86 protein-coding genes and 1 tRNA gene (2 of these 87 only partly in view) are annotated in these 115343 nt (G+C 53.6%); 75 read left to right on the plus strand and 12 right to left on the minus strand.

What is annotated here, in order from left to right; all coding sequences use genetic code 11:
- From NYE26_RS09090 to NYE26_RS09145, 12 genes are all read left to right on the plus strand, one after another.
- Positions 1 to 1079 carry the 3' portion of a hypothetical protein gene (locus NYE26_RS09090; protein ID WP_339255213.1) on the plus strand. The gene continues 4531 nt to the left of window position 1, outside the view, so only the last 1079 of its 5610 coding nucleotides appear in the window; the start codon falls outside the window, past its left edge; it ends in the stop codon at positions 1077 to 1079.
- A 27-nt stretch (positions 1080 to 1106) separates the two neighbouring features.
- Positions 1107 to 8879, plus strand: a complete 7773-nt coding sequence (locus tag NYE26_RS09095; protein WP_339255215.1) for an S-layer homology domain-containing protein — start codon at positions 1107 to 1109, stop codon at positions 8877 to 8879.
- 87 nt (positions 8880 to 8966) lie between these two features.
- Positions 8967 to 17693: a chitobiase/beta-hexosaminidase C-terminal domain-containing protein gene (locus tag NYE26_RS09100; protein ID WP_339255217.1), complete on the plus strand. Its 8727-nt coding sequence runs from the start codon at positions 8967 to 8969 to the stop codon at positions 17691 to 17693.
- A 30-nt stretch (positions 17694 to 17723) separates the two neighbouring features.
- On the plus strand, positions 17724 to 18413 hold the full coding sequence (locus NYE26_RS09105) for a serine protease (protein WP_339255219.1): 690 nt from the start codon (positions 17724 to 17726) through the stop codon (positions 18411 to 18413).
- Positions 18414 to 18579: 166 nt separating this feature from the next.
- A complete protein-coding gene (locus NYE26_RS09110) occupies positions 18580 to 18942 on the plus strand; it encodes a response regulator (protein WP_339255221.1) in 363 nt (120 codons plus the stop codon).
- Between the two features lie 88 nt (positions 18943 to 19030).
- On the plus strand, positions 19031 to 20209 hold the full coding sequence (locus tag NYE26_RS09115; RefSeq protein ID WP_339255223.1) for a MalY/PatB family protein: 1179 nt from the start codon (positions 19031 to 19033) through the stop codon (positions 20207 to 20209).
- Between the two features lie 308 nt (positions 20210 to 20517).
- On the plus strand, positions 20518 to 21648 hold the full coding sequence (locus NYE26_RS09120) for an IS4 family transposase (RefSeq protein ID WP_339250465.1): 1131 nt from the start codon (positions 20518 to 20520) through the stop codon (positions 21646 to 21648).
- Between the two features lie 464 nt (positions 21649 to 22112).
- Positions 22113 to 23072 (plus strand): nucleoside hydrolase, encoded by a 960-nt coding sequence (locus NYE26_RS09125; RefSeq protein WP_339255225.1) that lies wholly within the window; start codon positions 22113 to 22115, stop codon positions 23070 to 23072.
- 141 nt (positions 23073 to 23213) lie between these two features.
- Positions 23214 to 24464 (plus strand): stalk domain-containing protein, encoded by a 1251-nt coding sequence (locus NYE26_RS09130; protein WP_339255227.1) that lies wholly within the window; start codon positions 23214 to 23216, stop codon positions 24462 to 24464.
- Positions 24465 to 24635: 171 nt separating this feature from the next.
- Positions 24636 to 25589 carry a radical SAM protein gene (locus NYE26_RS09135; protein WP_036725362.1) on the plus strand — a complete coding sequence of 318 codons (954 nt, stop codon included), beginning with the start codon at positions 24636 to 24638 and terminating at the stop codon, positions 25587 to 25589.
- Positions 25590 to 25668: 79 nt separating this feature from the next.
- The gene (locus NYE26_RS09140) at positions 25669 to 26700 is read left to right on the plus strand and encodes a bile acid:sodium symporter family protein (protein WP_339255229.1); all 1032 of its coding nucleotides are present in this window, start codon (positions 25669 to 25671) and stop codon (positions 26698 to 26700) included.
- Positions 26701 to 27289: 589 nt separating this feature from the next.
- Positions 27290 to 29320 carry a methyl-accepting chemotaxis protein gene (locus tag NYE26_RS09145; RefSeq protein ID WP_339255231.1) on the plus strand — a complete coding sequence of 677 codons (2031 nt, stop codon included), beginning with the start codon at positions 27290 to 27292 and terminating at the stop codon, positions 29318 to 29320.
- 134 nt (positions 29321 to 29454) lie between these two features.
- On the opposite strand, the gene NYE26_RS09150 is transcribed toward NYE26_RS09145, so the two are convergent.
- A complete protein-coding gene (locus tag NYE26_RS09150) occupies positions 29455 to 30177 on the minus strand; it encodes an ankyrin repeat domain-containing protein (RefSeq protein ID WP_339255233.1) in 723 nt (240 codons plus the stop codon).
- 325 nt (positions 30178 to 30502) lie between these two features.
- Here NYE26_RS09150 and NYE26_RS09155 point away from each other — a divergent pair, with 325 nt between their 5' ends.
- The 9 genes from NYE26_RS09155 to NYE26_RS09195 all read left to right on the plus strand — a co-directional run bounded on the left by NYE26_RS09155 (position 30503) and on the right by NYE26_RS09195 (position 42333).
- Positions 30503 to 30778: a CD3324 family protein gene (locus tag NYE26_RS09155; protein ID WP_339255235.1), complete on the plus strand. Its 276-nt coding sequence runs from the start codon at positions 30503 to 30505 to the stop codon at positions 30776 to 30778.
- A gap of 687 nt (positions 30779 to 31465) precedes the next feature.
- Positions 31466 to 32455, plus strand: a complete 990-nt coding sequence (locus NYE26_RS09160; protein WP_339255237.1) for a phosphotransferase — start codon at positions 31466 to 31468, stop codon at positions 32453 to 32455.
- A 129-nt stretch (positions 32456 to 32584) separates the two neighbouring features.
- Positions 32585 to 33886 (plus strand): ABC transporter substrate-binding protein, encoded by a 1302-nt coding sequence (locus tag NYE26_RS09165; protein WP_339255239.1) that lies wholly within the window; start codon positions 32585 to 32587, stop codon positions 33884 to 33886.
- A gap of 88 nt (positions 33887 to 33974) precedes the next feature.
- Positions 33975 to 34868 (plus strand): sugar ABC transporter permease, encoded by an 894-nt coding sequence (locus NYE26_RS09170; protein WP_339255241.1) that lies wholly within the window; start codon positions 33975 to 33977, stop codon positions 34866 to 34868.
- The gene (locus NYE26_RS09175; RefSeq protein ID WP_036725349.1) at positions 34869 to 35702 is read left to right on the plus strand and encodes a carbohydrate ABC transporter permease; all 834 of its coding nucleotides are present in this window, start codon (positions 34869 to 34871) and stop codon (positions 35700 to 35702) included. It abuts the gene before it with no gap.
- 22 nt (positions 35703 to 35724) lie between these two features.
- Positions 35725 to 37503 carry a family 43 glycosylhydrolase gene (locus NYE26_RS09180; protein ID WP_339255243.1) on the plus strand — a complete coding sequence of 593 codons (1779 nt, stop codon included), beginning with the start codon at positions 35725 to 35727 and terminating at the stop codon, positions 37501 to 37503.
- Positions 37504 to 37547: 44 nt separating this feature from the next.
- Positions 37548 to 38861, plus strand: coding sequence for an ABC transporter substrate-binding protein (locus NYE26_RS09185; protein WP_339255245.1), 1314 nt, complete (start codon positions 37548 to 37550; stop codon positions 38859 to 38861).
- Between the two features lie 27 nt (positions 38862 to 38888).
- The gene (locus NYE26_RS09190; RefSeq protein ID WP_339255247.1) at positions 38889 to 40700 is read left to right on the plus strand and encodes a sensor histidine kinase; all 1812 of its coding nucleotides are present in this window, start codon (positions 38889 to 38891) and stop codon (positions 40698 to 40700) included.
- Positions 40693 to 42333, plus strand: a complete 1641-nt coding sequence (locus tag NYE26_RS09195; RefSeq protein WP_339255249.1) for a response regulator — start codon at positions 40693 to 40695, stop codon at positions 42331 to 42333. The genes NYE26_RS09190 and NYE26_RS09195 overlap by 8 nt, the downstream gene beginning before the upstream one ends.
- A gap of 337 nt (positions 42334 to 42670) precedes the next feature.
- Here the strand turns inward: NYE26_RS09195 and NYE26_RS09200 are convergent, their stop codons facing one another.
- Positions 42671 to 43951 (minus strand): histidine--tRNA ligase, encoded by a 1281-nt coding sequence (locus NYE26_RS09200; RefSeq protein ID WP_339255250.1) that lies wholly within the window; start codon positions 43949 to 43951, stop codon positions 42671 to 42673.
- Positions 43952 to 44071: 120 nt separating this feature from the next.
- On the opposite strand from NYE26_RS09200, the gene NYE26_RS09205 reads away from it, so the two are divergent.
- From NYE26_RS09205 to NYE26_RS09215, 3 genes are all read left to right on the plus strand, one after another.
- Positions 44072 to 44224, plus strand: a complete 153-nt coding sequence (locus tag NYE26_RS09205) for a hypothetical protein (RefSeq protein ID WP_209874456.1) — start codon at positions 44072 to 44074, stop codon at positions 44222 to 44224.
- Positions 44225 to 44237: 13 nt separating this feature from the next.
- A complete protein-coding gene (locus NYE26_RS09210) occupies positions 44238 to 44891 on the plus strand; it encodes an HD domain-containing protein (protein WP_339255253.1) in 654 nt (217 codons plus the stop codon).
- Between the two features lie 91 nt (positions 44892 to 44982).
- On the plus strand, positions 44983 to 46434 hold the full coding sequence (locus NYE26_RS09215) for a DEAD/DEAH box helicase (RefSeq protein WP_339255255.1): 1452 nt from the start codon (positions 44983 to 44985) through the stop codon (positions 46432 to 46434).
- A gap of 66 nt (positions 46435 to 46500) precedes the next feature.
- Here the strand turns inward: NYE26_RS09215 and NYE26_RS09220 are convergent, their stop codons facing one another.
- Positions 46501 to 47205, minus strand: a complete 705-nt coding sequence (locus tag NYE26_RS09220; protein ID WP_339255257.1) for a hypothetical protein — start codon at positions 47203 to 47205, stop codon at positions 46501 to 46503.
- A gap of 205 nt (positions 47206 to 47410) precedes the next feature.
- Positions 47411 to 49126, minus strand: a complete 1716-nt coding sequence (locus tag NYE26_RS09225) for an ABC transporter ATP-binding protein (protein ID WP_036725333.1) — start codon at positions 49124 to 49126, stop codon at positions 47411 to 47413.
- Positions 49127 to 49345: 219 nt separating this feature from the next.
- On the opposite strand from NYE26_RS09225, the gene NYE26_RS09230 reads away from it, so the two are divergent.
- The 19 genes from NYE26_RS09230 to NYE26_RS09320 all read left to right on the plus strand — a co-directional run bounded on the left by NYE26_RS09230 (position 49346) and on the right by NYE26_RS09320 (position 69963).
- A complete protein-coding gene (locus tag NYE26_RS09230) occupies positions 49346 to 49450 on the plus strand; it encodes a YjcZ family sporulation protein (protein WP_209874443.1) in 105 nt (34 codons plus the stop codon).
- A 192-nt stretch (positions 49451 to 49642) separates the two neighbouring features.
- Positions 49643 to 50875 carry an MFS transporter gene (locus NYE26_RS09235; RefSeq protein WP_339255260.1) on the plus strand — a complete coding sequence of 411 codons (1233 nt, stop codon included), beginning with the start codon at positions 49643 to 49645 and terminating at the stop codon, positions 50873 to 50875.
- A gap of 157 nt (positions 50876 to 51032) precedes the next feature.
- Positions 51033 to 52043 carry an ABC transporter substrate-binding protein gene (locus NYE26_RS09240; protein ID WP_339255262.1) on the plus strand — a complete coding sequence of 337 codons (1011 nt, stop codon included), beginning with the start codon at positions 51033 to 51035 and terminating at the stop codon, positions 52041 to 52043.
- A 124-nt stretch (positions 52044 to 52167) separates the two neighbouring features.
- On the plus strand, positions 52168 to 53778 hold the full coding sequence (locus NYE26_RS09245) for a helix-turn-helix domain-containing protein (protein WP_339255264.1): 1611 nt from the start codon (positions 52168 to 52170) through the stop codon (positions 53776 to 53778).
- A gap of 103 nt (positions 53779 to 53881) precedes the next feature.
- Positions 53882 to 53965, plus strand: a tRNA-Leu gene (locus tag NYE26_RS09250).
- Positions 53966 to 54403: 438 nt separating this feature from the next.
- Positions 54404 to 54649, plus strand: a complete 246-nt coding sequence (locus NYE26_RS09255; RefSeq protein WP_042238312.1) for a phosphopantetheine-binding protein — start codon at positions 54404 to 54406, stop codon at positions 54647 to 54649.
- A gap of 13 nt (positions 54650 to 54662) precedes the next feature.
- Positions 54663 to 55991 (plus strand): hypothetical protein, encoded by a 1329-nt coding sequence (locus NYE26_RS09260; RefSeq protein WP_339255267.1) that lies wholly within the window; start codon positions 54663 to 54665, stop codon positions 55989 to 55991.
- Positions 55992 to 56024: 33 nt separating this feature from the next.
- On the plus strand, positions 56025 to 57134 hold the full coding sequence (locus tag NYE26_RS09265) for a hypothetical protein (protein WP_339255269.1): 1110 nt from the start codon (positions 56025 to 56027) through the stop codon (positions 57132 to 57134).
- The gene (locus NYE26_RS09270; RefSeq protein ID WP_339255271.1) at positions 57088 to 58266 is read left to right on the plus strand and encodes a radical SAM protein; all 1179 of its coding nucleotides are present in this window, start codon (positions 57088 to 57090) and stop codon (positions 58264 to 58266) included. The genes NYE26_RS09265 and NYE26_RS09270 overlap by 47 nt, the downstream gene beginning before the upstream one ends.
- A gap of 29 nt (positions 58267 to 58295) precedes the next feature.
- A complete protein-coding gene (locus tag NYE26_RS09275) occupies positions 58296 to 59156 on the plus strand; it encodes a hypothetical protein (protein WP_339255273.1) in 861 nt (286 codons plus the stop codon).
- On the plus strand, positions 59153 to 60067 hold the full coding sequence (locus NYE26_RS09280; RefSeq protein ID WP_339255275.1) for an FkbM family methyltransferase: 915 nt from the start codon (positions 59153 to 59155) through the stop codon (positions 60065 to 60067). Before NYE26_RS09275 ends, NYE26_RS09280 begins: the two co-directional genes overlap by 4 nt.
- A gap of 10 nt (positions 60068 to 60077) precedes the next feature.
- A complete protein-coding gene (locus NYE26_RS09285) occupies positions 60078 to 61061 on the plus strand; it encodes an ATP-binding cassette domain-containing protein (protein WP_339257414.1) in 984 nt (327 codons plus the stop codon).
- Positions 61058 to 61861 carry an ABC-2 family transporter protein gene (locus NYE26_RS09290; RefSeq protein ID WP_339255277.1) on the plus strand — a complete coding sequence of 268 codons (804 nt, stop codon included), beginning with the start codon at positions 61058 to 61060 and terminating at the stop codon, positions 61859 to 61861. The genes NYE26_RS09285 and NYE26_RS09290 overlap by 4 nt, the downstream gene beginning before the upstream one ends.
- Before the next feature lie 78 nt (positions 61862 to 61939).
- A complete protein-coding gene (locus tag NYE26_RS09295) occupies positions 61940 to 62674 on the plus strand; it encodes an ABC-2 family transporter protein (RefSeq protein ID WP_339255278.1) in 735 nt (244 codons plus the stop codon).
- A gap of 27 nt (positions 62675 to 62701) precedes the next feature.
- Positions 62702 to 63760: a Gfo/Idh/MocA family oxidoreductase gene (locus NYE26_RS09300; protein WP_339255280.1), complete on the plus strand. Its 1059-nt coding sequence runs from the start codon at positions 62702 to 62704 to the stop codon at positions 63758 to 63760.
- Positions 63753 to 64004 (plus strand): acyl carrier protein, encoded by a 252-nt coding sequence (locus NYE26_RS09305; RefSeq protein ID WP_036725312.1) that lies wholly within the window; start codon positions 63753 to 63755, stop codon positions 64002 to 64004. The genes NYE26_RS09300 and NYE26_RS09305 overlap by 8 nt, the downstream gene beginning before the upstream one ends.
- Positions 63998 to 65509 (plus strand): discoidin domain-containing protein, encoded by a 1512-nt coding sequence (locus tag NYE26_RS09310; protein WP_339255283.1) that lies wholly within the window; start codon positions 63998 to 64000, stop codon positions 65507 to 65509. The genes NYE26_RS09305 and NYE26_RS09310 overlap by 7 nt, the downstream gene beginning before the upstream one ends.
- A 96-nt stretch (positions 65510 to 65605) precedes the next feature.
- Positions 65606 to 68050 (plus strand): glycoside hydrolase, encoded by a 2445-nt coding sequence (locus tag NYE26_RS09315; RefSeq protein ID WP_339255285.1) that lies wholly within the window; start codon positions 65606 to 65608, stop codon positions 68048 to 68050.
- 359 nt (positions 68051 to 68409) lie between these two features.
- Positions 68410 to 69963: a response regulator gene (locus tag NYE26_RS09320; protein WP_339255287.1), complete on the plus strand. Its 1554-nt coding sequence runs from the start codon at positions 68410 to 68412 to the stop codon at positions 69961 to 69963.
- 373 nt (positions 69964 to 70336) lie between these two features.
- On the opposite strand, the gene NYE26_RS09325 is transcribed toward NYE26_RS09320, so the two are convergent.
- The 3 genes from NYE26_RS09325 to NYE26_RS09335 all read right to left on the minus strand — a co-directional run bounded on the left by NYE26_RS09325 (position 70337) and on the right by NYE26_RS09335 (position 74114).
- Complete coding sequence (locus NYE26_RS09325; protein ID WP_339255288.1) at positions 70337 to 71290, minus strand: ROK family protein; 954 nt, start codon at positions 71288 to 71290, stop codon at positions 70337 to 70339.
- A complete protein-coding gene (locus NYE26_RS09330) occupies positions 71280 to 73106 on the minus strand; it encodes a class I mannose-6-phosphate isomerase (RefSeq protein WP_339255290.1) in 1827 nt (608 codons plus the stop codon). The genes NYE26_RS09325 and NYE26_RS09330 overlap by 11 nt, the downstream gene beginning before the upstream one ends.
- A gap of 108 nt (positions 73107 to 73214) precedes the next feature.
- Positions 73215 to 74114 (minus strand): AraC family transcriptional regulator, encoded by a 900-nt coding sequence (locus NYE26_RS09335; protein WP_339255291.1) that lies wholly within the window; start codon positions 74112 to 74114, stop codon positions 73215 to 73217.
- 81 nt (positions 74115 to 74195) lie between these two features.
- Here NYE26_RS09335 and NYE26_RS09340 point away from each other — a divergent pair, with 81 nt between their 5' ends.
- The 7 genes from NYE26_RS09340 (at position 74196) to NYE26_RS09370 (ending at position 85056) form a co-directional block, all read left to right on the plus strand.
- Positions 74196 to 75728, plus strand: coding sequence for a response regulator (locus tag NYE26_RS09340; RefSeq protein WP_339255293.1), 1533 nt, complete (start codon positions 74196 to 74198; stop codon positions 75726 to 75728).
- Between the two features lie 156 nt (positions 75729 to 75884).
- Positions 75885 to 77582, plus strand: a complete 1698-nt coding sequence (locus NYE26_RS09345) for an extracellular solute-binding protein (RefSeq protein WP_339255295.1) — start codon at positions 75885 to 75887, stop codon at positions 77580 to 77582.
- Complete coding sequence (locus NYE26_RS09350; protein WP_036725300.1) at positions 77579 to 78469, plus strand: ABC transporter permease subunit; 891 nt, start codon at positions 77579 to 77581, stop codon at positions 78467 to 78469. Before NYE26_RS09345 ends, NYE26_RS09350 begins: the two co-directional genes overlap by 4 nt.
- A gap of 15 nt (positions 78470 to 78484) precedes the next feature.
- Positions 78485 to 79366 (plus strand): carbohydrate ABC transporter permease, encoded by an 882-nt coding sequence (locus tag NYE26_RS09355; protein WP_339255298.1) that lies wholly within the window; start codon positions 78485 to 78487, stop codon positions 79364 to 79366.
- A 124-nt stretch (positions 79367 to 79490) separates the two neighbouring features.
- Positions 79491 to 81215, plus strand: a complete 1725-nt coding sequence (locus NYE26_RS09360) for a sensor histidine kinase (protein WP_339255300.1) — start codon at positions 79491 to 79493, stop codon at positions 81213 to 81215.
- A gap of 215 nt (positions 81216 to 81430) precedes the next feature.
- Positions 81431 to 84514, plus strand: coding sequence for a PAS domain S-box protein (locus NYE26_RS09365; protein WP_339255302.1), 3084 nt, complete (start codon positions 81431 to 81433; stop codon positions 84512 to 84514).
- Between the two features lie 146 nt (positions 84515 to 84660).
- Positions 84661 to 85056, plus strand: a complete 396-nt coding sequence (locus NYE26_RS09370) for a NusG domain II-containing protein (RefSeq protein ID WP_036725293.1) — start codon at positions 84661 to 84663, stop codon at positions 85054 to 85056.
- Here NYE26_RS09370 and NYE26_RS09375 read toward each other — a convergent pair whose 3' ends face one another.
- Genes NYE26_RS09375 through NYE26_RS09385 form a run of 3 tightly spaced genes read right to left on the minus strand, consistent with a single transcriptional unit; the run spans position 85057 to position 88010 of the window.
- On the minus strand, positions 85057 to 85914 hold the full coding sequence (locus tag NYE26_RS09375) for a TIGR03943 family protein (RefSeq protein ID WP_339255303.1): 858 nt from the start codon (positions 85912 to 85914) through the stop codon (positions 85057 to 85059).
- Between the two features lie 37 nt (positions 85915 to 85951).
- Positions 85952 to 86941: a permease gene (locus NYE26_RS09380; RefSeq protein ID WP_339255305.1), complete on the minus strand. Its 990-nt coding sequence runs from the start codon at positions 86939 to 86941 to the stop codon at positions 85952 to 85954.
- A gap of 31 nt (positions 86942 to 86972) precedes the next feature.
- Entirely contained in the window at positions 86973 to 88010 is a 1038-nt protein-coding gene (locus NYE26_RS09385; protein WP_339255307.1) for a GTP-binding protein, read from the minus strand.
- A 215-nt stretch (positions 88011 to 88225) separates the two neighbouring features.
- Here NYE26_RS09385 and rpmG point away from each other — a divergent pair, with 215 nt between their 5' ends.
- The 7 genes from rpmG (at position 88226) to NYE26_RS09420 (ending at position 94494) form a co-directional block, all read left to right on the plus strand.
- Complete coding sequence (gene rpmG, locus NYE26_RS09390) at positions 88226 to 88375, plus strand: 50S ribosomal protein L33 (protein ID WP_036725285.1); 150 nt, start codon at positions 88226 to 88228, stop codon at positions 88373 to 88375.
- A 320-nt stretch (positions 88376 to 88695) separates the two neighbouring features.
- Positions 88696 to 89904 carry a GTP-binding protein gene (locus NYE26_RS09395; protein WP_339255310.1) on the plus strand — a complete coding sequence of 403 codons (1209 nt, stop codon included), beginning with the start codon at positions 88696 to 88698 and terminating at the stop codon, positions 89902 to 89904.
- Between the two features lie 806 nt (positions 89905 to 90710).
- The gene (locus tag NYE26_RS09400) at positions 90711 to 91418 is read left to right on the plus strand and encodes a metal ABC transporter ATP-binding protein (protein ID WP_339255312.1); all 708 of its coding nucleotides are present in this window, start codon (positions 90711 to 90713) and stop codon (positions 91416 to 91418) included.
- Positions 91364 to 92227 (plus strand): metal ABC transporter permease, encoded by an 864-nt coding sequence (locus tag NYE26_RS09405; RefSeq protein WP_339257416.1) that lies wholly within the window; start codon positions 91364 to 91366, stop codon positions 92225 to 92227. The genes NYE26_RS09400 and NYE26_RS09405 overlap by 55 nt, the downstream gene beginning before the upstream one ends.
- On the plus strand, positions 92221 to 93408 hold the full coding sequence (locus tag NYE26_RS09410; RefSeq protein WP_339255314.1) for a metal ABC transporter substrate-binding protein: 1188 nt from the start codon (positions 92221 to 92223) through the stop codon (positions 93406 to 93408). The genes NYE26_RS09405 and NYE26_RS09410 overlap by 7 nt, the downstream gene beginning before the upstream one ends.
- A gap of 21 nt (positions 93409 to 93429) precedes the next feature.
- Complete coding sequence (gene rpsN, locus NYE26_RS09415) at positions 93430 to 93699, plus strand: 30S ribosomal protein S14 (protein ID WP_076078385.1); 270 nt, start codon at positions 93430 to 93432, stop codon at positions 93697 to 93699.
- Positions 93700 to 93870: 171 nt separating this feature from the next.
- Complete coding sequence (locus tag NYE26_RS09420; RefSeq protein ID WP_339255316.1) at positions 93871 to 94494, plus strand: class I SAM-dependent methyltransferase; 624 nt, start codon at positions 93871 to 93873, stop codon at positions 94492 to 94494.
- 116 nt (positions 94495 to 94610) lie between these two features.
- Here the strand turns inward: NYE26_RS09420 and NYE26_RS09425 are convergent, their stop codons facing one another.
- The gene (locus NYE26_RS09425) at positions 94611 to 95195 is read right to left on the minus strand and encodes a helix-turn-helix transcriptional regulator (RefSeq protein WP_036702276.1); all 585 of its coding nucleotides are present in this window, start codon (positions 95193 to 95195) and stop codon (positions 94611 to 94613) included.
- A gap of 199 nt (positions 95196 to 95394) precedes the next feature.
- On the opposite strand from NYE26_RS09425, the gene NYE26_RS09430 reads away from it, so the two are divergent.
- From NYE26_RS09430 to NYE26_RS09515, 18 genes are all read left to right on the plus strand, one after another.
- Complete coding sequence (locus NYE26_RS09430; RefSeq protein ID WP_036702274.1) at positions 95395 to 95682, plus strand: Dabb family protein; 288 nt, start codon at positions 95395 to 95397, stop codon at positions 95680 to 95682.
- 218 nt (positions 95683 to 95900) lie between these two features.
- A complete protein-coding gene (locus NYE26_RS09435; protein ID WP_036725274.1) occupies positions 95901 to 96341 on the plus strand; it encodes a HepT-like ribonuclease domain-containing protein in 441 nt (146 codons plus the stop codon).
- 43 nt (positions 96342 to 96384) lie between these two features.
- Positions 96385 to 97050 (plus strand): metalloregulator ArsR/SmtB family transcription factor, encoded by a 666-nt coding sequence (locus tag NYE26_RS09440; protein ID WP_339255319.1) that lies wholly within the window; start codon positions 96385 to 96387, stop codon positions 97048 to 97050.
- 98 nt (positions 97051 to 97148) lie between these two features.
- On the plus strand, positions 97149 to 97628 hold the full coding sequence (locus tag NYE26_RS09445) for a YtxH domain-containing protein (protein WP_081751142.1): 480 nt from the start codon (positions 97149 to 97151) through the stop codon (positions 97626 to 97628).
- A gap of 225 nt (positions 97629 to 97853) precedes the next feature.
- Positions 97854 to 98660 (plus strand): glutamate racemase, encoded by an 807-nt coding sequence (gene racE / locus NYE26_RS09450; RefSeq protein ID WP_036725271.1) that lies wholly within the window; start codon positions 97854 to 97856, stop codon positions 98658 to 98660.
- Positions 98661 to 98828: 168 nt separating this feature from the next.
- Positions 98829 to 100037: a M14 family metallopeptidase gene (locus NYE26_RS09455; RefSeq protein ID WP_339255321.1), complete on the plus strand. Its 1209-nt coding sequence runs from the start codon at positions 98829 to 98831 to the stop codon at positions 100035 to 100037.
- A gap of 474 nt (positions 100038 to 100511) precedes the next feature.
- Entirely contained in the window at positions 100512 to 101888 is a 1377-nt protein-coding gene (locus tag NYE26_RS09460; protein WP_209874345.1) for an FAD-dependent oxidoreductase, read from the plus strand.
- A complete protein-coding gene (locus NYE26_RS09465; RefSeq protein ID WP_339255324.1) occupies positions 101885 to 102823 on the plus strand; it encodes a sugar ABC transporter permease in 939 nt (312 codons plus the stop codon). Before NYE26_RS09460 ends, NYE26_RS09465 begins: the two co-directional genes overlap by 4 nt.
- Positions 102824 to 102848: 25 nt before the next feature.
- Complete coding sequence (locus tag NYE26_RS09470; protein WP_036702263.1) at positions 102849 to 103685, plus strand: carbohydrate ABC transporter permease; 837 nt, start codon at positions 102849 to 102851, stop codon at positions 103683 to 103685.
- Between the two features lie 102 nt (positions 103686 to 103787).
- The gene (locus tag NYE26_RS09475) at positions 103788 to 105152 is read left to right on the plus strand and encodes an extracellular solute-binding protein (protein ID WP_339255327.1); all 1365 of its coding nucleotides are present in this window, start codon (positions 103788 to 103790) and stop codon (positions 105150 to 105152) included.
- Between the two features lie 82 nt (positions 105153 to 105234).
- Positions 105235 to 106983 (plus strand): histidine kinase, encoded by a 1749-nt coding sequence (locus NYE26_RS09480; RefSeq protein WP_076078398.1) that lies wholly within the window; start codon positions 105235 to 105237, stop codon positions 106981 to 106983.
- A complete protein-coding gene (locus NYE26_RS09485) occupies positions 106964 to 108586 on the plus strand; it encodes a response regulator (RefSeq protein ID WP_339257418.1) in 1623 nt (540 codons plus the stop codon). The genes NYE26_RS09480 and NYE26_RS09485 overlap by 20 nt, the downstream gene beginning before the upstream one ends.
- Positions 108587 to 108692: 106 nt before the next feature.
- On the plus strand, positions 108693 to 110045 hold the full coding sequence (locus tag NYE26_RS09490) for an FAD-dependent oxidoreductase (RefSeq protein WP_339255330.1): 1353 nt from the start codon (positions 108693 to 108695) through the stop codon (positions 110043 to 110045).
- 232 nt (positions 110046 to 110277) lie between these two features.
- Positions 110278 to 112398, plus strand: a complete 2121-nt coding sequence (locus NYE26_RS09495; RefSeq protein ID WP_339255332.1) for a family 16 glycoside hydrolase — start codon at positions 110278 to 110280, stop codon at positions 112396 to 112398.
- A gap of 166 nt (positions 112399 to 112564) precedes the next feature.
- Positions 112565 to 112816 (plus strand): hypothetical protein, encoded by a 252-nt coding sequence (locus NYE26_RS09500; RefSeq protein ID WP_036725259.1) that lies wholly within the window; start codon positions 112565 to 112567, stop codon positions 112814 to 112816.
- A gap of 125 nt (positions 112817 to 112941) precedes the next feature.
- The gene (locus NYE26_RS09505; protein ID WP_036702251.1) at positions 112942 to 113244 is read left to right on the plus strand and encodes a heme biosynthesis protein HemY; all 303 of its coding nucleotides are present in this window, start codon (positions 112942 to 112944) and stop codon (positions 113242 to 113244) included.
- Positions 113245 to 113286: 42 nt separating this feature from the next.
- Entirely contained in the window at positions 113287 to 113526 is a 240-nt protein-coding gene (locus tag NYE26_RS09510) for a DUF1450 domain-containing protein (protein ID WP_036725257.1), read from the plus strand.
- 652 nt (positions 113527 to 114178) lie between these two features.
- The gene (locus NYE26_RS09515; RefSeq protein ID WP_339255335.1) at positions 114179 to 114859 is read left to right on the plus strand and encodes a hypothetical protein; all 681 of its coding nucleotides are present in this window, start codon (positions 114179 to 114181) and stop codon (positions 114857 to 114859) included.
- A gap of 462 nt (positions 114860 to 115321) precedes the next feature.
- On the opposite strand, the gene NYE26_RS09520 is transcribed toward NYE26_RS09515, so the two are convergent.
- Positions 115322 to 115343, minus strand: partial view of a class I SAM-dependent RNA methyltransferase gene (locus NYE26_RS09520; RefSeq protein WP_339255337.1) — the final stretch only. It continues 1112 nt past the right edge of the window; the window shows 22 of its 1134 coding nt (coding positions 1113–1134); its start codon lies off the right edge, out of view; its stop codon occupies positions 115322 to 115324.

The raw sequence follows: 115343 nt of genomic DNA on the forward strand, positions 1-115343 counted from the left end.
CGGTAGAGAAGGCGGATGCTTCGGCTAAAGCGTTCAACATTATCAGTGCCGATAAGAGCATTACACTCATGGAGAATGGAACGGCTTCATTCACTGTGGTGGATGTGTACGGCAATACAACAGTTATCAAAGAAAAGGTAACAAATGTTCTCTCTGCGCCGCCAGTACCGGACAAAGTGGCCTATACCTTTGTAGATGCCGAAGGCAAAGCGGTTCCGGCCGATCAGATTGTTACCATCGGCGGACAGAAATATGCCAAAGGCAAAGTGAAGGTTACGCTTAGCGGCACAGTAGCTGCCCCTAACCACATGTTCTCGGGCGTAAGACCTATTTCAGACGGAGCCGCGTATACGAACCAGATCAGTAAAGCGGATGGAACGTACAGCTACTCGCGTGCTTTTGAGAGCAGCGGTTCAGCGGTGATGGCCATCTCGGATCTGCTGGGCAATGTGAACAAGGTTCCGGTGACCATTGCAGGACTTGATAACACAGCACCTGAGCTGACACTGAACAAGGAAACCGTAGGGATTGTTCAGAACAAGAAAGACTTTAACTTCCGTACGGATCTCGGCGGGTTCACCGTATCTGATAATGTATCGGCTGAGACTAACGTGAAAGTATCGGTCAGCGGGCTGGATCTGAGCAAGCTTGGACGCCAGCGCGTAGCTTACACAGCAGTTGATCAGGTAGGCAATAAGACGGTGGTCTATCAGGATGTGGTGGTCGTGAAGGACGGCGGATTGCTGGTCTTCGGTAACGATACCTTAATCTCGGCTTCCTCCGGCGAATCTGCGTTGTTCAATACCAACACCATTACCTTCAAGGTATCCGGCTTCAACCTGATGAAGGTAGGCGGAGTAGACAAGGTCAACCAGGCAGGAACATTCGATATTCTGTATTACCCTGGTCTGTACCGCGAAGGACAGCTGAAGCTGGTGAAGCAGAAGCTGACCTATGCTGAACTGGTGAGCAGTAATTTCAAGGTCACCTTCCCGAAAACAGGCTGGTACACCATTGTGGTGAGAACCCAGGAACGTGACCGTGAATTTGCTACCTTCTTTGTCGGCAATCTGAAATAGTTGAAACAAGAACAGGGGGAATACTTGGTGAAGTTGTTGAAACGCACAGTAGCGGTAATGCTCACCTTAATCATGGTATTTCTGTCCACCTCCGAGAGCTTCCATGCTCTCGTCGAGGCGGCCAGCAGTACCAAGACAACCATGATCCAGAATGACTTTATTAAGGTCACCGTGGATAACGAAACGGGCCGCTATGGCATTCGCACTGTAGAGGGTCAACCGATCCGCAAGAACGACAATAATGTAAACCTGCTGTTCCAGGGAGATGACCCGGAGACGTCGTTCACGACGTTCCGGATCGATGGAACGGATTATATCTACGGTAATAAATACAAGTTCGACGCCAGCCACTATTCAGAGACTAGTGCACCTAAAGTGGTGGAGAATTCAAATGGCACCAAGCAGCTGGAGATGATCTGGAAGATTAAAGGCGTAGAGATCAAGCAGATTCTAATGCTCTACACCGACAGCAAGGATGCTGTGAATTCCGGGAATGTCAACATCCGTTATGAAGTGAACAACAAGAGCGGGGCGCAGGTGCAGATCGGCAGCCGGATTCTGCTGGATACGATGGTCGGCGGCAACGACGGGCCGCAGTTCCAGATTGGCACAGCCTACAAGTCACCGCTGCAGGTGGAGCGGAAGCTGGTCCACAATCCGGAGGACGATAAGGGGATTCCCTTTGAAGATAGAGCTTACTTCAAGATTCCTGCTTATTGGGTGATGCGCGACAAGCTGGATCTGACGAATCCTCAGGCAACCAATGTGGTGGCCTACGGCTTCAATAACTTTGCCGAACAGAATATTAATATTGTGGATGAAATGATCGTCGGGCACTGGAACGGCCTGGCGAATACGAAATGGGATTATAAAATTAATCCGAATCTAGACTTCACCAGAGATACCAATGATTTCGGCACAGCGGATTCTGCGGTTGCCTTCTATTGGAACCCGGAGAAGCTGGCGCCGGGAGGCTTCCAGAGCTTCGAGACTGTATACGGTCTCGGTGAGCTGACAGCCCCTGATAAAGTGTTCTCGATCCGTTATGTAGATCAGGTACAGCAACTGGCTACCGAGCCGGTTGAAGGCGGAGGCGTACCGACGAAATATGAGAAAAATGGTGTCTTCGACGTTATAGCAGAAGTAGAGAACCTTCAGGCTTTCAATATGGAGCACTCCAAAATTGAAGTCGAGATGACCTTGGAGAGCGGCCTCAGCTTCGTCAGGCAGAATGAAAAGGGAGAAACTGTCCTGGATGCAAACGGGAATCCGGTCCTGGAGAATGCCCGCAGCAAAATGCTGGAGTTCAAAAAGTCAGCCACACCTGATGAAGCAGCTATGGGCATTGAGCCGAAGTACAAGCCGGGTGACGCGATTACCGCAACCTTCCGCGTTCAGGCTAAAGGCAGACCTTGGCCGGTTACCCGGGAGTATATGATTTCCGCGAGAAGCCCGGAAACGCAAGGCAAAATCGAAGGCGTGAAGGATGAGGGCATTAAAGCCCAGTATGAATCGACCCGCACTAATTTCATTCTTTTGCCGCCGGTGGGAGAAGCAACAGCTACGTATTCCTACGCACTAGCACCGGCAGAGCTGTATAGCACAGACGTGAAATATTTGACCGTGAATTTGTCGAATATTGAAGCTTACAATACAGGTAATGCAACGACCGCGCCCAACTTTGACCTGTACCTCAAGAATAAGGCAGACGGTAACAGGTACAAAGTCAATGTTCAGGATGCAGTGGTGATGCAGCCGACAGACGATGGATTCTCCGGCGCTATGCGGATTACGTACCGCGGCGGTGACCAGGTGGATTCAGGCGGCAATGTGCTGGAAGCCGGGCTTGGACCTGAATTGCCGCTCGGTGAATATCAGGTGGAGATTGATTACAAAGGCGATGCCGGCGGAGATGAGGAAGTAGCGGCTCTCTATGATATGACAACTCCGCAATCGTTCCTGGTCACTGATAATAATGACACGCGTATCCGTGAAGCCGGAGTAATGGCGGTCTACAAGGAAGCTGTAGATATCAGCGGCCTTGCGAACGGTGCTTCTGTAAAGGATGAGCTGCTGGATCAGCTGAACTCTCTGTTCCCGGGCAAGCCTTTCAAGGACGGTTCGTTCCTGTACAAGGCTGTTACCGAATATAAGAAAACCAAGGCATTGTTCGGCGCAGCGAGCAAAGCGGTTGATCCGAAGTTCGATATCAGCGAATTCATGGATGAGGAAGCGCTGAAAGAGACTCCAATGTATGCTTACAAGCTGTTTGCAACAGAAGAGGACTTTGAGGAATTCAAGGAAGAAGTGGAAGCCAAGGACCCGGAATTCGACCGTGAGATTCTGGTTACCGTCCGCGGCATGATCAAGCAGGTTGGCACAGGAGACGAAGAGCAGGTCATCGTGGATACCAAGACAGAACCGGCAATTATTAATGATGCTGTAGCTTATAAAGGTAAGGACCTGTCTTTTGTACGCGGTAAGCTGGATATCTTCGGAAACACCCTTCCCGGCGATCTGCCCTTCCTGGATACCCTGTTCGTCAAGGGTGAAGGAACGCTGAGTGTAGCGAGCAGCGGGTTCGTCTTCCATAAGGGTGAATGGACGCTCGACTTCTTCAACGGCTTCAACAAGTCGCTTGGAGAAGAGGACTTCGATCCGACGAAGGAAAAAGAAGAAGATAAAGACGATGATGACGATAAGAAGGACGAAAAAGGTAATGATGGCAACCCGGAAGATGATACACAGAACGGCAGTCTGAAATGGGCTGTCGGCGGCGTGGGCGACAGATTGAATCCGCTGCGCCAGATTATGATTGAGGATGTGTACTTCAACAAGCAGTCTCTGTTCGGGGCACCAAGCTTCTCCATTGACGGCTTTGGCTTCTCCTTCAATGACTTCATTCTTAGAGAGAATGGGATTTCCTTCGGCGGCTCATTGTCCCTGAAGATCATTAACTCCGAGATCAAGAATGTCATCTTCAACAGTGCCGGCTTCTATGGCGTCGATGCCTCCCTGGGCTTCGATCTCAATCAGGAGATGGGCTTGTTCGGACCGGATAAGAAGAAGGATGCGGATAAGAAAAAAGGTCCGGATGCTCCAAGCGGCAAAGTTACAATCAAGCACGCTGTGCAAGGCGGGGGCGTAGGCAATGAATACGGCCTGGAGTTCGCAGCACAGCTGAAGAATATGATGGGCGTGGAGATTGAATTCTCGCTCAAAAAAGTAAAAGACGGCCGGATTCTTCCGGATGTGATTGCCTTCGGGGCAGAGCTTCCGCAGCCGGGTATCCTGGTGACGGGTGCAACGTACCTGACAGCCATCCGGGGAGCAGTACGTGAACTGGCGGACACTATTGCCGGCGGCACGGCAGAGGACCCGTTCCCGTTAACCATTCAAGCAGGCGTAGGCATGCGGTTCGGGATTGCTCCGGCGTATTTCTTCGGCGATGTGGACCTGACAGTGAAGCGTACCGGCCTTAAGGTGGAAGGCAGGCTGGATTTCGCTGCCAAAGCCGATGCGGAGAAAGATGACCGGCTTCCGATGCTGACTAAAGCGCTGCTCGAGGCGCAGTGGGTAACCCCATGGTTCGTGCGCGTGGAAGCAGAGATGGATATCGGCGGATGGGATATCATCATCGGGAAGGCGGGTATCTTCGTCGGACAGAATCTGGAGAAGAACCGCACTGATTTTGAAGGCTATATCAGCTCCAAAGTGCAGATTCCGAACGATGTACCGGTTGTCGGCGGCATGCCGCTGTCCAGTATGTTCCTTGGCGTCAACAATGATAAGGTCTGGGGCAGCATCGGTATTCTGCTGATCTCCTTAGGTATTACTTACTACTGGAGTGGCGGCATTGAATTCGGTACTTCGACCGATCAGCTGCCGGAAGGAATGATCCATCTGGTGGTGGATGATCCAGAGCTTGGACCTCGTCTCATGGTGATTGGTGCGGGCGTGCAGACGCTGGCCACCTCCAAGGTAGCTTCCGAGGAAGAGAATCAGGAAATTATCTACCGTGAGGTAGAAGAAGGCGTCAAATATGTCGAGAACGGATCAATCAATGTCGGTGTAGGCGGCATTACGGTCAAGAACGGTGGCAGAATCCATGAGATTCCAATGGACGGCGTAGCCGGTAATGCCATTATTGAAATGGAGTACAGCAGCAAAGAAATGCCGGAATTCAAGCTGCAGGATGCCTCAGGCAAAAATTATCCGGTGAAATTCGACAACACGAACACTGATCCTACGGCAAATGCTTTTACACAATATATTCCTGCAAGCTATAAAACGGAGAATGGGCCTAAGCTCAGCAGTGAAGTGGATATTCGCAGAGCGTATATCATTATTCCGGAGAATGAAGCCACAAAGGGCGGTACCTGGAAGCTGACAGCCGTCTCGGCGGTTGACACCAAGCTGCTCAACGTTCCTACGCTGCCTACGCTGAATGAAGTCAACCTGGCGAATGACAGCGCGAATGCGAATAAGTTCACAGCCTCCTGGAAAGTTGCCAATGCAGCCGAAGGCGATACTGTGAACCTGTATCTGGCTGAGGATGCGGTGACGAACCGCAAGGAAATGCTGAATGGTCAAGAAATTCTGCAGACGGGTGATCCAGGTATGCTGATCGCCAAGGATGTGCCGGTCGGAGCCGGCGGCTCGGTTAGCGGCGGAATTACGAGCGGCAGCAAAGTGATCGATGTCACCAATGTAACATTGATGGGCAATCCCGAGGATATCCGCGGGCTGCTCAGACAAGGCAATTACTACCTGCGGGCCGAGCTGAAATCCAGCTCGAACTTCGGGACGAAGACTTCGCCGCAACGCTTTGAAATCATCGATCCGCTGGCACCACAGAGTGTGAGTGAGGTCAAGGTTGAGCCTGCCGGCAACGGATTGTTCTCACTCTCCTTCAAGCCGGGAGCGAAGAAATCGGGACACAGCGGCTTCGAGCACAGCTACGTGGTCGATGCGAAGCTGGATGCTGAAGGCAAACTGAGTGAATATGCTCCGTTTGGAGAGCTTTTGTATACCGAACAGGAGCTTAAGCCTTACTGGAATGCATCCACAGGCACATACGAAGGTCTGTTGATTGGCGGCTGGAAGGCTGTATCTACAACAGATGAAGTCTATAAGGGCAGCCTTGAAGGCTCAGTGATTGATCTGAGCAAGGTGAAATATGTCGGCCTGGAAGTGAAGAAGAATTACGTCATCGGCGTCAGTGCCGCAACGGTTCCAACCGAGGATGCCGACAAGCATCAGAACTATCATTATGCCGAGCGGCGTGAGAGCAGCAGCACCTTGCTGCCAACTCCGAATCTGCCGGATCTGACGGTATTGAGTTCATCGGGGACGGTAGATGCCTCCTCCGGGAACTACGTGAACCTGTTAACGAATGAAACGAAGCAGAAGCTGACGCTCTCTTCCAAACAGTCCAATGTGACGGTGGAAGCATTCTATGCTGACAAATCCATTGGGACTGTAGCCCTGACGAACAAGGCCGGCGGTGGAAGTGAAGGTATACTGAATCTCGACCAGTTCCAGACGGACGGTCCGTATGCGATTGAACTGAGAGCCAGAAATACGGTGACCAAGGATATCTCAGTGACCATGCTCTATCTGACGGTAGACACGATCGCACCGGTCCTGTATCTGACGGAGCCGGTAACGGGCGAACGTACCGCACAGGGTGCCATTCGTGTAGCCGGAACGACAACTACAGGCACTACACTGGCAGCAGAGTATACGGTGAGTCAGTTACAGCCTGACGGCAAATACAAAGACAAGGTTATCTCCAAGACGCTTACGGTAGATCCGAAGACGGGAGATTTCAATGGAATGGTGGAAGTGAATTCGGAGGAGCCTTCAGTGGCGCTAAGCATTGTCGCAACTGACGGTGCCACCAATCAGAACACAGCCATTGTGGATATTACGAATGCCGGCTTCAAAGTACCGGTTGCCCTCGTTCTGAAGGGAGCGGAGACGCTGACGCCGGGTGCGGCAGGCCAAATTCAGGCCTATCTCAAGGTGTCGGATGGCAAGGACGGGAACGGCAAGCCGAAATTCAAGGAAGAGCCGATTACCGGCAAGGATCTGGCCAATCTGACTTATGAAGTTGCCGTAGGTGATGCAGTATCCCTGTCGGCACAAGGCAATGTTACTGCACTGGCTACAGGCTCCAGTCTGATTGAAGCCGAGTACAAGGTGTCTGAGGGTGTTACGCTCAAAGGCATGGCTGTGACGACTGTAGCTGTACCTGAATCGAATGATTTGGGTACTGTGCAAGCCGTATCCTCTCCGATTAACGGAGACAGCAACCATACGAAGATTACGGTGACTTCCGCCGGAGATATGACCGGACAGCAGATCGCTTACAAGGTCTTCTCGTCGAGTCCGGCAGAACTGAAAAGGGATGACAATGTAAGCTCATGGAGTCTGCTTCCACTCGATGGTATCGTGTCCGCTCATCCGGGCGCTACTGTTGTGCTGGCCAAGCGTACCTCCTTGGACAAGCTGGTTAGGGCTTCCGGTAGTGTAGCTGCATCGGTCTGGACCAGCAGCGGTTCAGGCGGTGGCGGCGGAGCTGGCGGTGGTGGCGGAGGCGGCGGTGCCGTGCCGGGAATTGTTGAAGAACAAGCTCCGGAGCAGGCAGCCGAGGTTACCGTCAACGGCCAAGCCGTGAAGACAGAGTGGAATGGACTTACAGCGATCGTACACATTACGGATAAAGAAGCTGCGGCTGGCAGTGACCTCACGGTAAGCTCCACCGATAAGAATGCCAAAGCATTCAGTATCCGTGTAGACCAGAGTGTGGTCCAGCAGCAGCTGACCGCGAAGAAGAAGATTGTGATTGAAGTTCCAATGGGACAACTGGTCATTGCTCCTGAGAATCTTGCAGGTGTAACTGCCGGACTTACCATCGGTATTGGTGCCAATAGTGATGCCGATCAGCAGGGCATGAAGGCTATCGCCGATCAGCAAGGCTTCACCCTGATGGGGGCAGGTCAAGGTGCCGCAGTCACTGTGAACCTGCCGCAGGCCAGCTGGACTCCGGCGCTTGCCGCCAAGATCGCGATTCCTGCGCCGCTTGCGGCCAAGGAGATTACGGCCATGGTGCTTAAGGACAAAGACGGCAACTGGACAACCGTACCCTGGAAGCTGGACAGCAGCGGTACGGCAGTGAATGTACAACTGACCGGTGAAGGCAGCCTCTTCTTCATCCGCAACCAGAAGACCTTCAAGGATATGCCTTCAGGCTGGGGCAAGGAAGGCATTGCGGCTGCATCCGCCAAGCTGTTCGTGCTAGGGAAATCTGCGGAACTGTTCGATCCGGCAGGCAAAGTAACCCGGGCAGAATATCCAACCATTCTGCTGCGCGTTGCAGGTCTCATGAACAAGCAGGCAGCTTCGGCAGGCTTCAGTGATGTCAGCGGCAGCAGCTGGTATAACCGCAGTGTCTCCATTGCCGCTGAAATGGGTATTGTTACCGGACTCGAAGGCGGAAAGTATGCGCCTAAGGATACGCTGACAAGAGTTGAAGCGATGACGATGCTCGGAAGATTGCTGAATCAGGTTAATCCGGGCAGTGAACTTAGCGAGGCTGAAGTCACTTCGATCCTCAGCGGTTTCACTGACAAGGGTAAGGTTCCGGCATGGGCAAGACAAGCAGTGGCAATGAGCATCAAGAACGGCATTATTCTCGGGGAAGGCAACAAGGTGAACCCGTCCACTCCGCTTACGCGTGAGCAGGCGGCAGCCATTGCCATCCGTCTGGATCAATTCATTACAGCTAAGCAATAACTTGGGATGTGCCCGTTCGCTCGTAAGCGGGCGGGCACACTCTGCTGGGAAATCCTTAAGTCACAATACTATTCAGGTGGTGTCAACATGGCTTTGAAGCGAAGATCATGGATAGGTTATCTTATAGCACTGGCGGTAATTGTCGTTGCCGCAGTTGCCGGAGGCATCATGGCCAAGGCTGATCCGCAGACCTGGGACAGCACGGCCGATACCAGTTGGTACGTGCCGACGAATGATACTTTCAAAATTAACAATGCTAGAGAGCTTGCTGGTGTAGCCAAACTCGTGAATGAAGGCACTGTAAATGGACTCAGCGGTAAAATTATGGAGATTACGGACGACCTGGACCTCTCTGCTTACCAGTGGGTGCCCATCGGTACGGCCGAGAATCCCTTCCGGGGAACTTTAATCACGGAAGGCGGATTAATCAAGAAGATTTACGGTTTGAATGTAGTGGAGAACCGTTCTTACCAAGGCTTGGTAGGGAATATGCAAGGCGGTACAGTAGGCGGCCTGAGTTTTGAATCAGGCACCATCTCTGTGACCGGAGTAACCTATGATGTCTATGCCGGCTCAGCGGTAGGTAAAATGAGCGGCAGCAGCATTGTGTTTGACATTACCAACAAGATCAATATCACTTCGGACGCTTCCCCGTATCACTCCTACACGGGCGGTATTATCGGGATGGGCGAAGGGATGATCTCGAACTCAATCAATAACGGAACCGTTACAGCGTTTGGTTCAGCCGATGTGGGCGGAATTATGGGCTATGGCGACTCCAGAGGCATCATCATCAAAAAAATAGTCAATAATGGAGCGGTTCTTGCCCAGGGGACGGACAGCTCCGTGCTTACTGCAGGCGGGATTGCAGGTCATACCACAGGACCGCTCAGTCTAAATGATGAAGACACTCCTATCATCAATACGGCGGCGGTTACCATCGCTGGCGGGAATCAGGTTGCGGCAGGCGGGATTGTCGGTAAAGTAGACAATACCATCGTGTTCTCCAACATGACTACCAATAATGGTGCAATTACCGTTAATGCAGCAGCGGCAGTGAGCTCGGCAGCCGGGGCGCTGGTAGGTGCGACAGGAACAGTAGCCAGCCGTGAGGTTTCCATTACATTTGTGAATACGGCGCCGGTTACCAATAACGGTGGCAAAAACGTATATACTGGCGGCATTGCCGGATATACGGGCAGCAAATTCACCTGGACGCATCCTTATGTGAATACACAAAAGATTACAGCATCAGGGTCAGAGAATGTAGCTACCGGCGGATTCGTCGGATACGCCGCAGGCGGTCTGGTCACCAGCAACGCTACAGCGGGAGTATTCGAGAATAAAGAGCTGATCTCGGTTAACGGCGGCACAGGCGTCTACACCGGCGGGATTGCCGGTTATGATGCAGGCGGGAACATCACCCAGACCTCTTCAACAGGCGAGCTGAAGGTTAAAGGGACTGCGGATGTATATACCGGCGGTACCGTGGGTTACGAAATCGGCGGAACCATTGCATCATCAGTGACCGGCAAGACGGAAGGGCAACATCTGGCAATCACTTCCGATGGTACAATCGGCGGAATCGTTGGCTATCTGGAAGGAACCTTGAATAATTCTTCTATTAAATATGCTACACTGCAGGTTACTTCGGCAGGCGGTGTTATCGGCGGGATTGCCGGTAACGCACAGGGTACAGTAAGCGGAGTTACGGCCGGAGATGCTGAATCGGCAGGCTACAGCACTTTGGTGCTTCAGGCTGCAGTAGCGGATGCGGCAGACGGGCAGGACAATATCACGTTCGGCGGACTCGTGGGTGTGAACACCAAGCCGCTGACGCTGACCGGCGGTAAGGCCTCACGGATCAGCTTCCTGAATGAAGCCGGAAGAAGCGGGTACACCATCGGCGGCACCGCAGGCAAGCTGACGGCGGATGCGGTCATCGGATCTGCAGCCGTGCCTGTGCAAGTGCAGGATATCCGCACAGAGCTGAAGGCTGATAAGGTAAGCTTCGGCGGCGGTGCAGGGCATAACTCGGCTGCCCAGTTCAACGGGCACACGAATCGTATCGAGATTAAGGCTACAGGAACTATGGTAAAAGCTGGCGGCATGTTCGGTGAGAACCATTCGGCCGCAGCCGCTCCGTTCAATCATGCGGAGAATGTAGCCATCACCGCGAGCGGTGCAGATAACCAGCTTGGCGGGAATACTGGCTTCAATGCCGGACAACTGGTGAATGCTACCGTAACTCAGCTGTCTATTGAAGCCAGCGGTGTGCGTGCTGAAGCCGGAGGGATTGCCGGACATTCGGAAGGAACAGAGGCTTCTGCCACACGAGCAGGAATTACTTCAGCTGTACTGAATGTTCCCGGAGCTGACCCGATGATTACGCTGACTGCGGCGGATGCCAAAGCGGGAGCGATCGTTGGAGCAGCGGCAACGACAGATATTACAACGCCGGAAGTGAACGCGCAAGACGGTGCGCTGATGCTCATTCAGGCGCAAGCGGCGAAGCCGTCTGTCGGCGGCTTGGCAGGTACCCTTACGAACAGCAGCATCAGCAGTGACAGCAAAGTGGTCAATGTGGAGAATATGCTGATTCTGGCAGGACCAGCGGCTACAGATGCCTATGTTGGCGGGATTGTAGGCTACAATGAGTCCTCCAGGCTGGAACGTCTGGTAGGTTCAGCGGTGAGTCTGACCCTTAATGCACCGCGCGCTACTGCAGGCGGGATGGCCGGATATAACCACGGCAGTGCTACAGGTATTATTGTGGACACTTATATCAGCGGTCTGAATCTGAAGGCTAACAACGGGGCAGTGTCCTCGTATGCCGGGGGGATTGTCGGCCTCAATGCGGCTCAGAGTATTGATCCGGTACTGAATCCTGTGACCTCGGTCAGCACGATTCAGAATACCCGGACACTGGGTACGGTCTCCGCTACATCCGCCAATGCCATTGTGGGCGGTATGGTTGGTGAGAACCGCACGCTGATTGCCAACAACAGCATTACCGATAAGATCTCGGTGATCGCAAGAGGCAATTCCTCCATCATCGGCGGTCTGGCCGGTGTGAATACAGCATCGGGAACACTCTACTACACGTATTCCAATGCGAACCTGACCATTGAAGGAACAGGTACACATGCCGGGGGATTAGCTGGCAGCAATGCCGGTGCTGTCATTGGCTCTTATGTAGATATTGATGTGACAGGAGATGCTCAAGGAACCTCGGGCGGTTCCGTTTACCTGGGCGGACTCATCGGCAGAAATACAGCCGGTACGGTGGAGCAATCGTATTCTGTTTCCAAGGTTACCGCGAAGAACGTCTACACCATTGTCGGCGGTCTGATCGGAGAGCTGTCCGGCGGAACGGTCAAGAATTCCTATGTAGCGAAAAGTGTTAACGCTGCGAATGACAATTCTTATGCGGGCGGCTTCGTTGGCCGAATTACAAACGGTAAAATAAGCAACGTCTACTCAGCAGCAGAGGTTAATGTAGACGAGAAAAAGACTGCTTATGCCGGCGGCTTCGCCGGACGTTACGATAATGCAAGTAAAGAACTGCTCTATAAATCCTACTATATTAAAGATGAAGGACTGAATATCAACCGCGATCTGCCTGATTTCGCAGAGGGCAATCACCGCTGGCTGAATGTGCATGTCCGGCTGACCACCATTCTGTCAGAGACACTGAAAGACAGAACGGTTTTCCCGGGCTTGTCGGGCTGGGATTTCGAGGGAGCCTGGAAATACGGCTCGCTCAGTGCGGCCTACCGTTATCCTGAAGTCAACCGCACTGCCAATACCGGCGGCGGAGACAACGGCAATAACGTGAATGCCAATATCAACTGGTACACGAAGGATAAGGATGCAATCGGCTTCGAGATCACCTCGGAGGCTGAGCTGGCCGGTCTGGCGGGAATTGTCAACGGCACCATTGCCGGTGTAGAGCAATTCAGCTTTAAGGACAGAACCGTGACTGTGATGAATCCGGTCCATATCCAATCCAAGCAATGGGTACCTATCGGTGATAAGGAAGTCAATCCTTTTGAAGGAACATTCGACGGGAAAAGCCAGCTGATCGATGGTCTGACCCTGCAGCCGGTCTATACACATTCCGGGTTGTTCGGGATCATAGGAGCGAATGCTACAGTGCAGAACATGAATCTGGAGCCGCTCACGGTTGCCGGCAACGGCTACACCGGCGTTCTGGCCGGAACGAACCTGGGTACAGTCAAGAATGTGGACCTTAAGCTGCTGGACGGCGTGAAGGTCAGCGGCGGGATTGTCGGCGGCATCATCGGCCAGAACTCAGGCACGGTTGCCGGACTGCAGCTTACGCTGGACGGCGGAAGCCGGATTGAGACAGTTGCTGAAGGCGGGATTGCCGGCGGTCTGATCGGCGACAACACAGCGGATATTACAGCTGACACTTATGTCATCCACGATAAGGATGGCAGCATCGGCAGCGCGGCTGACCATGCCGTTATCGGCGGAATTATCGGGGTGCAGAATGGTAATGTGACGGACCTGGCCCTTGAAGTGAACTCAAGATACCGGATCTCTTCAACAGGAATGGAAGCCACTGTTGGCGGACTGGTTGGACATTACCAGACGGGTCAAGCTGAAGGGCTGACCGTAAGCATTGCAGACGGAACTCTGGAAGCGCGGGGGCTTGGCTCCATCCTGGGCGGAATGATCGGTCAATCTGATCAAGGGAATAGCATCCGCAATGTTACAGTTACCGGTCCAGGAAGCGGTGTGCAGCTGACAGCTAATGGTACGGCTGGCGGTGTTGTGGGCGCGAAGGAAGGCAGACTCGGCGGAATGTTGACCCGTTCTGTGGATAACGGCAGCAGCTTCGATATTGAACATGCAGCAGTATCAGGCGTGAAGCTGGCTACAACAGACGACAGCTTGAAGGCTGTGCTCGGCGGGATTGCCGGATCGGCTTCCCGGACGGCGATCAATGACGCCAAGTTCAAGGCTTCCCTACAGGCTGCGGGTGAAGTGATCACTGCCGGAGGTATTGTGGGAGAGAGTGATAACTCCATCATCTACAATGTGGATTCATCACCTGAGCTTCAAGCGGCAGCGAAGAGCGGTGAGGTTGCCGTCGGCGGGATCGCCGGAACGATCTCAGCCCAGGATATTAATCAGGGCTTTGACTTTGGCAAGGCATATCCGCTGTATAAGGGAATTTACATTGCCAAGGTTCATGATGGACAGATCACAGTCACCGGAACAGACCATCGTGCTGACCTCTATGCGGGCGGTCTGACAGGCAAGAATACGGATGCCTCCATCTATAGCTCCGAGGTTGCCTCCGGTCTGAAGGTAACCGGCGGCAATACCGTGAGTGCAGGCGGAGTAGCCGGATACAGTAACGGTATCATCGTGGATACCATTGTCAGAAGCGGTGTGAACTCAGATAACAGCAGAGTAATCAATGCCGGCGGGCTTGTCGGCTGGGGAGACGGCGGCGAGATTCATTACAGTAAGGTGATCTCCGGCTCCGGCCAGTCCATCAACGTCGGATCAGCAGTTACTCTGGGTGAATCAGTACCGAATACACGCGTTGGCGGAGTGATCGGTATGGCCGATCATGTCCTGATTACGAATACCCATACGGATATTCCGGTAGTGGTCACAGATACCAATCAGGATAACACGATGTATGCAGGCGGCTTTGCCGGACTCCTGGGTGAGAACGGTACACTTGCCGGACAGATTCAGAAGTCTTATGCCACAGGCAAGCTGAATGTCAGCGGCAGATTAGGCTCCTATGTTGGCGGCTTCGCCGGGTCTGTAGATCATTACTCGATCACAGATTCCTATGCCTCCGGTGACATCAGCAATACCGGCTTCGACACACGCAGCGGCGGTTTCGCAGCATCCGTGGAGCGAAGCGGCAGCATCAGCAAGTCTTACGCATTGCAGAATAAGCTGTCTACTGTCGGAGTGAAGTCATCAACCCGTTCCTATAACGGCGGCTTCGCCGGTTATAATGACGGAACGTTAACCAGTGTCTATGCCAATGTACCGCAGATTACCGTGGCGGTTGCGGGGGACAATGTCTCCAAAGGCGCACTGGTCGGCTATAACTTCCGGGACGGCAAAATCATTAGCTCCTCCTACACAGGCACATTGGCTGCTGTAGGGCGTAACACAGGCGCGGCTGCAGCAGCCGTAAGTACAGCAGCAGTTGATCCGCTGACTTCAGGACTCTGGAGTATCGACTATGATACTACCTTCCTGAACGACCTGACGGATGGGGCCATTACAGTGCAGACTCCGCTGCAGCTTGCAGGGGCAGTCATGTTCTATAACGAGACAGGGTTGAATTATTACAAGCTGTTCAACAGAACAGCTGAGAACAAGCCGGAGCTGGCAACAATCCTGCTTGGGGCGGATATTGATCTTGCCGGCCGCTTCTGGACCGCGTTCGACAGCTTTACAGGTGTGTTCGACGGCCAAGGCCATACGATAAACGGATTGTCTCTGAAAGCCTCCGGCCAGCAGAACGCCGGATTCATCAAGGATAACCGTGGCCAGCTCCTGAATGTGAACTTTACCGGAGCGGAACTCTCCAGCGCAGTGAATTTAGGTGTCGCTGCCGGGATCAACCACACTGGTGCAGTGATCCGGAATGTGAAGGTCAGCGGCTCCGTGGCGGGAAGTGCTGCCGCAGGCGGGGCAGTTGGTGTGAATCAGGGCACTCTGGAGAAGGTCACGAATGAAGGAGTGAAGCTTGCCGGAGCAGGCCGGATTGGCGGAATTGCCGGAAGCAACGCTGGTGTGATTCACCAGGCTGTATCGAAGGGCAACATTGATGTATCATCTGCACTGGCCGCAGGCGGAATTGCCGGTGAGAACAGTGCAGAAGGCTCCATCAATGAATCGCTTGTCTATGGCGATATCCGTGTAGCTTCAGCCCAGGCGATCGCTGGCGGGATCAGCGGACTGAATGCTGGAGAGATCAAGAACAGCTACTCTGCCGCCACGGTCCTCGCCGAAGGCATGTCTACTGCATGGGCTGGCGGTATTGCCGGTCTGGCAGAGAGCGGGTCGATTATTACTTCCCTGAACACCGGAGAAGTGAAGGCTGGAGTGAAGGGCAAGATTCAACCGCTGCAAGCCTTCTTCGGCGGGATTGCCGGACAGAAATCGGACAATGCCACGATCAGCGGCTCCTTGTTCAACAGACAAATGCTGAAGAATAATATTGCGTACTACAATCTGAATGGCCAGGCAGTGTCCGGCAATAACAGCAGTGCCATGGGGCTGCCGGGTGCAGAGCTTACTGGCGCGAATCTGCCGGCAGGCCTGGATGCCGGAATCTGGACAGCCCAGAACACATTCTATCCGCTGCCTCAGTCCTTTAACGGAACAAATGAAGGGACTCTGGCTTCAGCCGCTGTTATCCTGAACTCGCAGGATCTGATTAACCGCGTGGGTTCGGCATTCCACATGAGCAGCGGCGGAGCACTCTCCTGGAGCGCTGATCCGTCCAAGGCTGTAGTGAACGGTACAACCGGCAGCCTGATATCAGGCGGCAGTGCAGTGCTGAAGGCAACCGCTGGAGGACAGAGCAGAAGTATTGCTATTAATACAGCTGCATTCCAGTACCCGAGCGCAGCAGTTGCACCAACTGCAACTCCTGCAGATAAGAATTTCACTACTGAAGTGAAGGTGGAGCTGGCAACAGGCGAGCAGGGAGGAAGCATCTACTATACACTGGACGGTACAACACCTACAGAGACCTCCCAGGTGTACAGCGGACCTATCGATCTTAAGAGCACAACAACGGTTAGAGCCATTACGATTGTACCCGGCAAAGAGTACAGCCCGGTTGCAGCCTGGACCTGGACGCTTGTAGTCCCTAATCCGAGCCCTAATCCAAACCCTGGTACCGGCAATGGCGGCGATGGCGGTGGCGGTCCAATTGCTCCGCTTCCAAGCCCGACACCTGCACCGGCAGCTCCGTCGATCACAGCGGTCGCTGGAACATCGACAGTAACTGGTGACAGTGAAGCTCCGGTCAAGATCGCTAAGAACAGCAAGCTGGAGCTGACAGCTCCAGAAGGGCAGACGATCTATTACACAACGGACGGCAGCATTCCGACTACCAAGAGCACGAAATACACCGGCGGGCTGCTGATTACCAAGAGCATGACGATCAAAGCGATCACGGACAAAGACGATAAAGTCATTACCATCGAGTATGCGGTGGAGAATGCGAAGTACAGCCTGAAGAATAACAGCGGCGAGATCAAGTATATGGCAGCCTATCCGAACGGTCTGTTCATGCCGAACGCAGCCATCACCCGGTATGAGCTGATCCAGTCGCTTGCACCGCTGCTTGACATGGAAGAAGTGAATGTAGGCAATCTGTTCAATGATGTCAATGCCGAGAATGAAGGACTGACCGGATTCTTCGCATCGGCCGGCATTATTGAGGGCTTCCCGGATGGCGGATTCGGCGGAACGAAGGGCTTAACCAGAGCCGAGTTCTCCAAAATCATGACAACTGTGCTGAAGCTTGATGTAACTGAGACAGGCGTAACGAAGCAGAAGGATCTGAAGGGACACTGGGCAGAGAAATATGTCAATGCCCTGTCACAGGCAGGTTATGTACAAGGCTTCCCTGACGGAACCTTCAAGCCGGGAACACCGATTACCCGTGCGCAGGCCGTAGTGTTGATTAACCGGATTGCCGGCACGAAGAAGCTGACTGTAACGGCTGTACAATTCAAGGATCTTCCGGCTACCCACTGGGCTTATAAAGACATCATGTCGGTTGTGAAATAACAGAAATTCATAAGTGAAGGAGATCGGCGGATGAAAACAAAGCTGCTTGCCGTAAGCCTGGTCCTCTCATTGATCTCGGCGATACTCTTCTATTCGGGCCCCACCAGTGCGGATACACCTGAGGCGTACAACGCTGAACAAAGCTATGGAATAGCGAGTAAGGCGATCTTTTATCTGCGTGTGCTGAAAAGCGACGGTACTGCAAGCTCCACCGGAACAGGAGTGATCCTGTCTCCGGCCGGTACTGCAGCAACGGCGTATCATGTGGTCAAAAACGCACAGCGCATCGAAGGAGTCATGGCGGATGGAACGGTGATCAGTCCGATTAAAGTCACGAAGTCCGACGAGCTGAAGGATGTGGCCATTCTTGAACTGCCAACTCCTGCTGCGATGAAGCAAAAGGATAATGCCTATGCTTTTCTGCCGCTGCGGGGGGACAAGCTGAGACATGGTGAAGCAGTGTATGCTCTGGGCTATCCGCTCAAGAATACAGCGATCATCACGGAGGGGATTGTGAACACTCCGGCAGCCGACATTAACGGCAGAAGCCGGATTCTGACCTCGGCCCAGGTGGCAAGCGGAATGTCCGGTGGTCCTCTGCTGGATACGCATGGCGAGCTGGCGGGTATTATCTCCGGTTCCCTGCGGACGATGACTAACATTCACTTGGTTGTGAATACGGAGGATCTGCGCAGCCTGCTGCCAGCTTCCTTCAACTAAAAGCACTACCAGAAGCAGCTTACACTTGAGGCTGCAATATAATACCGACTATGGCTGTCCTCAGGCGTTTCGTAGAAAACGCGGGGACAGCACTTTTTTTACAAATAAGAATGTATAAGCTGCGCGATGATCATAATTTATCCCTATGGAAGGAGGAGGAACCCGGGTGATTAAGGCCTATTTGCTGGATGTGAATCAGAAGGATCTCTATAAGCTGTCATCGATGCTTCAGCATACAGGCAAGGTGAATGTGATCGGCATGTCTGCTTATCCCGAGAATGTTGTGGACCAGATTGTTCTGCTGCAGCCCGATGTGCTGTTTCTGGATCTTCAGCTGCCTGGCCACCAAGGAGTCGTTGTAGCTGAGCTGGTGAAGAAAAAGCTGCCGGATATTCAGATTGTAGTGGTCACCGAGACGAAGCAGCATGCCCTGTGGGCCTTCGACCAGGACATTGTGGATTATGTGTTGAAGCCGCTGGAGGAGGTCCGGCTGGGTCAGTCTCTGGAGCGGCTGCGCAAGGGGAGTTGAAGCAGGCTGGCGGACGGAATCAAGGATGCCGGATGTTGTCTGCCCATGGTACAATGTACGGACAAGCAGAAAGGATGGGTGATTTTAGTTGAAGTATGATTTTAACCGTATCATTGACCGCCGCAATACCCGTTCCTACAAATGGGACCAGTCCGAGAAGCTGTTCGGAGACAAGGAGATTCTTCCGCTGTGGGTAGCAGATATGGACTTTGCAAGCCCTCCTGCGGTACAGGAAGCGATTCTGCGCCGCGTACAGTCAGGAATATACGGCTATAGCGTGACGGGCGACTCTTACAAAAAGGCGATTGCCGGCTGGTACCGCAGACGCCATGACTGGGAGATTCAGGAGGAGTGGATCTCGGATTCTCCGGGGATTGTAACCTCACTCAGCCTGTCGGTGGAGCTGTTCAGCTCGCCGGGAGATCAGGTGATTCTGCAGTCGCCGGTCTACTATCCTTTCTATGATGTGATCCGGATGAATGACCGCAAGGTGGCGGTGAATCCGCTGAAGCTGGAAGCAGGCCGTTATGTCATGGATTACGTTCAGCTGGAAGAGCTGATGGCCGGGGGCGCGAAGCTGCTGCTGCTGTGTAATCCGCATAATCCGGGCGGCAGAGTGTGGGAACGGGAGGAATTGCTGCTTCTGGGCGAGCTATGCCTGCGGTACGGGGTAACCGTGATCTCGGATGAGATTCATTGCGATATGATCATGCCCGGACACAAGCATATTCCGTTCGCTTCCCTGTCACCAGAATTGTCAGACATTACGCTGACTACACTGGCGGCTACCAAAACCTTCAATCTGCCGGGGCTGCAGACCTCGTATATCGTCACCTCCAGCCCGGAGCTGAAACGGAAGTTCGACTATAAGATTAAGACGCTCAGCCTGCATATGTCGGCGTTCTTCTCGCCGGAGGCTGTGGAAGCGGCGTATAACGAAGGCGGAGAATGGCTGGATGAGCTGATCCTGCATATTAACGGCAATGCTGACTACGCCATCTCCTACCTGGCCGAGCATCTTCCGCAGGTGAAGCCGATGCAGCTGGAAGCCACCTACCTGCTGTGGATCGACTGCCGGGCGCTCGGACTCGAGGCGGACGGGCTCAAGCAGCTAATGTACCGTGAGGCTAAGGTAGCCTTTAATGAAGGGTCTGTGTTCGGTGCGGAAGGCCAGGGTCATCTGCGGATCAATCTCGCCTGCCCGCGCTCCCTGCTGGCTGAAGCGCTGGAGCGGTTCGTCAAGGCTGCGGCTGCTTATGTGAAATAGATATTGCCTTACATGTAATAGTGAACGCCGTTTCCTCTTGAACATCATGTTCGGAGGGAGCGGCTTTTTTTGTTTTTTGCAGGGGAACCTCCGCAGTAGCAATGCAGCTTCCCGTTCCTTACTGGTCAAATATACGGAAGTCTGGAAATCCTGCACAAACTGCAACTCTCAGCACTTCTAAGTCGCTCAGCATGCCGTAATCCTGCCCGAAATGTAAGCGTGTTGATTTCCCAAAAAAAGGGACAAGAAAGGCCGCCATTTCGGGTAATGGTAAGTACGACCAAACCAAACCGAAATGAGGCGACCTCATGAATAATAATACCCCATTCCTGGCCGTGTTCAAACAAGTATTAACTCCGGAAGAAGTCGAAATGGTGACTGGGCAAACCAAGAACTACGAGGATACAGGAATCAAAATGACTGTCGGTGTGTTGTTCGACTACTTTATCCAAGCCTGCTACCACAAATGGGATGGCTTTCGTCAAAGTGCTCGGGTGGGCTCGAACTACGATTTGCCCAAGGTTCATTACTCCACTCTTTCGGGCAAAGCCGGTGAAGTGCCTTACGATATCTTCAAGCGTTTGTTTCAAATGCTCGTCCAGAAATGTAACCGGCAAACCCGGCGGCACCTGAATCTGCCTAAAGATCTTCTGCTTATTGACTCTACGACGGTTACGGCGGCAAACTCCCGTATGTCTTGGGCTCCGTATAAAAAATTCAGAGGAGGTATCAAGCTGCATGTGGCCTTCTCGCATGGACAGCATTCACCCGTGAAGGTGGTCGAATCGATTGCCCGGCGCAATGACGCTCCATTTGGAGAAGTCTTGGCCGATAAGGACTACCTTCTAGTCCAGGATCGGGCATATGGAAAAATCGGTCGATTGGATCAATATGTGCAGCAAGGTCAGTCCTTTGTGATTCGTTTGAAAGACAATCTCCACTTGGTGTTGCCGCGAAAACGTCAGCGACCGGCAGAGGGAGACAGCAAAATTGTACGCGATATCACCTGTTATATCGGTCAAGGGAAACACCGATCCGCCCAGCGCCACCGCGTCGTTGAATTTGAAAATGACCGGGGCGAAGTCGTACGGGTCGTCACTGATTTGAGAAAAGAGTCCGCTCACGTGATTGCTGAAATTTACAAAGCACGCTGGGAGATTGAAGTCTTTTTCCGCTGGGTGAAACAGCATTTGAATGTCCCTTGTCTGTTTGGAACCACCGAAAATGCAGTGTATAGCCAATTGTTTGTGGCCCTTACCGCGTATGTGCTTCTGAAATACATTTTTGATGAAATTCATCCGAAGGTACCGGTCTTTGCTAAGCTGACTCTATGGGAATTTATGCAGTACTGGCGTATATTTAATCTTCCGCTGGAGTGGCAGGTTCAGCTTAATCAGCTCAGGCGTAAAGAACATTTAGGTGTTTTTGTCATCCCATAATATGGGTAATCAACACGCCTGCACAAACTGCAACAATCCATGCTGCGGGGCATCAGCTTAGCCTAAATCCTGCATAAACTGCAACAATCTGCTCAAACTCCCTCCCCAACTCGCTCCTCTCTCCCCCTAATCCGCCCCTCTCTCCCAATATATTCATCTATATAAGAAGCACTAAAGAAAATAACAAAAACAAGAGAAGCGCAGGGGAAACTTGGAACTGTAGGAGCGGTAGCGACCGCCTCCCCGGATTTCCACCGCGAACAGCGGTTTAAATCAAGAAATCTGGGGATGGGCAGCGCCGAAAGTCCAAATGTTCACCGCAGTGACGATAAGCTTCAAGTTCAACTCTTAAGGGCGTCTTATATACCAGGCTCCCTTATTGAGCAGACCGCAGACCCGTGATAAGATGGGCAGTGCAGTACGGCTGAATGAGTAAGTATAAACAGAGAGTGGGAGAGATAGAGATGAGCAGCAGCAATACGACCCGGATAATTATAGATTGTGATACAGGAATAGACGATGCACTGGCCATATTGTACGCGCTCCGGGCGCCGGGGGTAGTGGTTGAGGGGATTACGACAGTGTTCGGCAACATCGATGTGCAGCAGGCGGCGGATAACACGCTGCGGCTGCTTGAGCTAGCGGCTCCGGGCTATGAAATCCCGGTAGCGCTCGGAGCTTCCCGGGCGCTGGTACGCGAGCTGACCGGCTTCTCCACCCATGTTCACGGGGAGAACGGCATTGGCGGCGTTCAGCTGCCGCCCTCCCGGCAGGTGCCGGTTCAAGAGACGGCAGCAGAGTTCATTGCGCGGATGGCGGATACGAATCCGGGAGAGCTGGTATTGGTGACGCTCGGACGGCTGACCAACCTGTCGCTGGCACTAGACCTGGACCCGCAGCTGACCTCCAAGCTGAAGAAGGTAGTGGTTATGGGCGGTACGGTATATAAGCCGGGCAACGTCACACCGGTGGCCGAGGCCAATCTGTGGGGCGACCCGGAAGCGGCTGACCGCGTATTCACTTCAGGGCTGCCTGTAATGATGATCGGGCTGGATGTGACGCTGCAGACGCGGATCACTTCAGAGCATGTGGAGCTGCTGAAACGGCATGGACGGGAAGAGAATAAGGCGGTCATCGAGTTTATGGAAGAGTCGCTTGCGTATTATTTTAAATTTTACCGCGAGGCGAACTATCTGATTAACAGCGCTCCGCTGCATGATCCGCTGGCCCTGATGGCTGCCTTGCAGCCGGATCTAGTAACCTGCCGCCGGATGAAGGTCCGTGTAGAGCATCAGGGGGCGTTCACCTCCGGTATGGTCGTAGCAGACTTGCGGGCACAGCCCAAAGAAGGCGAATTCATCGAAGTGGCTGTAGAGGTGGATGCTGAACGGGCGGTGGGTGTCTTTTTAAGCGTATTTATGTAGATGTTAAGTCAACCCCGGACGGGTGAATCTGCAATGGTTACAATACCTTCATTTGCTATATTTATCTAGTTTGCTAGAATAGTAGGGGATGTAAGGTTGAGAGATTCACAATCTATCTAAGAGAATGGGGAACTAACTTATATGAAGCATTTGGCCAAAATAGTATTATGCGCAGCGATCTCACTCGGCAGCCTCTCGGCACTTCCGGCAAGTGCGGTCCATGCGGCACCTGCGGGTGTCAGTATCATGCTGGACGGTTATCCGCTGCCGTTCCCGGTGGAGCCGGTGATGATGAACGGAACGACCATGGTGCCCTTCCGCGCCATCTCGGAAGCCCTGGGGATTCAGGTCGAATGGAATCAGAAGGCCCGCAAAATTACGGCCACCCGGAAGGACGCAACTGGCACCGCTCCAACCGTAGTGGTCCTGACCCTCGGGAGCAAAAATGCCGTGGTGAACGGAACAGTGGTGAAGCTGGAGGTCGCACCGCAGGACATTCGCGGAACCACGATGCTGCCGCTTAAGTTCTTCAGCCAGCAGTTCGGGGCGGTGACCTCCTGGAATCAGGCGTCCAAGACCGTATCCATAACTTCCCCGAAGCGGGATATGTATACCTTGGGCTTCTACGCACAGAAGGCCTACAGTGAGGTCTCGCTTATTCCAAGCTTCGATGCGGTTGCCTTTGGCTGGGCAAGGATCGACAAGGACGGCCAGTTCACAACCACCGGTAAGGATTTCTGGTGGCCGGAGGCTGCAGGTGATGTAACGCCGGAATCGATTGTGCAGAATGCGGCAGCGGGAGGGACCGCTCCCTACCTGATGGTCTATTCCAGTGACTCGTCACTGGAGCTGAGCAAGAATCTGGAGGACGCGCAGCTCCAGCAGCAGACGATCGCCAGTATTGTCGATTTGGCCACGCAGAAGGGCTTCAAGGGCATCGGACTCGATCTGGAAGGGCTGGGACTGACGGGGGATAAGGCGCTGGTGCAGAGCCAATATAACGCTTTTGTCAAAAATCTCTCTACAGCCGCACGCGCCGCCAGCCTCAAGCTGACCGTCATTCTGCATCCGCTGAACAGCTCTTACAAGGGGTATGATTACAAGACGCTAGGGACACTTGCCGACGATTTGGTTATCATGGCTTACGCCTATGAAGGGGAGACCGGGCCGGAGCCGATGAATAAGGTCGATGAGAGCATCCGGCTGGCGCTTGATCAGGTCAGCAAGGAGAAGCTGATTCTCGGGATATCGGTCTACAGTGAGAACGAAGACTCCGTCAATGCCAAGATCGGCCTGGCTAAGCGGTACGGCCTTAAGGGTATTGCGATCTGGCGTCTGGGGATCATCGGCCAGCCGGTGCTGAACCGGATGGGAGAAGCTGTCGAGCTATAGCAGGTACATCTATCTTAATGAAGACTGCTGTATGGTGAGCCTATAACCGTGCAGCAGTCTTTTTGCAAAGATCAAATATCAAATGTCACATTAACCTCGCGGGCAAACCTGTATAATTCTATAGTTGACCTTAGAACAGATGGATTGAACAACCAAGGAGGACTATAGAAGATGAGCACGAAATATAAAGCGTTGGAACTGGATAAGCCGATGACTTACGAGCTGGAAGGGCTGGAAGTCGGCGTGACCTCGAACTGCAATTTCCGCTGTGATTACTGCTGCGCTTACAATAGAAATGACGGCCAGACCCTTGACGGTAAGGAGGTCATCCGCATTCTGGAGGAGCTGCCTAATCTGAAGCGTGTCCGGCTCTCGGGCGGCGAGGTTACGCTGAAATTCCAGGATTGTGTGGAGATTGTGGCGTACTGCTCTTCGCGCGGCATTCAGACCCAGCTCAACTCGAACGGCAGTCTGCTGAATGAGGAGCGGATCGGGCAGCTGGTGGACGCAGGTCTGACGACGATTCATATTTCTTTTAATTTCACCACGGCTGAAGGCTTCTCGCGGTATTATAATATTCATCCGAGTGTCTATCACAAAATCAGAGAGAACATCACTATGTTCGCCAAAACCAATGTCAATGTGGTGCTGGAGACACTTCTGTTCAATGAGACGCAGGATCATATGCAGGAGATCAGCGAGCATGTCTATTCGATGGGCGTAAGAACGCATGAAATTCAGAATAGTATTATCATGGGACATACCGGCTGGAAAGCGATTGCCGCCCGCGAGCAGTTGAAGAATGCCGTCAATGAGCTGATTGCGCGGAAGCCGGAGGATACCACTCTCTACTTCACTTGTATGGACCGGTTCATGGAGGCGATGGGCTTCGAGGAGCAGCCGGGCGTTTACTTCCCGCATTGTATCGAAGGGATGAAGCAGCTTCATCTGCACGGCAACGGCGACATTCTGATCTCCGAGCTGTGCCATCCGGTCATTATCGGCAATATTTATAACGGAACGTCACTTAAGGACTTGTACAGCAATATGCCGGCACCGTTGTCGGACTATCTGGAGAAACGGCCTTGCCCGGCGCTGGACGCCTTGTTCCCGCAAGGGGTATAGTTCCCTTACCGGACCTTGCAGCAGAGACAGTCAGTGCAGCAGAGTATAATGGCATAGTTCACACAGGGGGTTGAAATACATGCTTGGTGCAGTAAGACGCGGATTAGTATCTTCCAATACAGTGCTGGAGCGGATCATGCCGCTGCTTACACCCGCAGCCATCGTGGTTGGCGTACTGAATGAGGCGTCGCTGCTTCCGTTAACGTGGCTGGTGCCCTGGATCTTCGCCGGGATGACGCTGATCGGCAGCCTGAAGTCAAGCTTCCGGGATCTGTTCACCGTGCTTGCCAGGCCGCAGAAGCTGCTCATCCTGCTCATTATTCTGCATATCGTCATGCCGTTGATCGGCTGGCTGGCAGCGATGCTGTTTTTTCCAGGCGATCCTTATACGGTTACCGGTTATGTGCTGCTCTTCGCCATTCCGACCGGAGTGGTCAGTGTAGTCTGGGTATCGATGCATGGCGGGAATATCGCCCTGACTCTGGCGCTGATCCTGATCGATACGCTGCTGTCGCCATTGATTGTACCAGCTACGCTGTATCTCCTGATGGGGGCAAGCGTGCAGATGGACGCCGGCGAGATGATGCGGGGCCTGCTCTGGATGGTCGTCCTGCCTTCCGTAGCGGGGATGCTGCTGAATCAATTCAGCAGGGGCAAAATCAGCACGGTCTGCGGCCCGCCGCTGGCTCCGTTCGTCAAGGTGGGTCTGTTCACCGTGGTCTCGATTAATGGGGCCAGTATTGCCCGGTATCTGAAGCACCCCGACGGGAAGCTTGCGCTCATTATTGCTGTAACCTTCGTTACCGTTGCCCTCGGCTATGTCATTGGAGCTGTAGTCTCGAGCCGCCTGCATTATGATTATGCGAATACGGTAGCCGTGCAGTTTAACTCCGGTATGCGTAACCTTAGTGCGGGGGCGGTGCTGGCGGTACAGTATTTTCCGCCGGCGGTGGCCCTACCCGTGATCTCCGGTATGCTGTTCCAGCAGATTCTGGCGGCATGCTCCGGTATGTTCCTCCGCAGCAGAGCCAGACGCCAGGAGCAGGCCCGGTCAGCGGCAGCAGCGTCATCTGTGGTCTCTGCTGCGGCAGACCGTCCGCGCCCGCTGTAGTATCACACTTCATTAGAGAAGTATGCGAACCCGCTGTTCCTGATTCAACCGCTGTGTGCGGTTGTTGAGGAGGGCGGTTTTTTTACTATTTGGTAAATCAGGATTTGCACCTGTCGTGGATAAGCAGGTATACGTTGGCCGCGTAGGTCAAATGTAATCGAAAAACCGATCACAATCGGACTGAGCCCGCCTCATAGGCCAAATGTAATCGAAAAACCGATTACATTTGGACTGGACACGCCGCGTGGACCGAATGTAATCGAAAAACCGATTACAATCGGACTGAGCCCGCCGCATAGGCCAAATGTAATCGAAAAACCGATCACATTTGACTGTGTGTGCGTACTGATGCCGTGCGCATATCATAGGTGGTGCCAGACGTATTTTCAAAGAAAACTAAATACCATATGTTTTCACGAAGAATAATATAATAGGTCATAATTCGACAAAATTCGATATTTTTTCTGAAAATTCAACATTTCATTATTCATTAACCTCAAGGAAAATCCGATAATTATTGTAATAAAGTTAGCAATTTGGCTGATTAGAAGCTAGTGGATAAGAAAAGGGCGGAAGGAAGTAGAAGAAGATGAAGATTCGTATGAAGCTATCGGTTATGATGATTGTCGTTACCCTGATTTCTACAGCATTAATGGGGATTTTTACGTACACCAAATCCACAGGCACCATCATGAACCTGACCGAATCTTCCATGGCGCAGGTAGGCACGGATAAGGCACAGACCATCGGCGCAATGATCGATAAGGAGAAGCGGAACATACAGCTGGTTGCGGGGGAGAGTGAGATCACCGAGCTGCTGCTTCAGGCTGCACATAGCGGCTCAGTGGAGGAAGCGCTACGCGACCAGATCAATGTCAAGCTTCAGGGCCAGGTGAAGGATGCGGGCAACCTGGAGCATATGTTCGTGGTTGATCTGAAGGGTACGGCGGTAGCGGACAGTGACATCAAGCTGGTCGGCGCCAACTTCAGCGATAGAAATTATACGAAGAATGTCTTGAAGACCGGGATACCTGTCATTAGCGAGACGCTGAAATCCAAGTCAACAGGGGCATATATTGTGGCTTTTGTCCATCCGGTGATGAGTGGTGAGAAGATGATCGGGTTCGTAGCTTCGGCGGTCAGGGCGGACAGTCTGGTGACCTATCTGGCCGATGCCAAGGTGGCGGGTGCGCCTTCCTCTTACGCCTATCTGGTGGATGAAACGGGGAATACGCTCTATCATCCCGACGGGAAGAAGATAGGTTCCCAGGTGGAGAACGAATCCATCAAAGCCGTGGTCGAGCGGGTGAAGGCGGGGGAGAGCGTTGCCGATGGCATTGTGGAATATACCTTCAACGGGGCCAAGAAAAAAGCGGCCTACACCGTGCTCCCCGAGACGAAGTGGACCCTGGTGCTGACCGGAGATGTGGAAGAGGTGCTACAGCCGGTTAGCGAAATGACGAACTTCATTATGCTGCTCGGCCTGGGAAGCCTGCTGCTCACTCTGCTGATCGGGACTACGGTGGCTACCCGGATCTCCTCGCCGATCATCAAGCTCACGGAGCTGGTGAACCGCACGGCAGAGCTGGATCTCAAATATGATAACCAATATGAATATTTGACTAAAAATAAAGATGAGACAGGAACCATCGCCAAGGCTATGTTCCGTACCCGTGCGGCGCTGCGTGAGATGGCGGGCAGTCTGATTGCGATCTCCACCAAGGTACTGGACAATGCCGAGACGCTGGAGAAGCTGTCGAACGAGGTCAGAGAGAATGCGCATGACAATTCAGCCACGACAGAAGAGCTGTCCGCAGGGATGGAGGAGACGGCGGCTTCTACCGAGGAGATGACGGCGGCTATCCACGAGACCCTGAATAATGTCAGAATGATCAGCGATAAGGTAAAAGAAGGCTCCGGAGTATCGGGCCAGATTACGCAGCGGGCCCTGGAGCTTCAGCATGATGCAGTGACGTCTACCGAGAACGCGAAGCAGATCTACAGCTCGGTCCGCAGTGAGATGCAGAAGGCGATCGAAGAGTCGGGAGCCATTCACGAGATCAACGTATTGGCCGATACGATTCTCTCCATTACAAGCCAGACCAACCTTCTGGCCCTGAATGCAGCGATTGAAGCCGCACGGGCAGGCGAGGCGGGCCGGGGCTTCGCCGTGGTGGCCGGGGAGATCCGCAAGCTGGCAGAGAAGTCCTCCGAGACAGCGTCAGGCATTCAAGAGGTGGTCAAAAATGTCTATGCCTCTGTGGAGCAGATGACCCGGCATTCCGAGGCCGTGCTGAGCTTCATCGACCGCAATGTGCTGGGCGATTATGAGCGCCTGACCGAGGTCAGCCAGCAGTACAATGATGATGCTTCCACAATTAACGGGCTGATGAACCAGTTCGAGGAAGCGGCCGATCACCTGAACGAGACCGTCTCCAGCATCGCCATCGCTGTCAATGAGGTGGCGGCCACGGTGAACGAGGGGGCCATCGGGGTGCAGGATATCGCCGAGAAGACGGCGGATATTGTGGAGAAGACCTTCCATGAAGCCACAATGGCCGATGAGAATACGCAGAGTGCTAAGGAGATGCAACAACTGGTAGAGAAATTCAAAATCTAAACTCGTTTCAGCAGATCTTTACCTGGGCTTCATCTGTTTTTAAGCTTCGCGGGGTATAGTACTCACATACCCCCCTTTAATATAACTTTTGGCCCCGCCGGACGCTGGCGGGGTCCCTTTTTTATTCCAGCTGTTTAAAAGCGGCTTGCCGTCTCCAGCATAGCGGCCATTTCTGTATAGCCCTGCGACTGGGCATGCGCCAGCGGTGTGATACCCTCGCGGTCGGCGATGGCTGGATCGGCTCCGTGCGTCAGCAGCAGCTTGACGATTGTCTGATGCCGCTCCCCGCCGTCGCCGAGGATGACGGCCTCCAGCAGCGCGGTCCACCCCAGATTGTTGATATGGTCGATGTCGACATCCGAATGCTCCAGCAGATACTTGACGACCTCGACATGCCCTCGATCTGCGGCGGGGATCAGCGCAGTCCCCCCATAGCGGTTGGTCAGCGTCGTATCCGCTCCCGCCTCAACCGCCATTTTCACAATGTTCAGATATCCGGATGCTCCGGCATATAGCAGCACATTATTAAGCATACGGTCGCGAATGTTGATATCGGCACCTTGGGCAATAAGCGCTTCGACCGTCCCGGCATGGTTGCCATAGGCCGCGGCGACCACCGCCGTTCGGCCGCTTTCGTCCTGCGCCTGAATATCCGCTCCCGCCTCCAGCAGCCGCAACACCTCAGCGGTATCCCCGCGCTCCGCCGCTGCGATTAATTGTTTATTCATGATTATGACCTCCTCCTGCAGTTGGTTGTCCTCTGCGTTCTCCTTCATCAGTCCGGCACTTCCGCTGCATCCTGCAGACACCACCAGCACTGCCGCCAACAGCAGAGATAGTAGATGCAACCTGACCATTGCTTATCCCCCTGTCAGATTCGACCTTGTTTGTATTATGGACAAATCTATGATGAAATGTCAAAAGCCGCGGGTAAACAACATTTGCGCAAAAGCCGGGGTGTCCGGTATGCTATATGTAAGTAATATACTGGGAGGAGGAAACTTCATGAGCAGATTAATGCTCAGCTCTGCGCAGAGTCTACGGACCCACACACAGCGGTTAATGTGCAGAGCGGATAGCAATACTCCGCTGTAACGATTCACCAGTTCCTCTGTGAACACCTGTCCGATAGACTCTGCTGCCTTGATAAGTTGAAACAACTTAAAAGGAGCGGAGCAAGTAATGAAATATGTAAATGCAGATGTGGTATTGCCGCAGCAGCTGCTGCAGGAGATTCAGAAATACATGCAGGGCGGGATGCTGTATATCCCGAAGCCTGAGGGACAGCACAAGCGGTGGGGTGAGAATTCAGGCGGCAGATCCTACTTAAGCGCCCGGAACCAGTCCATTCGTGAGCATTATGCCAGCGGATTGAGCGTAACTGAGCTGGCGGAGCAATTCTGCCTGTCAGCCGACAGCATCAAGAAGATTGTGTATGGAAGCAAGCAGAGAGGATAGAGGTGTTAAGGGTGCGTAACTAGTCATGTCTGCTTGTGAGATTCAGCCGGAGGTGGCTTTGATTGCATTATGTACACTAGATTCCACTACAACCCCCCGAAAAATAGCATCTGCTGCACTCTGTACAGTAGAATTTTGCGTTGGCGGCCTTTTGGAGCATATATGCAGAAATCTGGTGTATGACATACAGCAGAATGAGTTATTGGGCAGGTTAAAGTGAAATCTATTGTATGAAATACAATCGCAGCGTTCACACAAAAGCGTGCACACAGAAGCGTCCGTAAACAAGCGTTCACTCAGCAGCCTTCATACACAAGCGCACGCAAACAAGCGCCAACAGACAAGGTTTCACACACAGTTGTCCGCACACAAGCGTGCGTTCACGCACAAGCGCCACACCTGGCACTTAAGCTGATCCTCAACCTGACCCACCCTCAACACAGAGGCTGTCCCAAGAAGTCGCATTATGACTCTTGGAACAGCCTCTTTGTTTAAATATAAGAATTTATATGTTGCACACGATAACTTATCCTTATATTTCTCGCTGAAACGATACCGTCCTTAAAAAGGACGGCAAAGCCGTTTCCACTTGTGTGCAAAAGTCAGGTTATACCTGTCTATTATCTATGTCCGCCGCCTCCGCCAACTCTATAATGAATGCAGACATCCATATGAGGGGGCAGGAAGATGAAATTAGAAACAGCAGCAAGGGATATAGTACTGCGGGCGCTTAAGGCATATGAGTTGGATTGGACAAAAGTTGAATATATTAAGCAGTCCGACAGTATCACGTTCAAGGTAGAGACGGAAACTGCGGGCAAGCTGCTGCTGCGGATACATGGCGAACGGTGCAGCCGGGAGGAGATTCTGTCGGAGCTGGAATGGCTCAGCCATCTCAGCGGGGCAGCGGAGCTGGTTGTCCCTGTGGGGCTGCGCGATTCAAGCGGCAGTTATATTCTTGAGACTGGCAATGAAGATGGCGGTGAAGAGCAGCAGCTGAGCTATGTTACCCTGATGCGCTGGGTCGAAGGGGAGCATTCAGCGGGCAATCTGACAGATGAGCAGCTCCACGCTGTAGGCGTGATGCTGGCCGGGATGCATGAAGCGGGCGAAAAGTTTGTACCATCGGCGGAGTTCACCCGTCCGGCTTGGGGAGCGGACAGCTTTCGCAAGCATTGGAATAAGCTGGAGAAGCATCTTTCGGCTCTGGTGCCGGAACCGGGGTGGAAGCTCTATCAGGCTGCCGCCGCCAGAATCCCGGGTGAACTCGAGGCCATGACGCCAGACCCCGGCAGCTATGGCCTGATCCATGGTGACCTGCACTTTGGGAATGTGGTGTTCGCTGACGGCCAGCCCCGAGCGATTGATTTCGGCCTCTGCGGCTACGGCTTCTACCTGTATGATCTGGCCGCCGCTCTGCTGGAGCTGTCCACGGAGCAACGCAGGAGCCTAATTCGAGGCTACAGCAGTGTCCGTGCGCTGGAGCCGGATTATGAACGGAAGCTGGAATGCTTCTTTGTCAAGATCATGATCGGGAATTACAGCCATCATATTACCAATCCGGATGAGCACCCCGGCTTGCGCGAAGAACAGCCGTATGCGCTGGCCTATCTAAAGGAATATCTGGCGGACTCCCGTTTTCTGTTCAAGGGAATCGAACCTGTGCAAGTGGAATGAAGCTGTGCAATCTGTAAATATGTCCACTGATCCTAGCCTGAGGACATTTATTGCGCTCCCCCGCGGCGGTAACATATAGACATCAAAGAGCAGTCAGCTTTGAATTACCGGTCAAAGGGGAGTATACAGATGAAGCGATCCATGCAAAAGGGAGCATCACTTTTACTGATGGGTATGATGCTGGCACTGGTTGTAACCGCTTGCGGCGGCAACAATGCGAAGAATAACGGCGCGAACAGCGGAGGGGCCACACAGGGCGCGGACGGAGGCGGCAGCAGCGGCAAAAAGACAGAGCTGTTGTTCTGGTCACCCTTCTCCGGCTCGGACGGCCCGTTCATGAAGAAAATCGTTGATAAATACAACAGCTCCCAGGATAAGTATAAAGTGAATTTCGTGATCCAGCCGAATGGCGAATATTACAAACAGCTTGATGTAGCGCTCAGTACCGGCAAGGAACAGCCGGACCTGATGATTATGCATGTCGATCAGGTGCCGACGTACCAGAGCAAGGAGCAACTTCAGCCTGTGGATGAGCTGGCGGCCGCGGCCGGGATCAACCCGGCTGATTTTGCCGAAGCTCCGGTGAAATATGCCACGATCGACAATAAGCTGTATACGATCCCGCTGGACATTCATCCGGTCGTTATGTATTACAACAAGGATCTGTTCGAGAAGGCGGGCATCACTGCGCCTCCAGCGAACCGTGCCGAATTCGATGCCGCTGTGCTGAAGCTGACGGACAAATCCAAGGGGGTCTATGGATACGTGGTGCCGACCCTCTGGCCGCAGCAGTTCATCTTCCCGTCCCTCGTCTGGCAGAATGGCGGGGAGCTCTGGAACGGAACGGATGTAGCCTACAATTCACCTGAAGCGGTTGAGATGGTACAGTGGCTGCGCGATATGGTAGACAAGGGAGTCTCCCCGGCCAATGTTCAGCAGGATGGTGAGAATACCCTGTTCCTGCAGGGCAAAAACGCCATTCAGTTCAACGGGCCCTGGATGAAATCCCAGTTCGATGAAGCCGGGCTTAATTATGGCGTCGCCGTCATGCCGCAGATCGGCAAGGCGAAGCAGGCGATTTATGCAGGCTCGCATGGCTTCGTCGTTCCCAAGTCCGTGACAGACAGCACGAAGCTGGCCGGGATCGGCGATTTCCTGAAATATGTCTCCGGCAACTCGCTGGACTGGGCGGAATCCGGGCAGGCGGTAGCTTCCAAGACCGTGATGGACAGCGCCGAATTCAAGGCTATGGAGTTCCAGAGTACGGTATCCCAGAGCTTCTCCTCCGTACAGTTCGCACCGAATGTGCTGAATTGGGGAACGATTATCGAGCCGGTATGGGGAGAGCTGAGCAGTGCCCTTCTTGGCAAAAAATCACCGCAGCAGGCGATGGATGATGCTGTAGCCAAATCCCGTCAGGCGATGAAATAGAGGTCCGTGGAGCGGATCATTCGGTTGGCATGGCGGGGAGCGGGAGCTTCCCGCTTTTCCTTATCCTTATGCTAAGGAGGAATCACTTTTGAAAACCCTATGGACTTCACGCTTGACCTCATTTCTGTTCGTGCTGCCCTATCTGGCTGCCTTCGGGCTGTTTCTGCTCTTCCCGATTCTGTATGGCTTTGTCATCAGCCTGCAGGACTTCGAGCTGCTGTCTGCCGCCCACCCCTTTGTGGGGCTGCGCAATTACATGACCATTTTCACTCCGGGGACCTATGAGAACAGTATTTTCTTCCGCGGACTGTGGACCACCCTCCAGTTTGTCCTGTATTCGGTTCCGCTGCTGATCATTACCGGGCTGGGGATCGCGATGCTGGTCAATGCGCTGCCGGCGAAGCTCCGGGGCCTGTTCCGCACCTTCTATTTCCTTCCCTACGCGCTGTCAGCTTCCGTGATGGCTGTCATCTGGCTGATGATGTTCGATACGAATGCCGGGTTCATTAACAGTCTGCTGCAAAAGATGGGCCTGACCGGCATTCCGTGGCTGACCGCTACGCCATGGGCCTGGATTGCGCTGGTGCTTACGACACTCTGGTGGACAATCGGCTTCAATATGATTATTTTTGTCAATGCGCTCAATGAGGTGCCTGAGGACTATTATGAGGCGGCTTCCATGGACGGGGCGAATGCCTGGAAGCGTTTCGTGTCAATTACCTTGCCCTCCATCCGGCCGGTCATGCTGTTCGTAATGATCACATCAACCATTGCCTCCTTCAATATTTACGCCCAGCCGTTCCTGCTGACGCGCGGGGGGCCGGGAGATACCACCCGGGTGCTGCTGATCAATGTGCTGGACCAGGCGTTCGTGCGCAAGGATATCGGTTCGGCTTCGGCGATGGCGATTCTGATGGCGCTGCTGATCATGCTGGTGTCTATCGTACAGTTCCGTCTTACGAACCGGAAGGAGAAGGTATAGATGGGAAAAGCCAAAAAAACAGGCCTGCTGCTGCTGGCCATCCTGATTGCGCTGTTCGTGTTGCTGCCGCTGGTCTGGATGCTGTCGACGGCGTTCAAAAATGATTTTGAAGCCCTCTCCGGGCGGATGAACTTCCTGCCGAAGAAACCGACGCTTGATAATTTCGTCCAGGGGCTGAGCGGGGAGCTGATGAATACCCCGATTCTGCGCTGGATTGTCAATTCCCTGTCGGTGGGGATTGCAGGCACAGCGATCGTGCTGCTGATCGATTCCATGGCGGCGTTTGCCCTGGCCCGTCTGCCGGATCTGCCGCTGCGCCGCACGCTGCTGGCGATGTTCATTGCTTCGCTGATGATTCCAGGCGTACTGACTTTTCTGCCGATGTACATCGAATTCAATACACTCGGTCTGATCAATACCTATCAGGCGCTGATCCTCCCGGCTACCGCCGGGGCATTCGGGGTATTCCTGCTGTATCAGTTCTTTGTCTCCTTCCCGAAGGAGATCGAGGAAGCAGCCCGGATCGACGGGGTGAACAAATGGAATCTGTATCGGAGAATTCTGCTGCCTTCAGCGGTGTCGATCATGACGACACTGGGGATTTTCACTTTTATGGGGATTTATAATGATTTTGTCTGGCCGCTGTACGCGACCACCTCTCCGGAGATGCGGACGATCACCGCAGGGATTGCCATGATGGCCACAGGCAGCTATACCCAGAGCTATGGTAAATTAATGGCCATGACCACCATCGCGGCGCTGCCGGTGCTGATCCTGTTCATTGCCGGCCAGAAGTCGTTCGTTAGGGCGATTACCAGCTCGGGAGTGAAATAGCGGAAGACGGGGAGGGAAGCAGATGAGCATGAAACCTGATACACAGCAGAAGGCATGGGCAGGCAAAAATTCACGTACAATAATCTACTCCCTTGCGGCGCTTCTGTTCTTTATACTCGCAGGAGGTGCATACTTGTTGCTGAAGCCCAATAACGGCGTTAAGGATGAAGTTTATAAGGGGCATGGGGGAACATTCAAGAATACGCTGGCCGAGATCGATACGCCTGATCCGAGTGTGATCTACAAGGATGGATATTATTATATGACCTTCACCCATAATGGAACGGATATTATGGTGATGAAGTCGCTCACCCTGGATTTCCGCCAGGCGGAGCGGAAGGTCGTATGGTACCCGCCGGCGGAGACAGCCTACTCGGCGAATCTCTGGGCCCCCGAGCTGCAGTATATCCGGGGAAGCTGGTATATCTATTTTGCTGCAGATGACGGACAGAACGAGAACCACCGGATGTATGTGCTGCAAGCGGACAGCGGTGATCCGCTGGGCAGCTATACCTTCAAGGGCCAGGTAACAGACAGCAGTAATAAATGGGCGATCGACGGGCTGGCGATGGAGGTGGACGGGGAGCTGTATTTCGTCTGGTCCGGCTGGGAAGGGGAGGCAAACGCTGCGCAGAATACCTATATTGCTCCGATGAGTGACCCGCTGACGATCAGCGGACCGCGGGTGCTGCTGAGCGAGCCGCTGCTTCCCTGGGAGCAGGCCGGAGGCCCGCCTTATATTAATGAGGGCCAGTCCGTCCTTCATCATAACGGCCGTGTCTTCATTGTATATTCCGGTGCAGGAAGCTGGACTAAGTACTACAGTCTGGGGTTGCTTGCGCTGAAGCCCGGGGGTAACCCGCTGGAGGCCTCAGACTGGATCAAGTCGCAAGAGCCCCTGCTGGCCATGGATGAAGCTGCCGGAGTCTACGGACCGGGGCATAATTCATTCACGGTCTCGCCGGACGGAAGCGAGCAGTGGATCGTCTATCATGCCACGACAGGGGCGGAGGACGGCTGGAATAACCGCAAGGCACGGGCCCAGCCGGTTAGCTGGGATGCTGACGGCCTGCCGGTCTTCGGCAAGCCGCTTCCGCTGAGTGAGGCCATCCCGGTTCCCGCAGGCATGGGCGTGTTCCAGGCGGAAGCGGCCCTGCGCAGCGGGAACAAGCTGGAATTCCCGTCCCTGCCGTCCACGGTGGACAGCATGCTCCCGCTGCTGGTGCATTATGTGAATCCGGGAGGAGAACCGGCCGGGGCGGCAGTCTCGGTGAATGGCGGGCCGGCGGCGGTGCTTCCATTGCCGCCATCCGGTGAGGGCCAGACCGGCTATGCTTATCTGAGCCTGCTGTTCACAGCCGGGAAGAATACAGTAGCCATAGAGCTGCCCGAGGGTGCTGTGACGGAGGTGAAAGCGATTGAAATTCCGCGATATGAAGGCGAGGCTCAAGCCATGGAGGGGAACGCGGCGGCAGAGGATAATCCCTATGCCTCGGGCGGGGCAGCGGCTGTCTTAAGCGGCAGCGGAGCTGCGCTGAAGTTCAGCCATCTTCAGGTCCCGCACAGCGGAACCTATACGGTGCTGGTGGCGGTGATGAATGCTTCGCCGGACGCGAAGCTGGAGCTGGCGGTGAACGGAGGTGCGAAGACGGCCTATTCCCCCCTCCCGCAGGAGCGCAATCAGCCTTCCCTTTGGCAGCTGGAGTTGAAATTACAGCGGGGGACGAATAAGATCATTCTTTTTGACAGACAAGGCAGCTTCAGTATAGATTATATGGATATATGGCAGAAGAGTGAATGATCAGGCAGATTCATAGACGGGAAGCAAGACGGGGGCTTACTCATATGAGAGATACTAGCTGCAAAACCGGATACAGACGCATTAAACTGAGTGCGCTTTCAATTCTGCTGATTGTACTGCCGTTGCTGGGCGGGTGTGGTGCAGAGAGGGAGGAGCCGCCGCAGACACCTGCTGTCCAGCCGGTGATTCTCGAATACTGGACCCCGTTCAGCGGGGGAGACAACATCTTCATGACCAGGCTGGTAGAGCAGTTCAACAAGGAGCACCAGGATATCCGGATCGATCAGATCAACTCCCGGCTGGATGATTACTATTCCCGGCTGCGGACAGCCATTCTGTCCGGCAATGCGCCGGATCTGGCGGTGATCCATGCCACCAATCTCCCGCAGTTCGTGCAGAACGGTTATATTGAATCGCTGGACGGTTTGGCTGCGGAGACGGGCCTGGACTGGGGCCAGTTCAGCACCAAAATTGCCGAATCCACCGTCTACGGAGGCGCTCATTACGCGGTACCTCTGGATACGCACACCTTGGTGCTCTACTATAACAAGAAATATTTAAGAGCGGCCGGGCTGCTGGATGCAGCGGACAAACCGGTGATCGGTAGGGGAGAGCAGGGCTTTACCGCTTTTCTGCAAAGGCTGAAGCAATCCGTTCCGCCCGGTGTCGCACCGCTTGCTCTGCCAAGCACGCGGATTGATTCCGTGTGGTTATGGTGGAGCCTGTACAATCAGATCGAGGGCGGCGGTGTCTTTTACAATCCGGACGGCACACAGGCGGTCTTCAATAATAAGGCATCGTTACAGGCGCTGGAGTTCGTCAACAGTCTGTACCAGCGGGAGCTGATTCCGCCGGGGATCAATGATGCCTTCAAGCTGTTCTATGACGGGGAGGCGGCGGTGCTGATTACCGGGGTATGGGGCACGGGCGCTTTTGAGAAGGCTGAGAAGCTGGAGCTGGGGGTTGTGCCGGTTCCGGTCATTTATGATCATCCGGCCGTCTGGGGAGATTCGCATACGCTGGCGATTCCGGCCCAAAGTGAGATGAGTACGGAGAAACGGAGGGCGGCGATGGCTTTTGCCCGTTGGGCCGTTGAGCACGGGGTGATGTGGGCGGAGGCGGGCCATGTCCCGAGCTCCCGGAAGGTCGTGGAGAGCGGGGCGTATTCCGCGCTGAAATTCCGCAGTGACTATGCGAATACCGCCAACTCCGTAGTCTATTGGCCGCGGAATATGAAGCAGTGGAGTATTAATGAAGAGATCATCCGGCAGTTTGAGCGGATGATCTACAAGGAGCAAAGTCCGGCGCAGGCTCTGCAGCAGGCGGTGGACAGCATCAACCTTCAACTGAAGAAATGACTTTAAGGGAGCAAGGGGGGAATGCGGTTGAAATCCTTTCGCGGCTGGTTCAGGAACCTGGCGCTTGCGCGCAAGCTTATTCTTATCAATGTCGTGTTCATTGTGCTTCCGCTGGGACTGATGGGCTATTTCGCCTTTGCCCGTTTCACCGAAACGACCGAGCGCAAGGTAGGCGATTACCAGCTCCAGACGCTGAAGCAGCTTACCCTGAATATCGATACCTATATGAATGAGCTGAACCGGCTGACCGTGATGCCCTATCAATATCCCAAGGTGACCGATTATCTGGCCACGAAGCGTGCTCCCGGCGAACCCCTGACGCTGGATGAGATCAGCGGACTCAACAGCTTCGTCACCCAGGTGTTTCTGAACGGCCGGGTCGATATTCTGGGCGTATCCCTGTACGGTACGGGCGGAGCTTCCTATGTGGTCATGCCGGAGAGCCAGTATGTCACGACTTACAAGCTGGATGAGAATGTGAGCTGGCTGAATAAGTTCAAGGGTCATTATGGACAGCCAGTCTATGTGGCCACGCATGATTTAAGGTCCAGCGGCGGAAATGTATATCAGGCCTTCTCCATCGTAAGGGAGCTGCGCAGCTTCGATGACGGAGTCACGCTCGGGTACATTGTCATTGATGTGGACCCCAAGTTCATCCGTGAGATTCTGTCCAAGGTAACGCTGGACCCCCAGGAGCTGCTGTACATTACGGATGATTCCGGCAACCTGGTTATCGGCAAGGATCACGGAATTCCGCAGGGAGTAGCGGATGGTTCCTCCGGCAGAACGGGCGAAGGGGTCAGCCATGTGAAGTCCGGGGGTGAAGGGCTGCTGGTCGCCCATGTCACCTCTGAGGTGACCGGCTGGACCACCGTGGGCGTTGTGCCGGTGTCCGGTCTGATGAAGGATACCGAGGTGCTGCGCACGTATCTTATTCTCATTGGCGTGATCTGTGTAGGCCTGGCCTTGCTGCTGTATGTGTTCATCGCCTACCGGATCACCCAGCCGCTGCGCAAGCTGAGCCGGCTGATGCGTAGTGTTGAGCGCGGCGATCTGAGTCAGGCTTTTCCGGTGAGCGGGACGGATGAGGTGGGGCTGCTGGGCCATTCGTTTAACGGCATGATTGCCAAGCTCAGCGAGCTGGGTTATCTGCTCTATGAGACGGAAATCCGCGAGAAGGATGCGCAGATTGCCGCGCTGCAGAGCAAGATCAATCCGCATTTTCTGTACAATACACTGGGCTCAATCAGTATGTATGCCGAGCTTGAGGGCAGCCCGGAGATTATAACCATGTCTAACAACCTGAGTAAGCTGCTGCGTTACAGTCTGAGCGGGCGCAAGGAGCAGGTGACGCTGCAGGATGAGTTGGACCATGTAAGCGGCTATATGGCCATCCAGCAGATGCGCTATGAGGAACGTATTCAATTCACGATGAATATTGAGCCCTCCCTGCTGGACTGCGAGGTCATTCCGCTGATGATCCAGCCGCTGGTCGAGAATGCCATTAATCATGCGCTGGACCAGGGGGTGGGCCGGGGCGTGATTACATTGACCGCAGGCAGCAGCAATCAGGTGCTTACAATTACGGTCGAGGATGACGGCATCGGTATGAATGCGGAGGCGCTGGAGGCGCTCCGGCAGCATCTGCGGAATACGGAGGAGCTCGGCGGGCGCTCCGGCAACGGGCTGCTGAATGTCCACCGCCGGATCGTGCTGCATTACGGGGAGGAATACGGCCTCTCACTGGAGAGTATGCCGTATCAGGGCTTCAAGGCCGTGCTCAAGCTGCCGGTCATTCATCATCAGGGCATTGCAAGGGAGGATGACGGGGTTGCCTAAAATATTGATTGTTGACGATGAATCGGTCTTCCGCAAAGGACTGCGCAAAATGATCACCAGCCTGGACAGCAACTGGGAGGTGGTCGGTGAAGCCAGCGACGGCTATGATGCACTCGACAAGCTGGCCGAGCTGTCTCCGGAGGTGCTGCTCACCGATATCCGCATGCCGCGGATGGACGGTATCCAGCTGCAGCAATTGGCTGCGGGTCGCTTCAAGGATCTGATGACCATCGTGGTCAGCGGTTATGATGAATTCGCTTATGTGCAGCAGTCCATGCGCCAGGGGGCGAAGGACTATCTGATGAAGCCGGTGGAACGCCAGGAGCTGGGCCGTGTGCTGGAGCGGCTGGGGCAGGAGCTGGCCGAGCGTCACAAGCAGTCTGCGCGAAGCGGTCAGCCGTGGCAGGTGCAGCCTGTGCTGAAACGGCATGTGGCCGGTCATCTGGCGGACAGTCTGCTGAAAGGCAAGACGGCGGACAGCGACTTGCGGCTGCTGCGTGAGCTGGGCTTCGCCTTCGGTCATCCCTATTTCATCTGCATGGTCATCAAGCTGGATAAGCATTCCGTGGAGAAGGAGCGTTATCAGCGGGGAGATGCATCGTTGTTCCTCCTGTATATCCAGCAGGTCGTCCAGGAGATGATCGATCGTCAGGCCGTAGGAATAAGCTTCGTGCAGTCGGATACTGAGGTGGTTGCCCTGCTTAATACAGCAGACCCGCAGCATTCCCTGTCAGCGCCGGGAGCACTGGGGGACCTGATCCGCAGGCAGATCCGTTCCTTGTCCAATCTGACGGTGACGATCGGGGTCAGCAATCCGGCAGAAGGGCTGCCGGGAATCCCCAGAGCCTACAACGAGGCCGGAATTGCCCTCCTGTACCGGTTGATTGAAGGCGGTGACAAGCTGCTGGATTATGCCAAAATGAAGCAGCGCCCCAACGAAGGCAGCGGCCCCCTGAAGTGGTCCTGGGAGATCCTGGAGAAGTCGATTACCGGCGGAAGAGGAGCCGGCATCGGCCCGATTGTGGAGCAAATGATCGAGGAGCTGTGCAGCACGGCCGAATCACCCGAGAGCATTCACCAGCAAATCTGCAAGCTGCTGCTGTATTATTATGAATTGTCCGAGGAGCTTGGGGTTACCGAATCATGGCTGGGCTCGAAGGATATCCGCACCATCCTGTTCGAGGTGTGCAGCCTCTCTTCACGGCAGGAGCTTGCCGAGCAATGCCGTGGGCTGCTGCTCACCCTGACCGGCTGCATTGCCGAATCCAGAGAGATGAAGGATATCGATCCGGTCACTGTGGCCCAGCGCTACATTTCGCAGCATTATCATCATCCGCTGAGCCTCAAGGAGGTAGCCGAAAAAGTATATTTGAACCCGGTATATTTCAGCAATCTGTTCAAGCAGAGGACCGGCGTCACCTTTAGCGAATTTGTCACGCATATCCGCATGGAGGAGGCCCGCAGGAAGCTGGCCTTTACCGGGGAGAAGATCAGCAGAATCGCTGAGGAGACGGGCTTCGGCAACGTGCGCCACTTCAACCGTGTGTTCAAGAATTGCAGCGGTCTATCGCCCAAAGCGTACAGGGACAGCTCGCGCAGGGTACAGACGGCTTCTATGGATGTTAAGGACTGATAATAAAGACTGTTAATAAGGACTGCTTGCAGCTTCTTTACTCTTTAACCCGTTTAACCATGGAGTTATACGAAATCCTGCACAGAATACAACAATGCGTGATCCAAAACGGCAATCTGGTGGAAATCCTGCACAAAAGACAACAATCGGTGCTCGCCAGGCGTCACTGCGTTGGGAATCCTGCATAAAGTGCAACAATTTGCATTATTGGAGATAAGTCTGATAAAAATCCTGCTAAAAATGCAACAATATGTTGTCGCCACGCGTAATCTGAAACTGATCCTATACTGATAGCCAAACAGGCGAGGGGGAGATACTCCAATTTACTTAACAACCATCATTTCGAAGTCAAGCGAACCGCCTCTTCAGCCGTAACCAGCTGCTCGCTCCCCAGCTCCATATCCTTCAGCCGCAGCTTCTGCTCAGCGGCTTCGCTCTCTCCGACCATAATCACATAGCGGATGCCCTTGGCGCTGGCTGTGGCCAGCGTTTTTTTGAGCTTGCGCATGCCGGTGTCCACTGTGACCCGGATGCCTGCCGAACGCAGCGCAGCAGCAGCAACCAGAGCCTGCGGCAAATACCCGCCAATGGGAATAATCAGAACGCCGGAACGCTCCGCCGCTGCCTGCTCCCGGCGTTCGCCTAACAGGGCCATGATCGACTCCATGCCGAAGGAGATCCCCACGGTAGGGTATTTGATATCATCACGCCCCACGAGCTTGCCGATGATGTCGTCATATCTGCCCCCGCCGCCCAGGCTTGAGGGATAGCTGCCTGAAGCATCGAAGATTTCATAGACTGTCCCCGTGTAGAATGACAGCCCGCGTGACAGAAATGGATCGAAGACGCACATGTCCGCAAGTCCAACCGCATCAATCAGCTGCTGCAAGGCCTGCACTTCGAGCGTCCCCGGCAGCCCTTCAAGCTTATACCGCTCCACCAGTTCCTTGAATCCCGGGTTCTTCAGCTCCAGCAGCTCTGAGATCAGTGTAACCGTCTGAGCGGTTAGCTGCTTGTCCGTCAGCTCTGCCAGCACCCCGCCGCTGCCGATCTTAGCCAGCTTGTCGAGGGTCAGCATCACCGAGAGCTGTTCCTCTGCCGGAACCCCGACCGCCCCGAGAATCTCACCCAGGAAACGGCGGTTGTTCCACTTCAGCACAACCGGAATCGCAAGGCGGCGGAACGCCTCTGCGGCGAGCTGCATCAGCTCCGCTTCCGCCTGCGGTCCGGCAATGCCGACGACATCGGCGTCACATTGCAGGAATTCGCGCAGGCGGCCTTTTTTGACCGGACCATCGCGGAACACCTTCCCGATCTCATACCGCCGGTAGGGGAATTCAATGCCCGGATTTAAGGCAATCACCTTGGCAAAAGGGATCGTCAGATCGTAACGCAGCCCCAGCCTGCGCCCGCCCTGATCGGCCAACTGGTACATTTCGCGCAGAATCTCATCGCCCCCGGCGTATTTGGAGGTCAGCAGCTCCAGCTCATTCAGCAGGGTTGTATCCATCGATTCGAAGCCGTACAGCTCGAACAACTCCTGCAGCGTAGTGCGCACCTTCTGGCGGATGGCCTGTTCCCGGCCGAAGTAATCGTAAGTTCCTTTAATATTTTGCATACAGCACAGCTCCTTTAGATGTGAATTCCGGTAAAATAAAAAACGCGCCGGACCCCATGGTCCTGCGCGCTTATCTATGCCGCAGGGAGGTCGAACGCGAAATGCGTTAGCCCTCCCTGAATGAATTCAGGTGTGCTAACGCTGCTTGTGATGATGAAGCTGATTCGTTATGATGGACAAGCGGTTCATGCGAATCAATTCCCTTCCGGCTGGATTACAGCACATTATAGCGGATCAGGAGCAACCGCGCAAGACCTGCATTATTTTCCATAAAGGAGCAATCATAATGAATCATACAGAGCTGATTACAGCAGCAGAGAACTTCGCGAAGGAGCAACTCGGCCAGGATACCACCGGCCATGACTGGTTCCATACCAACCGGGTACGGAATTCGGCTGCGCTGATTGCCGGGATGGAAGGGGCAAATGTGGTGATCTGCACCATAGCCGCCCTGTTGCATGATGTAGCAGACGAGAAGCTGAACCCCTCCAAGGAGGCGGGGCTGCTCAAAGTACAAACATGGCTCACCGCACATCTGCCGGATGAAGCTGCGTGCAGGCATATTATGGAGATCATCGGGACAATGTCCTTCAGCGGCGGCGGGGGCGAGCCCATGTCAACGCTGGAAGGGCAGGTGGTCCAGGATGCGGACCGTCTGGATGCGCTCGGGGCGATCGGCATCACGCGGACGATGGTTTTCTCCGGTGCGAAGGGCCGTCCGGTCTATGATCCGGAGATTCCCCCGCGTGACGAATCGCTGAAGAAGGAATACCGCGATTATTCCAAGGGTACGGCGGTCAATCATTTTTATGAGAAGCTGCTGAAGCTGAAGGACCTCATGAACACCCCGCACGGCAAGCAATTGGCGGAGGAGCGGCACCGGTTCATGCTGATTTTTCTGGAGCAATTCGATAAGGAATGGAATCAGGGGGCGGAGTAGGTGTTATAATGGAATAATGCGCAAGATGGATGGAACGCGGGCTGGCCCCGCCTGAACCGGAACAATCAGCATAGAAGAGGTAGAATATAATATGAGTGAAGAACAAGTACAGTTTAGTGATTATGGTCTGAATGAGGAGATTATCCGCGCGCTGGAGGTTCTGAAGTATGTGGACCCCACCGAGGTGCAGCGGAAGGTGATTCCGGTAGCGCTCAAGAGGCAGGATTTGATCGTCAAGTCTCAGACCGGCAGCGGCAAAACCGCAGCATTCGCCATCCCGCTCTGCGAGCTTGCCGATTGGGCGGAGAACAAACCCCAGGCGCTGGTGCTGACCCCTACCCGGGAGCTGGCCCAGCAGGTGAGAGAGGATATTACGAACATCGGGCGCTTCAAGCGGATCAAGGCGGTAGCCTTGTTCGGCAAGCAGCCTTTTGCCCCGCAGAAGCTGGAGCTGACCCAGAAGACGCATGTCGTTGTAGGCACGCCGGGCCGTGTATTCGACCATATTGAGCGCGGTACGCTGAACCTGAGCCGGATACAATATCTGGTGATTGACGAAGCGGACGAGATGCTCAGTATGGGCTTCATCGAACAGATCGAGAAGATCATTAAGCAGCTGCCCAAGGAACGTGTAACGATGCTGTTCTCGGCGACACTGCCGGAAGTGATCAAGAATCTGTGCCGGAAGTATATGACGGACCCGGTGGATATTGAGATTGAAGCCAGCGGAATTACGACAGCATCGATTGAGCATGCCTTGATTGAGGTTGTACAAGCTGCCAAGTTCGGGCTGCTCAGCGACCTGCTGACGGTGGAGAACCCGGATAGCTGTATTATTTTTTGCCGGACCCAGGAGCAGGTGAATGCCCTCTTCCGCGGGATGGCCGACCTCGAATATCCGGTGGACAAGATTCACGGCGGCATGGAGCAGGACGAGCGGTTTGAGGTGATGAATGCTTTTAAGCGGGGCCAGTTCCGTTATCTGATCGCCACCGACGTTGCGGCCAGAGGAATTGATATCGAGAACATCACCCATGTCATCAACTACGATATCCCGCTCGAAAAAGAGAGCTACGTCCACCGCACCGGCCGGACTGCCCGCGCAGGCAAAAGCGGCAAAGCGATCACCTTCGTGACGCCGAATGAACACAAATGGGTCAGAGAAATCGAAGGCTATATCGGCTTCAGCCTGCCGGAGATGAAGGCTCCTTCGGACGATGCCGTGGCCTATGCCAAACCTGCCTTCGATCTTAAGCTGGGCAAGCAGCAGGTCCGCAAAGCCGGCAAAACCGAGGTCATGAACCAGGACATCATGAAGCTCTATTTCAATGGCGGCAAGAAAAAGAAGCTCCGCGCGGTGGACTTCGTCGGCACCATTGCGAAGCTTGAGGGCATTTCGGCTGAGGACATCGGGATCATCACGATTCAGGATAACGTGACCTACGTCGATATTCTGAACGGTAAGGGCTCGCTTGTACTGCAGGCGATGAAGGAGACTACCGTGAAGGGCAAGCTGCTGAAGTGCCATATCGCTAAAAAATAAAAGGATGCTGTCTCATTGGCGATCACGACATTGGGGCAGCTTTTTTTTGACATTATGACAGATTGTCTAAGGCTGAATTAGTGTGCGGATTTCTTTGTCTACAATTCGGGTGTCCCCGGGCGAAAAAAATACTTCGACTCCATCATCGGCAAGAGAAAAAGCGTAGGCAATCGGCTGATCGGTGTAGTAGACTACTTTATAGTATTCTGGATCTCCTTCCTTATTTTGAGGGGTATAGTTTTGTGTTTTTTTCCCGCTTTCCAGCAGGTGAATGAACCGTTTGGCTTCACTGTCGGATAAAGTCCTGTAAGGCTTCACATTCTCCAGACGAAATAATTCAATTCGTTCTATTTTGTCTTTATTTATGTCTTTATAAGATTGCCGTACGTTTTTAGTGAAATCATCCTCTACATAGATGCGGTAGCCCCCAATACTTCCTTCATCCATAGCAGCAATGACTTCATTGGTCTTAAAGCCTTCAACACGGTATAACGGGGTTCCCTTTTCTAAAAAGGCAGCATCCCCATCTTTTATCCGGTAATCCGGATTAGTGACAACATCCGCGACTTTAAAATCCACCTTACCAACAATCTCAGTAGTGACCTGACTTGGATCCTTAATTACGCGGTCCCAAGATCCGGAGTATGAAACTCCATTTATTTTAACAAAATCTACCCAATCAATTTCAGAGCTTCCCTTTATCCGATCCCCTTTCGAGCAGCCGGACAAGAGTACAACAACCGTTAACACGATGAGCGTTTTAATTCTCATAGCATGGCCCCGCTTTCTTCAGAATCATAATAGATTAAGGAAATCCAGTAATTGTATTCTTAGACGAAAATATTCATCGGAGGTTGCAGCAACCAAGCCCGCTAACGCAAAAAAACTTGCGAAATACAGCCAATGGCTGCATCCCGCAAGGGTATTCATGTGCAATGTCTTTAATTAATGCTGTTTCCGCATCAGGAGGATGCCCCTAAGCATTGTACTGCGCCTGATACAGGCGGCTATACGTGCCTCCGGCGTTCACCAGCTCCTCATGGCGGCCTTCCTCGGAGATGCCGTCCTCACTGACAACAACGATCCGGTCAGCGTTCTTGATCGTCGTCAGGCGGTGGGCAATGACCAGCGTGGTGCGGCCCACCGACAGGTCGGCCAGTGACTGCTGGATCGCTGCTTCTGTCTCGGTATCGAGCGCAGAGGTCGCTTCATCCAGGATCAGAATCGGCGGATTCTTCAGGAACATCCGCGCGATGGCCAGGCGCTGCTTCTGTCCGCCGGACAGCTTGACGCCGCGTTCGCCGATCACAGTGTCCATGCCATTCGGCAGGCTGTTAATCAGCTCCTCCAGGCGGGCCTGACGGGCAGCCTGCCAGATTTCCGGCAGCCCTGCATCAAGCTTGCCGTAGGCAATATTCTCACGGATCGTGCCGGAGAAGAGGAACACGTCCTGCTGTACGATCCCGATCTGCTTGCGCAGCGAGCTGAGCTTCATATCCCGGATGTCGATTCCGTCGATGGAGATCGCGCCGCCGGTCACATCGTAGAACCGGGGGAGCAGGCTGCAGATGGTTGTTTTCCCCGCACCGGAGGGTCCGACGAAGGCAATCGTCTCACCGGCGTTAACGCTCAGGCTAATATCCTCCAGCACCTTGCGGTCGTCTTCATAGCCGAAGCTGACATTGCTGAAGCTGATATCCCCGCGAAGCGGGCCAACCGCTACTGCATCCGGTTTGTCAGCGATATCCGGCTCGGTATCAATGACTTCCAGATAACGTTTGAAGCCGGCAATCCCCTTCGGATAACTCTCGATTACAGCATTAATCTTCTCAATCGGCCGGAAGAAGACGTTGGACAGCAGGATGAAAGCGACGAATTCCCCGATTTCCAGCTCTCCCTGAATGAAGAACCACGCCCCGCAGACCATCACTACAATGGTGATCAGACGGGTCATCATATAGCTGACCGACGAGCTTTTGGCCATCAGCTTGTACGCCATCAGCTTGGTCTCGCGGAACTTCTGGTTGTCTACTGCGAACAGCTCTTTCTCGAATTCTTCGTTGGCAAAAGACTGAACCACGCGGATGCCGCCGACATTATCTTCAATCCGGGCATTGAAGTTTCCTACGTTGCCGAATAGACGGTGATAGGTTTCAGTCATGCTGCGTCCGAAGTGGATAATGACCCAGGCCATAATCGGCACGATGATGAAGGTGATCACGGCCAGCTGAAGATTGATATCGGCCATCAGCACAAATGCGCCGACCAGCGTCATGACGGCAATGAACACATCCTCCGGCCCGTGATGCGCGACTTCCCCGATATCGTTCAGGTCATTGGTTATTCTGCCGAGCAGGTGACCTGTTTTATTGTTGTCGAAGAACCGGAAGCTGAGCTTCTGGATATGATCGAACATTTTTTTGCGCATATTGGTTTCAATATTAATGCCCAGCATATGCCCCCAGTAGGTAACGACGTAATTCATCGCCGTATTGAGCGCATAGATCCCGAGCAGGGCAACGCAGGCAATCAGAATCAGCGGCCAATCCTGACCCGGCAGCAGATCATCAATGAATTTATTGACAGCCACCGGAAAAGCAAGCTCCAGCAGACCGGCACCCACCGCACAGGTGAAATCAAGGATAAACAGCTTCTTGTAAGGACGGTAATAGGAGAAAAAACGACGCAGCATCTCTTGTTCACTCTTTTCTGTAATATGTTATGTATCTGGTTATTGAGATTGATTCTCAACTGAACCTATGTTTAGGATACTAAAGCGGGTTACACGTTTTGTCAACGGTGAGAACATTTAAATTAGAAATATACTGCGGAATTCATTGCCGTTTAACCCATACCGAAAAGCGAATTTATACATATTTTAACAATATACAGGCATAAAGGAGGAGTTAACATGAGCGAAAATATTGGGGGATACGGCGGAGTCTTCACTTCAACTGGAGCGATTCTGGTTCTATTCATCCTGCTCGTCATCATCACTAAATCCTTCTGTCTCTAATTCTGTTTCACTTGTTGCCCTGCCGCCGGCCCTGAGACCGGCGGTTTTCTTCTGCCTAGGAGGCTGCTCCATCAAGCGATATGGTATAATGAAATAATGCGCCTAGGTTGAAGGGCGTAATACATATAGCGGCTGTATTCCCTGACAAGCCCCGGGCTTGACGGGTGCTTTGCTGCGACCTGGAGGTACAACATGAAGCTCGGCCGTGAAAATAACAAGAGGACAAGCCCGGCCTTGTCCTCATCTGCTGCGGATATCCGCAGCAGATGGATGCTCGTCTTCGGAATCATCTGTGTGGCCGCTGCCCTGCGCGCCCCGTTCACTTCCGTCGGACCTCTGCTGGAGATGATCCGGGATGACCTGGGGTTGTCGAATACTCTGGCGGGAGCGATTACGACTTTACCTTTACTGGCTTTTGCCCTGCTGTCACCGTTTGCGCCCCGGCTGGCCCGCAAGCTGGGACTGCCCAATATCCTGGTGCTGGCCATGCTCACGCTGTCCATGGGAATTCTGGTTCGTTCGGCTTCCGGCACGGTAACCTTCTTCGCAGGTACGGCGATGATCGGTCTGTCGATTGCCGTCTGTAATGTGCTGCTGCCGGGACTGATCAAGGGGAAATTTCCGCACCGCATCGGTCTGATGACCGGAATCTATACCGTGTCCATGAACATATGTGCAGCGGCTGCTTCGGGGCTGAGTGTTCCCTTGGCCACCCGTGCGGGGCTGGGGTGGAGAGGGACGCTGGCGCTCTGGTTCATGATTGCTGCACTGGCTACGATTTTCTGGATTCCGCAGCTGAAGAGTCTGGGGTCAGGGCAGGCTGGCACTGCATCCCCTTCAGCGGCAAGGGTCTGGCGCTCCCCGCTCGCCTGGCAGGTTACGCTGTTCATGGGGCTGCAATCCCTGCTCTATTATGTGCTGATTGCCTGGTTCTCGGTGATCCTAGGTGAGCGGGGGATGTCTGCCGGCCATGCCGGCTGGATTCTCTCGCTGATGCAGCTGGCCCAGCTGCCGTTCACCTTCTTCGTGCCGCTCTGGGTGGGAAGGATGAAGAGCCAACGGCAGCCGGTGGTGATAACTTCGGTTCTGTTTATCACTGGCATCCTTGGCGTCTGGCTGGGCAGTACCGCACTGATGGCATTATGGGCTATCTGCATAGGGATTGCCGGGGGCTTCGCCTTCGGTCTGGCGATGATGTTTTTCAGCCTGCGCACCCGGACCACACAGGAGGCCAGCGAGCTGTCAGGGATGGCTCAGTCTGCCGGATATTTGCTGGCGGCGGCGGGACCTGCACTGTTTGGCCTGCTGCATGATGCTGCGGGGAGCTGGAATCTACCGCTTGCGCTGCTTGTATTAGCAAGCGTACTGCTGTTCGCAGCCGGTATGGGGGCCGGACGCGACAGATATGTGGGAGACCGCTTATAAACGATGGGCCCGTCAGCTTGGCAGGGTCAAACTATAAGTTTGTATAAGATTTTCGCAGAGAAAGTGCATTGAAAGCTGATCCTGGCATGCTACTATTGTGTTTAAGATCATCTGAGAATGATTATCAATGAAATTAGACACAGGAGTGAAGAGAGACATGAACAATTGGGGCCTGAAAATCATTTGGACCGCTGTACTTATCCTGGCAATGTCCGCTATCGCGGCCTGCGGAACGAATAACAAGGCTGCGGACGGCAAGAATGTCCAGACAGGAAATGCGGCAGCTGCCAGTGCAGCTCCTGCAGAGACTGGCAGAGCGACAGCTTCAGAAGGGGCAACACGGACGGTAACCGGGGAATTCGGGGAGGTGGAGATTCCGGCGAACCCTCAGCGGGTAGCGGGAATCTACGTGGAAGATTACTTGAAGGCGCTTGGCGTCACCCCGGTGGTGCAGTGGTACCATCCCAGCTGGGGCAAGCAGGATTATCTGAATCTGGATGTGCCTGAATTTGATATCAGCGGCAGCATAGAAGCGCTGCTCGATAAGAAACCGGATCTGATCATTACCGATGGCGGTGCAGATGCCGCTAAGGTTGAGCAGTATTCCCTGGTAGCCCCAACCTACCGCCTGCCGGAGAGCGTATTGCAGGATTCAAGGCTAATCCTTACAGCGGTTGCAGACGCGCTCGGTATTCCTGAGAAGGGGAAGGCTGTACTGGCCGAATATGACCAGAAGGTAGCAGACGGCAAAGCCGCATTGCAGCAGGCCTTGGGACAAGAGAAGGTGGCTGTGATCCGGCTTAATGTGGCAGACAAAACCGTTGCTCTTTTTGGAGTCAAAAACCGTTTTACCGGTGTGCTCTATAATCAATTCGGTCTGACACCTGCTCCTATGGCCGCTGAGATGACGGAATTTCAGTCGATCATCTCCGAAGAAGTGATCCCCGAGCTTGAAGCGGATCATATCATTGTGTTCCCTGACAACGGGAATTGGGATACTGCGGCCAACCAGGAGGCGATCCAAATTCTCGATGGCCCTTTGTGGAAGAACCTGCCTGCGGTCAAGAACGGCAATATCTACCGGATGGAGCGTTCACACTGGCAATCAGGGGGGATTACGGCCAACCAGATGAAGCTGGATGATCTGCTTAAGGTAATGGTGAAGTAATTCAGCGTTAAGCGACGGTGAGTCTATAAGCGAGAAGAAGGTCTATCCGCAAGGTTGATAGATCTTCTTTTTTGTTTTACACTGAAGTCTATGATAATGATTCTCAGTCAGGAGGGGCGGCAGAATGACCGAACAGTTGCAGGAACACACCAGGAGAAGGCTGCTCCACAGCCTGATAAATATAGAAGCGGTGACCCGCACCCCGTCCGGGAAGGATCAGACCGAAGTCTATCGGGAGCATACCCTAATCATTGTGACCGAAGGGCAGGGGTGGCTGAAGGCAGAAGACAGAAGGTACTTTTTGGACAAAGGGGCCGGGTTCCTGATCGAAGCCGGATCACTGAACCGGATTCAGGCCGGCGAGCAGGGGATCAGCTGGTACCGGATGGAGTTCGCGCTGATTCCCGCAGGGCACGTCAAGCTTGGCACCGGAGATAAGGGGCAGGAGGAACATGCAGAATATTTGCTCTGCCCGGGATATCTGGATTGCCGGCCGTTCTCCCAGTGTGCCCTGCTGCTGGATTCCATCTATTATAGCTTCCGGCGCCCGGAGGATGTGGAATGGTTCGCGGCCCAGACCCGGTTCCAAGAGCTGCTGCTGTTGATTATGCGGGCGAATACTCCGGTACTGAAGGCTAAGGATGACCGTGAGGCCGTGGAAGCCTCGATCCGCTATATGGAAGAGCATTGCAGTGAACCGTTATCTGTCGATCAGCTGGCTGAGATTGCAGGGATCGGGCGTGCGCGTTATACGCAGATTTTCAAAGAAATTACGGGCCGGATGCCCTTGGAGCACCTGAACGGTCTGCGTATTGAACGGGCACAGCAGCAGCTTCTGCTGACCCGGGACCGGCTGCATGAGGTGGCCCTGGCTGCAGGCTACAGCAATGAGTATTATTTTAACCGGCGCTTCAAAAGAACAGTAGGGGTGACTCCCGGACAATACAGAAGCCTCCATCAGGAGGGCGTACGGGTATTTGCCCCTTTTCTGGAGGATTATCTGCTGGCACTCGGCATTACTCCGGTCGTGCAGTATTGCCATGCCAAGTGGGGCAAGCAGGAATACCTCGGGCTGGATCAGGTTCCGGCGTTCGATATCTCCAGCGGAGACTGGCAAGGACTCATCCGTTACAGTCCTGAGCTGATTATGCTGGATGACGGCTTCCAGCGCTGGCAGCTCGGAGAATGCAGCCGGGTGGCTCCATTGTTCCGGCTCCCGTTCCACCAGGAGGACTGGCGTGCCACGCTCCGCAGCGCAGGTGCAGTCTTCGGGAGAACGGGTCGGGTGCAGGAGGTCATCAGCGAATATGAGCAGCAGGCCCGGCAGGCAAAACGTCAGCTCAGCCGCAGCGTCCGGGGGCAGACAGTGGCACTGCTGCGGATTTCTGCCCATGGCATTGCCCTGTATGGCAGTGAGCATCTGGGATATGCAGCGGGTGTCCTCTATGAAGATCTGGAGCTGGGGCGGCATCCCCTGGTACGGCAGCTCACCCGTGGACAGAAGTGCGTGAGCCTGAGCCCTGAAGAGCTGTCCGGCTTGAATGCAGACCATTTGTTCATTACATTCGACCGGCAGGAGGGCGAGGGGCGTGAGCTGCTCGATACACCGCTCTGGAGAAGCCTGCCTGCAGTACGCAACCGCTGCGTGTACGAGGTGGATTTCATGGCCTGGATGAATTACGGTGTCCTGTCGCATCAGCGGAAGATCGCGGATGTGCTGAAGGTATTGGCTTAAGGCACACCTCCCTACAGAAATACACACAAAAAAAGCTTGCAATTCCCCTCCAAAGAGAGTATATTCTTAATTACGGTGATTGAATCACTGTAATACATAATATGCGGTCATGGCGGAATTGGCAGACGCGCTGGCTTCAGGTGCCAGTGATAGCAATATCGTGGAGGTTCGAGTCCTCTTGACCGCATCATAGCTTACAATACAGGTTCTTGCTTGGCATTTATGCCGGCAGGGACCTGTTTTTGTTTGTCTATTTTTTAAGATCCTTTTTAGGTTGAACTTGAAAATAGAAAGACAGGGAAAAGTGGCGGAGGGGAATTTTGGAACTGTAGGAGCGATAGCGTCCGCCTTTGTCTGCGGATTTCCACCGCGAACAGCGGTATACAATCAAGAAATCTGCAGACAACAGCGGCCGGAGGGCCAAACATTCTCTGGAGTCACGGCAATCCCATACTAGTAAAACTACAAGTTTAATCTATATAGTTCTTTTCCCACTGTAATCATTCCAATAAAAATCCTATACATATCATAAAAATGTGAGTTAGAAGCCGGAACCCTGAGGCTGTATCATAACTAGTAAGCAAGGCTGTTTATTTAAAATTCATGATGCGAGGAGAACGGTGATATGCAGGATACCATTGTGCGGATCTTGAGTGAAATTAAGAACAATCCAGAGCTGTTGCTCACTGCCACTGAAGCCACTGATATAGTGAATGATGTAGGTCTGGATTCCCTGCAGATGATTAATTTCATTCTCCGGATTGAAGACGAATTTGAAATTGAGTTTGATTTTGATCATTTTGCCTATGAGGATTTCCAGTCGATCGGGGATTTCATGGGGTTCATCACAGCCACGCAAACCGCTTCTTAAGGGGGCTTTATGGATGAAGTCAACCGTGGTTCTAGGCACCTTTGATTCCGAGGCGTGGTGGCGGAGTCCGCATGGATCTATGCTTCCTTCTATGAACAGCAGCCAAGCTGTGACGATGGGCATGGATGAATTGTTGTTTCCGTTATGCAAGGAGCAAGACATTCTGTTCACCCGGCAGCCCATGGACGAGCATCTTAGAAGCTATTTATCACAGCTCGGCTATACCTTCACCAATGTTCACTGCAGAAATCCTGTTCATGCGGATGACTACACGCTGCATGTGTTTGATCTTCTAATGGCTGATGCAAGCTACTACCAGCAGCTACTCCCACAAGATGCTCTATTCTCTCCCTATTCTATTCTGTCCGATACCAGTGAGTTAGTGCGCAGGTTCAATGTCGGTAATCAGTTTCCCTCCTTAGATACAGTTCGAGCTGTGAATTCAAAGATCTATTCTCATGAACTAAGACAAAGATTGGGCATTCGCAATATGTCCTCTATAGCTGACAGCTCGGAGGAACTGCTGGCCCTGGGCTCGGAGCTGCTACGGACTGGACAAGTGCTGGTGAAGGACCCTCTGGGTGTCTCAGGCCGGGGCAATATGTTGATTTCGGGCGATAGAATGCTGAAGAGAATTGCGGCCTATCTGCAAGAGCAAGAGAATCGAGGCAAACAAACACAATTCATTATTGAACCCCTGCTTGATAAAACGGAGGATTTCTCCTGTCAGCTGTTCATAACAGAGCAGGGGGAAGTGGAGTTGTTCTCTGTTCAACGAATGGTAAACGAAGCCTTCTCTTATGTAGGCTCCTATCCTGCCGGTTCCGGGTTTACCCGGTCTCTCCGGGACAATGATTATTTCAGCATTATGGAAGAAGCCTGCAAGGACTTGTTCATGGCAGGCTATCACGGAGAGGTATGTATAGATTCCATGCTGCTGGCAAGCGGTGAGCTGGTACCCATCGTTGAGATTAATGCCAGAAAGTCCATGGGGCTGATTAATCATCATCTCAATAACTATTTACAGCAGTATTCTTTGTTCAGCTTTTTGACCTTTATCTCGGCAGGCTGCGCTGCGGAGGTGACCATGCCGCAGGTTCTGGGGGCTCTAAGAGCAGGCGAATTGTTGTTTACGCAAGAGAACAGGCAAGGAATTATTCCGCTGGGTGCAAACACGCTTTTCGGCTCCAGCAATACCGTATTTACTGAGGCGGAGTCTGAATGGCGGAAGGGGAAGCTTTATGTAGCTGCTCCCTATGCTTCTGATATAAGTGAAGCATTAACTCTTGTCCAGCGGGTGAAGGACGTCTTGAAGTCTCTGGCGATTAAGATTTATAACTGACCCGTCTTTATTGTGAAAAGAGGGAGCTGACCAATGATTACCCTTTTATGCTCATCTGTCGCTTTGGGGGTATATACGCCCGCGGTCCTGTTACGTGAGGAGCTAAGCGGGTACTATGAGGCCGATCTGGAAGTGCTGGAAAGACTGTATCCGCCCGAGACAAGACTGAAATTAACCGAGAACAAGAAGGTTTTCTCTAAGAGGTTTGAAGTAGCCAAGCTGGGTCACAGAATGATCAGGGATATCACGCCGAATCTGGACCCGCAGCTGGTAACCCGGCTTCTAGGCAAGTGGGCTGAAGAGAACCGGAGGGTATTTATGGTTTTCTCGGGGTTTTGGATGCCCATTCTGGAAGAGTACGCGAAGAGTTACCGTAAGGATGTCCATGTGGAGCTGATTCATATGGATGCGGTCATATCCCCTTCGTGGAAGCTGTATTCCAACAATATCCGGAATGATCTATTTACAGTGAACGATGTCTGGCTTTTTGACGGGGCGGCTGGGCGGGTGAATTACACTATTTCCATGGGTCATGCTGCCCCTAAGGACTATAAGGAACGTGACAACCGGCTCGTCATCCATGGCGGCGGCTGGGGAATGGGGACCTACAAGGAGACGGCAGCAGAGCTGAATCACTCCCTGGATTTGAACATCGTCATTCATGAGCTCACGGATGATCAGGCTTATGGAGCCGGCCACCGTTACTACATGGTGAAGCCGGGCTGGTCGCCCTGGATGAAGAATGAAGAGAATGAATATACCCTGCCGCCGTTCGGCGAAGTGATCCATCAGCGCTTTAACGAGGATACTGGGGTGAAGCATAGCTTCTATCAGCTGATCTGTAACTCGAAGGCTATTATCAGCAAGCCGGGCGGAGGAACCCTGCTGGATTCGCTGGAATCCTTCACTCCGGTTATTTTCCTGGAGCCGCTGGGTGAGCATGAAGCCTGCAACGCCGAGCTATGGGAGCGGCTGGGTTTTGGCATAAGGTATGAGCACTGGATGAGTATGGGCTGTCCGCTTGAGATTTTGGAGGCATGCAGTGAGAACTTAAGAAGCTATAAGACTCAGGTGTTAAATTATGGGAGGTGCTTTCATGAGACAGCCGCAAACATCGGTAGTGCTCGACCGCGATTCCTTTGAACGGTTAAAGAAAACCATTAAGCATATGTCGGTCACGCACAAACAGGTTCACCTTAACCCTACGTATTCTACGAATCTTCCGGTCGAGGTCGGGCTTAAATTAACCAATGGCTGCAATCTGCGCTGCAAGCATTGCTTTGAATGGAACGCTGAGGGGTATCACCGGGATTTGGGCAGAGCCGAGCAGAGAGAAGAGCTTGATTTCGCTGTGATTGAAAAAGTGTTCCGGCAAACCAAAGAAACGAACGCCAATATGTTCCTTTGGGGAGGAGAGCCTCTGTACTACAGCCGGTTCAATGAACTGGCCGACCTGCTGGAGCAGGACCCCAGGTGGACGGTGTTATGCACCAACGGCATTCAAATCATCGAGAAGCTGGATTCCATCCTCAAAATGTCCAAAAGTCTGGTCTGTCTGATCAGCCTGGAAGGCTTCGAAGCAGAGAATGATGCGATCCGGGGAAAGGGTACCTTCAAGAAGGTGATGGCGGGCATTGATAAGCTGCTGGAGCTGGAGAAGGAGGGCATCTATCAGGGGAAAATCTCCATCCATCTGACCATTAGCGATGTCATGATTGATAAGCTGTATGATTTTGTGGAGTTTTTTGAGAATAAAGGAATTGACTCGGTGTATATTACCTTCCCGTGGTATTTGCCGGATGAGGTATCGAGCAATATGGACCGCTATTTCAACGAGCATTTCAAGTGGCTGGCGGATGATCTGGAGGAAGGGCACCGCAACAGCTGGCATTCGTTTAAATATAAAATTTCGCCCGACAGGATCGATCCGTTGCTTGCGCAGATGGAGAGAATTAACCAGCGAACCTGGAATTTAAGAACACGGTATCAGCCCGCGCTCGAACTGGATGAAGTACGGGACTTTGTACTCGGTTCAGAGAAGCCTGCCCAGAATAAAACGCAATGCTTGTCGATCCGCACCAGACTGGATGTGCTGGCTGACGGTGAAGTCAGTGCGTGCAAATTATTTCCGGAGTTCTCCCTGGGGAATCTGGCCGATCAGGATCTCAAAGAGATATGGGATGGCGACAATTTTGAAAGGGTACGGGAAACCCTGCAATGCGGCCTGATGCCGGTATGCTCCAAATGCATTCTGCTGTATCTTCACGGAAAATAGGGATGGAGGCTATCACGAAGAATTCCGCTGTGAGCCGCAAACTGGCGGATTGGGCGGTTCCCTTTGGCCCCTATGATTGTTTGTTGAATGCGGTTACATTGTGGCTGTCTGTCCATCATGCCGATCCGAATCCGCTGTACAGGTATAATTTCTCCATTAATTATTATGCTGGCTATGACTGGTTCGACAGTTCGGTGCCGGTGAATGAGCTGTTTAGCTTCATCCGGCATGCTTATGGGGTTGAATGCAAGCCTTGCCGTTTAGACTCGGTGGATCGTGGACGGATGTATCTGCTGCCGGTGGACGCTTATCATGTTCCCTACATGAAGGAATTTTACGGGAAGGACCATATGCTGCATTATGTGCTTGCGGAAGCGGCAGACGACCAGAGCCTGAGAATAACAGATCCTTATTTTGCAACAAGCCTATTGGCCGACAGAACTTGCGTGGAGCAGGCCTGGCGCACCTTCAGTGAACCGGTTATCGAAATCAGCCCGCCGCTCAGCCTGAAGCCTGGCCTGAACTCTATCCGGCCTTACTTAACTACACAGCCCTATGAAGAGCTGCTCCCCCGCGCCTTTGCCCGAATTTCGGAACGGATCATGGATGTTGGAGCTTATAGGGGGCCGGAGAATTTAATGGATAATTCGTTGTTCAAACAACAGTTTGGCTGCATCCGCACGATTGCCCTATCGCGGTTAAGGCATTTCGGCACCTGCAGCACCATGGATGTTGCTCACCTCGGCTCAGCCTGGAGGAAGCTTGAAGTGAGCTTTATGAAGATGACCCTGAATATGGACAGAGGGTTAACCGCTACCGTGAAGCAATTGAAGCATATTGCGGAGGATGAGCTGGCTTATTTACATTCCTATGCAACAGGAGGCCGATGATGCCGGAAGAAACCAGGTACGAGCAGATCCAGCGGATGTTTTGGGAGAAGAGGGTGGAGGCGGTCCAATTGCTTAGACGGGCGCTTAAAGAGCAGGTGGAGCAGATTGAGATTCATAAGGATGAGACCCGGATCAGGCTTACAGATGGGAGACGGTTTCATTGGGATCTCGGACATGTGAACAGTCTCGGATTCCTGATGCGGGATGGATATGTCGAGCGGGAAGAGAGTCGGTTATTGTCTATTCTGATCCGTGAAGGATTTGAAGTATTGGATATCGGGGCGAATTATGGATGGTATTCCACGTTATTCGCACAAGCGGTGGGGCCGGGGGGCAGAGTTCATAGCTTTGAGCCGGTAAGCCCTACCTTCTCTGAACTGGCAAGAAGCATCCAATTAAATAAGCTGCAGAATGTAGTGTTGAATCAGCTTGCGCTGTCGGACTATAACGGGGAAGCCGAGATCTATCTGCCTGTACAAAGTGGATCTGAGGATGCTGCGTTAATCATTGACCCGGCCTTGCAGCATGAAACCTACCATTGCCGGGTGCAAACGCTGGATACGTACATTGAGCAGCAACAGATCAGCCATATTGACCTGATTAAAATAGACATTGAAGGCGGCGAATTAAAAGCATTAAAGGGAATGGAACAGTATTTACAGCAGCATGATGAGAAGCCCCTGCTCATGCTGGAAGCGACGGAGGTTCTGGCTTTACGGTTCGGGAATTCGATAAGTGATGTATTCCGGTTTTTGAAGCAGTATCAGTATCAGCTCTTTCAACTGTCCGCAGAGGAGCTTGTTGAGCTGGATAGCGCTGCGGAAGTGCAGGCACAGAATATATTTGGTCTGCAGCCGGAGCATATCCGGAGGTACAGCCCGTTCATCAGATTGATAACCATTGCAAAGTAGGGATGCCGGTATGGTCATTCATGTGGATCAATTGAGCAAGTCCTTTGACTACTACAAAAAAGAAACGGGAATCAGAAACTCTGTCAAGAATCTGTTCCACAGGGAGAAATTAACCAAGGATGCAGTAAATAAGGTCTCATTCGATATTAACGAAGGCGAGATGGTTGCCTTTCTGGGTCCGAACGGAGCAGGCAAAACCACCACTTTGAAAATGCTCTCCGGTATTCTTTATCCGACTGATGGCAGTGCGGAGGTGCTGGGCTACACGCCCTGGGAGAGGAAAAATGACTTCAAGAAGCAATTTTCCATTGTCATGGGCCAAAAAAACCAGCTGTGGCTGGATCTGCCGGCAAGCGATTCCCTGTATTTAAACAAGTGTATTTATGAAATCAGCGATCAGAAGTATAAGGAGACACTTGACGAGTTAGTGACGCTGATGGATGTCAGGCACCTGCTGCATGTACAGGTCCGAAGACTGTCCCTGGGTGAGCGGATGAAGATGGAGCTGATCGCTGCTTTGCTGCACCGGCCGAGAATTATTTTTCTGGATGAGCCGACGATAGGCCTGGATCTGGTCTCTCAGAAGAACATCCGTGAGTTCCTCAAGGCCTACAATCATGAATTCCGCACGACTCTGCTGCTTACGAGCCACTATATGAAGGATATTGAAGACCTCTGTAAGCGGACCATCGTAATCAATCAGGGCAAGCTGGTGTATGACGGGGAGATCCGCAAGATCAATGAGGTCATGAATGAGAAAAAACGAATGAAGCTGACGTTCTCGGCCATCGTCGAGCGGAAGGATCTGGCCGTTATGGGTTCTATCAAAGAATATAGCGGCTATGACGTCATTCTGGAAGTGGAGCGAGCGAAGTTCAAGGAGTATTCCAGAATGGCCATGGATCACTTTCCCGTCATTGATCTGAATCTGGAGGACATTCCTCTGGAGGAAGCCATTGCACGTTTATATGAACAGCCGGAGCCGCGCGGATGAACAATAAATTTGCCGTCAGCTTTTCGCTGGGAATCCAGAACTCCATGGAATACCGCTTTAACTTTTTTATGGGTTTTGCCAGTCTCTTCTTCCCGATCTTCATCCAGCTCTTCCTGTGGAAGGCGGTCTATAGCCATGCCTCTAATATGAACTTGTATGGCTATACTTACCAGCAGATGATCGTCTACACCATCGTAGCTGCCCTGATCTCGCGGCTGGTGGCTACGGGTCTGGAATATGACATTAACCATGATATCAAGAGCGGGGGGCTCAATAAATATCTGGTGCGGCCGATCGGTTATTTTCCTTATAAAATATGTGTCTACCTTGGCGGGAAGGTCCTCTCGTTTGCCATTACGTTAATCCTGCTGCTGGGCGTGGTGCTGTTTATGGTTTATTACTTCAAGGCGCCAATCAGCGTATCGCGTATACTGGTTTTTGGTGTCGTGCTTATGCTGGCGGTTGTGCTTAACTTCATGATCTCCTTCTCGGTCAGCGCGATTGCCTTCTGGTTAACCGATGTCTCTTACTTTTTTCATGTTACAGCGTTATTGATTCAGATATTTAGCGGCGGGATTTTTCCGCTCGATATTTTTGGGGCGACATGGCTGGCTGTCTTCGATTACCTGCCGTTCAAGTATACGATCTACATGCCGGTGAATTTAATCAATGGCAAGCTGACCCTGCTCCAGGCGCTGCATGTGATAGAGCTGCAACTGCTATGGATTGGACTCCTTCTGTTGCTTACGCGCTATATTTGGACAGTGGCGATCAAGAAATATATTGCCGTAGGGGGTTAAGGGAACCCGATGCTTAGATCACTCCGGAAGTACGGTTTCATATACAGCTTGTTCATCAAAAATTCCCTGATGTCCCAAATGGAGTATAGAGTTAACTTCCTGATGGGCCTGCTGGTGGAGACCTCCTATCTGTTCGCCAAATTCCTGTATGTGATTATTGTCTATGAGGCAGGATTAACGCTGGATGGCGTGCCCATTGATGCGATATTGCTGTTTATTGGCACCTATACCTTGATGACGGGGATATATTGGGGACTATTTGCCATCAACTTCGTGCAGATCCCGGAGCATGTAAGAACCGGGTCACTTGATATTTTGCTAACCAAGCCGATTTCCCTGCAATTCATGATGACCTTGCGGAATGTGGACTTTGGGCTGGCGATTCCGAATGTGCTGGGCGGCGTGACCATGGTTGTGGTGGGCTGGAGAAGACTGGGGCTTCCGGCGGACATTGCTTCAATAGGCGGGTTCATCTTCTTCCTCGTGCTGGGACTGTTCGTAACCTACACTTTGTTCCTGATCCCGCAGTTATTATCGTTCTGGTTCATTCAGATAGCTGCTGTCAATGACATCTCAAACGGCCTGTTCGAGCTGAATAACATGCCAATGATGATCTACTCCAAATGGATTCAGCGTATAGGGATATTTATTATTCCGGTTCTATTGATTACTAACTTCTCACCCTTATTCGTGCTGGACCGGTTACATCCGGGCCTCTTCCTCTGGGCTATTCTGTCTCCCATCCTGTTGCTGGGAATCACGAGATGGATCTGGTCCAAAGCGATTCGTAATTACAACAGCTCAGGCGGCTAGATATCCGGAATCACAGGAGGTAAGGATATGAATATTCAGAAGCCATATCGTATTGGAATTTTGGGCTGCTCCACAATCGCTCCATTCTCGATCATTAACCCGGTCAGGGAGCTTGATCAATTTGTAACTTATGGTGTGGCGTCGCGTGATTTGGACCGGTCTACAGCCTATGCGCTGAAGCATCAGATTCCGCATGTGTTTGAAAGCTACGATAAGCTGCTGGCGTCGGCGGACATTGATGTGGTCTATATTCCGTTATCCAATTTCCTGCATAAGGAATGGACGCTGAGGGCGATTGAGGCTGGCAAGCATGTCTTGATTGAGAAACCGATGGCCTTGCATGCCGATGAGGTGCTGCTCATCAATGAACGGGCGAAGGAGCAGGGTGTGCACGTCCTTGAAGCGCTAATGGTCCAGCATCATTCCTGGCAGCAGGATATAACAGACATGATAGCAGCAGAAACCTACGGCAAACTGAAAAAAATCAAAACCCGGATCTCCTTTGAAATTCTGCAAAGCAACTACAGCGCGGATAATTACCGGTTCAAGCCGGAGTACGGCGGCGGCTGCTTCATCGACGAATGCTCGTACTGGCTGCAGTTTATTCAAAAGGTCATCGGCTTGAAGCCGCAGACACTGGACGGATTCTCGACCTTCTCCGGTGTCAATCAATGTGATTGGACCTTTCATGCGGCGCTGCAATATGAGGGGGGCGTCGAGGCAGAGTTCCTGGGTTCCTTTGAAATGCCGAACAATGCCACCCACTGGCTGGAGTTTGAGCGGGCCAGAGTAAGGATCAGCGGCTTTTTCAAACCTTGTTATGGGGATTACAAGATCATCATTCAGGTTGAACATACGGAAGCGGGAACAACAGACAAGCTTGTATACTCTCCGCAGAATTATTATGTGAACCAGCTCCGGTTTTTGGCTGAGGTGCTTGGGGGCACAAGAGAGAATATCCCCTTATCCGAATCCTATGAACGAGTGGCAACTATGAACGCCATCTATGAGATGGCCAGGAAGAAGCATCTTGAACAGCCCGGTATGGAAGAAAGACCGGACGGGGAGGCTGTGAATTATGGATGACCGGGAACAGGAGATTCGTAAGCTGCTCGCTCAATTGCCCGGCGGTTCTCCCCGTCTGAAGAATGCAGGTATGGACGCGGATTTGCGAAGCTATGGCATGGATTCTTTGTTGTTTATTCATTTTGCGGTGGTCCTGGAAGAGCATTTCTCAATAGAGGTGAGCCCGGAATTTCTCGATATAGATAAACTATACAGTCTTCAGAAGTGGAGAGAATATATTGATTCACAGGATCTCGTATGTTAGTAGCCCTGGAGATGGACTATTACAGCGAGGGCTACCGGACCATGCACTCCAATTGCGTGGATTTGCCCATGGCGGGTGCTGCGGGCTTTCATCAGTATGAGAATTATTTCTACTATACCTTCCTGTATGCCGTCATGATGAATTGGGGAGAGGCAGCGGACGGGGACTGGGTGGCCTCCAGACGCAGCATTCTTAACAAGCTCGGCTTGACCCTTAAGGTGACTGAGGTCCTGGATGCTGCTGGGCTGCTGTCTGCGATTCGCATGAACATTGATCAGCAGTGCCCGGTCGTGATGATTGCCAACTACAACGATCTGTTTTTTTTGAGCCAATACAGGACGGTCGTTGACGATCATGCCGTGTTAATCACGGAATATGATTCAGCCAGAAAGCTGATCATGATCCGGGAGAATCAGCTGAACAAGGAGGTAACCCTGAATGTGATGAAGGGGGAGCCTTTTTTCAAGCTGCAGCTGACCGAGGAATTGATAGCGGATATCTGGAATAAATCCAATGCTTCTTTTAAGGAAATCAGGAATTATTGTTATAACAAGCTGTTCAGCGTAGAGAAAATAGGCGAACCGGAGATTCACAGCTATCTGGAGCTGGTTGAGGATTTCGTGGAGTCCAATAAAAATCGTTCCAGTCATTTGATCGAAGCCGTGGAACGTTTCAATGACAATGTCTCTCTTATGGAAGGGCTTAATGACGCCAATGCCGTTGCGGTTGAATTTGAAACCATGCGCAGGAGTTATCATGGCTCGGCTATCATCATGTTTGATATCTTTGAGAAGGCGCTGCCCTGGTTATCCTCTCATGAAGAATGGGGGCAGATATTCGGCGGGTTCCGGGATCAATATATCAAATTCAGATACCATCTGATCTCCAGTCTCCATGCGGATACGCTGAGACGGAAGCGGATGCCGCCGGATAGAATTCTTCAGCTTACAGTGGAGATTAGCCAACTGGATGCGGAGCTGTTCTCTATGCTCGGTAAGCTGCTCGCCCATCACCATAAGGAGCAGGAACCTCACAATGCCGCACAGGCCTGGACGAATTATGCGGCTTGCGCTGAGGTGTCTGCGGACAGTGAGTATAGCCTTGACCCGGAGACCGTCTGTCAAGCCAGCCAGGCGGTGAATGGCAGGTGGGAGAACTGGGTCACGGATTCCTGGCATTCGGACACCGCCCAGCCCGTCCATTGGTTGCTGCTGGATCTGCTGAAGCAGAGAGATATTCTGAGAGTTGTGATCAGGCATTCTCCTGCCCCCGGCTATATCACGATGGATTATGAGCTTCAGGGAAGCAACGACACAGAGCAGTGGGAGCAGATAGCGGCTGTACGGAATAATGAGTCTGTCTTAACCGTGCATGAGGCTGACGGCTGTTCATTCAGATACATCAGACTATATATTACTTATCCGGCCCAGAATGATTTTCAGGCGCGGATCTATGAGCTTGAAGTGTGGGGACTGCCTGATAGAACTCAAGCCTCAAAAATCTGATATGATTCAAAAAAAAGTAGGATATCCTTCCATTTGGCCTGCTGGATATAATGGAAATGTGAAAAATAAAATGCCAAATTGATTGGAGAATCAAACATGAACAACAAGAAGAAATGGACGATTTATGTGATTCATCATTCCCATACGGATATTGGCTACACCGAGCGGCAAGAGAAGATCGAGCAATATCACGTGGACTTTATCAGGCAGGCCATTGCGATCTGCGAGGCGGCTCAGACGGAAGACCGTAAGGAATGGGCGGGCTTTAAATGGACCTGCGAAACCTTCTGGGCCGTGGAGAAATTCCTGGAGGAAGCCACGGAACAGGAAAAGGAACAATTTGCAGCCGCGCTCAGACGCGGGGATATTGAGCTGTCGGGCACCTACTTGAATATGACGGAACTGATCAATTTCGAGCTGCTCAGCAGTATGCTTGCAAGGGCGGGGAACTTCGCCCGGCCGCTGGGGCTTCAGGTGAAGTCGGCCATGACCGCGGATATTAACGGATACAGCTGGGGTTATGCACAGGCTCTGGCAGATGCAGGAGTCGAGAATTTGCTGTCCAGTATCCACACGCATCACGGGATGTTTGCCATCGGGCGCAAGCAATTCCCCTTTTATTGGGAGACACCCAAAGGCAACCGCCTGCTGGTATGGAGCGGCGAGCATTACATGATGGGGAATGATCTGGGGATCAATCCGGATGGGGCATTGTCTTATACCATCAAAGACGAAGACCCGGTATGGGGGATCTCTAAAGATCACTGGAAGCTGGCCGAGACCCGGATTGCCCGCTATCTGGATCAGCTGGAGAAGGAGCAGTATCCCTACGATTTTGTATTGGTGAATGTCATGGGGCTGCTGCGGGATAACTCGGCGCCGAACCCCGGAATCATAACCTTCATCAAGGAATGGAATGAGAAGCACGGGGACCGTGTTGAGCTTGAAATGACAACGCTTAACCGGTACTTCGACCTGTTGCGGCAGCAGGAGGCCGAGATTCCTGTCTATAGCGGGGACTGGCCGGACTGGTGGTCCGATGGCGTGGCATCAACCGCGATGCACACCCAGATCTTCAGGAATGCCCAGCGGACCCTGGACGTCGTCAAGCGGCTGGACCCGGAGCGCAAGCTGGCGGCGGCAAGCGATATTGCCCAGGCAGAGCAGCAGTTAATGATGTATGCCGAGCATACCTGGGGATATCACTCCTCCATCTCGGAGCCCTGGCACATCATGGTGCAGGAGCTGGCCGTCCGCAAAGAGGCGTATGCCGCCAATGCCAGCAGACTGGTTCATGCCTCGCTGGATGCGGTACTGAAGGCGCGGGGCGATGTGCTGCTGCGGGCTGACCGGGCATTCACCTATAAAGTAATCAATTCCTTCGATTACCCCGTTGAGGATCTGGCTCATTTCTATCTCGAGGAGCAGTGGGAAGCGGATTATTTCCGGCAGGGGCTCGAGGTGGTCGATGAGCAGAGTGGAGAAGTGGTCCACCATCAGCAGGAGAAGGTAAGCAGAGGATACCAGATTGCGGTCATGGTCAAGCTGGGCGCAAAGGAAGAGAAGCGGTTCCGTATCCGGGAAGCCTCGAAGACCGTCCCGGTGACGACGAGCAGCACCCGCTTGCGGGGAGCCGACCGGATTCATGATATCCGGGATATCTTCCCTCCTGTGCAGGAGGAGAGCCCCCGGCTGTTCATCACGGAGAATCATATTGAATCGCCTTACGTACGTATTGCATGGAGAGCCGGAGAAGGCATCGTCTCCTGGATCGATAAGCAAACCGGCCGGGAATTCATTGATCCCCGTCAGGCTCACGGAGCCTTCACTCCGGTGTATGAAGTGACCCCCGGCGGCGGTGACGACCAGATGACCGTGCGTAGAATCATGGGCAGGAACCGCAAAGGTATGAATGTTCAGCGGTCGGAGGGGCTCCTCTCAGGCGTGAAGGAAATAACGAATGGCCCGGTGTATGGCATCATTGAATTGAAATATCAGGTTCAAGGGATGAGCCACTATTCGTTATTCCTGAAGGTGTTCAAGGACCGGAAGAGAGTTGATATCTCTGTCCGCATCCACAAGGATAGTGTGTGGGACCCGGAGAATGTGTACGTCGCCCTCCCCTTTAGTGCAGGCGGCAGCAGTGAGCTGTGGTTCGAGAAGGCCGGGGCTGTCCTAAGGCCTGGAGTAGATCAGATCCCGGGCACCTGTACGGATTTCTATTGTATTCAGGAAGGGCTTGCGGTTATATCCCCTCAAGGCGGGCTGTCCATTGCGGCCCCGGATACGCCGCTGATGCAGACCGGGCCTTTGGAATACGGCCCAAGACTCGTGCAGGGCCAACAGGAAGAGATCGGCCATACCTCGTTATACGCCTGGGTGCTGACCAATTACTGGGAGACGAACTTCAAGGCGACCCTCGGGGGATTCTACGAATTCCGGTATATGCTTCAATGGGGAAGCGAAGCGGATACGGCAGAACAAGCTATTCAGTTGTGCCACAGTGCCAATGCAGGCACAGTTGCATTCAGAACCACATAAATTCCGGCGGGCAGAAGAAGGGCTGAATCTTTTATAGAGAAGCCCTTTTTTTGTCTAATTTATAGGCTTCAAGCTATATAAATTGAATTTGGAAAAAATACAGACAGGGAAAAGTGACGGAGGGGAATTTTGGAACTGTAGGAGCGATAGCGTCCGCCTTTGTCTGCGGATTTCCACCGCGAACAGCGGATTAAATTCAAGAAATCTGCAGACAACAGCGGCCGGAAGTCCAAATGTTCACCGCAGTGACGATGAAGCTTCAAGTTCATATCTTAAGACAGGAAAAAGTGACGGAGGAGAATTTTGACACTACACTCTATATAGAAATGAGCCTTGTGTAAAAAAGGGAGGCGTGCGCTGTGTACCGTATTCTGATTGTGGATGACGAACGCATAGAGAGAGAGGGCATTCAGCAATTGATACAGGAACACCATCCGGGACTGGAAACGTTCCTGGCGGAGAATGGCGAGATTGCGCTGGAGATCCTCGGGAAGCAACAGATAGATATTCTGATTACGGATATCAAGATGCCCTTTATGGACGGACTGGAATTGTCTGAGAAGGTCAGCAGCCTGGGCCTGGATATTGAAATGATCATCTTCAGCGCTTACCATGAGTTTGAATATGCAAGAAGAGCCTTGCGGACCAATATATCCAATTATTTGCTCAAGCCGGTTCATATCCCGGAGTTTCTCAGTGTGGTGAACGAGGCGGTTCAGGCCTGTGAAGACAAAGCGGCAGAGAAATTGCGGAATGAACAACTGGTGGAGGGGTATAACCGGGGACTTCTGTATGAGAAGGAAAAAATGCTGCTGGACTCTCTAAACGGAGTGAAAATAAATACGGAGGCATGGATGTCCCCGGAGCTGCTGGAATATGTCCATCACAAGCATTGGCTGCATATGATTCTGGTGGATTGCCGCCGGAAGTTTTTTGATATTCACAATGATGAATTCATAAGGCTGTTACACGATAACCTCAGCTACGCCTTCGATTATGTGAACTTGAGCGAGCATCAAAGTATGCTGTTCGTCAAGCACCCCCGCCCCATCCCCAAAGAGACGCTGCGCATGCTTGGAGATGGGATCATCCGCGCCGCCGCCGGGAGCCTCGATCTGAATGTGGGTCTGGTGATCGGCAGAGCGGTGAATCAGCCGGAACAGTTGTATGATGCCTATACCGAGATGGAGCAGATGCTGGAATTCAAATTTTTCATGGATGAGTATACCCTTCTATTTGCCGATGAACCCTTTGAGCAAGCGGGGTTTGACGAGATCGAATTGAATCCGATTCTGGATAAGGTCTACCAGTGTCTGGAGTATAACGATTTTACCGGTGCGAAATACAGTATAGAGCTGCTGTTTACCTACCTGAGAACCAAAGGGCAATTCTCGTCCCTGTACACCAAGTTCATCTGTTCGGAAATTATGAAAAAGGTGGTGACGCGCGAGAAAAACCGTGAGACTGCAGAGATGAATCATTACCTGGAGCAAATTCATAAGACCGTTTCTCTTCAGGATCTGAAGGATCATATGTTTGCGATCCTGTCCCTCATGGAAACCGTCAGCGGAGCGAGCCCCAAGAAGGCCGCCAATCTCAAGCTGATCCGGACCATTACAGATGTAATCGACAAGGAATATGATCAGGATCTCTCTTTGGAAGGCATCGCGGAGAGGGTCTATTTGACCCCCAGTTATCTAAGCTATTTGTTCAAGAAGGAGACGGGTCAAAGTCTCATCCGGTACATCACGCAGGTGAGAATGGACAAAGCCGTCGAGCTGCTGAGTACAACGAATATGAAGATCGTCGATATTTATAAGAAGCTGGGCTACAGAAGCTCGACCTATTTTATCCAGACGTTTCGTAATTACCATGGAGTCACTCCGGCCAAGTTCAGGGAAGGATCTCCGTAGGGTAGCGCCCTCACCATGATCCAACTATTTCTCGCTGGCACGATACCGGAAATAGTTGGATTTTGTACACTTGTTGATGGACGATGGGACCCTGCGGCGGCAACAGTTGTATAAACAGCACTTAAATTCTCCGATTTCACCCCAAGCAGCGAAAACGCACAATAGCAGATGTAGTTTATCTACTTGCTTCCGTCCATCCCTCAGGAATGGTCAATTTAAGATACGTTTTTCCACTTGTGATCCTAAGCTGGACGGTTGCAACGACGAAGCGCACGGCGAAGCTAGCCGCGAAGCACACGGCAAAAGCACATGGTCAAGCTTGCGGCGAAGCTCGCCTCGAAGCTCATGACGAAGCACATGACGAACCCCTCGCCTATCCCTCACTGAACATCCGGGCAATGCCCCGGAAGGTATACGCGAGTACATGCTCCGCCGTGCGGACCGTCAAGGCGGGGGAGGAAGACCTGTGCAAGCGGTTCAGCAAGGCAGGCTCGAATAGGTCATGGCTTCGGGAGATTTGCCCGCCCAGCATGATGAAGTCCGGCCGGTAACCGTCCACGTAAGGCTGGAGCAGCTCCCCGAGCCGGGCTCCGAATTCGGCGAATACCCCGCGCGCGGCAGCATTCCCCTCTCTGGCTTCATGGGCAAGCTCCTTCACATCCATGTTCGCTCCCGGAAGCCCAGCCTCCCCAATCCCCGCTTCACGGGCCAGCTTCAGGATGCCTCTCCTGGAGAACCAATCATCCGCCCTGCCGTCAAGATAAGGCTGGTCATACAGCCAGCCGTTCGGCGGGATGCCCGGCCCTGATTCCATGATCCGGGAGTTGTCGATGAAGGCGGAACCGAGGCCGGTTCCTAGCGTCAAGGCCATGAACCGCTTACGCGGGAATTCGGCGCTGACTCCCAGCGCAAACAGGCGGGCGTCATTCTCGAAGCGGATATCCATGTCCGGCAGCGTGCCGGCCTCCCGGGAGCTGCCAGCGTGCCAGCGTGCGCGTAAGGCTTGGCCCAGATTCAGCCCGTAGATCGCCTCGAATTTGCCAAGCCCCCGGATCAGACAGACGCCCTGCCTGTAATCGAACGGGCCGGGAAAAGCCATCCCGATATGATAGCGGCAGTCCGTTACAGCGTCCCGGTACCTATGCTGATACAGGTTGTACTGGGCCTGAAAGATAGACATGAAATGGTCAAGGATCGTTTCCCGGTCCCGGTCAGCCAGGGCGGGGAATTCCATGTCACTGCCTTGCAGCGGAAGGCCGTCCTCCAGCACGCAGGTCTTAATAAAGGTTCCGCCCACATCCAGCGCAAGTACGATATCACGGCTCAAGGAGACTCACATCCCATGCTGCGGAGACACCGGCCTTGATCAGCTTGCAGGGGCCGGAACCGGTATTGAGAATGTTGTATTTCCCAAGTACAGCCGGGAGAATATACGATTCCGCATAATGCAGCTCCACAAACACCGCCTCGTCCTCAGCAGACACAATCCGCACTGCCTCTCCTTCAACGAGGTTATACATGGTCATTTCGCCGCGCGTATCGTCTTTCCAGGTATCCTTCAGATGAACACGGTGGACATAGAACAGCAGATCACTGCGCTGTCCCAGTACATACTCTTCATTCTCTCCTTGCTGCTGCAGGAGCACCGGCGAAGGCATGAGCTGATCTTCAACCCGGGCGGTCTTCTGCGTGAAGTCAATATTATCGAAGGCGAAGTCGATATTGATCGGCCGGGGTTTGCCGTCCAGGTCCTTGCGCAGGAAATCATAGATTTTGAAGGTGAACCACCAGGTGGTAGAGGAGATCTCCAGCACCAGATTGTCTTTGCCTGCGGAATGAACGGTTCCGGGCGGGATCAGGAACAGCTCGCCCTTCCGGGACTCATAACGGTTGACATAATCGGTCAGCGGCAGCGGGATGCCTGTCTCCTGAGCCTTCTGCACCTCATGGCGGAACTGCTCAGGTAGGCAGTCTTCAGTCAGTCCCAGATAGACCCCGGAATCTCCCTGCTGCTCCATAATGTAATAGGATTCCTGCTGGGCCATGAATTCATTGAACCGGCTGCGGATGTAATCCTGCGTGGGGTGGACCTGGCAGGACAGATTGTCTCCGTCCATCGTGTCCAGATAGTTGAAGCGGATCGGGAAATAATCGCCGAATAAGCCGGTCAGACGTTCCCCCAGAATCGCTGGATGCTCCTGCTGCATGACCAGCAGAAACGGAATTTCCATCTCTTTGCCTTCATACCCTACAAGGATGGAATTCTCCGGGGCAATCGGCTCGAAGCTCCAGGCGCAGTTCACCCAATCCTCCGGCAGATCGGCCAGCTGTTTGAGGAATTGCCCGCCCCATACCCCCGGTGCATAAAAAGGCTTCACCCGCAGCGGCGACCCGGCAATATCCGAGATCATCCGGCGCAGGGACGGCACGGCAGTCATGACTGGCTGCTTCGGCTGATTCAGGTCGATGTAGTAGTCCATTTGATCCAGGATTTGTTTGCGGTAGGTTTCGAGAATGGGCCATTCCACGAACAGGGCGATTTTATATTTCTCCACCGCATCCCGGTTCCAGTTGAGGCCGAAACTCAGCAGCTCCTGCCGGTGGCCGGCCTGCTGGTATTCACGCGAGACATCCAGATAGAAGGAAAGATCGAACCGCCCCTCTCCAAGCCAGTACGCCCCCGGGCCAAACACAATACAGAATGCGGCCGAATCCGCGCCCGCTTCCGCTTCATCCAGCCTGCGGGCGGCGTCTTCCCTGGCCCCGGCCCGGAAATAATCCTCTATACTACCATCAGTGAAATAGCCGAAGGCACGGTTATCCGTAATATTGGCGGCAAAAAATTCCCGCAGCTCTTCGCCTGACTTGAGATAGCTGGCCGAGCCGATGAGGGACACGGAATGACCCGCTTGCTCAAGCGCTTCCACTACTCGCTGCAGAACGGTTTGAAACGGGGCGCCGTGGGTTCCGTCAAAAGCAACATACAGCTTGCCGCTTCCCTTCACGCTGGCGAGCTGAAGCAGGGTAGCGGCAATCGCTGAATAGCCTTCCCGGAGCACTGCGGGAGGAGCAGCCAAGGGAATGTCCTCCTGAGGAACAGGAATGGGGCTGCGTACAAGGTTGACCGGTCGTTTAACAAACATGGGGAACTCACTCCTTCTAAGGGTCTACAACCATTGTAAGGAGTCCTTGCGGGATTATCTTTGAATACGGCGTCTGATTTTTTGTACAATCCGGACATTTGGTGTTGATTAGCTCAGGTTCTGTCTTCCGTCTGCAAACTGCGATCTGCGGAACCGGGCGGGGGAGACACCAAGCTGCTTGGTGAATACGCGGGTGAAATAGTGCACAGACTCGAAGCCGCAGCGCTCGGCGATCTCTTTGATAGGGTAGTCGGTGTGCAGCAGCAAATCCTTGGCTTGTTGGATTCTTCGTTCCTGAATATAATGGACGAAAGTCTGGCCTAGGCATGCCTGGAAGATCCTCGACAGATGGCGTGGAGAGATATCCAGTTCCAGGGCCACTTGGGCCATGTGCAGCGGGGAGGACAGATTGTCGCGGATATAGCGCTTGGCCCGTTCCAAATGGCGGTGTTCCCCGCTGTCCTCCTTCATTGCCCCGGCCTGCAGATGGGGTTCGGGGGAGAACGCCTGCGGGAACGAATGCAGCAGAGCAAGCGCCAGATGATTCATCGGCAGCCTGGACACCCCCGCTTCGCTCTCGGCCAGGCTGAAGAGGGTCCGCCAGATTCGGGCAGAGAGTGCGGCAGCTTCATGCGGGGCTATGGCCTGCCTTCCGGCGGCGAGTTCCTGAAACGGCTTGCGGCCGTCCGCAGAGCTTAAGGCTTCGTCAATTTCGAAGGCGATGAAGAACAGGACCAGCCCCTGCTCACTGCGGATCTGATGCCAGATGCCCGGACGCGAGCAGAACAGGGTTCCCGGCTCCAGGGGGAAGAGCGCATCGTCATCCTGGTAGGAGCCGGTGCCTTGCTGAACATAACAGACTTCAAAAAAAGAATGGCGGTGCAGGGAATTATTATAATGATTCGGCATGAAGCCCCAGTAATGAATATGAAATGAGGTTTGTCCGTCCCCGATATTTGAGATATGCTGATTCAAAAGTGCATTGGCTTTGCGGTACGCCAGGCGCATGGCGGGACCTCCTCATGGTGTAGGCTTCAATGAAATGATAACGTTTGCTTATGATTCTATCAGACATCAGGAGGGAACTCTATGTTTACCATATTGATCGTGGATGATGAGAAAATTGAACGGGACGGCATCCGGGGGCTGATCGCTGACATGAACTACGAGCTGCGGGTTGCCGAAGCGGAGAACGGGGAGAAGGCGCTGGAGTATCTTCGTCTGAACCCGGTGGACATCCTGCTGACGGATATCAAAATGCCCTTCATGGGCGGTCTGGAGCTGGCGGAGCAGGCAAGCCTGGCGCAGCCCTCCCTGGAAATTATTATCTACAGTGCTTACGGGGAATTTGACTATGCCCGCCGGGCGCTCTATACCAATGCTTCCAGCTATCTGCTGAAGCCGATTGATATTGAGGAGTTCACCGGGGTGATGTCAGGCGTGATACAGAAATGCGCGGATAAGGCCACCCAGCAGCGCCGCACTGCCGAGATGATGCAGGGGTATCAAAAGGGCCTGGAGTATGAGAGGGAGAAGTGGCTGACAGATGTGCTGAACGGGGTTCAGGTGATCGCGGATGATGCCGCTCTGCCGTTCGGAGGGCAGCCGGCCGCTCTGCTGCTGATTGATTTCAAGGAGCGTTTCTTTGACCGCAGCTACGAGGCATTTGAACAAGCGGCAGAGCAGCTTACAGCCGGTGAATATGAGCTGCTGAACCTGAATGAATATCAAAGTGTGCTTATGGTCCCTTGCCCAGGCAGCGGCGGACAGAAGAGGATCAGGGAGATGAGTGAAGCGCTGGCGGAGCGGATCGCGGAACGCTTTTACCGGTATTGCTGCATCGTATACAGCCCCGTGATCTCCGATTGGCAGGAGGTTTCGGCGTGTTATGAGCAGATGGAGCAGACGCTGGACTACAAATTCTTTTTTGAGGATACGGTGGTGCTGTTTGCCGGGGATGATCTGGCGGGCCGTGTCCCGGAGCTTGTCAGCACCGAGACGCTGATGGCGGATATCAACCAGTTCATTACCCATGGGGAATATGCAGACGCAGCCAAAAGCATTGAGCTTCTGTTCAGCCACTTGAGCCGGAACGGCGGCTCTTCTGCAATCTATGTCAAGTATCTCTGTTCGGACCTGGTGCGGAATGCGTTTGAACAATCAGCCCACAGGCAGAAGGCGGATTTCCAGCAAACGGTAGAGCGTATCTTCAAAAGCGATTCGATTCTCGGGGTGAAGCAAGTGCTGCTGCAGGCGCTCTCGGAAATAGAACCGGACAACGGCGCTCCTGATGAGAGCAAACGCCATATTGTCCAGCAGGTCATCCGGATTGTGGAGAAGGATTTCAGGGAGGATATCAGTCTGGAGGTCATCGCCGGGCGCGTATCGCTTAATCCCAGCTACCTGAGCCATTTGTTCAAGAAAGAAACCGGGCAGAGCCTGATCAAATTCATTACTCAGCAGCGTCTGGAACGGGCAAGGCATTTACTGGACAGCACCAATATGAAAATCGTCGATATCGCTGAACATGCCGGCTACTGGAGCTCCTCCTACTTCTGCCAGACCTTTAAAAAATATTACGGCATCAGTCCGCAGAAATATCGTGAAATACTGGACGAATAATAGTACGAATTATTGGAGAGCACCTGCGGGTGCTTTTTACTTCCAAATTAATTGACGCGTATCCAAAGAATTTGGGATTTCGCTCCCTTCCAGGCTAATTTACAATTTACCTGTAAGCATGAAAGCGTTTTATAACAAAGTTTGGGAGGGGCATCTATGAGATTGAAGAAAATTCGTGTTATGGCCTTGCTGCTGTCCATGGTAATGGTGCTGGGAGTGCTGGCGGCTTGCGGCAGCAGTCCAAAGGAAGAGAAGGTTGCTGCGCCCGCCGGCAGTGAGTCCACGAATGCCGGAGGCAATGAACCATCCGCCACCGCCAAGGAGGACGATGGACCCTTCAGCAAATATGAAGAACCTGTTACCGTGTCTCTGGGGAGACAGGGCGTATCTGGGAATAACCTGCCGGCAGGAGATACGCTGGAGAATAACAAGTATCTGAAATATGTCGAGGACCGCCTGAACGTAAAGGTGAAATACGATTTCTCGGTGGAGGACCAGGATGCGTATAACCAGAAGGTTACCCTGGCGATCTCGAGCAATTCCCTGCCGGACATTCTGGTGGTGGATGAGCAGCAGTTCAAGAGAATGGCCAAAGCGGGTATGCTGGCCGATCTGACCGAATTATACGATCAATATGCCTCGCCGCTGATTAAAGATTATTACAATTCCTACACAGGAGACCGGGTGCTGAACACCGGAAGAATCGACGGCAAGCTGATGGCGCTGCCCAATACCAACATCGACGGCAATTATCAGCTCCTGTGGATACGCCAGGACTGGCTGAACAAGCTGAAGCTTGAGACGCCCCGTACCATGGATGAAGTTAAGACTGTGATTAAGGCGTTCAAAGAGCAGGACCCTGATGGTAACGGGAAAGCGGATACCGTTGGTCTGCTTGGCGATAAAAGTGTGGTCGCAGACGGCGGCTTCTTCACCTTCGATCCGGTCTTCAATGCCAATCATGCCTATCCGAAGAATTGGTTCAAGGATGAGGGAGGAAACATCATCTACGGCTCCACGACTCCAGAGACCAAGCAGGCGCTCTCTGAGCTGAGAGAGATGTATGCGGACGGGTTGATTGACAAAGAGTTCTTGACCCGGAAATACGAGGATAATGCCGGGCTGGTATCAGGCGGACGTGCCGGTATCCTGTTTGCCCCCTGGTTCGGAGGCTGGGCGTTGTCTGATGCGGTGAAGGCCAACCCGGAAGCGGATTGGGTGCCGCTGGCTGTGCCGCTGGACGGGGACGGCAAACGGAATATCGTACCATCCACTCCATCGGGAACCTTCATGGTGGTGAACAAGAAGGCGGAGCACCCCGAAGCTGCCTTGAAAATGCTCAGCGTGGAGTATGAAGGCATCCGCCTGATTGATCCGGCATCGCAGGAGCTGTATAAGGATCTGGGTGTAGGCTGGCTCAATTATCCGATTAATGTGCAGCTGGATTATCAGGATTCCCTGGCACGCGATGTTCCAATCTATGAGAAGGTGATTAAGGATAAGAATCTGGACGGTCTGCCGGCCCGCATCCTGCCAAGAGTCAAGGCGGTCTTGAAGAATAATGAGAATCCGAAACAGGATATTCCCGCTTATGCCGATTCACTAGCCTTCTATACTGCCGCCTCCATCACCGGAGCGAAAGAAATTGTGAAGGTGGAGCCTGTGTTCTACGGCAAGACGGAAGCGATGCTTAAAAAGGGAGCCAATCTGGAAAAACTCGAAAACGAGACCTTTTTGAAAATCATTACCGGCACTTCTCCCCTTGAAGAATTCGACAAGTTCGTGGAGACCTGGAAGAGCATCGGAGGGGAAGAAATCACCAAAGAGGTGGCCGAGGCAGTTGAGTCACCATGAGAAGCAGAGCTTCTATCTGGAATTACCACCTGATGCTGCTCCCCGGCATATTGCTGCTCATAGCATTCAGTGTAGTTCCGATGTTCGGAATCGTGATTGCCTTTCAGGACTTTCAGCCTACGCTGGGCATCTTCCACTCGGAATGGGTGGGCTGGGAGAATTTTGAGTATATGTTCAGCCTGCCGGACAGCAGGCTGATTCTCGGAAACACCCTGAGCATTGCACTGATGAAAATCATTGCCGGATTGACCGTTCCCTTTGTATTTGCACTGCTGTTCCATGAAGTAGCGAATATTAAATTCAAGCGTACCATCCAAACGATTGTGTACCTGCCCCATTTCATGTCCTGGGTCATTCTCTCAGGGGTGCTGATTAACCTGCTCAGTCTGGACGGCATTATCAATCAGATGATCCAGTGGTTCGGCGGCGATCCGATTATGTTCCTTCAGAGCAATCACTGGTTCCGCTTTGTGATCGTATCGAGCGATGTATGGAAGGAATTCGGCTTCAATACGATCATCTATATCGCTGCCCTGACTTCCATTAACACCAATCTGTATGAAGCAGCCGCCATTGACGGAGCAAACCGGTTCCAGCGGTTAACCAATATTACGATTCCGGGTCTGATGACCACGGTGATTCTGCTGGCGACCTTAAGCCTCGGCAATGTGCTGAATGCGGGCTTCGAGCAGATTCTCAACCTGTATAATCCGATTGTCTATGAGTCGGGGGATATCATTGATACTTATGTATACCGTTCAGGATTGCTTGAAATCCAGTATGGACTGGCAACAGCGGTAGGCCTGCTCAAATCGGTCGTAAGCTTTGTGCTGATTGCCGCTTCCTATGGTCTGGCTGCCCGGTTTGCCAACTACCGTATTTTCTGACAGAGGTGATTTGCTGTGATCCGTGGAACCAGCCGGACTGTTGATATTGTGATTTATTGTATTCTAACCGTGATTGCTTTTCTCTCCTTGGCCCCCGTACTGAATACCTTGGCTATTTCGTTCAGCGGCAAGGTGGCGGCCATGTCGGGTCAGGTCTTCTTCTGGCCGGTTGACTTCAATCTGGAAGCCTATAAGTCGGTCATCAGTGACCGGAGCTTCTTCACTTCCTTTGGCGTATCTGTGAAAAGAGTGCTGCTCGGAGGAGCCATCAACCTGCTGGTTACGGTGCTGATGGCCTATCCTTTATCGAAATCGAACAAACATTTTCCGGGCAGAAATATCTATATGTGGTTCGTTATCTTCTGTATGCTGTTCAACGGCGGGCTGATCCCGTGGTATATGACGATCAATACGTACGGGCTGCTCGATTCCATCTGGGCGCTTGTGCTGCCTACCTCCGTTCCGGTATTTAATGTGATTCTGCTCATGAACTTCTTCAAAGGTGTTCCGAAGGAGCTGGAGGAGGCTGCCGGGATGGATGGGGCGGGGGCGTGGAGAACGCTGGTGACGATTTATCTCCCTATCTCCCTGCCCTCACTCGCAACAGTCACCCTGTTCTCGGTCGTCGGCCACTGGAATGCGTTTTTTGACGGGATGATCCTGATGAACCACAAGGAGAACTGGCCGCTGCAAACGTATATCCAGCAATTGATTATCAGCGTGAATTCGATCATGAACACCACCGATCCGGAAGAGATCAAGCGTCTGTCGAATATGTCGAGCCAGCTGCTCAATGCGGCCAAGGTGATGGTCTCGATGATTCCGATTATGCTGATCTATCCGTTTCTGCAGCGGTATTTCGTCAGCGGAATCGTGCTCGGTGCCGTCAAAGAGTAAGCGTAAACTGCATGTAAGCGGGTGTCCCGTAAGCCGGAAACGGCTGGGGACACCCCTTTGTTGTTTCGGGGCAGGGCTCATGCGGCGGGCCGCCGCTTTTACAGATTGTTATTTGCCGGGGGCAATGCTACGTTATAAGAACAAGAGGCTTAAGACAGGAGGGGTAGATCTGGAGCGCCCAGGCCGGTTCATCAGGAATTTAAGAATTAAGCATAAGCTGTTTGTCTCTTATTTACTCGTTATCATTATTCCGCTCAGTGTGCTTGGCTGGTATTCGTATGATCAATCCAGGAGTCTGCTCGTTCAGCAGGCCCGGCTGACCTTAACCGACAATGTGTCGGAGATCGCCGCCAATCTGGATTATAAATTCGGCAAGCTCAATGCCGCGTTGGACTCGTTCACCTTTAACTCCAGTGTAGTGTCCGTCTTCAACAATGATTACTCGGACAATTATTATTATATGTACAATGATCTGAACACCATCGTGGAGCCGCTGTTCAATACGCTTCTGTTCCTGAACGAAGAGATCCGCCAGCTGACGGTGTATACAGGGAACAACATCACGGAACGGAAGAATACAATTCTGCCGATTAGCACCGTATCCGGGAAGCCCTGGTATGAAGCGGCGATGGCCAGCGGCCAGACGCATTGGATCAAGGAGGGTACGGCCTTGTCCGCAGTGCGGAGAATGGTGGGCGGCTCGGGAACGCAGTATGACAACCTGATCTACTTAGGCTTTGACAGCAAGGATATGTTTGCGGGTCTGACCAATGTGGTCTCCGGTGAGTACGGCGTCCTGGTCGAGAATGGAGCGGGAGAGCCTGTGTATGACTATCACAACGGGCTGCCGTCCTTTGAATCGGCTAAGGCAGCGGAAGAGCGCGCGAGCGATTTCATCGTCATCTCCCAGACGCTGGGCGTGACGGGCTGGAAGCTTGTCTTTTATATGCCCAAGAACTCGATCGGTGTCGATGCCAAGACGATTCTCCGCGCCACCATGCTCACGGTTGGGATTTGCCTGCTGATTCTGGTGCCTGCGGTCTGGCTGTTGTCGAATGCATTCGTGAGAAGGATCTACCGTCTGAACCGCACGATGAAAAGGGTGACCCGTGGGGACCTGCATGTGGATATTGTGGTCGATTCCAATGACGAGATCGGCGAGCTGACCTCGCGGTTCAAGGATATGCTGCAAAGTCTGAATGAGCTGTTCAATGAAGTCTACCGCAGCAAGGTTGTGCAGAAGGACGCGGAGCTGAAAGCGCTTCAGGCCCAGATCAATCCGCATTTCCTCTATAACTCCCTGTCGCTGATCAACTGGAAGGCTATAAGCATTAAAGCGTATGACATCAGTAAAATCACCACAACCCTCTCCAAATTTTACCGGACGACCCTGAACAGGGGGCAGGATGTCATCAGCGTTCATGATGAACTGGAGAATACGAAATCTTATATTGATCTGCAGCTGATTATGCATGACCACAGCTTCGATGTAGTCTACGAGGTGGACCCGGAGGTGCTGGGCTATCACATGATTAAGCTGATTATGCAGCCTATTGTTGAGAATGCGATTGAGCACGGCGTGGACAACAAGCGGGAGGGGCGCGGCAGAATCAGCCTGCGGGCTTGCTTCGAGGAAGATACGATTGTGTTTGGCATTGAAGACAACGGTCCGGGAATGACTCAGGAGACGATGGATACGGTATTAAGCAGGCAATCCAAATCGTATGGACTGTTCAACGCCCAGGAGAGAATCCGGATTTATTTTGGCGAGGCGTACGGGATCACGATCCACAGCGAAATCGGTCAGGGCACAACAGTGGTGGTGAGAATTCCCAGAAGGGCCAAGTAACGAATTCAGGAGACTGGACTAACCTATAACCACCGCCTTGATGTCATGAAAGTGACCAGGGCGGTTTTTTTTGTATGTTGATATGCACGTTTCCAGCGGCAAGCTTGCCCTGTGTATCTTCATTAGCGGGACTTTAGGTCTGGAGCATAATTTCCGAAAAAAAGGTATAATGTTACTAAATTATGTCCCCCATTTTCTCAGAGGAGGCTCTAGCTTTGTCCGACACTCTATTTAAGCACTTGTACTTGCGGTCCTCAATAGGATATGCGGCAGTAGCCATTACGGATGGTACTATGCTCATGGCCAACCCTGCGCTTTGCGGGATGTTTGGATACACCGAGACCGAACTCAAGGAGCTGCGTTACCAGGATATCGTCTTTCCGGATGAAGGGTATACCCTGGATCACGGGCAGATTATGAATGCTTTAATAAACAGTCCTGATATGGCTGTAGATACCGACAAGCGGTTCGTACATAAGAATGGTGAGATGCTCTGGGTTGCCCTGCATCTTTTTCTGATCATTGATGAACAGACTGGAAGTCCCTCCCATTTGGTTGCGGAGATGACGGATATTACCGCGCGCAAGCTGGCGGAGAAGAAGATAGAGGAGGATCGCCAGCTCTTCGAGCTGATTACGGAGCACACCCCGGACATGATCTCATTCGCCGATCCCGACGGAACGCTGCGCTACGTCTCCCCGTCAGTCGAAACGCTGCTCGGCTACCCGGCAAGTGACATGATCGGCCGCAACAAAACGGATTATTACCATGAAGCGGATGCGCTGGAAATGACCGGGCCGGGCAAGCTCTACTCTGACAGTGACACCTTTACACGCAGGGTCAGGCATAAGGACGGCCATTATCTTTGGACCCAGAGCTCCTTCCAGGTGGTGCGGAATCGTGAAGGCGAAGTGCGGCAGATCCTGACGATTGCCCATGACATCACCGAGCGGAAGAAGGTTGAAGATATGCTGGCTGCTGCGCAGGAGTTAGGACAAATGGGCTCCTGGGAGTGGAATTCCGTATATGATCAGCTGATCGTCTCCAGCCAGCTGATGGCTATCTTTGAATTAGGCGGCAATTGCGGAAATCATACCGTGGTTCATTATACTCAGCTGTTTGACTGTGTAGTGCCGGAGGACCTGGACAGATTGCGCGAAGAGCTGCATTATACGCTGAAGTCCGGGGCTAAGGGCGAGGCGATTTTCAGAGTGAAGGGCAGCGAGGAACGTAAGTCTCTCTATGCGCACTGGGAGGTGATCCTGGATGCAACCGGTAAGGTTCAGCTGATCCGCGGTATGGTGCAGGATGTGACCGAGCGCCAGCGGATGGAGGAGCAGCTCCGTGAGAGTGAGAACCGGTACAAGTCGCTTTTCGAATACAACCCGTCTGCCATCAGTGCCATGGATCTGCAGGGGTACATACAGTCGATGAATGCCAGTCTGGAGCAGCTGACAGGATACAGCAGGGAGACCCTGATGCATTCCAGTTACTGTGAGATTATTGAAGAGGATGAGCTGGAGCATGTGAATATGCGGTTTCTGGCGGCAGCCGGCGGCATGGCCCAGACCTTCGACACCCGGGTGATCCGTCATGACGGGGAGAGGGTGGAGGTAGGGATGATTTATGTCCCTATGCTGATTGATCATGAGGTCGTCGGTGTATTCGCCATTACCAGTGATATTACAGAGCCTAAGCGGTATCTGGAGCAGATTGAGAAGCTTAGCTACGAGCATGCGCTGATCCTGAACTCAGTGTCTGAGGGGATTTTTGGCATGAATCTGGAGGGGGAGACTGTATTTATCAACCCCGCTGCGTCGGTCATGCTCGGATATAACCCGGGTGAGCTGGCCGGCAATATCAAGCTGCATACGATAGCGCAGACCTGGATGGACGGCGAGCTGTATCCCGGAGGACACCGGACGCTGGCGGAGCTGCTGAAGACCAACCTCTCTTATGAGCAGGAGCAGGAAGGGATCTTCTGGCGTCAGGATGGCTCCAGCTTCCTGGTCAAATACCGGATGACGGCATTATATGATAACGGAGAGCATAAGGGGGCGGTGGTGGTCTTCCGGGATATCACCGAGGAGAAGGCTGTGGAGCGTGCCAAGGAATCTGCGGAGAAGGCTGACCGGGCCAAGTCGGAGTTCCTGGCGATTATGAGCCACGAGCTGCGTACGCCGATGAATGGAATTATCGGGATGGCCGATCTCCTGTCGGGAACAGAGCTTACGGAGGAACAGCAATATTACACCCAAATTATCAATAAAAGCGGTGCCGCGCTGGTACATATTCTCAACGAGGTGCTGGATTTCAGCAAAATTGAATCCGGCATGATGACGCTGGATCTGCAGCCGGTCGATATCCGGCAGGTCGTTCAGAACGTCTGTGAGCTATTCTATCCGCGTATCCAGGAGAAAGGGCTGGTTCTGCGCAGCCATATTGAGCCCGATCTTCCGGCTGTTGTCATCACCGACGAAACCAGGCTGAGGCAGGTGCTGGTGAACCTCGTCGGCAATGCGGTCAAGTTCACGGAAGAAGGCGAGGTCAGCGTCTGCGTGAAGCTGGAGGCTGCCGGGGAGCCAGGCTCGCTGATTCTGAGGTTCTCGGTAACCGATACCGGTATAGGCATTCCGCAGGGCAGCCAGAACCTGTTATTCCAGTCCTTTTCCCAGCTGGACCCATCGATCAACCGCAAGTACGGCGGGACGGGACTGGGTCTGGCGATCAGCAAGAAGCTGGTGGAGCTGCTGGATGGCGCCATCGGTGTGAACAGCGTCGAAGGAGAAGGCTCGGAGTTCTACTTCACCATCGGCGTGATGTATTCGGTGGAGGAGCAGGGCCAAGCGCTGCTGGCAGGAGTTGCTGCCACTCAGGAGTATAAGGGTGGTGTTTTCAATCTGGATTATCCCGAGGGTCAATACGGGCCGTTGTCCATTCTTATCGCGGAGGATCATCCGGTGAATCAGCAGATCCTGCAGACTTTTCTCAAAAAGCGCGGCTACACCTCTGACCTGGCAGTGAACGGGGAGCAGGCGGTAGAAGCTGTACGGTCCCGGCATTATGATCTGGTGTTCATGGATATTCAGATGCCGGGCATGGACGGGATTGAAGCCACCCGGCAGATCCGCGAGGCGCTGGGGCTGTCCCCGGTGATTATTGCCGCCACTGCCTTTGCACGTAAGGAAGATAAAGAGATGTGCCTCCGGGCAGGAATGCAGGACTTTATTCCCAAGCCGATCCGTGGAGATGAGCTGGACAGAGTGCTGAGGGAATGGTCCGGCAGCATCCGCAGATAGTTCTGTAATGTGAAAAGCCGGATAACCGGCAGGCAAAGCAAGCGCTATTCACGTTGACAGCTTTCCCTTGTCTGCATTATTATTATATAAATCGTAAATATTACGAATAAATAATGGCAAGCGAAAGGGTCAATAGAGTGAAAACGATGAAGCGCGGAGATTTCCTGCTGATTCTCATTGTATTGCTGGCCGCCGGTTCCATCTACGGCTACAAGTGGTTCTCTAACCACAATCATCCGTATAAGCAGGGGGAGCTGGAGGCCGTAATCACCGTGAACGGCAAAGCCTACAAGACTGTACAGCTGACCAAGGAAGAGCAGATTATTGATATCCGCACCCGATATGGTCATAACACGCTGAAGGTATACGATTATGGTATTCAGATGACCTATTCGGATGCTCCGCTGACCATTGCGCTGGACATGGGATTCATCTCCCGGCCGAAGCAGCAGATTATCTGCATTCCGGCCCGTCTCCTGGTGGAAATCTCGAACCCGGAGTCTTCGCTGGAGGATGACGATGCGCTGGACGCGGTCATCTAGTCATGGCTGCAGCGCTTTCCATGCCGCTGCGGCATCGGCATTCGTGTACACATAAGGTGTGGACGGTGCTGCCACTGCTGTTATACTCTGCGGAGCGATCTGCAGAGTCTCCACTCCCTCATGGAGCGTCACATGAAGCTTGCCCCGAACCTCAATCCAGGTATCGGCGGGCAGGCTTATTTGTGTACCCGGTGCAAGAAGAATGCCGAAGGGGGTGGCATCTGCCGTACAGCATTGGACCAGGAAGCGGCTGACTGCGTAGCCGGATCGACCGGACCCCTGCGGCTCACGGTACAGGAAGCCGGATACAGAGATTTCCTTACCCTCGAACTGTGATTTGTACAGATTAAGGGCACCCAGCGTTTCCGAGAAAATCTCAGGGAATACAGGGATGACGGGCTGCCTGTAGAGCTGTCCTGCCAGCTCTGCAAATTCGGCCTCATAGGGGTTGGCCGCTGTGAAGCTAGCACCGGTGCCAGACTCAACGGCAGTGTAAGACAGGGCAAGGCCCTTCTTGGCCGCTGCGGCACTGCCGAGTGCCCGGTCGGGCAGCAGGAAGCCTAGCAACAACGGGAGCAGGAACAGGCTGTACAGCGCAGAGCTGCCCAGGAGTGAGCGGGGCAGGCGGTGCTCGCAGTCACAGAGGGCGGAGCTTCGGCCAAGCACAGCTTGGAGCCCGAGGCTGAGCGCCATCAGGGAGAGCGGAACCGGGCATAACCGGATCCAGCGGGCCAGCTTAGGAGCAACATAATAATGGAGGGCGTCCTGCTGGACCAGATGTCCGATATAGAGGGCGAAGGCGAGCAGAATAACCGCCCTGAGTACATAGTGAAACCGGATGCTTCCGGAGCTATTCATGCAGATCCTCCTTCAGATATTCGGAATTTCAGGGCAGCTACAGCCAGAATGAAGCCAGCACGGAGCCGGTGAAGACGGCCGCGGCAATGAGGAAGAACAGGTACAGGGCGAATCTGGTCTTGAACAGCGAGAGTAGCATCAGGGCGTTCTTGAAATCGAGCATCGGTCCCAGCACCATGAAGGCGAGCAGCGCCCCGGACGGGAAGGTATGCAGGAAGGTGGACGCAACGAAGGCGTCAGAGGTGGAGCAGAGCGAGAGTGCGAAGGCCAGTCCCATCATGAACACGTAGGAGCCGAGCGGACGGTCTCCAATGGCGGACAGGCTGCTCTGATTCATGAAGGTCTGGATTCCCGCAGTTAGCAGACAGCCGATGATCAGGAATTTGCCCATCTCAAAAAATTCATCCGACGTATGCACCAGGACCGCCGCCGCCCGGCCCCCGCGCAGTGTGCCATGCTGCTCTTCGCTGCCCTCCCGGCGGATGGACAAGCGCAGCGGCGATCTGCGGACGGTTCCGTAGATAATCAGGCCAATGCATGCCGCTACGGCAAAAGCCAGTCCCATCCGGGTGTAGGCCAGCTCCGGATGGGAGCGGAAGGCTGTCAGGGTGGCCCCGTAGACGACCGGGTTGAGGATCGGGCCGGACAGAATGAACACGATGGCCACGTAGAGCGGCATCCCCTTATGCATGAGGCGGCGGACCAGCGGAATCATTCCGCATTCACAGACGGGGAAGAGGATCCCGAGCAGGCAGCCGAAGAGAATCGCCGGAACCGCGCGGCGTGGAATCCAGCGTGAGATCAGCTCGTCCGGCACGAAGACGCGAAGCAGGGAGGAGAGCAGCGCGCCCAGCAGGACAAACGGCAAGGCCTCCAGCAGAATGCCGAGGAATGCGGTTTTGAACGTGTCGACATAGCCGTTGTCCAGCAGGCTTAGATGTCCGGGCAGCCACAGACTGCCCGCTGTGAGCAGAAAAGCGGCGGAAAAGAGCAGCGGCAATATTTTAAACGGCGTAAGGGTTGTCAAGGGTTCATCGGCTCCTTCCCACACAGGGTTCTTAGCTGAATAACGCCGCCCAGCTGCGGCTGATCGCCTTCTCATCCAGATTCAGGCCAATGCAGACGATATAAGGCTGGCCCGGGTAACTTGAAGCCTCCCAGGAGATACGGTTACCTGCAAGCTGCACCAGCTGCACGGAATCCCGGCCTGCAAGCCGCACATGGCCCTTGGCCCGGAGCAGACTGTAGCCCCATTGCCGCAAAAAATGCTCCAGCTCCTCCTGGCGGAGGCTCCCGGTCCATGCGGGGGGAACGGTTAACGTCACTGCTGCCACTTGGGAAAAAGAGCCGTCCGCCCCGGATTCAGGCTCATGTACTGCCGTTGCGCTGCCGGTGCTGCTGCTGCCCGTGTTCATGCGCTGGAGGGCGGTGCCGCTGATATTGCCGGGGCCGCGCCGGGGAGCAGAGCCCTTAAATCCGCGGGCGGCGATGCCTGTCAGCAGCGGGGCGAGATTAATCTGGCTGTAGTGGGTGAAGACAATCTCGGATTCCGAATTTTGCTTGTAGACCATCTTCTCGATCTTCCAGAGGGTCTCCGGTTCTACCAGATCGCTTTTGTTGACGATGATGAGATCAGCGGTGGTGATCTGCTTACGCAGGGTGCGGACGAGCTGCTTGTCGGACGAGAAGCGGCTGCTGTATTCCAGCGCATTCTCGGCATCCAGCAGCGTAATGGCGTGGTGCAGCTGCAGCCGGTCTGCCAGCGCCGGCGCCAGCAGCGACTTCGCGATCTCGTCCGGGTCAGCTACCCCTGTAAGCTCGATGTAGATGATATCCGGGCGGCGTACCAGCAGGGCGGTCAGGCTGCGCGGCAGCTCCTCCTTGCGGCTGCAGCAGATGCAGCCGTCCAGCAGCTTTTCCACACTTGTGCCGGTACTCTCCTGAAGGATATAGCCGTCCACATCTTTTGCGCCCAGCTCATTCATGATTACGCCCGGGTTCAGCCCTCTCCGCTTGCTCTCCTTCAGCAGACTCAGCAGCAGGGTTGTCTTTCCGCTCCCCAGAAATCCGCTTAATATAATCACAGGTATCTTCATGGCTCACTCTCCCGCTCCAATAGTACCGTCCCCATAAGAAGGCGGCCAAGCCGCTTCCGCTTGTAATTCCATCTATACGTCAAGCTTATTCAGGAAAGAACACTAATCTAAGAGAGCCCAAATGTTCCTGGACAGCTGTTGACAGCGGAGGGCGGGAGCGTGTAGAATGTGTAAATCGTAATAATTACGATTAAACAGAAGGGAGCTTGATTGAAATGAGAGTAATCGTTACTTTGGCCTGTACGGAGACGGGCGACCGCAACTATACCACCACAAAGAATAAAAGAACGACACCGGAACGCCTGGAGATGAGAAAATATTGCCCGCGCCTGAAGCGTGTCACACTGCACCGGGAGACCCGCTAAGCTGCGGAAATCACTTTAACTCATCGCTGGCTGAGGGTTTGCATTGCCCCGATTAGAGTGCAAGGGGGAGGCTTGATTGCAGTCTGTACAACTAAATCGCCGGATGTGCCGCCGAATCTCTGTTTAACTGTAGTTCGTGCAATTAAAATGCCTCTATACCTGGATTTTCGCCCATTTGGGCTAATCTAGTTGTACAGAATACAGTTAGAAGAGGAAAGCCTTCCGTTTCACTGTTTTTAGTTGCACAGAATACACTTATCTCTGGTGGTTCGCTACGAACAGAATGCCTTTTTGAAAATATAATCTACAAGGAGAATACAATGGATAAAATTCCTGTAACAGTGCTAAGCGGATATCTTGGCTCCGGCAAGACTACACTGCTCAATCATATTTTGCATAACCGTGAAGGCCTGAAGGTAGCTGTTATCGTCAATGATATGAGTGAAGTGAATGTGGATGCGAATCTGGTGAAATCCGGCAGCAGCCTCTCCCGCACCGAGGAGAAGCTGGTCGAGATGTCCAATGGCTGCATCTGCTGCACCCTCCGCGATGACCTGCTGCGTGAAGTGAATCATCTTGCCTCGGAGGGGCGCTTCGATTACATTCTGATCGAATCCTCCGGGATCAGCGAGCCGGTCCCGGTGGCCCAGACCTTCACTTACCCGAACCCGGAGCTGGATATCGATCTGACGGAGCTGGCCCGGCTGGACACGATGGTTACGGTGGTCGATGCCAACCGCTTCTGGCAGGATTTCGCCTCGGGCGACAGTCTGCTGGACCGCAATATGACGGCGGGCGAAGGCGACTTCCGGGATATCGTCGATCTGCTGATCGATCAGATTGAGACCTGTGATGTGCTGCTGCTCAACAAGTGCGATCTGGTGGAGGAAGCAGAGCTGAACAAGCTGGAGGCGGTTCTGCGCAGACTTCAGCCGCGGGCCAAGATCATCCGTACGGTGAACGCACAAGTGGAGCTATCCGAGATTCTGAATACGGGATTATTCGATTTCGAACAGACCAGCCAGTCGTCCGGCTGGATTGCAGAGCTTGCCAAAGAGGAACACACACCGGAGACTGAGGAATACGGCATCACCTCCTTCGTCTACCGCCGGAGAACGCCGTTCCATCCGCAGCGGCTGAGCTTCTTCTTCAGTAACTGGCCATCCGAGGTCGTCCGGGCGAAGGGATTAGTCTGGCTGGCCGCCAGTGGTGATCTGGCAGCGACCATCAGCCAGGCAGGGCCGTCGATCCAGTTCGGTCCCGCCGGTTATTGGCTGGCTACCCTGCCGGAGGAGCAGCAGCAGGAGGTGCTGGCTGCGGAAGCTGATGTGCTGGCGAAGTGGGACGAGCAGTGGGGAGACCGGCTGAATGAGATCGTCTTCATCGGAGTTCAGATGAACCGAGAGGATATAGAAGCCCGCCTGGACCGCTGCCTGCTGACCGCAGAGGAGATGAGGCAGGACTGGACAACATTCAACAACCCGCTTCCTTGGCACGTCGAGGAGCTGCTTGCGGCGGGGCAGGAATAACTTCTTCTGTAAATGATAGTCTGGAAAGCCGGAATCCTTTCTGCGGATTCCGGCTTTGTGCTGTATAGGGATTAGGCGCTACGAAGGCACGTGAGGCAAGTGCGAATGTAGGCGGAAAACCGAACACATTGTGTATTGCGTCGGCTGGTGGGTCAAATGTAGGCGGAAAACCGAACACATTGTGTATTGCGAGGGCTAGTGGGCCGAATGTATGTGAAAAAGCGAACACATTGTGTAGTGCGAGGGGCTAGTAGAACGAATGTAGGCGGAAAACCGAACACATTGTGTAGTGCGAGGGGCTAGTAGAACGGATGTAGGCGAAAAAGCGAACACATTGTGCTGGTGCGAGGGCTAGTGGGCTGAATGTATGCGGAAAACCGAACACCTTGTGTATTGCGGGGGTAAGTGGGGCATTCATGCTGGCACGGGTGGACATAGACAGAGTCGGTGCGATCCCAATGGCTTGAATTTCGATGTTTTGTCGCACGCTGGCTTGGCCCGAATAAGGTTAATCAGTGTGATTACGATTAATTTGTTGTTTTGGGTTTACAAATCGTAATGATTACGATAATATCAATGAAGTTGAAACATAATCGTAAATATTACGAATAATAATCAATACTTAGTTTGTTTAATCCGTGGAACATGCTTGGTCCAAATTAATAAGTGCCCAACAGCAGACGGAGCAGTAACTACGGCAGCAGCCATAGGATCACGCACGGGATCACGCACGGAATCAGGCACGGAATCAGGCACGGAATCATTACGGCACGCCACAGCGGGCCGAATAGAAAGGGGGAGGAGCGATGATTTTGTCATCCATCAGGGATGTGGTGTTCGGTTACGGGGATGAGCCGGTCATTGACCGCTTGTCGCTGGATCTGGAGGCTGGACAGTTCATTGGAATTACCGGACCGAACGGGGCAGCGAAGACCACGCTGCTCAAGCTGATGTTGGGCCTGCTGAAGCCCTGGAGCGGAACGGTTACTCTGAACCGGGAAATTACCGGAGGAGGCAAGCTTACGGTCGGGTATGTGCCGCAGCAGGTAGCCTCCTTCAATGCCGGATTTCCGAGCAAGGTGATTGAGCTGGTCCGTTCCGGCTGTTATTCAGGGCTGGGATTGTTCCGCCGCTTCACTAAGGAACAGGAAGCGCTTGTCGAGAGCAGCCTGCGGCAGGTGGAGATGTGGGAGTACCGTAACCGGAGAATCGGCGAGCTGTCCGGCGGGCAGAAGCAGCGGATCTGCATCGCCCGCGCGCTGGCGCAGCAGCCGCAGGTGCTGGTGCTGGATGAGCCGGTAACGGGGATGGATGCTGCCAGCCGCACCGGGTTCTATGAGCTGATGCGGCATTATGTCAGCCGGCATGGCCGGACCGTCATCATGGTTACACACGGCCTGGAAGAGACGAGTTCCTATCTGGATACCGTGATTACGCTGGAACGCAAGGAGCAGGAGGGCTGGTCATGCTTGGTTACGAATTCATGCAACGCGCATTTTGGGCAGGAGGCCTGATCGGGCTGATCGGACCCTTGCTGGGAGTCTACCTGATGCTGCGCAGGCAGGTGCTGATGGCCGATACGCTGTCTCATGTCTCCCTTGCCGGAGTAGCACTGGGTTCCGTACTGGGATGGAATCCTGCTCTGAGCGGCTTCGCTGTAGCTATAGCAGGAGGGCTGATTATTGAACAGCTGCGCCGCTCTTACCGTACATACAGCGAGCTTCCGGTTGCTATTATTATGACTTCCGGCCTGGCGCTGGCCGTCGTGCTGATGAGCCTGAAGCAGAATCTGACCAAGAGCTTCAGCTCCTATCTGTTCGGCTCCATCGTTGCCGTAAGTGATACTCAGCTTAAACTGATCGCCTTGGTGGCTGCAGCCGGTCTTCTCTATTTCATCATTCTGCGCCGCCCATTGTACAGCCTAACCTTCGACGAAGAGACGGCCGCTATCAGCGGTGTCCGTACCGGGTGGTTGTCCTTCTCGTTCGCCGTCCTAACCGGCATGACCGTTGCCGCAGCTATGCCGGTGGTGGGTGTGCTGCTCGTATCCGCTCTGATTGTGCTGCCCGCTTCTATAGCGCTGCGGATTGCATCGGGCTTCACGGCAGCCATAATGATCTCCGTCAGTGTGGGGCTGACCGGTGTGTTCAGCGGGCTTACAGCCTCCTACTATATCAACACGCCTCCAGGAGGCACGATTGCACTCATTCTGCTGGTATTTCTGCTGATAGCCATTGCAGTACAGAAGCTGATCAGGCTGCGCAGCCGCAGCCAGTATTCATCTCAAGCCAATGAAGAAAAGGGGTCTCACAACATATGTTGAAATTCAAATCCATAGCAATATCCAATTCGAGCGCACAGTCCACATTCAGAATCCGTCAGCTTGCCGCCTTGTCCCTGACCGCCATGCTATTGATCTCCGGCTGCGGCAACAACACTGCGACGAAAGCCGCTTCAACCAGCAGTCCGGCGGCTTCACCATCGGCTGCGGCCGAAGCTTCATCTGTACCCGCAGGGGATAAATTGAACATTAAGGTTAGCTTTTACCCGATGTACGAATTCACGAAAAGCATTACCGGAGACCTTGCCAATGTGGAGGTGCTGGTCCCGCCCGGAGTCGAGCCGCATGACTGGGAACCGACTGCAAAGGATATGGCTAATATTTCGGATGCAGATGTGCTTGTCTATAATGGCGCAGGCATGGAGGGCTGGGCGCAGCAGATTGTGGACGGTGCTGCCGGAAGTGATCTGATTACGATAGAGGCGAGTAAAGGACTCCAGATTATTGAAGGAACAGAGCACGAACACGAACATGAACACGAACACAGCCATGAAGAGGAAGCTGCGGCTGAAGCAGACCACGATCACGGCCATGACCATCAACATGATGAGTCCGCAACTGAAGGAAGCGGTCACGACCATTCCCATAATGATACAGCTGTCAGTGAAGCAGACCATGACCATGACCATGACCACGGCGGGCTTGATCCTCATGTATGGCTGGACCCGGTGATGGCTATCAAGGAGGTCCGCACCATTGAAGCAGCACTCTCCGCAGCTTTTCCAGGGAATGCAGCCGCCTTCCACGCTAACAGCGATGCTTACATCGCCAAGCTGGAGAAGCTGGATCAGGATTTCAGAGCCGGGCTTCAGAACACGAAGCGTAAGGACTTTATTACCCAGCATGCCGCCTTTGGTTATCTGGCACAGCAATATGGCTTGACTCAGGTGCCGATTGCCGGGTTGTCGCCCGAGCAGGAGCCGTCTGCTGCACAGATGGCCAAGATCGTGGAGTTCGCCAAGGCGAATAAGGTGACTACGATCTTTTTCGAGACCTTGGTCTCCTCCAGTGTCGCCGATACTATTGCCCAGGAAATAGGAGCCAAGACCGCCGTGCTGAACCCAATCGAAGGATTAACAGAGGAAGACGCTGCCCGTAATCTCGATTATCTGAGTCTGATGCGGCAGAATCTTGAAGCGCTAATTCAGGCGTTGAACGAATAAGAACGAAGGAGCTGATCTATAGTGGCTAAGAAGTCAAAGGTTGTAAAGGAACAGAAGCGGCAGGAGCTGGTGGCGAAGTACGCTGACAAACGCAGAGAGCTGAAGGCGGCGGGCGATGTGATGGCACTGCAGAAGCTGCCCCGGGATTCCTCAGCCACCCGTCAAAAAAACAGATGCAGCGTGTCCGGCAGACCGCGCGGCTATTTGAGTACATTCAAGATATCCCGGATCGTCTTCCGGGAGCTGGCGCACAAGGGACAAATTCCGGGAGTTACCAAGTCCAGCTGGTAGGCTGTTAACTTCATAGATGCTATAACGTTAAGACGGCTGATCTCTCTGGTCTACAGGAGCCAGCCGTTTTGCTGTGTTCATAGACTTTGCCGGATCTGGCAGAGTGGACTATGATAGAGAAGAGGGAACAGCTATATAGATATATAATCTGAACAGGAAAGAAGGAGCTGCATGACCGGGTATTGGAGTAAGAGATTTGCGCAGGAGGGAATGATCTGGGGCAGTGAGCCAAGCCCGTCGGCAGAATGGGCGAAGCGGAAATTCCAGGAGGCAGGAGTATCCACTGTACTCGTTCCGGGTGCCGGGTATGGGCGGCATACCAAGGTGTTCTCTGCTGATTTTACAGTATACGGCATAGAATTAAGTGAGCCGGCGCTGGAGCTGGGCGCAGCATGGGACCCGGGAACTAGCTTTATTGCAGGCTCGGCGCTGGAGCGTCAGCTTGGGCAGCCTGTGGATGCCGTATACTGCTATGATGTTCTGCATTTATTCCTCGCCGGGGACCGCCGCAGGCTGATTGAGGCCAGTCTCAGTCAGGTTAGGACTGGAGGGCTGCTTTACTTCACCAGCTTCTCCGACGAAGATCCCAATAACGGCTGCGGGAGAGAGCTGGAGCCGGGCACCTTTGAATATAAAGAGGATAAATATGCCCACTTCTTCAGCGATGCCGATTTGCGGGAGCATTTTGCCGGGACGGAGATTCTGGAGACAGGTTCATTTACCGAGTCGTTGCAGAACCCGCAGGGCGGGACTCATGAATACATACTAAGAACGATCCTTGCGCTCAAACGGTAACTGCCATCTGCGAAAGTAACGTCAACATGGCCCCTCCCTGCGGCGAGAAGGACCCTACTGTGAACCTGATGCTGTGCGTGCTCCCACTTCTTCCTGCGGCTTCCTATTAATGAAGGTTAATGCAGCTCGCAGTCGGCGAACAGGATATGCCGCGGAATGCGGAAGAAATTCTCGGCCTTCTCCTGCAGGGCCAGGGTAGGCAGATGGCAGTGGTGCAGCCACTTGCGGAAGGTGCCGGGATGGACGCCGATCCAGATGCTGACATCGGTTACCGAGAAATCATACACCATGCAGAGTCCGGTCAGAATCGCGTTATGCTGCGGTGAATGGGCGAGCGTTCTTTTCATGAAACGGGATGGGGTCGGCTGGCACACAATCGGACTTTGCCGCAGAAGAGCTTCATTGAACAGGATATGGGGCGGATAGCCTAAATGGCGGCAGACCTTGTCCAGATTGGTTCTGGAGGGAATGCGTCCTTCATATACCCATGCGCTTACGCTGCGTGAGGAGACGGAGAGCTCTTCTGCGAGACGGGAGAGCTTCATGTCCTTGGCCATCAGGATGGCCAGCAGAACGCGGTTGCGGATCTGGCTGCGTTTGGGGCGGCGAAATCTTTTGACCCGTACGCCTTGTCCAAGATATTTGCGGTTGATCAGAGACCAGGCCTGAATTTTATGTGTTTCTTGCTGATTTTTAGCCATAATACCTCCGGGTGTACTGATTTAATGAAGTGACGGATCATCTAGTTTAGCTGTTATGACTTTACCATTTCATCACGGCATTCGTCCAGAGTGCAAAGCTCCTGTTTTGGTCATGAACCAAGATTGTTTCAGTAATGCTGCAGTTTATGATATATTTTGAGTAATCAATTTCACATTAATCAGGCTGGGAGCGGGATAGATGATCAAGCATATTGTTTTCTTCAAATTAAAGGACCGGTCCCCGGACAAGGTCGCAGAGACTGTTGCAGTCCTCCGTAATATGGAAGGAAGAATTCCGCAGCTGCTGTCCATTGAAGTCGGGGCCGATCTGATTCACTCGGAGCGTTCGTTCGATATCGCCCTGGTCACGGTTGTTGCCTCGATGGAGGATCTGCAGGCGTATCAGGTGCACCCGGCTCACAAGGAAGTCATTGCCCATATCAACGAGGTCAAGGAGCTGTCGGTAGCGGTCGATTACGAGATCTGAGACTGCACGACTTGCAAGGCTGGAACCCATTAAGCACGGAAAGCGGTGAGCGGAATGCGTGAGCTTGAGTATCCGATGGAAGCATTGACGTATCTGATTGTTTTTATGGCGGCGTGTGTCGTGATGGTGTTCTGGCTGAAGCGCCGGGGCAGGCGGGGGAAATAACGGCAGTTCATGTTAAGGAAGGTCACTAAATACCGCAGGGTGGAGGGTCAGCTGTGTATTATGTCAACCGGAAGCAAATAGAAGTTATTCTTGAACAGATCCCTGATCTTAATGAAGGTCTAGCACATGCAGCTTCTTCCTGGGACGGCAGTACGCTGCTGGGTCTGGTGCAGGAACGGTGCTTACATCTGGCCGTTGAAGTCGTGACGGATGTGGGCAGCTGTCTGATTGACGGGTTCATTATGCGTGATGCCGGAAGCTACGAGGATATTATATCTATTATCCATGAGGAAAAGGTGCTGGGAGACAGCGGGATCTACGAGGATCTGACTTCGCTTGTAGCCTTGCGTAAGCCGCTGGTTCAGGATTATTTCGTATGGGAACGCAGAGAGCTGCACCCCATGACCCGGACGCTGCCGGATATTCTGGAGAAGTTCGCCTGCGAGGTGCGCAGGTATCTGGATCAGGAGCTGGGCAGCGGGGTCACGGGTTAGCTGAGCCGGGGCTGTGTGCATACAGACAGAAAGGAGGTCCTTTATGGCGAAGAAGGGTCAGGAGAGCGGTTCTACCCGGCGGATGATTATGACGCTGCTGAAGATGAGAGGTCCGCTGACGATCAGCGCTCTTGCCGAGGAATTGGGAATTACCGAGATGGGTGTCCGCCGCCATGTGCTTCAGCTGGAGCAGGAGTCGCTTGCCAAGACCAAGGTTGTGCGCCAGGCCATGGGACGTCCGATGCATGTATATTCGCTTACCGAGCGGGCGGAGGATCATTTTCCCAAAAGCTATCACAATCTGGCGCTGGAGCTGCTGCGGGAGCTGGACCACGGGAGCGGGGCGGATGCGGTCAATATACTGTTTGAAGGCCGCAAGCGGCGGATGCTTGCCCAGTACAGTAGGGTGATGCAGAGCCGTGATCTGGAGGAGCGGGTGGCGGAGCTGTCAACCATTCAGAATGCCGGGGGCTATATGGCGGAGTGGAGCAAGGAAGAGGACGGCTCATACACACTGAGGGAGTATAATTGTCCCATTCGTCAGGTGGCTACCCAGTACCGCAAGGCCTGCCAGTGCGAGCAGCATTTGTTCGAGGAGCTGCTGGAAGCGAAGGTGACACGCAGTGAGTGTATGGCGGAAGGCGGCCAATGCTGCCGGTATGCAATCACGCCGAACCCTGAGCAGAAAACTTCCGAAATCAAGGGCTGAACAGTCACAGGACATCCTCTCTATGCTTATGATATAGCAGAAATAGGCGATCGCCCGGGTGGCCGGGCAGAGGCACTTAGAATCCAAAGGAGAGATTGATGATGAAAAAAGATAACAAAAGCTTGCTCTGGGGCGTACTCGCCGGCAGTATTGTGGGATCGGTGACAGCGCTGCTGTTCGCCCCTAAGCCGGGTAAGGAGCTGCGCAAGGATATTGCCGAAGGCACAACGGAAGCTGTGGATAAGGTTCAGGTTATTGCCGGCCAGGCCGGCGAGAAAACCACAGAGATCTACGGTAAGGCCAAAGAAGCTGTAGTCTCGGTGGTAAGCGAAGTCAAGGAATGGAGCAAATCCGTCAAGGATGCGGTGGAAGAAGCAGATGTAGCTACTGTAAGCGGCATTGCGGAGCAGGCTGTGGAAGTTACCGATGCAGTGGAAGCTGTGCGTGACGAGGTGGCTGCATATGAGGCTGCTGAAGAAGCGGCAGTGGTGGAGGCTGAGATCGAAGCTGTGACCGGTACAGATGCTGCTGTAGCGGAAGCTATCGAGGATGGCAAAACCGCAGGGAAGCTGTCCTAAGCTTGATATAAAAGATATGGAGCCGTTTTCCGCTGCACAGGCGGGAGGCGGCTTTTGCGTGTGGCGGCATGCTTCGGGTGGGTCTGCATTATGGCTCCGCTATCTTCCCTACTTGAACTGAACCGGCAAATGGGGTAATATCTGCAATTGGGGCTGAAATCCTGGTACACATTATTCCAGCCTTACATAAGCTACACAAAACGAGTTAAAGGATGCGGTGTGTTCGTGCAGCAGGCAATAGCAATATTAGACTCAGGCGTAGGAGGATTGACCGTAGTCAAGGAAGTGATGCGACAGCTCCCCCGGGAGAAAATCATCTATTTCGGCGACACGGCAAGAGCCCCGTACGGACCCCGTTCCACTGAGGAAGTGAAATTGTTCACTGAACAAATCGTGGACTATTTAATTCAATTTAATCCTAAAATGATCGTCATTGCTTGCAATACAGCAACGGCAGCAGCGCTTGATTATATCTCCGCCAAGGTAGCCATTCCTGTGATCGGAGTCATTCACCCCGGTGCCCGCGCCGCCATCAGCGCATCCAAGAGCGGACAGGTCGGCGTGATCGGGACCATCGGCACGATTACAAGCGGTGCTTATACGGCGGCGCTGAAGCAGTTGTCTCCCTTTGTTCAGGTGGTCAGCCAAGCCTGCCCGGCGCTTGTGCCCTACGTAGAGCAGGGGTTATTCCGCTCGGAGGAGAGCCATCTGGCGGTGGCCGAATCACTGAACGGCATCAAGTACGAGCCGATCGATACGCTGATTCTCGGCTGCACCCATTATCCGTTCCTGGTGGAGCCGATCGGCAGGGTGATGGGACCCGGCGTCAAGCTGATCAGCTCGGCGGATGAGACGGCGCGGGAGATCAGCACCATCCTCTACGATAAAGGCCAGCTGGCGCGCGGGGATGAGAGTCCGATTCACCAGTTCTTCTGCAGCGGAGATGCGGAAATCTTCCAGCGGATTGCCCGGGACTGGCTGGGCGAGCAGATCAGCCGGACGCCGGTAGTATGGCAAGTATCTACTCTGTAGGATGAGAGCATTGCAGCGGCGAACTGAATAGGGACAAACCCCCGAGTTGCTACATTTCCACATGACCCGCTGCTGCTGCTCATATACTAGGCATGAGGGCCGGGTCCCGTATGTCATCACGGAGGATGTTAGGGATGCCGGCACAAGAGGGCCGGGAGGATGAGACCTATGCAGCAATACATTGCCCGCAGGGGAGATACCGTAAGCCGTATCGCCGCAAGACACGGATTGACACCGGAGCATGTCATACAGGGGAATCCATGGGCTGGCAGCCAGCCGTATTTATATCCGGGGCAGGTGCTGTTCCTGCCGTCTGCCCCGCGCAAGCGGTATGCGGTGCAGGCGGGGGACGATGCGCAGAGCATCGCGTCCTTGTTCGGGGTTGGCATAGATGAGCTGGAGATGCTGAATCCCGGGGTAAGCTCGGGACGTATCTGCCTGCCGGGCAAGGTGCTGGTGATTCCGGCGGCCACCCGGGGGACAGAGGTTTATCTGCACGGGGAATACGGACCGGCTGAGATTGAGGCGGATGCTGCAAGACTTGCGGACCGCTATCCTTTTGTCAGCAGCGAGGTTATAGGCTACAGTGTGCTCGGCAAGCCGCTCCGTCTGCTGCGGATCGGCAGCGGCCCGCGCCACCTGCATGTGAATGCCGCGCTGCATGCCAACGAATGGTTGACGTCCCCGTGTCTGATGAGCTTTCTTGAAGAATATGCGGCTGCTTATGAATCAGGTGCGGACTGGCACGGGCGTCAGCCTGTGGACTGGCACCGGGACTGGACACTCTGGGCCGTGCCGATGGCGAATCCCGACGGTGTCGAGCTGGTGCAGGAAGGGGCGATGCCGGACCATCCTCATTATGCAGAGCTGATGAGGTGGAACTGCGGCAGGCGCAGCTTCCGGCACTGGAAGGCGAACATCCGCGGTGTCGATCTTGGAGACCAGTTCCCCGCACACTGGGAGGAGGAACGCGACCGGCGGCAGGTGCCCGGCCCGGCACCGCGCGATTACAGCGGCCCGGCGCCGCTCAGTGAGCCGGAGGCGGCGGCACTGGCGGCGCTGGCCGAGCGGGTTCCGGGCGATGCCGCCGTATCCCTGCACAGCCAGGGGGCAGAGATCTACTGGAACTACCGGGGCTATGAGCCGCCGGAGAGTAAGCAGTGGGCAGCGGCGCTTGCGGCGGTGAGCGGCTACAGGGCAGTGGAGCTGACCGGCAGCGATGCCGGCTACAAGGACTGGTTCATCGAGCGCTTCCGCAAGCCGGGCTTCACCGTAGAGCTGGGAGTGGGCAAGAATCCGCTTCCCGTGGCTGATTTTGAGGATATGGCGCTGGACACCGGCCTGATTCTAAGTGCGATTCTGTCGAATTTGAAATAAAAATGAAACAATCTCTGCAAATTTGCGTAAGATAACAGCAAAGGGCACGGCCGCAATCCTGACCAAATGATGCTTTGCGGCTGTATCCTTTTTTTGCGTGGGGATGAAGAGCATAAGTGCCCCTGATTTCAGTAAAAGTTGGCTGGGTGAGCCAATGAGGTGTGTAAGTGCCCCTGATTCGCGGGATGCTGCCACTGCCACCAGTCACCACATACCTGACCTAAGAAACTGTTCTTTCATAGAGTTGGAGGGAGACCTCCTACTTCTGTAAGAATGGTTTCTTTAGTATGCTAACGCCTATCTGCGCTTGTTAGCGCAGGCGCTTAGGTCTGAAAATGAGAGTCAAAATAATACACATTAACGCGTATGAAAGCTATACCGTATCCGCCAAAGTCTCTTGCTAAAATTAGCGTATAGAAGAGCGGCGGAGGGCTTCACGGAAAGAGGACTACCCGCCGGGAAAGTGAGAGCCAAATGGAGAATGATACGTATACGCTGAAAAGTAAACCAATCCCACTGAACGCCTCCTACGACGTAATTGTAGTCGGAGGCGGGCCGGCGGGCTGCACCGCCGCAGCGGCGGCGGCCAGGGAAGGGGCGCGGACACTGCTGGTCGAAGCGACCGGGAGCCTTGGAGGAATGGGAACCTCCGGCCTGGTACCGGCCTGGTGCCCATTCTCGGACAAAGAGAAGATGGTCTACCGTGGTCTCGCGGCCAAGGTGTTCAATACCTTAAAGGCTCAAATGCCGCATGTGCCGGAGGATGCGATGGACTGGGTGCCGATCGAACCGGAGAAGCTGAGGCGGGTCTATGACGATCTCGTAACGGAGTCGGGTGCCCACATCCTGTTCCTGACCTCGCTTGCGGATGTGGATAGAGACGACCACGGCAACATCACCACACTCCTCCTTCTCAATAAAAGCGGCCTGCAGGCCTTCCGGGCAGCCGTGTATATCGATTGCACAGGAGATGGCGATGTTGCTGCATGGGCAGGTGCCGAGTACCAAATGGGGGACGAAGCGACCGGCGAGCTTCAGCCCGCGACCCATTGCTTCATACTGGGCAACGTGGATGATTATGCTTATGTGAATGGGCCGAAGCTCCATGCGGAGAACCCGCACAGCCCGATCCATGAGGTGGTCCGCTCAGGAGAATATCCGGGCATTCCGGATACGCATCTGTGCAACAATATGGTAGCTCCGCGTGCCGTAGGCTTCAATGCCGGACATCTCTGGGGAATTGACAACACGAATGCCTTCTCCGTATCCGGGGCGCTGGTAGAGGGACGCAAGATGGCGGCCGCCTACCGGGACATGCTTGCCGCTGTACACCCTGCGGCCTTCGGCAATGCGGTAGTGATGAGCACAGGCACACTGATCGGCACGCGGGAATCCCGGCGGATTACCGGCGATTATGTCCTGACTGCGGAGGATTACATCTCCCGCAGAAGCTTCGATGATGAGATCTGCCGCAACAGCTACTTCATTGATGTGCATGGCACACAGAAGGAGCAGCAGAGCGGCGCCGGATCCAGCCAGTCCATCACGCTCTACGGGCCTGGTGAATCGCACGGCATTCCGTACCGCTGCCTTACGCCGCGCGGACTACGCAACGTTCTGGTCGCCGGACGGTCTATCTCCTGTGACCGCAGGGTGCTCGGCAGCGTGCGTGTGATGCCGGTCTGCCTGGCGATGGGCGAAGCTGCCGGACTTGCTGCGGCACTGGCTGCCGCTCAGACCGGAGGCGATGTCCATGCCGTAGATGTCCCCCTCCTTCGCGCCCGTCTCCGGGAAGAAGGCGGCTATCTGCCGGACAACCAAGCTGAAACTGCAAGGGAGAGATTGCAATGAGTGAATCTGCAGTTACCCGGAAAACGGCCAAGCCCGCAGCCGGTACCTATTGGACGCGCAAGAGACGGGAGCAGCTCGCCGGATGGCTGTTCATTGCGCCGGAGGTCATCGGGATGCTCGTCATCGCGGTGTTCCCGCTGCTGTTCAGCCTGTTCCTCAGTCTGACGGAGTGGAACCTGGTCGGCGGCTTGTCGGCGATTAACTTTGTCGGTCTTGATAACTTTATCGAGCTGTTCAGGGACAACCGCTTCCTGCTGGCCCTGAAGAATAATGTGCTGTTCACGGTCGGCACAGTGCCGGTCACGATGCTGCTGGGGGTGGTGCTCTCAGCGCTGATCCATAAGAAGCTGTATGCCAAGACCTTTTTCAAGGTAGCCTTCTTTGTACCTTATATCTGTTCCACGGTAGCCATCGCCGCAGTCTGGCAAGCGCTCTACCATCCGTCCAAGGGGCCGGTCAATCAGATTCTGATGCAGCTTGGAGTATCCGAACCGCCGCGCTGGCTGGTCGATACCAGCTTCTCGCTGATTGCCATTATGATTATCTACGTCTGGCAGCTGCTGGGCTATCAGATGATTATTTTCCTGGCGGGGATGACGAATATTCCCGAGGAGCTGTATGAGGCGGCGACAATTGACGGGGCCAGCGGGATCGGACAATTCCGGCGGATTACGCTGCCGCTGCTGGGGCCGACCACCTTTTTTCTGGCGATAACGAGCACGATCTCTTCCTTCAAAATCTTCGATATGATCAAGTTCCTCACCGGCGGCGGGCCTAACTATTCCAGTACCGTTATCGTGTACCAGATCTACGAAGAAGGATTCGAGCGCTTCAAAATGGGCTATGCCTCGGCGATGTCCTGGGTGCTGTTCCTGATTATTATGCTGGTGACCTCCATTACCTGGATAACCCAGAACCGCAAGGTCCATTACTAGTCCAAGGCGAAAGGAACGAAAGGTAATGACAATGAAAAAACTTAAGCCCGGCAATCTGATCTTCACGGTCCTGTTCGCCCTGTGCTCGGTATTCTTCCTGATGCCGCTGGTCTGGATGCTGTCGGCGGCCTCGAAGACGGAGAAGGAGGTCTGGACCTTCCCGATTCAGTGGATTCCCACCGACTGGAATCTGATCGCTAACTTCAAGGCCGTATGGATGGGTGATGTGGCATTCGGATTATTCTATATGAACTCGCTCAAAATCGCCCTGATCTCCACCCTGGCGACAATCGTCATCTCGGCCATGGCCGGGTATGCGCTCGCCAAGCTGGATTTCAAAGGCCGGGCGCTGATCTTCACCCTGATGCTGGCGTTCATGATGATCCCGGAGCAGGCAACACTCGTTCCGCGCTATATTATGATTAAGGAGCTGGGTCTCTATGACTCCCATGCCGCGCTGATCCTGATGGGGATGTTCTCCAGCTACTTCACCTTCCTGCTGCGCCAGTTCATGATCGGGATTCATAATGATATGCTGGAAGCGGCGGAGCTGGACGGCGCCGGGTTCTTACGGATTTTCTGGAGCGTGGTGCTGCCGCTGAGCCGCCCGATTCTGGCAACAGTGGGGATTATCAAGTTCATCTGGACCTGGAATGATTACCAGGGGCCGCTGATTATGCTGAATTCGACCAAGCTGTATACGATTCCGCTCGGGATGCAATTTTTCAAGGAGGAATTCGGTACACAGATCTCCGTCATGATGATGGCCTCCGTCGCCGCGATTCTGCCGCTGCTGGTGCTGTTCCTGATCCTCCAGAAGCAGGTCATTAACGGGATTGCTATCGGAGGCGTGAAAGGGTAAAGGTCAAAAAAGTGTACGCGCACACCGCATAGCTGTACACGGTGTGCGCAAAGCTTAGATTGTATAATGAGCCTGCAGACAACAAATCAAGGGGGAATTGCTTTGAAAAAACTACCATTAATGCTTGCCAGTATGCTCCTCATGCTCTCCGTCACCGCTTGCGGCGGGAATGGGGGCAACACCTCAGCAGCAACCGATGCACCAGCCTCGGCTGATCCGTCTGCCGGAACCGCCGGCACAGCCCAGCCCGCAGGCAAAGCCAAGATCAAATTCTACACCTTCAAGGCCGATAAGCCGGAAGAGCCGATCTACCAGGCCGTGCAGGCTTACAATGAAGCTCAGGATAAAGTGGAAGTGGAGTATGAATCTCTGGTCCAGAACAGCGACAGCACAGATTTCATGAAGAAGCTGGATATTCTGGTCGCAGGCGGCGAAGTGGTCGATGTGTTCATGACCGGGAACGAGGATGAGCTGCTGGAGCGCGCTTCGCGGGGAGTTGTGGAACCGCTTAACTCCTTTTTTGAACAGGAGAGTATTAAACCCGAGGATGAATATTCCAAGCTGCTGAAGCTGGACGACAAGGTCTACGGCATCCTGCCCAGCTCCACGCAGTGGCTGACGGTCTTCAATAAGGATCATCTGGAAGCCGCAGGGCTGACCCTGCCGGAGATGGGCTGGACTTGGGATGATTTCCGTGAGTATGCCAAGAAGCTGACGACACCCGAGCACTTCGGAACCTACTTTCACACCTGGGGCGAATATCCGAACATTATCGCATACACCGAGAAGCCGCATCCGCAGCTTAGCGCAGACTTGAAGCCGATTTTTGACGATCCGTCCTTCGAATACTTCTTCAACCTCCGCCGCACAATGGAGAAGGAAGATAAGAGCGCGGAGCCGTATGCCGATGTGCTGGCCTCGAACTACCATGTGCTGCAGCAGTTTTTTGCCGGAAATGCCAGTATGCTGGCCGTGCCAAGCTATGCTGTCCGGGCGGCGCTGAACCTGGAGAAATTCCCGCATGAGTTCCAGAGCATGTACGCTCCGCTGCCGCGTTCGGTGGACAGTAAGGAACTGGGCATGACGAATATCTCCGGCGGCGGCCTGGCCATGGGCGCGAAATCAGCGAATAAGGAAGCCTCGTATGACTTCATCCGCTGGATGTCCAAGGAAGCCTACAAGTTCACCAAGGAGATTCCTTCGTTCAAGGGCGTGGACGGGGCGGAGCTGATTAACGGCTTTTTCGGGGAAAATACAGATCTGATCGATACCGCTTCCCTCACCAAAACGCTGTTCGATCCAAATATTAAAATGCCGGACACCTTCAGTGTACCCTATGGCAGCGAGCTGAAAGCGATTGTGGAGAACGGCTTCGCCAGCTTCATCCTGGATAACCGCAGCTTCGATGAGGTCAAGAGTGAGATGACAGCGGAAGTCGAGAAGGTAGTTTCTGCCAATCAGAAATAACGGATGAAGTGCAAAGGCAGCAGGGATTTTGGATTATAATAGGGACGTTGAAGCTTTCATTACAGTGCGGGGTGGAATTCTTATGAAATGGTTAAGCCGTTTTTCCTTCCATCGCAGACTGCAATACACGTTCCTGATCCTGATCCTGCTGCCTTTTGTTGTCGTTACGTTCTGGTCGTATACCTCTGTGCGGGAGAATGTGAGTGAGAAGATCGCCCGTTCGAATGAGGAGACCCTGAAGGTCATCGGCAGTCAAATGGAAAAAACGGTGGACAGCATCTCGTTTGTCTCGGTGTATTTCTCTGAGGCTTATGATCCGGCCGTGCTGGAGAGTCTGCGTTATCTCAAAAATACGGGAAGCTTCGGAAATTACGGAGTGTATACCCATTACAACAAGCTCAAGACTACGGCCAATATCCTGTCGGTGCAGTCGCTCGATGCTGATCTTCAGATCATGCTGGTCAACCGGGAGAACCGGATACTGATCGGCAACCAGAATATTCCGGTGTTCTCTGTGCTGCCTGAGAAGCTTCTTAAGGAGAGCAGCAGGCTGGATGAGCGGGAAAAAGTGTCGCTGCAATGGTTTCCCTACGGCGGCACCCCCGCTGCACCCGATTATTATTATGCGGTACGCTTCATTACCGACCCGCTGAACCAGGACAAGCTGGCCACGCTGTACGTGGGCATTCCGAGCCACTACTTCCGCAGCCTGCTCGATACGGGCAATGCGGTAAGCAGGCTTGCGCTTGTTGACCAGAAGGGGAGAAGCATTGCGGTCACCGGAGAAGCCGCTCCTGCGGATGAAGGCCCGCTGCTGGCCAGTGAGGTCCGTATTCCCAAGGTCGGCTGGCTGCTTACCAGCAAGACGCCCCGCAGCTCCATCGACAGTCATATCAACCGGGAGTTTCTGGTCTCCATCTCACTGATCGGACTGTTCTTCCTGGCGTTCCTGGTCCTGTCCATGCTGTGGGCCGGATATATGAACAAGCCGATCAGCCTGCTGCGGGCCAGCGTCAAGCAGTATGTCGGCGGCAACCGCGCGGTGCGGATACCCGTCAGGGGCAAGGATGAGGTGGCGGTGCTGTCGGCGGCTTTCAATCAGATGCTGGAGGATATGAACGGGCTGCTGCAGCAGGTCGAGAGTGAACAGGAGGAGAAAAGGCGGCTGGAGCTTCAGGCGCTGGCGGCGCAGATCCGGCCTCATTTTCTGCTGAATACGCTCAATTCCATCAAGGTGGATCTGCTGCTCAGCGGTGACCCGGCGCATGGCGCCATGATCGATGCGCTCATGAAGCTGCTGCGTGTGTATGTGCATGTGGATAAGCCGCTGGAGCTGGCAGAGGAGTGCAGGGTGCTGGGCAGCTATGTGCAGGTGATGCAGATCCGCAACCGTCTGGATATCGTCTGGGAATGCGAGGTGGGCGAGGAAGAAGGTGCGGTGATGCTGCCCCGGCTTCTGCTTCAGCCCATTGTCGAGAATGCCATCAGTCACGGCTTCTCCGCCCGTCCGGACCATCCGGCGATCCGGCTCGAAGCGGCGTTCGAGTCCGATCTGCTGCGGATCAGCATCAGCGATAACGGCCGCGGGATGCCGGAGGATAAGCTCCAGCGCCTGAACCGGCGTCTGCAAGGAAGTGAAGACACTGCGCTCTGGCCGGAAAAAGGGGTCGGGCTGGTCAACACAGCACGCCGTCTGCAGGTATTGTACGGATATCGCGCACGGCTGAGCGCGCAGGCAAGAGAAGACGAGGAAGGCATGACGTTCACCCTATATATCCCCGTGACCCGGGAGAAGGAGGCGGTTCCCCTTGATGACCCTGATGCTGATTGACGATGATGTCCCGATGCTGGAATACGTGGAATATCTGCTTGGGCCCTTGGGGCTGGATCTGCAGCTGGTGGCTTCGGCGTATAGCAGTGAGGATGCGCTGGAGCAGTTCCATGCAGCACTGCCGGATATTGTGATTGTGGACATCGGTCTGCCGGGGATGGACGGGCTGGAGCTGGCGGATGCCTTCCGGATCACGAAGCCGGAGGTTCGCCTGATTTTCCTGACCTGCTATGAGGATTTCCACTACTCGAAGCGGGCGATCCAGCTGGAGGCGGATGATTATCTGATCAAGGATGAGCTATCCCCTGAGCAGCTTAAGAGCAGTCTCGCCAAAGCGATGAGCCGCTTCAAGAGCCGTGAGGAACTGCTGGAGCGCTACTCCTTCCGGCAGGCGATTGAGCGTAATAAGGAAGTGCTGAAGCAGAGTTTCCTGAAGCAGCTGTTGTCGGGTGCAGCGGGCCAGGAGAACACCCTGGAGTTCGGTGAACGGCTGGGCATCTCCTGGAAGCACCCCTTTCTGCGTCATGGATTCCTTCATATGGATGCCGCATCGGTTACCGAGCGTTACCGGTACAAGGATATTCCGCTGATCCATTCAGCCGTGAATAATATTGCGCTGGAGTTGTCTGCGGCAGAGGCTTCCATTACACCGATTATGAGCAGGGACGCCGATATTTATCTGGTTTGGAATGTGGAGGACCCCGGCGTCACAGAGAACAAGCTGGCTGAATTCATGCAGGCGGTACAGGATAAGGTGGAGCAGTATCTGAAGATTAGCCTGCGGGGGTTCTATTCGGAGTCCTGTGCACCGGTCCGCAGCTTCGGTGTGTTATACAAGACTCTCACCGATTGCCGGGAAAATAACTTCTATCAGCCAGTGAAGCCTGTGTCTCTGCTTGAGGAGAACGCGGATTTCGGGCAGACGTTAGAACGGCGTGGGGAAAAGGAACGCGGTATGCTGTCGTTGGCGCTTGCAGACCAGCATGCCGCCTGGATTGATCTGGCCGTGAATCAGTGGGCGCAGCTGGCATCGGCGGAGCGGCTGCTGCCCCGGCTGGTGAAGGAGACCTGCGGGAATCTCGTGCGCCAGCTGGCCTTCGAAGCCGGCGGGCTGGCTGAGGAGGACTTCTTCACGCAACTCGAGCAGACGGTTCATATCGAGGAAGCGGCCAGCCTGACTAAGCGGGAGCTGAGGCATCTGTGGCGGCAGTTTGCACTAGCCCCCGCAGCCGCTGAGGAGAAGGATGTCCGGCTTCAGGCGGTGGATGAGTTTCTGGAGGAGCATGTGGACCGGATGATCACCTCTACAGATATGGCAGAGCATCTGCACCTGAATGCCAGCTACTTCTCCCGTTATTTCAAGAAGCTGTCCGGCGTGAACTTCACCGATTACGTCAACCAGTACAAGATGAATATGGCCATCACGATGCTGGCCCGCCCGCACGAGACCGTGGAGAATGTCGCCTACACTCTCGGCTTCTCCGACCGGGCGTACTTCTCCAAGGTATTCAAGAAATACAGCGGCCGGAATCCCAGCGAATTCAAGGCAGGTTCGCCGGAAGAGCAGGGCAGGGAGACATCCACGGATGAAGCCAAGCCATAAAGGTCAAAACTGTCCACCGTAACAGGCAATCAGTCTGCACGCTGTTGCAGCCTCCATCTCACTATAATGGTGAGGAGTCTAAGTATAGCTTCAAGGAGGAACAACGATGAATAGAACTGTATTTACCTTGCCTGCGGAGGAGATCACGGTATCCCGCGAGGTGGATGTGCTGGTTGCAGGCGGCGGGCCTGCGGGCGTGGCAGCGGCAATAGCTGCGGCCCGCAGCGGGGCTCGGACGCTGCTGATTGAGCAGCGCGGCTTCCTGGGCGGCATGGGCACCGTTGCCCTGGTGCCAGCCTTCTGTCCTTACAGTGACGGGGAGAAGGCTGTCGTGCGGGGAATCGGCCTGGAACTGCTGGAGCGGATGAAGGCCGGATGTGAGCCGGAGTTCCGCGAGCGCTTCGGTGCAGAGCTGGACTGGGTGCCCATCGACCCGGAGGTGCTGAAGCGTGTATACGACGAGGCTGCCACCGAGAGCGGAGCGGAAGTGCTGCTCCATACCGTGGCAAGCCAGACGGTGATGGATGAGACCGGCCGAAGCATTGAGGGCGTGGTAATCGTCAACAAGTCAGGCCGGAGTCTGGTCCGCGCCCGGACTGTCATTGATACGACCGGGGATGCCGATCTGGCCGCCCTGGCGGGAGCGCCGTTCCATAAGGGCGGAGATTCCGGCGAGCTTCAAGCCGCGACTATGTGCTACCTGCTGGCGAATGTGGACCGGCAGCGTTTTGAAGAATACCGGAATGAAAGCGGTGACACGGATCAGATCCATCAGGCCGTCCAGCAGGCGCAGGTTGACGGGAAGCTGCCGCAGGGCCGGGACTCCGTCTCGGGCCTAGCTTGGATTGCCGATTATCTGGTCGGTGTGAATTTTGGGCATGTGTTCGGCGTCGACGGTTCCAGGGCGGAGGACTTGACCCGGGGGGCAATAGAGGGACGTCGGCTAGTCCACCGCCAGCTGGAATTCTTCAGGGCTTATGTGCCCGGATTCGAACAGGCCCATCTGGTGTCCACCGGCGAGCAGATCGGTATCCGCGAGACGCGGCGGATTGTGGGCGATTACGTGCTGACCCAGGAGGACTTCATGAATATGGCTTCCTTCCCGGATGATATTGCCCGCAACAGCTACTTCATCGATATTCATATGGCCCGCAGCAGCGGGGCGATGCATATCCACCATCTTCCGCCCGGGAAGTCGCATGGTGTCCCTTACCGCTGCATGCTGCCGGTGGGACTGGACAATGTATGGGTGGCGGGGCGCGCCGCCTCCTCGGACCGTGTCGTGCAAGGCTCACTGCGGGTGATGCCGAACTGCTTCGCCATGGGGCAGGCGGCGGGTATGGCGGCGGCGATGGCGGCCGGAGCGGAGGGACAGAGCCGGAAGGTGAATCTCGCCAAGCTTCAGAACGGGCTTGTGCAGCAGGGAGCGTGGCTGGGTGAGGCGTTGGCCGCTTTATAACTTAATAAATTGAGCTTGAAAAAAAGACAGACAGGGAAAAGTGGCGGAGGGGAATTTTGGAACTGTAGGAGCGATAGCGTCCGCCTTTGTTTGCGGATTTCAACCGTTAAAAACGGGATAAATCAAGAAATCTGCAAACAACAGCGGCCGTAAGTCCAAAACTTCTCTGGAGTCACGGCGATCCCATATGAAAACTTACAAGTACAATTTATTCTGCGGGAGCGTGATCCGAATGACAAGGTATCGTATGAAGCATAGATCAAGGCAAGGCAGGCCGCGCAGATTCACCATGCTGGGCATGATCGTATTTTTACTGTTCAGTCTCCTATCCGGCTGGTCAGGTCCGGTTGCTGAGGCGGCAGGCACCACCTATTACGTCGATGCTGCCCAAGGCAGCGACAGCAATTCCGGCACCAGTGAGGCGGCGGCCTGGAAGACGCTGGGCAAAGTGAACAGCGTCACCTTCAGCCCGGGGGACCGGATTTTACTCAAGGCAGGCAGCGTATGGAATGATCAGTATCTCGATCTTAAAGGCTCCGGGACGGAGGGGAATCCGATTGCCGTGGACCTCTACGGGAGCGGAGCCAAGCCGCTGATTGATTTCGGCAATACCGCCGTGGGCGGGGAGGGCTTCGGCATCCGGCTGCGCAATGTCTCCTACTGGGAGATCAACAATCTGGAGATTACAAGCGGACAGCAGCCTACAGATATGCGCAGAAACGGTGTGCTGGTCGTAGGCGAAGGAGCAGGGGCGGGGAACTTCCGGCATATCTATATCCGCAATCTCGACATCCACGATATCTTCGGCACAGACCGCCGCACAGGCGGCATCAACTTTCATGCCCGGGGAGCCAATACAGCACTTGAGAGCACCTGGGAAGATATTCTGATCGAGAACAATACAGTCATTAACGTGGCGGATACAGGGATTCAGACGATGACGGATGCTTTTTTCAACAGTGCCTGGACACATAAATTCGACGCCTTCCGGGGTGTGGTCATCCGGGGCAATGTGGTGGAGAAGATCCACCGGGACGGCATCCTGGTCAGAGCCGGCGCCTCGCCGCTGATCGAATACAACAAGACGAAGTCCATCGGAGAAGCCTGCGATGTGAATTCATCCATCGTCAATTACCTTGAGGATATCACTGTCGTTGCGGCGCAGTGGGCTTATTATACGAAGGGGGCTATTTTCCAGTACAACGAGGCCTCCGATACCCGGATGCTGGGTGGAGACGGCCAGCCCTGGGACTTCGACATCGAGGTGCACGACAGCATCTACCAGTACAATTTCAGCTATGACAATGAGGGCGGGACCCTGCTGGTCATGAACAACACGAACAATAATATTTTCCGCTATAATATCAGCCAGAACGATAAGGACGCTAACGGGGTGTTCCATCTGGTGAACGGCGGGGGGAATCTCTATGTCTACAACAATATCATCTACCGTTCGGGAACGCAGAATAAGGCGCTGACCCATGCGAGCAATACAGGAATGGCCTATTACACGAACAACATCTTTTATAATGGTGCCAGCGGACAATACACGAACAGCCCCAGAATGACGTATGATCACAACAGCTTCTACGGGCTGAACTCAAGTGTTCCGAGCGATCCCAATAAAATCACAGGCAACCCCGGATTCATCAGTCCCGGAACGGCCACAGGACTCGATTCGGCAGACGGATATAAGCTTGCGCTCTCCTCTCCGCTGATCAATGCCGGGGCGGCGGTTGCAGGCAACGGAGGACAGGACTTCTTCGGGAATCCGCTGTATAACGGCGTGCCGGATATCGGAGCATTTGAATTCCAGGGTACGATCACACCGCCGGTTACGCTGTTCCAGGATGATTTTGAGGATGGCAATTCCAGCGGATGGACGACTTCTGGCGGAGCCTGGAGTGTGGAGGATGACGGCACGAAGGCTCTATCACAGAACTCCGGGACAGGAGAAGCGCTTGCCTATACAGGCGACGCCTCCTGGAGGAATTACACGTATTCGGCCAGAGTCAAGCTGCTGAATACCTTCGCCAACGCCGGCCTGCTGTTCCGGTATGCGGATGCTTCCAATTATTACATGTTCCGGCTGAATGATTCCGGTGACAAGGCGGAGCTGTTCAAAAAAACAGCCGGAACGCTCACGATGGTCAGCAGCGTAAGCTTTGCCGTCACACCCGGCCAGTGGACTGAGCTGAAGGTGACGGTAAGCGGCAGTACGATTACGGCATCTGCGGGCGGTACCCAGCTGATCCAGTGGACCGATACGGCGGCGCAGCCGGCCGGAGGGAAGATCGGACTGCGGATGCATTCCAGCACCGCACGGATCGACGATGTTAAGGTGACGGAGTGAACGTTGGTCCGGTTCGGGAGAATTCGATAAAATTCTACTTAAAAGCGAAACGAATCCTGCGCATTCGCGTAAGATAACAGCAAAGGGCACAGCCGCAATCCTTTTACAGGTGCTTAGCGGCGGTGTCCTTTGCTGCTTACACAGATTACACAGGGAGGCATAACTCATGAAATTCAGAAAACTGTTGTCGCTCAAACAATGGTCTCATATATTCCGCAGCTCCTGGCATTATATCGTTTCGCCAAATGTGGCTATGGCCGACAAGCTGCTGTTCACGATTCCGGCGCTGCTGTACTGGGTGCTGCCCGATTTCATGCCGTTTATACCGATTGACGATATTGGCGTAACGATGCTGCTGATGGGCTGGTTCACAGCGCGGATGGACCGTAAGTACGCGGCGCTGCACAGCGGAAGATGACATTTTAGCGACGATTGTACCTTTAAGTGTGGATGTCCATCTCCTAATGGTTGCTTTATCCTCCCATATTCCTTAAAATGAATTATTGAGTATTTAAAATATAGAGGCCTGGGAGATGGAATCGAATGAACGTCAAAATTACCCGCAACGCGGCTAAAGTGATAAAGAAAACCATGGAACTTGAAGGCAACAGTGAGCTTAAGCTTCGTGTAGCAATTACACATGCCCATGGCGACCATGCCCACTACGGACTGGATCTGGACACGCCTAAGGAGAACGATGTTGTAGTCTCCACTGACAAGGATATCGATGTCATTCTTGATCCGAACCAGCCCCTGCTGGACGGAGTGAAGATTGATTATCTCTACTTGCCCGAAGAAGGTTTCGTGATTACTAATCCGTCTAAAGGAAATCATGGCGATCACTAGTTGATCCGCCCGTATTTTACGGACATAAAGAAGGGTTGCTTCATGGCTAACGATATAAGATTATGTGACGAGTGCAATCATATCAAAATGAAAAGCATCGTGCCCAAGCTGCTGAAGATGGCACCGGATGCCGAGATCAAGACAGGCTGCATCTCCTACTGCGGACCGTGCGGCAAACGCCCGTTTGTCTACATCAACGGCCGCTATATCAGCGGACCGACGGAAGACGAGGTGCTGGCCAAAGCGGAAGCCTTCGTCAAACGGCCAGTGGAGAAGAAGTAATTCAGATCTGCTGCGCCTGCAGCATCGTACAGCCCCCGCGTTATTTGCGGGGGCTGTTTTGGTGTGCGCGGGTGTAGTCGGAAAACCGAACACAATAGGCGGGTGAGAGGGTGCGTGGGCTGGATGTATGCGAAAACAACATGCAATGTGCATCTGCTTGGGTGCACGGAGCAAATGTATGTGGAAAACAACATACAATGTGCAGCTGCGGGGTGAGCGGAGCAATGTATGCCAAAAACAACATACAATGTGCAGCTACGAGGGGTGAACGGGGCAAATGTATGTGGAAAACAACATACAATGTGCATCTGCGGGGGTGAGTGGAGCAAATGTATGCCGAAAACAACATACAATGTGCAGCTTCGGGGGTGAGCGGGGCAAATGTATGTGGAAAACAACATACAATGTGCATCTGCGTGGGTGAGCGGGGCAATGTATGCCAAAAACGACATACAATTTGCATCTACAAGGTGAGCGGAGGAAATTGTAACTCTATATTACTACCTTTATATTGCATTCGTTGCCCAAAAGTGGGACACTAATTCTAGGTACAAATTAACGCGGCAAAGTATGCCCCGCTCCCTTCCATTCAGAAGGAGGCGGGGTTTTATGCGTTCTGAGATTAAATTCGATGCTAAGTGGGGGGACTGAAATGGGCTTTGCTGGAGAGCATGATCAATGGTTAAGCAATCATCTCAAACGAAGAAAGGGGGAGCGGCTAGATGCGCTTAAGCGGGGGCATGGCTACGGGAACCGCTTATTCGTCGAAAGTGTTTGGTGGCCACTTGCCGGACATTTTCACGGACTGCATCCGGAATACGAAGTAAAGGATTGGCGCGGCAGATCCTATTTTGTCGATTTACTATGGAAGGTTGGATCTTCGCGCATTGCGTTTGAGATTATGGATTTTGGGTCGCATGGCACGGACCGTAGCAAATACCGGATGGACCTGAATCGGGGTCTCTTCCTGCAATCACAAGATTGCGTGGTGCTCTACATCTCTCTAGACGAGATGAAAGATAATCCATCTTTCATTCTCTCCGCACTGCGGAACCTTTTGTTTCCTTATTTGTCGGCTGAAACTACAAATCGAAGTACCGAGAGAGCGTATTCCAGAATTGAACGAGATTTAATGCGATTAGCTATCCGTTACAATCGTGTTCTTCGTCCGGGGGATGCTGCGAGAGAGCTTGAACTGCAAACCGCGACAGTCATTAAGTACAGTCGCATGTTGGTGGATAAAGGTAAATTTCGCCCTGTAGCTAGAGGAGTATCTCAACGAATTATTTACTATGAGTATGTAGGTTCGCTGCAAAGTCCAGATCTGGTTTAAGGTCTGATTCCACCCGCAAATGTATGCCGAAAACAACATACAATGTGTAGCTTCGGGGATGAGCGGAGCAAATGTATGCCAAAAACAACATACAATGTGTAGCTTCGGGGGTGAGCGGAGCAAATGTATGCCGAAAACAACATACAATGTGCATCTGCTTGGGTGGACGGAGCAAATGTATGTGGAAAACAACATACAATGTGCAACTGCGGGGGGATCAGGGCAAATGTATGCCAAAAACAACATACAATGTGCAGCTTCGGGGGTGAACGGGGCAAATGTATGTGGAACCCAACATACAATGTGCAACTGCGAGGTGGGCGGGGCAACTGTGTACGAAATTGATGCAGCATCAGCGGCTTAATGAGAACAAAAAGCCTTAAGTCCATAGCACAGAGTGCTTCATGGGACTTAAGGCTTCTTAGAGATCATTACTTAACTGCTTAACCCGCGCTGTTCCTGCTATTTCCGCGGAGGCAGCGGC

This window comes from Paenibacillus sp. FSL P2-0136, from assembly GCF_037975325.1.
GTDB classification, from domain to species: Bacteria; Bacillota; Bacilli; order Paenibacillales; family Paenibacillaceae; genus Paenibacillus_AQ; species Paenibacillus_AQ silagei.

Excerpts from the sequence above, each read along its gene's own strand:
- NYE26_RS09100 (WP_339255217.1), top strand. The coding sequence starts at position 8,967 with ATGGCTTTGAAGCGAAGATCATGGATAGGTTATCTTATAGCACTGGCG.
- NYE26_RS09105 (WP_339255219.1), top strand. The coding sequence starts at position 17,724 with ATGAAAACAAAGCTGCTTGCCGTAAGCCTGGTCCTCTCATTGATCTCG.
- NYE26_RS09120 (WP_339250465.1), top strand. The coding sequence starts at position 20,518 with ATGAATAATAATACCCCATTCCTGGCCGTGTTCAAACAAGTATTAACT.
- NYE26_RS09125 (WP_339255225.1), top strand. The coding sequence starts at position 22,113 with ATGAGCAGCAGCAATACGACCCGGATAATTATAGATTGTGATACAGGA.
- NYE26_RS09130 (WP_339255227.1), top strand. The coding sequence starts at position 23,214 with ATGAAGCATTTGGCCAAAATAGTATTATGCGCAGCGATCTCACTCGGC.
- NYE26_RS09135 (WP_036725362.1), top strand. The coding sequence starts at position 24,636 with ATGAGCACGAAATATAAAGCGTTGGAACTGGATAAGCCGATGACTTAC.
- NYE26_RS09140 (WP_339255229.1), top strand. The coding sequence starts at position 25,669 with ATGCTTGGTGCAGTAAGACGCGGATTAGTATCTTCCAATACAGTGCTG.
- NYE26_RS09145 (WP_339255231.1), top strand. The coding sequence starts at position 27,290 with ATGAAGATTCGTATGAAGCTATCGGTTATGATGATTGTCGTTACCCTG.
- NYE26_RS09150 (WP_339255233.1), bottom strand. The coding sequence starts at position 30,177 with ATGGTCAGGTTGCATCTACTATCTCTGCTGTTGGCGGCAGTGCTGGTG.
- NYE26_RS09155 (WP_339255235.1), top strand. The coding sequence starts at position 30,503 with ATGAAATATGTAAATGCAGATGTGGTATTGCCGCAGCAGCTGCTGCAG.
- NYE26_RS09160 (WP_339255237.1), top strand. The coding sequence starts at position 31,466 with ATGAAATTAGAAACAGCAGCAAGGGATATAGTACTGCGGGCGCTTAAG.
- NYE26_RS09165 (WP_339255239.1), top strand. The coding sequence starts at position 32,585 with ATGAAGCGATCCATGCAAAAGGGAGCATCACTTTTACTGATGGGTATG.
- NYE26_RS09175 (WP_036725349.1), top strand. The coding sequence starts at position 34,869 with ATGGGAAAAGCCAAAAAAACAGGCCTGCTGCTGCTGGCCATCCTGATT.
- NYE26_RS09180 (WP_339255243.1), top strand. The coding sequence starts at position 35,725 with ATGAGCATGAAACCTGATACACAGCAGAAGGCATGGGCAGGCAAAAAT.
- NYE26_RS09185 (WP_339255245.1), top strand. The coding sequence starts at position 37,548 with ATGAGAGATACTAGCTGCAAAACCGGATACAGACGCATTAAACTGAGT.
- NYE26_RS09200 (WP_339255250.1), bottom strand. The coding sequence starts at position 43,951 with ATGCAAAATATTAAAGGAACTTACGATTACTTCGGCCGGGAACAGGCC.
- NYE26_RS09205 (WP_209874456.1), top strand. The coding sequence starts at position 44,072 with ATGAATTCAGGTGTGCTAACGCTGCTTGTGATGATGAAGCTGATTCGT.
- NYE26_RS09210 (WP_339255253.1), top strand. The coding sequence starts at position 44,238 with ATGAATCATACAGAGCTGATTACAGCAGCAGAGAACTTCGCGAAGGAG.
- NYE26_RS09215 (WP_339255255.1), top strand. The coding sequence starts at position 44,983 with ATGAGTGAAGAACAAGTACAGTTTAGTGATTATGGTCTGAATGAGGAG.
- NYE26_RS09220 (WP_339255257.1), bottom strand. The coding sequence starts at position 47,205 with ATGAGAATTAAAACGCTCATCGTGTTAACGGTTGTTGTACTCTTGTCC.
- NYE26_RS09225 (WP_036725333.1), bottom strand. The coding sequence starts at position 49,126 with ATGCTGCGTCGTTTTTTCTCCTATTACCGTCCTTACAAGAAGCTGTTT.
- NYE26_RS09230 (WP_209874443.1), top strand. The coding sequence starts at position 49,346 with ATGAGCGAAAATATTGGGGGATACGGCGGAGTCTTCACTTCAACTGGA.
- NYE26_RS09235 (WP_339255260.1), top strand. The coding sequence starts at position 49,643 with ATGAAGCTCGGCCGTGAAAATAACAAGAGGACAAGCCCGGCCTTGTCC.
- NYE26_RS09240 (WP_339255262.1), top strand. The coding sequence starts at position 51,033 with ATGAACAATTGGGGCCTGAAAATCATTTGGACCGCTGTACTTATCCTG.
- NYE26_RS09245 (WP_339255264.1), top strand. The coding sequence starts at position 52,168 with ATGACCGAACAGTTGCAGGAACACACCAGGAGAAGGCTGCTCCACAGC.
- NYE26_RS09255 (WP_042238312.1), top strand. The coding sequence starts at position 54,404 with ATGCAGGATACCATTGTGCGGATCTTGAGTGAAATTAAGAACAATCCA.
- NYE26_RS09260 (WP_339255267.1), top strand. The coding sequence starts at position 54,663 with ATGAAGTCAACCGTGGTTCTAGGCACCTTTGATTCCGAGGCGTGGTGG.
- NYE26_RS09265 (WP_339255269.1), top strand. The coding sequence starts at position 56,025 with ATGATTACCCTTTTATGCTCATCTGTCGCTTTGGGGGTATATACGCCC.
- NYE26_RS09270 (WP_339255271.1), top strand. The coding sequence starts at position 57,088 with ATGAGACAGCCGCAAACATCGGTAGTGCTCGACCGCGATTCCTTTGAA.
- NYE26_RS09280 (WP_339255275.1), top strand. The coding sequence starts at position 59,153 with ATGATGCCGGAAGAAACCAGGTACGAGCAGATCCAGCGGATGTTTTGG.
- NYE26_RS09285 (WP_339257414.1), top strand. The coding sequence starts at position 60,078 with ATGGTCATTCATGTGGATCAATTGAGCAAGTCCTTTGACTACTACAAA.
- NYE26_RS09290 (WP_339255277.1), top strand. The coding sequence starts at position 61,058 with ATGAACAATAAATTTGCCGTCAGCTTTTCGCTGGGAATCCAGAACTCC.
- NYE26_RS09295 (WP_339255278.1), top strand. The coding sequence starts at position 61,940 with ATGGAGTATAGAGTTAACTTCCTGATGGGCCTGCTGGTGGAGACCTCC.
- NYE26_RS09300 (WP_339255280.1), top strand. The coding sequence starts at position 62,702 with ATGAATATTCAGAAGCCATATCGTATTGGAATTTTGGGCTGCTCCACA.
- NYE26_RS09305 (WP_036725312.1), top strand. The coding sequence starts at position 63,753 with ATGGATGACCGGGAACAGGAGATTCGTAAGCTGCTCGCTCAATTGCCC.
- NYE26_RS09310 (WP_339255283.1), top strand. The coding sequence starts at position 63,998 with ATGTTAGTAGCCCTGGAGATGGACTATTACAGCGAGGGCTACCGGACC.
- NYE26_RS09315 (WP_339255285.1), top strand. The coding sequence starts at position 65,606 with ATGAACAACAAGAAGAAATGGACGATTTATGTGATTCATCATTCCCAT.
- NYE26_RS09330 (WP_339255290.1), bottom strand. The coding sequence starts at position 73,106 with ATGTTTGTTAAACGACCGGTCAACCTTGTACGCAGCCCCATTCCTGTT.
- NYE26_RS09335 (WP_339255291.1), bottom strand. The coding sequence starts at position 74,114 with ATGCGCCTGGCGTACCGCAAAGCCAATGCACTTTTGAATCAGCATATC.
- NYE26_RS09340 (WP_339255293.1), top strand. The coding sequence starts at position 74,196 with ATGTTTACCATATTGATCGTGGATGATGAGAAAATTGAACGGGACGGC.
- NYE26_RS09345 (WP_339255295.1), top strand. The coding sequence starts at position 75,885 with ATGAGATTGAAGAAAATTCGTGTTATGGCCTTGCTGCTGTCCATGGTA.
- NYE26_RS09350 (WP_036725300.1), top strand. The coding sequence starts at position 77,579 with ATGAGAAGCAGAGCTTCTATCTGGAATTACCACCTGATGCTGCTCCCC.
- NYE26_RS09360 (WP_339255300.1), top strand. The coding sequence starts at position 79,491 with ATGCTACGTTATAAGAACAAGAGGCTTAAGACAGGAGGGGTAGATCTG.
- NYE26_RS09370 (WP_036725293.1), top strand. The coding sequence starts at position 84,661 with ATGAAGCGCGGAGATTTCCTGCTGATTCTCATTGTATTGCTGGCCGCC.
- NYE26_RS09375 (WP_339255303.1), bottom strand. The coding sequence starts at position 85,914 with ATGAATAGCTCCGGAAGCATCCGGTTTCACTATGTACTCAGGGCGGTT.
- NYE26_RS09385 (WP_339255307.1), bottom strand. The coding sequence starts at position 88,010 with ATGAAGATACCTGTGATTATATTAAGCGGATTTCTGGGGAGCGGAAAG.
- rpmG (WP_036725285.1), top strand. The coding sequence starts at position 88,226 with ATGAGAGTAATCGTTACTTTGGCCTGTACGGAGACGGGCGACCGCAAC.
- NYE26_RS09395 (WP_339255310.1), top strand. The coding sequence starts at position 88,696 with ATGGATAAAATTCCTGTAACAGTGCTAAGCGGATATCTTGGCTCCGGC.
- NYE26_RS09400 (WP_339255312.1), top strand. The coding sequence starts at position 90,711 with ATGATTTTGTCATCCATCAGGGATGTGGTGTTCGGTTACGGGGATGAG.
- NYE26_RS09410 (WP_339255314.1), top strand. The coding sequence starts at position 92,221 with ATGTTGAAATTCAAATCCATAGCAATATCCAATTCGAGCGCACAGTCC.
- NYE26_RS09420 (WP_339255316.1), top strand. The coding sequence starts at position 93,871 with ATGACCGGGTATTGGAGTAAGAGATTTGCGCAGGAGGGAATGATCTGG.
- NYE26_RS09425 (WP_036702276.1), bottom strand. The coding sequence starts at position 95,195 with ATGGCTAAAAATCAGCAAGAAACACATAAAATTCAGGCCTGGTCTCTG.
- NYE26_RS09430 (WP_036702274.1), top strand. The coding sequence starts at position 95,395 with ATGATCAAGCATATTGTTTTCTTCAAATTAAAGGACCGGTCCCCGGAC.
- NYE26_RS09440 (WP_339255319.1), top strand. The coding sequence starts at position 96,385 with ATGGCGAAGAAGGGTCAGGAGAGCGGTTCTACCCGGCGGATGATTATG.
- NYE26_RS09445 (WP_081751142.1), top strand. The coding sequence starts at position 97,149 with ATGATGAAAAAAGATAACAAAAGCTTGCTCTGGGGCGTACTCGCCGGC.
- NYE26_RS09455 (WP_339255321.1), top strand. The coding sequence starts at position 98,829 with ATGCAGCAATACATTGCCCGCAGGGGAGATACCGTAAGCCGTATCGCC.
- NYE26_RS09460 (WP_209874345.1), top strand. The coding sequence starts at position 100,512 with ATGGAGAATGATACGTATACGCTGAAAAGTAAACCAATCCCACTGAAC.
- NYE26_RS09465 (WP_339255324.1), top strand. The coding sequence starts at position 101,885 with ATGAGTGAATCTGCAGTTACCCGGAAAACGGCCAAGCCCGCAGCCGGT.
- NYE26_RS09470 (WP_036702263.1), top strand. The coding sequence starts at position 102,849 with ATGACAATGAAAAAACTTAAGCCCGGCAATCTGATCTTCACGGTCCTG.
- NYE26_RS09480 (WP_076078398.1), top strand. The coding sequence starts at position 105,235 with ATGAAATGGTTAAGCCGTTTTTCCTTCCATCGCAGACTGCAATACACG.
- NYE26_RS09485 (WP_339257418.1), top strand. The coding sequence starts at position 106,964 with ATGACCCTGATGCTGATTGACGATGATGTCCCGATGCTGGAATACGTG.
- NYE26_RS09490 (WP_339255330.1), top strand. The coding sequence starts at position 108,693 with ATGAATAGAACTGTATTTACCTTGCCTGCGGAGGAGATCACGGTATCC.
- NYE26_RS09495 (WP_339255332.1), top strand. The coding sequence starts at position 110,278 with ATGACAAGGTATCGTATGAAGCATAGATCAAGGCAAGGCAGGCCGCGC.
- NYE26_RS09500 (WP_036725259.1), top strand. The coding sequence starts at position 112,565 with ATGAAATTCAGAAAACTGTTGTCGCTCAAACAATGGTCTCATATATTC.
- NYE26_RS09505 (WP_036702251.1), top strand. The coding sequence starts at position 112,942 with ATGAACGTCAAAATTACCCGCAACGCGGCTAAAGTGATAAAGAAAACC.
- NYE26_RS09510 (WP_036725257.1), top strand. The coding sequence starts at position 113,287 with ATGGCTAACGATATAAGATTATGTGACGAGTGCAATCATATCAAAATG.
- NYE26_RS09515 (WP_339255335.1), top strand. The coding sequence starts at position 114,179 with ATGGGCTTTGCTGGAGAGCATGATCAATGGTTAAGCAATCATCTCAAA.